Annotated in this window: 98 protein-coding genes; 74 read left to right on the plus strand and 24 right to left on the minus strand. The window is 52.9% G+C overall.

Features of this window, described 5'->3' with window-relative positions:
* Window positions 1-121 precede the first annotated feature (121 nt).
* The 32 genes from rpsL to rplQ all read left to right on the plus strand — a co-directional run bounded on the left by rpsL (window position 122) and on the right by rplQ (window position 18,457).
* Entirely contained in the window at window positions 122-496 is a 375-nt protein-coding gene (gene rpsL / locus F7R27_RS14765; protein WP_151705031.1) for a 30S ribosomal protein S12, read from the plus strand.
* A gap of 145 nt (window positions 497-641) precedes the next feature.
* Complete coding sequence (gene rpsG / locus F7R27_RS14770) at window positions 642-1,112, plus strand: 30S ribosomal protein S7 (protein ID WP_151705032.1); 471 nt, start codon at window positions 642-644, stop codon at window positions 1,110-1,112.
* An 18-nt stretch (window positions 1,113-1,130) separates the two neighbouring features.
* On the plus strand, window positions 1,131-3,224 hold the full coding sequence (gene fusA, locus F7R27_RS14775; protein WP_151705033.1) for an elongation factor G: 2,094 nt from the start codon (window positions 1,131-1,133) through the stop codon (window positions 3,222-3,224).
* Between the two features lie 34 nt (window positions 3,225-3,258).
* Window positions 3,259-4,452 (plus strand): elongation factor Tu, encoded by a 1,194-nt coding sequence (gene tuf / locus F7R27_RS14780; RefSeq protein ID WP_151705022.1) that lies wholly within the window; start codon window positions 3,259-3,261, stop codon window positions 4,450-4,452.
* 232 nt (window positions 4,453-4,684) lie between these two features.
* Window positions 4,685-4,996: a 30S ribosomal protein S10 gene (gene rpsJ / locus F7R27_RS14785; protein ID WP_036524393.1), complete on the plus strand. Its 312-nt coding sequence runs from the start codon at window positions 4,685-4,687 to the stop codon at window positions 4,994-4,996.
* Window positions 4,997-5,108: 112 nt separating this feature from the next.
* Window positions 5,109-5,747 (plus strand): 50S ribosomal protein L3, encoded by a 639-nt coding sequence (gene rplC, locus F7R27_RS14790; RefSeq protein WP_151705034.1) that lies wholly within the window; start codon window positions 5,109-5,111, stop codon window positions 5,745-5,747.
* 11 nt (window positions 5,748-5,758) lie between these two features.
* The gene (gene rplD / locus F7R27_RS14795; protein ID WP_151705035.1) at window positions 5,759-6,364 is read left to right on the plus strand and encodes a 50S ribosomal protein L4; all 606 of its coding nucleotides are present in this window, start codon (window positions 5,759-5,761) and stop codon (window positions 6,362-6,364) included.
* Complete coding sequence (rplW, locus tag F7R27_RS14800; RefSeq protein WP_151705036.1) at window positions 6,361-6,657, plus strand: 50S ribosomal protein L23; 297 nt, start codon at window positions 6,361-6,363, stop codon at window positions 6,655-6,657. Before rplD ends, rplW begins: the two co-directional genes overlap by 4 nt.
* Before the next feature lie 11 nt (window positions 6,658-6,668).
* Complete coding sequence (gene rplB / locus F7R27_RS14805) at window positions 6,669-7,496, plus strand: 50S ribosomal protein L2 (RefSeq protein WP_151705037.1); 828 nt, start codon at window positions 6,669-6,671, stop codon at window positions 7,494-7,496.
* Between the two features lie 12 nt (window positions 7,497-7,508).
* Window positions 7,509-7,787, plus strand: coding sequence for a 30S ribosomal protein S19 (gene rpsS, locus F7R27_RS14810; protein WP_151705038.1), 279 nt, complete (start codon window positions 7,509-7,511; stop codon window positions 7,785-7,787).
* Window positions 7,788-7,793: 6 nt separating this feature from the next.
* Window positions 7,794-8,129, plus strand: a complete 336-nt coding sequence (gene rplV, locus F7R27_RS14815) for a 50S ribosomal protein L22 (RefSeq protein ID WP_476739169.1) — start codon at window positions 7,794-7,796, stop codon at window positions 8,127-8,129.
* A gap of 23 nt (window positions 8,130-8,152) precedes the next feature.
* The gene (rpsC, locus tag F7R27_RS14820) at window positions 8,153-8,836 is read left to right on the plus strand and encodes a 30S ribosomal protein S3 (protein ID WP_151705040.1); all 684 of its coding nucleotides are present in this window, start codon (window positions 8,153-8,155) and stop codon (window positions 8,834-8,836) included.
* A gap of 11 nt (window positions 8,837-8,847) precedes the next feature.
* Entirely contained in the window at window positions 8,848-9,261 is a 414-nt protein-coding gene (rplP, locus tag F7R27_RS14825; protein WP_151705041.1) for a 50S ribosomal protein L16, read from the plus strand.
* Window positions 9,261-9,452, plus strand: coding sequence for a 50S ribosomal protein L29 (rpmC, locus tag F7R27_RS14830; protein WP_151705042.1), 192 nt, complete (start codon window positions 9,261-9,263; stop codon window positions 9,450-9,452). The genes rplP and rpmC overlap by 1 nt, the downstream gene beginning before the upstream one ends.
* Window positions 9,453-9,716 (plus strand): 30S ribosomal protein S17, encoded by a 264-nt coding sequence (rpsQ, locus tag F7R27_RS14835; protein ID WP_151705043.1) that lies wholly within the window; start codon window positions 9,453-9,455, stop codon window positions 9,714-9,716.
* Between the two features lie 79 nt (window positions 9,717-9,795).
* Window positions 9,796-10,164, plus strand: a complete 369-nt coding sequence (rplN, locus tag F7R27_RS14840) for a 50S ribosomal protein L14 (RefSeq protein ID WP_151705044.1) — start codon at window positions 9,796-9,798, stop codon at window positions 10,162-10,164.
* Between the two features lie 102 nt (window positions 10,165-10,266).
* Complete coding sequence (gene rplX, locus F7R27_RS14845; protein ID WP_151705045.1) at window positions 10,267-10,590, plus strand: 50S ribosomal protein L24; 324 nt, start codon at window positions 10,267-10,269, stop codon at window positions 10,588-10,590.
* A 14-nt stretch (window positions 10,591-10,604) separates the two neighbouring features.
* Complete coding sequence (rplE, locus tag F7R27_RS14850; RefSeq protein WP_151705046.1) at window positions 10,605-11,144, plus strand: 50S ribosomal protein L5; 540 nt, start codon at window positions 10,605-10,607, stop codon at window positions 11,142-11,144.
* A gap of 16 nt (window positions 11,145-11,160) precedes the next feature.
* Entirely contained in the window at window positions 11,161-11,466 is a 306-nt protein-coding gene (rpsN, locus tag F7R27_RS14855) for a 30S ribosomal protein S14 (RefSeq protein ID WP_151705047.1), read from the plus strand.
* Between the two features lie 79 nt (window positions 11,467-11,545).
* Entirely contained in the window at window positions 11,546-11,938 is a 393-nt protein-coding gene (rpsH, locus tag F7R27_RS14860; RefSeq protein WP_151705048.1) for a 30S ribosomal protein S8, read from the plus strand.
* Between the two features lie 11 nt (window positions 11,939-11,949).
* Window positions 11,950-12,483 carry a 50S ribosomal protein L6 gene (gene rplF, locus F7R27_RS14865; protein ID WP_151705049.1) on the plus strand — a complete coding sequence of 178 codons (534 nt, stop codon included), beginning with the start codon at window positions 11,950-11,952 and terminating at the stop codon, window positions 12,481-12,483.
* Window positions 12,484-12,492: 9 nt separating this feature from the next.
* Complete coding sequence (rplR, locus tag F7R27_RS14870) at window positions 12,493-12,843, plus strand: 50S ribosomal protein L18 (protein WP_151705050.1); 351 nt, start codon at window positions 12,493-12,495, stop codon at window positions 12,841-12,843.
* An 11-nt stretch (window positions 12,844-12,854) separates the two neighbouring features.
* On the plus strand, window positions 12,855-13,358 hold the full coding sequence (gene rpsE / locus F7R27_RS14875; protein WP_151705051.1) for a 30S ribosomal protein S5: 504 nt from the start codon (window positions 12,855-12,857) through the stop codon (window positions 13,356-13,358).
* 3 nt (window positions 13,359-13,361) lie between these two features.
* Window positions 13,362-13,544 (plus strand): 50S ribosomal protein L30, encoded by a 183-nt coding sequence (gene rpmD, locus F7R27_RS14880; RefSeq protein ID WP_151705052.1) that lies wholly within the window; start codon window positions 13,362-13,364, stop codon window positions 13,542-13,544.
* Window positions 13,545-13,557: 13 nt separating this feature from the next.
* Window positions 13,558-13,992, plus strand: a complete 435-nt coding sequence (rplO, locus tag F7R27_RS14885; protein ID WP_151705053.1) for a 50S ribosomal protein L15 — start codon at window positions 13,558-13,560, stop codon at window positions 13,990-13,992.
* Entirely contained in the window at window positions 13,993-15,318 is a 1,326-nt protein-coding gene (gene secY, locus F7R27_RS14890) for a preprotein translocase subunit SecY (RefSeq protein ID WP_151705054.1), read from the plus strand.
* 24 nt (window positions 15,319-15,342) lie between these two features.
* Complete coding sequence (gene rpmJ / locus F7R27_RS14895) at window positions 15,343-15,459, plus strand: 50S ribosomal protein L36 (RefSeq protein WP_007021200.1); 117 nt, start codon at window positions 15,343-15,345, stop codon at window positions 15,457-15,459.
* Between the two features lie 130 nt (window positions 15,460-15,589).
* Window positions 15,590-15,946: a 30S ribosomal protein S13 gene (gene rpsM, locus F7R27_RS14900; protein WP_151705055.1), complete on the plus strand. Its 357-nt coding sequence runs from the start codon at window positions 15,590-15,592 to the stop codon at window positions 15,944-15,946.
* Window positions 15,947-15,965: 19 nt separating this feature from the next.
* Window positions 15,966-16,355: a 30S ribosomal protein S11 gene (rpsK, locus tag F7R27_RS14905; protein ID WP_010324082.1), complete on the plus strand. Its 390-nt coding sequence runs from the start codon at window positions 15,966-15,968 to the stop codon at window positions 16,353-16,355.
* A 15-nt stretch (window positions 16,356-16,370) separates the two neighbouring features.
* Window positions 16,371-16,991, plus strand: coding sequence for a 30S ribosomal protein S4 (rpsD, locus tag F7R27_RS14910; protein ID WP_151705056.1), 621 nt, complete (start codon window positions 16,371-16,373; stop codon window positions 16,989-16,991).
* Between the two features lie 26 nt (window positions 16,992-17,017).
* On the plus strand, window positions 17,018-18,022 hold the full coding sequence (locus F7R27_RS14915) for a DNA-directed RNA polymerase subunit alpha (RefSeq protein WP_151705057.1): 1,005 nt from the start codon (window positions 17,018-17,020) through the stop codon (window positions 18,020-18,022).
* A gap of 39 nt (window positions 18,023-18,061) precedes the next feature.
* Window positions 18,062-18,457, plus strand: coding sequence for a 50S ribosomal protein L17 (gene rplQ / locus F7R27_RS14920; protein ID WP_151705058.1), 396 nt, complete (start codon window positions 18,062-18,064; stop codon window positions 18,455-18,457).
* Window positions 18,458-18,581: 124 nt separating this feature from the next.
* Here the strand turns inward: rplQ and F7R27_RS14925 are convergent, their stop codons facing one another.
* Window positions 18,582-20,915, minus strand: a complete 2,334-nt coding sequence (locus tag F7R27_RS14925; protein WP_240776387.1) for a penicillin-binding protein 1A — start codon at window positions 20,913-20,915, stop codon at window positions 18,582-18,584.
* A gap of 212 nt (window positions 20,916-21,127) precedes the next feature.
* On the opposite strand from F7R27_RS14925, the gene pilM reads away from it, so the two are divergent.
* The 12 genes from pilM (at window position 21,128) to F7R27_RS14990 (ending at window position 37,768) form a co-directional block, all read left to right on the plus strand.
* Window positions 21,128-22,183 carry a type IV pilus assembly protein PilM gene (pilM, locus tag F7R27_RS14930; protein WP_151705060.1) on the plus strand — a complete coding sequence of 352 codons (1,056 nt, stop codon included), beginning with the start codon at window positions 21,128-21,130 and terminating at the stop codon, window positions 22,181-22,183.
* Window positions 22,184-22,193: 10 nt separating this feature from the next.
* A complete protein-coding gene (locus F7R27_RS14935) occupies window positions 22,194-22,742 on the plus strand; it encodes a PilN domain-containing protein (protein ID WP_151705061.1) in 549 nt (182 codons plus the stop codon).
* Complete coding sequence (locus F7R27_RS14940) at window positions 22,742-23,344, plus strand: type IV pilus inner membrane component PilO (RefSeq protein ID WP_151705062.1); 603 nt, start codon at window positions 22,742-22,744, stop codon at window positions 23,342-23,344. The genes F7R27_RS14935 and F7R27_RS14940 overlap by 1 nt, the downstream gene beginning before the upstream one ends.
* Window positions 23,331-23,900, plus strand: coding sequence for a pilus assembly protein PilP (locus tag F7R27_RS14945; RefSeq protein WP_151705063.1), 570 nt, complete (start codon window positions 23,331-23,333; stop codon window positions 23,898-23,900). The genes F7R27_RS14940 and F7R27_RS14945 overlap by 14 nt, the downstream gene beginning before the upstream one ends.
* Window positions 23,901-23,944: 44 nt before the next feature.
* Window positions 23,945-26,233, plus strand: coding sequence for a type IV pilus secretin PilQ (locus tag F7R27_RS18825; RefSeq protein WP_240776388.1), 2,289 nt, complete (start codon window positions 23,945-23,947; stop codon window positions 26,231-26,233).
* A gap of 10 nt (window positions 26,234-26,243) precedes the next feature.
* Window positions 26,244-26,759, plus strand: a complete 516-nt coding sequence (gene aroK / locus F7R27_RS14960) for a shikimate kinase AroK (RefSeq protein WP_420846636.1) — start codon at window positions 26,244-26,246, stop codon at window positions 26,757-26,759.
* A gap of 29 nt (window positions 26,760-26,788) precedes the next feature.
* Entirely contained in the window at window positions 26,789-27,886 is a 1,098-nt protein-coding gene (gene aroB / locus F7R27_RS14965) for a 3-dehydroquinate synthase (RefSeq protein WP_151705065.1), read from the plus strand.
* Window positions 27,887-27,898: 12 nt separating this feature from the next.
* Window positions 27,899-29,650: an AAA family ATPase gene (locus F7R27_RS18735; RefSeq protein ID WP_151705066.1), complete on the plus strand. Its 1,752-nt coding sequence runs from the start codon at window positions 27,899-27,901 to the stop codon at window positions 29,648-29,650.
* Between the two features lie 220 nt (window positions 29,651-29,870).
* On the plus strand, window positions 29,871-34,325 hold the full coding sequence (gene gltB / locus F7R27_RS14975) for a glutamate synthase large subunit (protein WP_151705067.1): 4,455 nt from the start codon (window positions 29,871-29,873) through the stop codon (window positions 34,323-34,325).
* 70 nt (window positions 34,326-34,395) lie between these two features.
* On the plus strand, window positions 34,396-35,829 hold the full coding sequence (locus F7R27_RS14980; RefSeq protein WP_151705068.1) for an FAD-dependent oxidoreductase: 1,434 nt from the start codon (window positions 34,396-34,398) through the stop codon (window positions 35,827-35,829).
* 174 nt (window positions 35,830-36,003) lie between these two features.
* A complete protein-coding gene (locus F7R27_RS14985; RefSeq protein WP_151705069.1) occupies window positions 36,004-37,044 on the plus strand; it encodes a sensor histidine kinase in 1,041 nt (346 codons plus the stop codon).
* 1 nt (window position 37,045) lies between these two features.
* Window positions 37,046-37,768 (plus strand): LytR/AlgR family response regulator transcription factor, encoded by a 723-nt coding sequence (locus F7R27_RS14990; protein WP_151705070.1) that lies wholly within the window; start codon window positions 37,046-37,048, stop codon window positions 37,766-37,768.
* A 31-nt stretch (window positions 37,769-37,799) separates the two neighbouring features.
* Here the strand turns inward: F7R27_RS14990 and F7R27_RS14995 are convergent, their stop codons facing one another.
* The 6 genes from F7R27_RS14995 to F7R27_RS15020 form a co-directional block, all read right to left on the minus strand.
* Window positions 37,800-40,538: a pilus assembly protein gene (locus tag F7R27_RS14995; RefSeq protein WP_168927521.1), complete on the minus strand. Its 2,739-nt coding sequence runs from the start codon at window positions 40,536-40,538 to the stop codon at window positions 37,800-37,802.
* A gap of 687 nt (window positions 40,539-41,225) precedes the next feature.
* Complete coding sequence (locus tag F7R27_RS15000; RefSeq protein WP_151705072.1) at window positions 41,226-41,771, minus strand: PilX N-terminal domain-containing pilus assembly protein; 546 nt, start codon at window positions 41,769-41,771, stop codon at window positions 41,226-41,228.
* The gene (locus F7R27_RS15005; protein ID WP_168927522.1) at window positions 41,768-42,754 is read right to left on the minus strand and encodes a PilW family protein; all 987 of its coding nucleotides are present in this window, start codon (window positions 42,752-42,754) and stop codon (window positions 41,768-41,770) included. Before F7R27_RS15005 ends, F7R27_RS15000 begins: the two co-directional genes overlap by 4 nt.
* A gap of 2 nt (window positions 42,755-42,756) precedes the next feature.
* The gene (pilV, locus tag F7R27_RS15010) at window positions 42,757-43,320 is read right to left on the minus strand and encodes a type IV pilus modification protein PilV (protein WP_151705074.1); all 564 of its coding nucleotides are present in this window, start codon (window positions 43,318-43,320) and stop codon (window positions 42,757-42,759) included.
* On the minus strand, window positions 43,317-43,823 hold the full coding sequence (locus F7R27_RS18940) for a GspH/FimT family pseudopilin (protein WP_168927523.1): 507 nt from the start codon (window positions 43,821-43,823) through the stop codon (window positions 43,317-43,319). Before F7R27_RS18940 ends, pilV (F7R27_RS15010) begins: the two co-directional genes overlap by 4 nt.
* A gap of 19 nt (window positions 43,824-43,842) precedes the next feature.
* Complete coding sequence (locus F7R27_RS15020) at window positions 43,843-44,232, minus strand: type IV pilin protein (protein ID WP_151705076.1); 390 nt, start codon at window positions 44,230-44,232, stop codon at window positions 43,843-43,845.
* A gap of 623 nt (window positions 44,233-44,855) precedes the next feature.
* Here F7R27_RS15020 and F7R27_RS15025 point away from each other — a divergent pair.
* The 12 genes from F7R27_RS15025 (at window position 44,856) to F7R27_RS15080 (ending at window position 55,939) form a co-directional block, all read left to right on the plus strand.
* Window positions 44,856-45,344: a GspH/FimT family pseudopilin gene (locus F7R27_RS15025; protein WP_151705124.1), complete on the plus strand. Its 489-nt coding sequence runs from the start codon at window positions 44,856-44,858 to the stop codon at window positions 45,342-45,344.
* Complete coding sequence (gene pilV, locus F7R27_RS15030; RefSeq protein WP_151705077.1) at window positions 45,334-45,792, plus strand: type IV pilus modification protein PilV; 459 nt, start codon at window positions 45,334-45,336, stop codon at window positions 45,790-45,792. Before F7R27_RS15025 ends, pilV (F7R27_RS15030) begins: the two co-directional genes overlap by 11 nt.
* Complete coding sequence (locus F7R27_RS15035; RefSeq protein ID WP_151705125.1) at window positions 45,789-46,892, plus strand: PilW family protein; 1,104 nt, start codon at window positions 45,789-45,791, stop codon at window positions 46,890-46,892. Before pilV (F7R27_RS15030) ends, F7R27_RS15035 begins: the two co-directional genes overlap by 4 nt.
* Window positions 46,893-46,902: 10 nt before the next feature.
* Window positions 46,903-47,451 carry a pilus assembly PilX family protein gene (locus F7R27_RS15040; protein ID WP_151705078.1) on the plus strand — a complete coding sequence of 183 codons (549 nt, stop codon included), beginning with the start codon at window positions 46,903-46,905 and terminating at the stop codon, window positions 47,449-47,451.
* Window positions 47,452-47,484: 33 nt separating this feature from the next.
* The gene (locus F7R27_RS15045; protein ID WP_151705079.1) at window positions 47,485-51,369 is read left to right on the plus strand and encodes a pilus assembly protein; all 3,885 of its coding nucleotides are present in this window, start codon (window positions 47,485-47,487) and stop codon (window positions 51,367-51,369) included.
* Window positions 51,366-51,671, plus strand: coding sequence for a hypothetical protein (locus tag F7R27_RS15050; protein ID WP_168927525.1), 306 nt, complete (start codon window positions 51,366-51,368; stop codon window positions 51,669-51,671). Before F7R27_RS15045 ends, F7R27_RS15050 begins: the two co-directional genes overlap by 4 nt.
* A 91-nt stretch (window positions 51,672-51,762) precedes the next feature.
* Complete coding sequence (locus F7R27_RS15055) at window positions 51,763-52,206, plus strand: type IV pilin protein (RefSeq protein ID WP_151705081.1); 444 nt, start codon at window positions 51,763-51,765, stop codon at window positions 52,204-52,206.
* Between the two features lie 111 nt (window positions 52,207-52,317).
* The gene (locus tag F7R27_RS15060) at window positions 52,318-52,716 is read left to right on the plus strand and encodes a type IV pilin protein (protein WP_276612570.1); all 399 of its coding nucleotides are present in this window, start codon (window positions 52,318-52,320) and stop codon (window positions 52,714-52,716) included.
* A gap of 17 nt (window positions 52,717-52,733) precedes the next feature.
* Window positions 52,734-53,237 carry a GspH/FimT family pseudopilin gene (locus F7R27_RS15065; RefSeq protein WP_168927526.1) on the plus strand — a complete coding sequence of 168 codons (504 nt, stop codon included), beginning with the start codon at window positions 52,734-52,736 and terminating at the stop codon, window positions 53,235-53,237.
* A complete protein-coding gene (locus F7R27_RS15070; protein WP_168927527.1) occupies window positions 53,234-53,680 on the plus strand; it encodes a type IV pilus modification PilV family protein in 447 nt (148 codons plus the stop codon). Before F7R27_RS15065 ends, F7R27_RS15070 begins: the two co-directional genes overlap by 4 nt.
* A gap of 19 nt (window positions 53,681-53,699) precedes the next feature.
* On the plus strand, window positions 53,700-54,749 hold the full coding sequence (locus F7R27_RS15075; protein WP_151705083.1) for a PilW family protein: 1,050 nt from the start codon (window positions 53,700-53,702) through the stop codon (window positions 54,747-54,749).
* An 11-nt stretch (window positions 54,750-54,760) separates the two neighbouring features.
* Complete coding sequence (locus F7R27_RS15080; RefSeq protein ID WP_151705084.1) at window positions 54,761-55,939, plus strand: pilus assembly PilX family protein; 1,179 nt, start codon at window positions 54,761-54,763, stop codon at window positions 55,937-55,939.
* On the opposite strand, the gene F7R27_RS15085 is transcribed toward F7R27_RS15080, so the two are convergent.
* The 7 genes from F7R27_RS15085 to F7R27_RS15115 form a co-directional block, all read right to left on the minus strand.
* A complete protein-coding gene (locus F7R27_RS15085; RefSeq protein ID WP_151705085.1) occupies window positions 55,940-56,440 on the minus strand; it encodes a DNA-deoxyinosine glycosylase in 501 nt (166 codons plus the stop codon). It lies immediately after the preceding gene.
* 5 nt (window positions 56,441-56,445) lie between these two features.
* Window positions 56,446-56,856 (minus strand): type VII toxin-antitoxin system HepT family RNase toxin, encoded by a 411-nt coding sequence (hepT, locus tag F7R27_RS15090; protein ID WP_151705086.1) that lies wholly within the window; start codon window positions 56,854-56,856, stop codon window positions 56,446-56,448.
* Window positions 56,841-57,230, minus strand: coding sequence for a type VII toxin-antitoxin system MntA family adenylyltransferase antitoxin (gene mntA, locus F7R27_RS15095; RefSeq protein ID WP_206060528.1), 390 nt, complete (start codon window positions 57,228-57,230; stop codon window positions 56,841-56,843). The genes hepT and mntA overlap by 16 nt, the downstream gene beginning before the upstream one ends.
* 364 nt (window positions 57,231-57,594) lie before the next feature.
* On the minus strand, window positions 57,595-59,085 hold the full coding sequence (gene putP, locus F7R27_RS15100) for a sodium/proline symporter PutP (RefSeq protein ID WP_151705088.1): 1,491 nt from the start codon (window positions 59,083-59,085) through the stop codon (window positions 57,595-57,597).
* A 98-nt stretch (window positions 59,086-59,183) separates the two neighbouring features.
* On the minus strand, window positions 59,184-59,903 hold the full coding sequence (locus tag F7R27_RS15105) for a hypothetical protein (protein ID WP_151705089.1): 720 nt from the start codon (window positions 59,901-59,903) through the stop codon (window positions 59,184-59,186).
* Window positions 59,903-63,025 (minus strand): bifunctional proline dehydrogenase/L-glutamate gamma-semialdehyde dehydrogenase PutA, encoded by a 3,123-nt coding sequence (gene putA / locus F7R27_RS15110; RefSeq protein ID WP_151705090.1) that lies wholly within the window; start codon window positions 63,023-63,025, stop codon window positions 59,903-59,905. The genes F7R27_RS15105 and putA overlap by 1 nt, the downstream gene beginning before the upstream one ends.
* Window positions 63,026-63,142: 117 nt before the next feature.
* On the minus strand, window positions 63,143-63,925 hold the full coding sequence (locus F7R27_RS15115) for an AraC family transcriptional regulator (protein WP_168927528.1): 783 nt from the start codon (window positions 63,923-63,925) through the stop codon (window positions 63,143-63,145).
* Between the two features lie 212 nt (window positions 63,926-64,137).
* Here F7R27_RS15115 and hemE point away from each other — a divergent pair, with 212 nt between their 5' ends.
* Together hemE and can are read left to right on the plus strand one after the other, a co-directional pair.
* Window positions 64,138-65,211: a uroporphyrinogen decarboxylase gene (gene hemE / locus F7R27_RS15120; protein WP_151705092.1), complete on the plus strand. Its 1,074-nt coding sequence runs from the start codon at window positions 64,138-64,140 to the stop codon at window positions 65,209-65,211.
* Entirely contained in the window at window positions 65,198-65,851 is a 654-nt protein-coding gene (gene can, locus F7R27_RS15125; protein ID WP_151705093.1) for a carbonate dehydratase, read from the plus strand. Before hemE ends, can begins: the two co-directional genes overlap by 14 nt.
* 52 nt (window positions 65,852-65,903) lie before the next feature.
* Here the strand turns inward: can and F7R27_RS15130 are convergent, their stop codons facing one another.
* Window positions 65,904-67,175: an O-acetylhomoserine aminocarboxypropyltransferase/cysteine synthase family protein gene (locus F7R27_RS15130; RefSeq protein ID WP_151705094.1), complete on the minus strand. Its 1,272-nt coding sequence runs from the start codon at window positions 67,173-67,175 to the stop codon at window positions 65,904-65,906.
* 24 nt (window positions 67,176-67,199) lie between these two features.
* Window positions 67,200-68,813 carry a methyl-accepting chemotaxis protein gene (locus F7R27_RS15135; RefSeq protein ID WP_168927529.1) on the minus strand — a complete coding sequence of 538 codons (1,614 nt, stop codon included), beginning with the start codon at window positions 68,811-68,813 and terminating at the stop codon, window positions 67,200-67,202.
* Window positions 68,814-68,979: 166 nt separating this feature from the next.
* Here F7R27_RS15135 and radA point away from each other — a divergent pair, with 166 nt between their 5' ends.
* Window positions 68,980-70,362, plus strand: coding sequence for a DNA repair protein RadA (gene radA, locus F7R27_RS15140; RefSeq protein ID WP_151705096.1), 1,383 nt, complete (start codon window positions 68,980-68,982; stop codon window positions 70,360-70,362).
* 19 nt (window positions 70,363-70,381) lie between these two features.
* Here the strand turns inward: radA and F7R27_RS15145 are convergent, their stop codons facing one another.
* Window positions 70,382-70,777, minus strand: a complete 396-nt coding sequence (locus F7R27_RS15145; RefSeq protein ID WP_240776389.1) for a PilZ domain-containing protein — start codon at window positions 70,775-70,777, stop codon at window positions 70,382-70,384.
* A gap of 205 nt (window positions 70,778-70,982) precedes the next feature.
* Between F7R27_RS15145 and F7R27_RS15150 the strand changes: the two genes are divergently transcribed.
* On the plus strand, window positions 70,983-72,071 hold the full coding sequence (locus F7R27_RS15150; protein WP_151705097.1) for a GGDEF domain-containing protein: 1,089 nt from the start codon (window positions 70,983-70,985) through the stop codon (window positions 72,069-72,071).
* Here the strand turns inward: F7R27_RS15150 and ettA are convergent.
* Window positions 72,068-73,726, minus strand: a complete 1,659-nt coding sequence (gene ettA, locus F7R27_RS15155) for an energy-dependent translational throttle protein EttA (RefSeq protein ID WP_151705098.1) — start codon at window positions 73,724-73,726, stop codon at window positions 72,068-72,070. The genes F7R27_RS15150 and ettA overlap by 4 nt on opposite strands.
* Window positions 73,727-74,004: 278 nt before the next feature.
* Here ettA and glyA point away from each other — a divergent pair, with 278 nt between their 5' ends.
* From glyA to ribA, 9 genes are all read left to right on the plus strand, one after another.
* Window positions 74,005-75,261, plus strand: coding sequence for a serine hydroxymethyltransferase (gene glyA / locus F7R27_RS15160; RefSeq protein ID WP_151705099.1), 1,257 nt, complete (start codon window positions 74,005-74,007; stop codon window positions 75,259-75,261).
* Between the two features lie 90 nt (window positions 75,262-75,351).
* Entirely contained in the window at window positions 75,352-75,846 is a 495-nt protein-coding gene (nrdR, locus tag F7R27_RS15165) for a transcriptional regulator NrdR (protein ID WP_151705100.1), read from the plus strand.
* Window positions 75,846-76,997 carry a bifunctional diaminohydroxyphosphoribosylaminopyrimidine deaminase/5-amino-6-(5-phosphoribosylamino)uracil reductase RibD gene (ribD, locus tag F7R27_RS15170; RefSeq protein WP_240776390.1) on the plus strand — a complete coding sequence of 384 codons (1,152 nt, stop codon included), beginning with the start codon at window positions 75,846-75,848 and terminating at the stop codon, window positions 76,995-76,997. The genes nrdR and ribD overlap by 1 nt, the downstream gene beginning before the upstream one ends.
* 126 nt (window positions 76,998-77,123) lie before the next feature.
* Entirely contained in the window at window positions 77,124-78,248 is a 1,125-nt protein-coding gene (gene ribBA / locus F7R27_RS15175; protein WP_151705101.1) for a bifunctional 3,4-dihydroxy-2-butanone-4-phosphate synthase/GTP cyclohydrolase II, read from the plus strand.
* Between the two features lie 14 nt (window positions 78,249-78,262).
* Complete coding sequence (gene ribH / locus F7R27_RS15180; protein ID WP_151705102.1) at window positions 78,263-78,736, plus strand: 6,7-dimethyl-8-ribityllumazine synthase; 474 nt, start codon at window positions 78,263-78,265, stop codon at window positions 78,734-78,736.
* Window positions 78,737-78,738: 2 nt separating this feature from the next.
* Entirely contained in the window at window positions 78,739-79,209 is a 471-nt protein-coding gene (nusB, locus tag F7R27_RS15185; protein ID WP_151705103.1) for a transcription antitermination factor NusB, read from the plus strand.
* A gap of 8 nt (window positions 79,210-79,217) precedes the next feature.
* Window positions 79,218-80,183: a thiamine-phosphate kinase gene (gene thiL, locus F7R27_RS15190; RefSeq protein WP_151705104.1), complete on the plus strand. Its 966-nt coding sequence runs from the start codon at window positions 79,218-79,220 to the stop codon at window positions 80,181-80,183.
* The gene (locus tag F7R27_RS15195; RefSeq protein WP_151705105.1) at window positions 80,183-80,659 is read left to right on the plus strand and encodes a phosphatidylglycerophosphatase A family protein; all 477 of its coding nucleotides are present in this window, start codon (window positions 80,183-80,185) and stop codon (window positions 80,657-80,659) included. The genes thiL and F7R27_RS15195 overlap by 1 nt, the downstream gene beginning before the upstream one ends.
* Window positions 80,660-80,714: 55 nt before the next feature.
* On the plus strand, window positions 80,715-81,323 hold the full coding sequence (gene ribA / locus F7R27_RS15200; RefSeq protein WP_151705106.1) for a GTP cyclohydrolase II: 609 nt from the start codon (window positions 80,715-80,717) through the stop codon (window positions 81,321-81,323).
* A gap of 27 nt (window positions 81,324-81,350) precedes the next feature.
* Here the strand turns inward: ribA and dxs are convergent, their stop codons facing one another.
* Genes dxs through F7R27_RS15215 form a run of 3 tightly spaced genes read right to left on the minus strand, consistent with a single transcriptional unit; the run spans window position 81,351 to window position 84,286 of the window.
* Window positions 81,351-83,147, minus strand: coding sequence for a 1-deoxy-D-xylulose-5-phosphate synthase (gene dxs, locus F7R27_RS15205; RefSeq protein ID WP_151705107.1), 1,797 nt, complete (start codon window positions 83,145-83,147; stop codon window positions 81,351-81,353).
* The gene (locus F7R27_RS15210; RefSeq protein WP_240776391.1) at window positions 83,147-84,034 is read right to left on the minus strand and encodes a polyprenyl synthetase family protein; all 888 of its coding nucleotides are present in this window, start codon (window positions 84,032-84,034) and stop codon (window positions 83,147-83,149) included. Before F7R27_RS15210 ends, dxs begins: the two co-directional genes overlap by 1 nt.
* Window positions 84,035-84,037: 3 nt before the next feature.
* Window positions 84,038-84,286, minus strand: coding sequence for an exodeoxyribonuclease VII small subunit (locus F7R27_RS15215; RefSeq protein ID WP_151705108.1), 249 nt, complete (start codon window positions 84,284-84,286; stop codon window positions 84,038-84,040).
* A 170-nt stretch (window positions 84,287-84,456) separates the two neighbouring features.
* On the opposite strand from F7R27_RS15215, the gene pomA reads away from it, so the two are divergent.
* Together pomA and F7R27_RS15225 are read left to right on the plus strand one after the other, a co-directional pair.
* Window positions 84,457-85,221, plus strand: coding sequence for a flagellar motor protein PomA (gene pomA / locus F7R27_RS15220; protein ID WP_151705109.1), 765 nt, complete (start codon window positions 84,457-84,459; stop codon window positions 85,219-85,221).
* Window positions 85,222-85,226: 5 nt separating this feature from the next.
* Complete coding sequence (locus tag F7R27_RS15225; protein WP_151705110.1) at window positions 85,227-86,159, plus strand: flagellar motor protein MotB; 933 nt, start codon at window positions 85,227-85,229, stop codon at window positions 86,157-86,159.
* A gap of 81 nt (window positions 86,160-86,240) precedes the next feature.
* On the opposite strand, the gene F7R27_RS15230 is transcribed toward F7R27_RS15225, so the two are convergent.
* Window positions 86,241-86,543, minus strand: a complete 303-nt coding sequence (locus F7R27_RS15230; RefSeq protein WP_151705111.1) for a c-type cytochrome — start codon at window positions 86,541-86,543, stop codon at window positions 86,241-86,243.
* Between the two features lie 282 nt (window positions 86,544-86,825).
* On the opposite strand from F7R27_RS15230, the gene F7R27_RS15235 reads away from it, so the two are divergent.
* Both F7R27_RS15235 and F7R27_RS15240 read left to right on the plus strand, forming a co-directional pair.
* Window positions 86,826-87,581 carry an EAL domain-containing protein gene (locus tag F7R27_RS15235; RefSeq protein WP_151705112.1) on the plus strand — a complete coding sequence of 252 codons (756 nt, stop codon included), beginning with the start codon at window positions 86,826-86,828 and terminating at the stop codon, window positions 87,579-87,581.
* A 104-nt stretch (window positions 87,582-87,685) separates the two neighbouring features.
* The gene (locus F7R27_RS15240) at window positions 87,686-88,081 is read left to right on the plus strand and encodes an acyl-CoA thioesterase (RefSeq protein ID WP_151705113.1); all 396 of its coding nucleotides are present in this window, start codon (window positions 87,686-87,688) and stop codon (window positions 88,079-88,081) included.
* Window positions 88,082-88,159: 78 nt separating this feature from the next.
* Here the strand turns inward: F7R27_RS15240 and F7R27_RS15245 are convergent, their stop codons facing one another.
* Window positions 88,160-89,014, minus strand: coding sequence for a universal stress protein (locus F7R27_RS15245; protein ID WP_151705114.1), 855 nt, complete (start codon window positions 89,012-89,014; stop codon window positions 88,160-88,162).
* 106 nt (window positions 89,015-89,120) lie between these two features.
* A complete protein-coding gene (locus F7R27_RS15250) occupies window positions 89,121-90,602 on the minus strand; it encodes a SulP family inorganic anion transporter (RefSeq protein ID WP_151705115.1) in 1,482 nt (493 codons plus the stop codon).
* A gap of 513 nt (window positions 90,603-91,115) precedes the next feature.
* Between F7R27_RS15250 and F7R27_RS15255 the strand changes: the two genes are divergently transcribed.
* Window positions 91,116-91,643, plus strand: a 528-nt coding sequence (locus F7R27_RS15255) for a TRAP transporter substrate-binding protein (protein ID WP_151705116.1), incomplete at its 3' end; no start/stop codon positions are given.

Consider the following 91,643-nt stretch of genomic DNA (forward strand, 5'->3'; position numbering starts at 1 on the left):
AGACAACATTTGACGTGAGGGGCCGGAATTGTTTAAAATTCCGGCCCTCTTGTAGGCTGGGTAGAAAATTATCCGGTTTTTTATTATATGGTGCTTAATAACCAAAGGTGGAGTTTGCTGAATGGCAACAATTAACCAGTTGGTACGCAAGCCGCGCAAGCGCAAAGTACAGCCAAGTGATGTACGCGCTCTGCAGGCATGTCCACAACGTCGTGGCGTGTGTACCCGTGTTTATACTACAACACCGAAGAAGCCGAACTCGGCGCTGCGTAAAGTCTGCCGTGTGCGACTGACCAACGGCTACGAAGTTTCTTCATACATCGGTGGTGAAGGACATAACCTGCAGGAACACTCCGTGGTCCTGATTCGTGGTGGTCGTGTAAAGGATCTGCCAGGTGTGCGTTACCACACCGTCCGTGGTTCCCTGGACTGCTCAGGCGTGAATGACCGTAAACAGGCTCGTTCCAAGTACGGTACCAAGCGTCCTAAGTCCTGATTCGTTGCTCCTGAGGCGAAGTGAACCAGTTTTGCACCTACGGGTCATACTGTCCGCTGGGCCGAAGGACGATAAGAGTAAGGACAGGTGTCGTTGACATCCTGACTAACCTGAAGACCTTTTTAAAATTATTTGAGGGCTTATCATGCCTAGAAGACGCGTTGCTGCAAAGCGTGAAATACTGCCGGATCCTAAATTCGGAAATGTCACACTGGCTAAATTCATCAACCATTTGATGGTCAGTGGTAAAAAATCTGTTGCTGAGCGGATTGTGTATGGTGCAATGGACAAGATCCAGGAGCGTACCAAGCAGGATCCAGTAGATCTGTTTGACAAGGCGCTGGAAACCGTTCAGCCCGTTGTCGAGGTTAAATCTCGTCGTGTTGGTGGTGCCACTTATCAGGTGCCTGTAGAGGTTCGTCCATCTCGCCGCCTGGCTCTGGCCATGCGCTGGCTGGTAGATGCTGCGCGTAAGCGTGGTGAGAAGACCATGGCATTGCGTCTGGCTGGCGAGCTGGCTGATGCTGCCGAAGGCCGCGGCGCTGCCGTCAAGAAGCGTGAAGACGTGCACCGTATGGCGGAAGCCAACAAGGCCTTTGCTCACTATCGCTTCTAATCTTCAGGGGGTTGTGTCGTGGCTCGTAAAACGCCGCTTAACAGATACCGCAATATCGGTATCTGCGCACACGTTGATGCTGGTAAGACAACGACTACTGAACGTGTGCTTTTCTATACAGGTCTGTCTCACAAGATCGGTGAGGTGCACGATGGTGCAGCTACAACTGACTGGATGGAACAGGAGCAGGAGCGTGGTATAACTATCACCTCTGCTGCGATCACCACTTTCTGGAGTGGTATGGCCAAGCAGTTTGAAGAGCACCGTATCAATATCATCGATACCCCGGGCCACGTCGACTTCACTATCGAAGTCGAGCGTTCGCTGCGTGTTCTCGATGGCGCTGTTGTCGTGCTGTGTGCATCATCGGGCGTTCAGCCTCAGACTGAGACCGTCTGGCGTCAGGCCAATAAATATGAAGTGCCCCGCATGGTATTCGTCAACAAGATGGACCGTGCAGGCGCGGACTTCTTCCGAGTTGAGGATCAGCTGAATAAGCGTCTGAATGTTACTACCGTGCCAATCAATTTCCCGATTGGTGCCGAAGATAACTTTACAGGTGTTGTTGATCTGCTCGCGATGAAGTCCATCATCTGGAATGAAGCCGATCAGGGTATGACGTTCCAGTTGGAAGAGATTCCTGCTGAGCTTCAGGGTAAAGCCGAAGAGCTGCGTGAGCAGTTGACTGAAGCGGCGGCTGAAGCAACAGAAGAGCTGATGGATAAGTACCTGGAAACAGGTGAGCTGACACTTGAAGAGATCAAGTTCGGTCTGCGCAAGCGCACACTGAGCAACGAGATCGTTCTGATGCTGTGTGGTTCAGCATTCAAGAATAAGGGTGTACAGGCTGTTCTTGATGCTGTCATTGAATACCTGCCGTCTCCGACAGAGGTCAAGGCGATTGAAGGTACTCTGGACGACAAGGCGGAAACTCTGGCAACACGTGAGGCAGATGACTCTGCTCCATTTGCTGCGCTGGCCTTCAAAATAGCGACCGATCCGTTTGTTGGTACGTTGACATTTATCCGCGTCTACTCTGGCGTGCTCAACTCGGGTGACAGTGTTTACAACTCTGTTAAAGAGAAGAAAGAGCGCGTTGGGCGTATGGTGCAGATGCACGCCAACTCCCGTGAAGAGATCAAAGAGGTTCGTGCTGGTGACATCGCCGCCGTTATCGGTCTGAAAGATGTTTCCACTGGTGATACGCTGTGTGATCTGGATAACAAGATAGTTCTGGAGCGCATGGAATTTCCTGAGCCAGTTATCTCGGTTGCTGTTGAGCCGAAATCCAAAGCGGATCAGGAAAAAATGGGTATAGCACTGGGCAAGTTGGCTCAGGAAGATCCCTCTTTCCGTGTTCATACCGACGAAGAGAGTGGTCAGACCATCATCTCCGGCATGGGTGAGCTGCACCTGGATATCATCGTCGATCGTATGCGCCGTGAATTCAAGGTTGAAGCCAACATCGGGAAACCTCAGGTTGCCTACCGTGAGAAGATTCGCAAGCCGGTTGTAGCTAACCATAAATTTGCGCGTCAATCCGGTGGTCGTGGGCAGTATGGTCACGTCGTCGTCGAGTTCAGCCCGAGTGATGAAGAGGGTCTTGAGTTCCTGAACGAGATCGTTGGTGGTACGATTCCAAAGGAATATATCCCGGCGGTTGAGAAGGGTATTGAAGAGCAGATGAAAAACGGCGTTATTGCCGGTTATCCGCTCATCGGCCTGAAGGCGCGTCTGTATGATGGTTCCTTCCATGAGGTTGACTCCAGCGAGATGGCGTTTAAGATTGCAGCCTCTCAAGCTCTGAAAAAATACGCGATGGAAGCTAGTCCGTGTCTGCTTGAGCCAATGATGAAGGTTGAAGTGGTAACGCCTGAGGAATACATGGGTGACGTGATGGGCGACCTTAACCGTCGTCGTGGTCTTGTTCAGGGTATGGAAGATACCATTTCCGGCAAGGTCATCACAGCTCAGGTTCCGCTGGGTGAGATGTTTGGTTATGCAACCGATCTGCGATCAGCTTCGCAGGGGCGGGCGACTTACTCTATGGAGTTCGAATGCTACGCAGAGGCGCCTAACAACATCGCTGAAGCTGTAATGAAGCATAACTGATTAACTTACTAATTCTGATTAAGAGGATTTAGCCGTGGCTAAGAAAGCATTTGAACGTAACAAGCCGCACGTCAACGTAGGAACCATTGGTCACGTTGACCACGGTAAGACAACTCTGACTGCTGCGCTGACGCGCGTTTGTTCAGAAGTGTGGGGTGGCGCTGCCGTAGCATTTGACGGTATCGACAACGCACCGGAAGAGCGTGAGCGTGGTATCACCATCTCCACATCCCACGTTGAGTATGAATCAGAAGTGCGTCACTACGCGCACGTTGACTGCCCAGGCCACGCTGACTATGTGAAAAACATGATCACCGGTGCTGCGCAGATGGATGGCGCGATTCTGGTTTGTTCCGCTGCTGATGGCCCGATGCCACAGACGCGTGAGCACATCCTGCTGTCACGTCAGGTTGGTGTACCTTACATCGTTGTGTTCATGAACAAAGCGGACATGGTTGACGACGAAGAGCTGCTGGAACTGGTTGAGATGGAAGTGCGTGAGCTTCTGGATCAGTACGAGTTCCCGGGCGACGACACGCCGATCATCGTTGGTTCTGCGCTGATGGCGCTGAATGGCCAGGATGACAATGGCATGGGCACTACTGCTGTGAAGAAGCTGGTTGAGACTCTTGACCAGTACATTCCTCAGCCAGAGCGTGCAATCGACAAGCCATTCCTGATGCCGATTGAAGACGTGTTCTCAATCTCTGGTCGTGGTACGGTTGTTACCGGTCGTGTTGAGCGTGGTATCGTCAACACAGGTAACGAAGTTGAGATCGTGGGTATTCGCCCAACGACCAAGACGACTGTTACAGGTGTAGAGATGTTCCGTAAGCTGCTGGACGAAGGTCGTGCAGGTGAGAACATCGGTGCGCTGCTGCGTGGCACCAAGCGTGACGACGTTGAGCGTGGTCAGGTTCTGGCCAAGCCGGGTTCAATCACTCCGCACACCAAGTTTGAAGGCGAAGTGTACATTCTGAGCAAGGAAGAGGGTGGTCGTCACACGCCATTCTTCAAGGGCTACCGTCCACAGTTCTACTTCCGTACAACTGACGTGACAGGTGCTTGTGAGCTGCCAGAAGGCGTTGAGATGGTTATGCCAGGAGATAACGTACAGATGTCCGTTACCCTGATTGCACCGATCGCGATGGAAGAAGGTCTGCGCTTTGCGATCCGTGAAGGCGGTCGTACAGTAGGTGCTGGTGTTGTAGCGAAAATCCTCGACTGATCATCTGATTAGCCAGAGAAATTCAAAAAACCCTCTCCGGAGGGTTTTTTTATACCTCAATGGCATATCAAATGGTAGAAAGGGCAGTTTATTCTCCACATCAGGCGATCTGGTTAAAAATAAACCATTTATTCTTGACGCTGGGGCAGGGGCTGAGTAAAATTTGCGTCCCTTCTTGTAAGGGGAGGTCGGCTATTGCCGTTATGAAACTAACTGGAATTGCGTGATCAGAATGCAGAACCAAAAAATCAGAATTCGTCTGAAGGCGTTTGATCATCGCCTGATCGACTCATCCGCGCAGGAGATTGTTGAAACTGCAAAGCGGACGGGTGCGCAGGTGCATGGTCCGATCCCACTTCCTACTCGCAAAGAACGTTTCACCATCCTGGTTTCACCGCATGTCAATAAAGATGCGCGCGATCAGTATGAGATTCGTACTCACAAGCGCGTTCTGGATATCGTCGAGCCAACCGAAAAAACGGTTGATGCTTTGATGAAGCTGGATCTTGCAGCGGGTGTTGAAGTGCAGATTAGCCTGGGCTAATAGAGTACTGCGCAGAATTAATTACTTTAATGAAGCGCTATTTGTGGAATGCTCTGCAAAGGGCAGCCGTAGTGGGTGACAGCCCCGTACACAACTGGCAAGAGGTATAAATATGTCTGTAGGACTTATCGGACGTAAAGCGGGTATGACCCGTGTCTTCACAGAAGATGGCGTGTCCGTGCCAGTCACCGTCATCGAGGTTGATCCGAACCGCGTGACTTGCGTCAAAACTGTCGATACTGATGGTTATGCTGCTGTACAGGTTACCACTGGTGCTAAAAAGGCAAATCGCCTTTCCAAGGCAGCAGCTGGCAACTTTGCTAAAGCAGGCGTTGAAGCAGGACGTGGTTTGTGGGAGTTCCGCCTCACAGGTGATGAAGAAATCAACGTTGGCGATTCGCTGACAGTTGAGCGCTTCGAAGCAGGTCAGAAAATTGATGTTACCGGTCAATCCAAAGGTAAGGGCTTTCAGGGCGGTGTTAAGCGCTGGAACTTCCGTACTCAGGATGCGACTCACGGTAACTCACTGTCTCACCGTGCTCCGGGTTCCATTGGTCAGTGTCAGACTCCGGGACGTGTGTTCAAGGGTAAAAAGATGGCCGGTCATATGGGTGCAGAGCGTTGTACTGTGCAGACACTTGAAGTGGTGCGCGTAGACGCTGAACGTAACCTGCTGCTGGTAAAAGGTGCCGTTCCTGGCGCTACTGGCGGTGACGTCATCGTTAAACCTGCTGTTAAAGCACGCGGCTGAAGGGGTTTATCATGAATTTGAATCTGACAGGAGCCAACGGTTCGGTCGAAGTATCCGAGCTGATTTTTGGCAAAGAGTTTAACGAGTCTCTGGTTCACCAGGTTGTCACTGCCTATCTGGCAGGTGGCCGTCAGGGTAGCAAGGCTCAGAAGAATCGTTCTGCTGTATCTGGTGGTGGCGCCAAGCCTTTCCGTCAGAAAGGTACAGGTCGTGCCCGTGCAGGTACTATCCGTTCGCCTCTGTGGCGTTCAGGTGGTGTGACCTTCGCTGCATCACCACGTGACTATGCGCAGAAAGTGAACAAGAAGATGTACCGTGCTGCCATGCGCTGCATTCTGTCTGAATTGGTACGTCAGGATCGTTTGGTTGTTGTTGAGTCTCTCAATATGGCTGAGCCAAAAACCAAACAGTTTGTTGCACGAATGAAAGAGCTTGAGCTTTCTAATGCTCTGCTGATTACAGAAGAAGTAGAAGTGAATCTGTATCTGGCAGCGCGTAATGTCCCGCATGTTGATGTGCGTGATGTTGCGGCGATTGACCCGGTCAGTCTGGTTGGCTTTGACAAGGTTGTTGTGACAGCGTCTGCTCTTAAGAAAATTGACGAGGTGTTGGCATGAATCCGGAACGCATCTACAAAGTGTTGTTGGGGCCTCACATCTCTGAGAAAGCGACGATCGTTGCAGATGGCTCACAACAGGTTGTTTTTCGAGTAGCCAAAGATGCTACCAAGCCTGAAATCAAGAAAGCAGTTGAAGAGCTTTTCAATGTTAAAGTTGATGGCGTGAACGTGCTGACCACTAAGGGCAAGACCAAGCGCACCGTGCGTGGTCTGGGTAAACGCTCTGATGTGCGTAAGGCATATGTTCGCCTCGCTGATGGCTCAGAAATTGATTTCCTGGCTGGCGAATAAGGGGTTGAATCATGGCAATTATTAAAGCAAAGCCTACCTCTGCCGGACGTCGTCACGTCATCAAGGTGGTAGGGGCTGACCTGCATAAGGGCAGACCTTTATCCTCTCTGGTAGAGAAGAAAAGCAAGACGGGTGGACGTAACCATAATGGTCGTATCACTACTCGTCATATCGGTGGTGGTCATAAGCAGCTGTATCGCGTCATTGACTTCCGTCGGAACAAAGATGGTATCCCTGGCATCATCGAGCGCCTGGAATATGATCCAAACCGTACTGCACATATCGCACTGGTGAAGTATCTCGACGGTGAGCGTCGTTACATCATTGCACCGAAAGGTCTGCAGGCCGGCGCACAGGTTATCTCAGGTGAAAACCCGGATATTAAAGTGGGTAACACCATGCCTCTGCGTAATGTCCCGCTGGGTAGTACTATCCACTGTATCGAGCTGAAGCCGGGTAAGGGTGCGCAGATGGCGCGTTCTGCTGGTGCATCCGCTCAGTTGGTGGCGCGTGATGGCGCGTACGTAACGCTCCGTCTGCGTTCTGGTGAAGTGCGCAAGGTTCTGGCTGAATGCCGTGCTACGTTGGGCGAGGTCAGCAATGCTGAACACTCTCTGCGTCAGCTGGGTAAAGCTGGTGCAAAACGTTGGCGTGGTGTGCGCCCGACCGTTCGTGGTGTTGCGATGAACCCGGTCGATCACCCGCATGGTGGTGGTGAAGGACGTACTTCAGGTGGCCGTCATCCGGTTACTCCCTGGGGTGTTCCGACCAAAGGTCATAAAACCCGCAAGAACAAGCGTACCAATAAGCTTATTGTACGCCGTCGAAGCGCTAAGTAAGAGGATACAGCTGTGCCACGTTCACTGAAGAAAGGTCCATTTATCGACCTTCACCTGCTGAAAAAGGTAGAAGCTGCAGTCGATGCAAACGATCGTCGTCCAATTAAAACCTGGTCACGTCGTTCCACAGTCTTTCCGCACTTTGTGGGTTTGACGATTGCGGTACATAACGGCCGCCAGCATGTTCCAGTGTTTATCACTGAAGATATGGTTGGTCATAAACTGGGTGAGTTTGCTGCTACACGTACGTTCCGCGGACATGCAGCTGACAAGAAGGCCAAGAAGAAGTAAGGGAGTATGGTGATGGAAGTAGTTGCCAAGCACAAAGGTGCCCGCATCTCCCCTCAGAAGGCCCGTCTGGTTGCTGATCAGATTCGTGGAAAGTCTGTGGGTGAAGCTCTGGATATTCTGGCGTTCAGCAACAAAAAAGCTGCTGTTCTGGTCAAGAAGGTGCTGGATTCCGCTATCGCTAACGCGGAGCATAATGAAGGCGCTGATGTTGATGAGTTGCGTGTTTCCGCAATTTTCGTCGATGAAGGCATGACCATGAAACGCATCCGGCCACGAGCTAAAGGGCGCGCTGATCGCATCCTTAAGCGTTCGTCACATATCACCGTCAAGGTGGCCGATTAAGAGCTGACTGCTAGGAGATCGTTATGGGTCAGAAAGTACATCCGACCGGTATACGGCTTGGGATTGTCAAAGAACACACTTCTGTGTGGTACGCTGACAAATCCAGCTATGCCAGTAAGCTGCTGAACGATCTTCAGGTGCGCAAGTACCTGGAGCAGCGGCTGAAAAATGCGTCTGTGAGCCGAATTGATATTGAGCGTCCGGCTCAGAACGCAAAAATCACCATCCACACTGCTCGTCCCGGTATTGTTATCGGCAAGAAAGGTGAGGATGTAGAGACGCTGCGTAACGCTGTGTCTGAAATGATGGGTGTGCCTGTGCACATCAACATCGAAGAGGTTCGTAAGCCTGATCTTGACGCCAAACTGGTTGCGCAGAGTGTTGCCAATCAGCTGGAGCGTCGTGTCATGTTCCGCCGCGCAATGAAGCGTGCAGTGCAGAATGCGATGCGTCTTGGTGCCAAGGGTATCAAGATTCAGGTAGGTGGTCGTCTTGGTGGTGCTGAGATTGCCCGTACTGAGTGGTATCGTGAAGGTCGTGTACCTCTGCATACCCTGCGTGCGGACATCGATTACGCTACCTATGAAGCGCACACAACTTACGGTGTGATTGGCGTTAAAGTCTGGGTCTTCAAGGGAGAAGTTCTTGGTGGTATCGAACAGGTACGTGCCGAGAAGAATGCTCCTAAGAAGAAAGGAACTAAGTGAGGTAAACGTCAATGCTGCAACCAAAACGACTGAAATACCGCAAGGTAATGAAAGGCCGTAACCGCGGCCTGGCGCAGCGTGGCAACAAGGTCAGCTTTGGCGAGTATGCGCTGAAAGCGACTGGTCGCGGTCGTATTACAGCGCGTCAGATCGAAGCTGCACGTCGTACCATGACTCGTCATGTTAAGCGTGGTGGTAAGATCTGGATCCGTGTTTTTCCGGATAAGCCAATTACGACCAAGCCACTTGAAGTCCGTATGGGTAAGGGTAAGGGTAACGTCGAGTACTGGGTAGCGCAGATTCAGCCGGGTAAAGTCCTGTTTGAAATCAGCGGTGTCAACGAAGAACTCGTTAACGAAGCCTTTGGTCTGGCCGCCGCCAAGCTGCCTGTGACTACAACTATTGTTAAGCGGACGGTGATGTGATGAAAGCAACCGAACTGCGCGATAAGTCCGCAGAAGAGCTTCAGCAGGCGCTGCTGGGTCTTCTGAAAGACCAGTTTAATCTGCGGATGCAAAGAGCGACTGGGCAACTGGCTCAGAACCACCTGATGAGTCAGGTTCGTCGCGATATTGCACGCGTTAAAACTGTACTCAGACAGAAGGCAGGTGCATAAATGAGCGCTGAAAAACGTACCCGTACTGTGACCGGCAAGGTTATCAGTGACAAGATGGACAAAACCATCACAGTGCTGGTTGAGCGTAAAGTGAAGCATCCTATTTATGGGAAATTTGTTAAGCGTTCAACCAAGCTGCACGCTCATGACGAAAAGAATGAGTGCCATTCAGGTGACCTGGTAACGATCGCTGAAACGCGTCCGTTATCAAAAACCAAGACTTGGGCACTGATACGCATTGAAGAGCGCGCAGCGAAGGTGTAATATACTGCACCTTCGCTCCATTTGCCCTGTCAGTTCGAAAATGTAGCGCTGGCAGGTAAAACAGTATTTGGAGTAGACCATGATTCAGACTGAATCGATGCTTGATGTCGCTGACAACAGCGGTGCCAAGCGCGTGATGTGTATTAAGGTCCTGGGTGGTTCTCACCGCCGCTACGCACGTGTCGGAGACATTATTAAAGTCACCGTCAAGGAAGCGATTCCTCGTGGCAAGGTAAAGAAAGGCCAGGTTCTTAAAGCAGTCGTAGTACGTACCCGTAAAGGTGTTCGTCGTCCTGATGGTTCACTGATCCGCTTTGATACAAACTCAGCGGTTCTGTTGAACAACAACGATGCCCCTATCGGAACACGTATCTTCGGCCCAGTAACGCGTGAGCTTCGTACTGAGAAGTTCATGAAGATCATTTCCCTGGCGCCTGAAGTGCTGTAAAGACTAGGCTTTTTATTGAGCAAGTCTACGTAAAACGCCAAGCTCGAAAGGGTTTGGCGTTTTAAGCATGAGAGGGTAGCAGGAAAGGACATAGGTATAGCAATGCGTAAAATTCGTCGTAACGATGAAATAATCGTTATCGCAGGTAAAGATAAAGGCAAGCGTGGCAAAGTCATGCGCGTGCTGGCGAATGATCGCCTGATCGTATCTGGCATCAACATGATCAAGAAGCACCAGAAACCAAACCCAATGGCCGGGCGTCAGGGTGGAATCGTTGAGAAGGAAGCATCAATTGCGACTTCTAACGTGGCCATCTTTAACCCAGCTACCGGCAAGGGTGATCGTGTTGGCTTCAAACAACTCGAAGACGGCACCAAGGTACGCTTCTACAAGTCCAACGGCGAAACTGTCGTTGGTGATAAGTAAGAGAGGTTGGTGCAATGTCCAGATTGAAAGCCCTGTACGAAACAGAATTGAAACAGAAGCTCAAAGAAGAGCTGAACAGCCCGAATGTCATGGCGGTACCACGTATCACCAAGATCACCTTGAACATGGGTGTGGGCGAAGCTATTGGTGATAAGAAACAGCTTGATAACGCTGTCGTTGATCTGACTGCCATTGCTGGTCAGAAACCGGTTGTTACTAACGCGCGCAAGTCAATTGCTGGCTTTAAAGTGCGTGAAGGCTGGCCGATCGGCTGCAAGGTGACCCTGCGCGGTGAGCGTATGTGGGAATTCCTTGATCGCCTGGTCGACGTTGCTATTCCGCGTGTTCGCGATTTCCGTGGTCTGAACCCCAAGTCCTTTGATGGACGTGGCAACTACAGCATGGGTGTCAAAGAGCAGATCATCTTCCCTGAGATCGAGTACGACAAAGTCGACAAGATGCGTGGTTTGGATATCACTATCACCACCACTGCGAAAAGCAATGATGAGGGTCGCGCTTTGCTGACCGCTCTGCAGTTGCCGTTCCGTAAATAAGACTGGGATAGATAATATGGCCAAGACTTCTATGAAGAACCGCGAGCACAAGCGCACCGCTCTGGCAGATAAGTTTGCTGCCAAGCGCGCTCAGCTGAAAGCGGTTATTTTAAGCTCTGCCTCTTCTGATGAAGAGCGCTGGGAAGCACAGGTTGCGCTGCAGAAACTGCCGCGTGACTCTAGCCCTGTCCGTCAGGTGCGTCGTTGTCAGATAACTGGGCGTCCACATGCGGTTTACCGCAAGTTCGGTCTTTGCCGTAACCAGTTACGTGAAGCAGCGATGCGCGGAGACGTACCGGGTCTGAAGAAGGCAAGCTGGTAAGCTTGTCAAACGGTAAGCACGGTGGTCAGGGCAGCTTGCTGCTACCGCACCGCGCTGCACAATCGAGGAAGTATAAAGCATGAGTATGCAAGATACCCTGGCAGATATGTTCACACGTATCCGCAATGGGCATATGGCTGAGAAAAGCGTCGTTGCCATGCCATCCTCCAAGCAGAAGGTTGCGATTGCAAAACTGCTGCAGAGTGAAGGCTATATCGCTGGTTACAGCGTAGAAGAGGGCGCTAAACCCATTCTGAGTATTGAGTTGAAATACTTTGAAGGTAAGCCTGTTATTGAAGAAATCAAGCGCGTCAGCCGCCCTGGTTTGCGGATCTACAGACACGTTTCCAAGCTGCCGAAAGTCAGCGACGGTCTGGGTATTGCAATTATCTCGACCAGCAAAGGTTTGATGACTGACCGGGCTGCCCGTGAAGCGGGTATCGGTGGCGAAGTTATCTGCACGGTATTCTAAGAGGTATTCCAATGTCACGAGTTGCGAAGAAACCCGTAGTTGTACCGGCAGGCGTAGAAGTAAAGATCAGCGGACAGCAGATCACAGCTAAAGGTAAAAACGGCCAGCTAAACCTGGATGTTCATCCTTCTGTAGTTGTTGAGCAGGCTGAAGGCCAGATCACATTTGTACCACGCGATGGTGCAAAACAATCCGTAGCGCTGTCCGGTACACTGCGCTCACTGGTAAATAACATGATAGTAGGCGTGAACGAAGGGTTTACTAAAACACTTCAGTTGCAGGGTGTAGGTTACCGTGCAGCAGCCAAGGGCAAGGTATTGAACCTGACGCTTGGTTTTTCACACCCCATCGATTATGAGTTGCCCGAAGGTATTACAGCAGACACTCCCAATAACACCACTATTGTGGTGACAGGTGCTGACAAACAGCGCGTTGGACAAGTGGCTGCAGAAATTCGTGCATTCCGTCCACCAGAGCCATACAAGGGCAAAGGTGTTCGTTACGCTGATGAATATGTACGCCGTAAAGAGGCGAAGAAGAAGTAAGGCAGGGTCATGAACGTTAAAAATCAAGCTCGAATTCGTCGTGCACGTCGTACTCGCCTCAAAATGCGTGAGCTCGGTGCTGTACGTCTGTGTGTGAATCGCACACCGCGTCACATCTATGCGCAGATCATTTCTGCGGATGGTGCAAACGTTCTGGTAGCTGCTTCAACTGTCGAGAAGGATCTGCGCCAGGGTTCTACTGGTAATGTAGAGGCCGCTCGCAAAGTGGGTGCGCTGATAGCTGAGCGTGCCAAAGAGGCAGGTGTAACTAAGGTGGCTTTTGACCGCGCTGGTTATAAATACCATGGTCGAGTGCAGGCCCTGGCAGATGCGGCCCGTGAAGGCGGCCTGGAATTCTAAAGGTTTCTATTATGGCAAATCACGAACAGAAAGACGGTGAACTCCAGGAAAAACTGGTTCAGGTAAACCGTGTCGCCAAAGTTGTCAAGGGTGGTCGTATTTTCGGCTTCACTGCGCTGACAGTTGTTGGTGATGGTAATGGTCGGGTTGGCTTTGGTCGTGGAAAGGCACGTGAAGTTCCTGTTGCTATTCAAAAAGCAATGGAACAGGCGCGCCGTAACATGATCAAGGTTCAGCTGAACGGTCACACGCTGCAGTACCCGCTGAAAGCCCGTCACGGCTCAGCCAAGGTTTACATGCAGCCCGCTTCGGAAGGTACTGGTGTAATCGCCGGTGGTGCAATGCGTGCAGTATTGGAACTGGCAGGTGTCCAGAACGTACTCGCCAAGTGCTACGGCTCCACCAATCCGGTAAACGTTGTCCGCGCAACAGTCAAAGGCCTGTCTGCCATGAAGTCTCCTGACGACATTGCTGCCAAGCGTGGTAAGACTGTTGACGATATCCTGGGGAACTAAGATATGGCTAAAACAATCAAGGTAACCCTGGTACGCAGTACGATTGGCACTCTGCCGAATCATAAACTCTGTGTCAAAGGTCTTGGTCTGCGCCGCATCGGACATGTTGTCGAAGTTGAAGACACGCCAGCGGTACGCGGAATGATCAACAAAGTTCACTACATGGTTAATGTAGTCGGCGAGTAAAAGGAGTCACCCAATGCGTTTGAATACTTTGCGCCCGGGTGCCGGTTCCAAGCATGCTCCAAAGCGTGTTGGTCGTGGTATCGGCTCCGGTCTGGGTAAAACTTGTGGTCGCGGTCACAAGGGTTTGAAATCCCGCTCCGGCGGTTCAGTAAATCCGGGTTTTGAAGGCGGTCAGATGCCAATTCAGCGTCGTCTGCCAAAATTCGGTTTTACTTCGCGTGTATCGCGTTATGTTGCAGAGGTTCGTCTTGGCGAACTGAGCAGCATGGGGATCGACACAATCGATCTGGACGCACTGAAAACAGCTGATGTCATCAAACAGGAAATCAAGGTAGTACGTGTAATCCTGTCTGGTGAAATCAATAAGCCTGTTACCCTTAAAGGTCTTAAAGTGACCAAAGGCGCTCAGGCTGCAATTGAAGCTGCTGGCGGTAAAGTCGAGGCATAAATGGCTAAGCAAGGACAAATACCAGCGGGAAGACAGAGCGGACTGAGTGAACTCTGGTCACGTCTCCGTTTTGTACTCATCGCGATCATTGTTTACCGTATCGGGGCTCACATCCCGGTACCTGGTATCAATCCAGATCGCCTTGCCGCGCTGTTTGACCAGAATCAGGGAACCATCCTGAGTTTGTTCAACATGTTCTCTGGTGGTGCTCTGGAGCGTATGAGTATTCTCGCTCTGGGTGTCATGCCTTACATCTCTGCATCTATCATCATGCAGTTGATGACGGCTGTCAGCCCCCAGCTCGAGCAGTTGAAGAAAGAGGGCGAAGCTGGACGTCGCAAGATAAACCAATATACCCGTTATGGTACGGTGGTTCTGGCAACGATTCAGGCGATTGGCATGGCTGTTGGCCTTGCGAATCAGGGAGTGGCATTCGTTGCGAACGCGAACTTCTACTTCGTTGCTGTTGTCACATTTGTTTCCGGCGCAGTCTTCCTGATGTGGCTGGGTGAGCAGGTGACAGAGCGTGGTATCGGTAACGGTATCTCGATCCTGATCTTTGCTGGTATTGTGGCCGGTCTGCCAAGTGCGATTGGTCAGTCCTTTGAAGCGGCGCGCCAGGGGGATTTGAATATCCTGGCGTTGCTGTTGATTGCGGTAATGGCAATGGCCACCGTTGCCTTCGTTGTATTCATGGAGCGCGGCCAACGCCGTATCACCATAAATTACGCGAAGCGGCAGCAAGGTCGTCGTGTGTTTGCTGCTCAGTCCAGTCACCTTCCGCTGAAGGTGAATATGGCAGGTGTTATACCTCCCATTTTCGCTTCCAGTATCCTGCTGTTCCCGGCCTCTATGGGGCAGTGGTTCGGTCAGGGTGAAGGAATGGGCTGGATGCAGGATATTGCACTGGCGCTTGGTCCGGGTCAGCCGCTGCACATACTGCTGTTTGCAATAGCTATTATTTTCTTCTGCTATTTCTACACTGCGATTGTTTTCAATCCAAAAGATGTAGCAGACAACCTGAAAAAATCAGGCGCATTTATCCCAGGCATTCGTCCTGGTGAGCAATCCGCCCGTTACATCGATACAGTGTTAAGTCGTCTGACTCTGTTTGGCGCACTCTACATTACAGCGGTTTCCTTGATGCCACAGTTTCTGGTGGTGGCCTGGAATATACCCTTCTACTTCGGTGGAACATCCCTGCTGATCGTTGTTGTTGTAACGATGGATTTTATGGCGCAGGTTCAATCGCATCTGATGTCTCACCAGTATGAGTCTCTGATGAAAAAATCGAATCTTAAGGGCGGCGCAGGTCTTCTGCGTTAAACGTCCCAATAAGGTAGGTGGATCATGAAAGTACGCGCATCTGTTAAAAAGATATGCCGTAATTGCAAGATCGTACGACGCAACGGTTCCGTGCGCGTGATCTGCAAAGTGGAACCCAGGCACAAACAGCGCCAGGGTTAAACCACACATTATGCCGTGGCAGGCCGCAGGCTTGATTTATTTTTAATCAAGGTGTATTATTGCGCGCCTTCCACGAACTATGATTGATAAGTCTTCGCTAATGGGCGAAGCATAATATGGAGTAGATTGAATGGCCCGTATAGCTGGCGTCAATATTCCTGACAATAAGCATGCGGTAATTTCTCTGACTTACATTTACGGGATTGGCCGCACATCTGCAAAGCAAATCTGCGATGCGGCTGGTATAGCACCGACTGTCAAGATCGGTGATCTGTCGGAAGAGCAGCTCGATAATGTTCGTGGTGAAATTGCCAAGTTGACTGTTGAAGGCGATCTTCGTCGCGAAGTCAGCATGAACATCAAGCGTCTTATGGACCTGGGCTGTTTCCGTGGACTGCGTCATCGTCGTAACCTACCGGTTCGCGGCCAGCGCAGTAAAACAAACGCACGTACCCGTAAAGGGCCGCGTAAGCCGATCCGTAAGTAAGCGATAGGAATTCCCGAATATGGCTAAGCCAGGTAATCGCACACGTAAAAAGGTTAAAAAGCAGGTGGCTGATGGGCTCGCCCACATCCATGCTTCATTTAACAACACGATAATCACTATTACCGATCGTCAGGGAAATGCTCTTTCCTGGGCGACCTCCGGTGGCTCTGGATTCCGTGGTTCGCGTAAGAGCACGCCTTTTGCTGCGCAGGTAGCAGCTGAACGTGCTGGACAAGCAGCTCTGGAATACGGACTGAAAAACCTCGACGTGTTTGTAAAGGGCCCAGGTCCTGGTCGTGAGTCTGCTGTTCGTGCCCTGAACGGCTGTGGCTACAAAATTACAAACATTACGGACGTGACACCGATTCCACACAATGGTTGTCGTCCGCCGAAGAAACGTCGAGTTTAATCAGGAGACGGTAAAATGGCTCGTTATCTTGGACCAAAGTGCAAGCTGTCGCGTCGCGAAGGCACTGATCTCTTCCTGAAGAGTGGTGTACGCGCGCTTGATAGCAAGTGCAAAGCTGAAGTTGCACCTGGAGTGCACGGAGCACGTCGTGCTCGTCTCTCCGATTACGGATTGCAGCTTCGTGAAAAACAGAAAGTTCGTCGCATCTATGGTGTGCTCGAGCGTCAATTCCGGAGCTACTATAAGGAAGCTGCTCGCCGTAAGGGCGCTACAGGTGAAAACCTGCTGCAGCTTCTGGAAGGTCGTCTGGACAATGTTGTGTATCGCATGGGTTACGGTTCAACCCGCGCAGAAGCGCGTCAGGTTGTATCTCACCGCCAGATCACAGTAAACGGTCAGGTTGTCAATGTTCCCTCTTACCAGGTACAAGCTGGTGATGTGGTGGCAGTACGCGAAAAATCCAGAAATCAGCTGCGCATCAAACACGCGCTGACTCTGGCCGCACAGCGTGCACCTGTCGAGTGGATCGAAGTCGATGCCGCTAAAATGGAAGGTGTCTTCAAGGCCCTGCCAGAGCGTAGCGACCTGTCAGCCGACATCAACGAAAACCTGATTGTCGAGCTTTACTCGAAGTAATTCTTGAACTCTTGACTGGTGGAACTATGCAGCGTTCAGTAAACGAGTTTCTTAGTCCGCGTCATATTGACGTACAGGAGATTAGCAAAACTCGCGCTAAAGTGACTCTTGAGCCACTCGAGCGCGGATTTGGCCATACTCTGGGCAATGCGCTGCGCCGTATTTTGCTCTCTTCAATGCCTGGTTGTGCAATCACCGAAGTCGAAATCGACGGTGTTCTGCACGAATACAGCAGTATTGAAGGTGTTCAGGAGGATGTCATTGAGATCCTTCTGAATCTGAAAGGCGTAGCAGTCAATCTCTTTCACGGAGATGAAGCTGTCCTGACTCTTTCAAAATCAGAGCAAGGCGTAGTAACAGCTGCTGATATTCAGCTTACACAGGATGTTGAAATTGCCAATCCTGAGCATATAATTGCTCACCTGAATGGCAAGAACAGCCTGAACATGCGGCTTAAGGTCACTCGTGGACGCGGTTACGTACCTGCTGATTCACGTCAAAGTGATGATGACGAAACGCGTGCTATTGGCCGTCTGCAACTGGATGCCAGTTACAGCCCGGTACTGCGTGTTTCCTATCTGGTGGAAAGTGCGCGTGTTGAACAGCGTACCGATCTGGATAAGCTGATCATCGATATTGAGTCGAATGGTACAATTGATCCTGAAGAGTGTATTCGCCGTGCTGCGACAATTCTGCAGCAGCAGTTGCTTGTCTTCGTTGATCTGGAAGATGCAGGTGAGCAGTCACGTGCAGAAAAAGAAGATCCTGAGATCGATCCGGTGTTGTTACGTCCGGTAGATGATCTTGAATTGACAGTTCGCTCGGCTAACTGTCTTAAAGCAGAGCAGATCTATTATATCGGTGACCTGATTCAGCGCACTGAAGTAGAACTGCTAAAGACTCCTAACTTGGGCAAGAAGTCGCTGACCGAGATTAAGGATGTTTTGGCATCCAAAGGTCTGTCACTGGGTATGCGTCTTGAGAACTGGCCACCCGCCAGCCTCAGAAACGACGATAAAGCAGCTTCCTGAGTTGGCCTTCTTTCGCTAAAGTTGTTAAGGATTTAGAAAATGCGTCATCGTAAATCTGGTCGTCACTTAAATCGTACAAGTGCACACCGCAAGGCGATGTTCAAGAATATGTCAGTGTCTCTGTTCGAACATGAACTGATCAAGACGACTCTGCCAAAAGCTAAAGAACTTCGTCGTGTGGCTGAGCCACTGATCACACTGGCTAAAAATGACTCGGTTGCTAACCGTCGTCTGGCCTTTGCCCGTACACGCAGCGATGAAGCTGTGGCCAAGCTCTTCAATGAACTGGGTCCACGCTACGCCAATCGTCCTGGTGGTTATGTTCGCATTCTTAAATGTGGATTCCGCAAGGGTGACAACGCGCCTATGGCGTATGTTGAGTTGGTAGATCGCCCAGCTAACGCAGAAGCAGTTACTGATACGTCAGAAGATTGATCTGCAGGTGCTGATAAAAAACCCCGGACTGCCGGGGTTTTTTTTGCCTGTAATTTGTACATCTGACTGAGTGATAGCTCTGGAAATTCATGCCATGACTGAGTTACCTCAGTCATGCTCTTGATCAGTAGCCGAAGATGGACTCGATGACCGAGCCTGAGTCGCGCTGTTCAGGTGTGCTGGCAGTAGCGGCTGGGACCGTGCCTTCACGATAGTACTCCAGCATGGCGTTGCTCTGGCCGGGGTAAGCCAATTCGCCGGTAGTCGGATCTATGCGCACCTGCACTATCCCCGGTGGTGGTTCAAAACCTGCTTCAGGTGCGTCCTTCAGAGCTGTGCTTATGAAGTCTATCCAGACGGGTAGCGCGGCAGTGCTGCCAAATTCATTGCGTCCCAGTGATTCAGGCTGGTCGTACCCTATCCAGACGGTGGCTACCAGGTTGCGATTGTAGCCTGTAAACCATGCATCCCTGTTTTCATTAGTGGTACCGGTTTTGCCGGCAAGATCGCCTCTGCTTATAATCTGTGCGCGTCGACCGGTGCCCCTCCTGATAACATCCTGCAACATGTCATTCATCAGAAATGCGGTTGTTTCGCTCATGATGCGCCGATCAGCCAGCTCGCTGGCGTTTTGCAGGTCTGCAAGAATGGCGGCTTCTGAATCACAGTTTTCTCTGCAGATTGTAAAGGGACTCGCATCGAAAATGACACTGCCTTCCTGATTGCGGATTTCGGTGATGAAGTAGGGGTCAACACGGTATCCACTGTTTGCAAATGCAGCAAAACCAGCGGCCATTTGCAAGGGTGTAGTATCAGATGTTCCCAGGGCCAGTGAAAGGGCAGCGGGTGTGCGGCTGGCCTCAAACCCGAACTTGAGCAGTTCATCGCGTGTACGTTCAACGCCCAGGTCACGCAGCACCCTAATGGTCACCAGGTTGCGTGATCGATAAAGCGCCTCACGCAGTCTTATCGGTCCATCAAAGTCGCGTGTGTAGTTCTCGGGTCGCCAGTCTCCGTCAAGGCTGACATCATGGAAAACTATCGGGGAGTCATTGACAATGGTTCCGGGCGAGAAGCCCTCTTCAAGGGCTGTGGTATAGATAAAGGGCTTCAATGTAGAGCCGGGCTGTCTGTACGCCTGAACAGCCCGATTGAAATTGTTATGGGCGAAGCTGAAGCCACCCGACAGTGCCTTTATCGCACCATCATGCGGGTCAAGTGCAACTAGTGCACCCTGTACTCGCGGAATCTGTTCGAGGTGCCATGTTTGATTATCGCTGGAGGATACACGTACAACATCACCGGTCTTGAGGATGTCAGCAGCGCGAGAGGGGGTTGGCCCCATTGAGTTTACAGTGCGAAACATGCGTGCCCAGCTCATGGCGCTCCAATCCAGAGTAGCTTCGCTGCCATCACGCAATAATATGCTCGCACTCTGTTCCTGAACGTCTGTGACCAGTGCAGGTAGCAGGTGGGCATAAACAGGGACGCGGCGAAGCTCTGCCAGGCGCTCGCTGGTGGTCAGTGTGCTGATTTCGAGGGTGGATTCTGCTCCATGATAGCCATGTCGTTCATTATAATCGCGAAGACCTTGTCTCAGAGCACGGTCCGCAGCCAGTTGCATAGTGCTGTCGAGAGTGGTGATGACTGTATAGCCATCGGTATAGGCTGCTTCACCATACTGACTGAACAGTTCCTGGCGCACCATCTCCGCTACATAAGGAGCTGAGAGTTGGATCTCGCTGCTGTGGTAGCGTGCAATCTCAGGCTCACTTACAGCCGCACGATAGTTTTCCTGGTCAATATAACCCAGAGCCAGCATGCGACCGAGTATCCAGTTACGGCGCTCGGTGGAGCGCTGAGGGTTGGTAATCGGGTTTGATGCAGAAGGGGCTTTTGGAAGGCCGGCAATCATGGCCAGCTGTGCCAGACTCAGTTCGCTGATATCTTTGCCATAATAGACATTTGCTGCAGCCTGAATGCCATAGGCACGCTGGCCCAGATATATCTTATTGATGTAGAGTTCAAGAATCTCTTCTTTGGTCAGCTCCTGCTCTATGCGCAGAGCCAGTAGTATCTCGATGAATTTACGCTCGAAGGTTCTGTCACGCGTCAGGAAGAAGTTTTTCGCAACCTGCATGGTAATGGTCGATCCACCGGTCTGGATCTGACCACTCTGTACCAGTTGCAGTGCTGCACGTGACAGTCCCTTGATATCTATGCCCTGGTGTTCAAAGAAACGGCTGTCTTCAGCGGCCTGGAGAGCGTGAATAAAGTGCTGGGGTATCTGCTCATAACTGATGGGTGTCCTGCGCTGCTCGCCAAACTCAGCAATCAGCAAACCATCATCAGACAACACTCTTAATGGCGTCTGGAACTTTACCTCACGCAGCTCCTGCACATCCGGCAGGTCAGGACTAAAGTAGTACCAGGCAAAGGCAAATGCACCTCCTGCCACTAAAACTCCAGTAAATGTAAGGGCTATGACTGTTTTTAGAAGCAGGAACAATAATCGCATGCTAACCTGTATATTAGTAATCGGGTTGTATAAATGACATTATATCGGTCATAGGCCTTTACTCTCTAGTGGACAGCAGTTTTAATTAATGGAATTAAGCGTTAAAGTGCTCATAGAAAGTGGGATTACTCAACATTGGAAGGATATGTGCAGTGGTCAGCTTATTCTCAGGTAAATCCGCTGGCTGGGTAGGAATAGATATCGGTTCCTCATCGGTCAAACTTGTATCCTTGTCCAGGCATGGGCGTGATATTCAACTCGATGCCTATGCTGTTGTTCCTTTGCCCCCTACAGCTGTGGTTGATGGCAATGTCGAGGTGGTTGCTGAAGTATCGGATGCAATCGAGCGTGGCCTCAAAATCTGCGGTGGCCGTTATGCTCAGGCTGTCGTTGCAGTCCCATCCTCTTTTGTCATTACCAAAAAACTTCAATTGAGCAACCTGTTCATTGGTCTGGATCTTGAGGATCAGGTCAAGGTTGAAGCTGACCAGTTCATCCCATATCCACTTGATGAAGTGGCATTGGACTTCGAAGTGCTGGGTCCGGTTCCCACTGCGCCCGAATTAAATGACATTCTTCTGGTTGCCTGCCGTAAGGAGGGTGCCGAGTTACGTGAGGACGCAGTAAACTCCGCAGGCCTCAAGTGCGGCATCATCGATGTTGATACCTATGCAATGGAGCGAGTGTTGGCTCTCATGGGGGATGGCTCTGATGGCAAGCTGGTCGCTATTGCTGATATTGGTGCCTCAACCCTTGCCCTGAACGTGTTCAGGGGCGGCGAGATAATATACAACCGAGAGCAGGCTTTTGGGGGGAATGAGCTGACCAACCTGATCCATCAGCGAGAAGGTATGGAGCAGGATGCTGTTGAGTATGCTTTACGCGAAGGGTCTCTGGGCGAAGAGGTCTATGAAAATCTGGTGCGTCCATTCAGCAATACCGTCGTGCAGCAGTTATCACGCGCGCTGCAGTTCTTTTACTCATCCGGAATTCAGGGTGAGCTGTCCACTCTGTATCTGTGCGGTGGTGTTTCCAGCCTTGAAGAGCTTTGTCCTCAGATGGAAGAGGAACTTGAAATACCGGTGCGCCAGCTTGATCTGATGTCAGTCACGAAAGCGGGCTCTAAACTTAATGCAGAACGTCTCAGGCGCGATGCTCCAATGCTGGTCAAGGCCTGTGGCCTGGCGCTTCGCAGCTTCGATCAATAGGATGTGAGATATGGCTCGAATTAACCTGCGGCCTTGGCGCGAAGAACGAAATGTAGCGTTGCAGAAGCAGTTTATCATCAATCTCGTGATTTCTGCGTTGATCGGTGTTGTGCTGGTATTCGGGGTAACCTACTACTTCAATATGCAGATAGAGAGGCAGCAGGCTCGAAACGAATATCTGCGCGCCGAAAGCGCGAGGCTTGATCGGGAAATCCGTGAGATCCAGGAGCTGAACCGGCGCAGGGCACAACTGCTGGAACGGCTTGAGGCGATTGAACAGTTACAGGGAACCCGTCCTGTGATTGTCAGAAATTTTGATGAGCTGGTCAGAGTGATACCTGATGGGCTTTATTATAATTCAGTGGTCAGAAGTGGTCAGCGCATCACGATAGATGGTTTTTCGGAGCAAAACCGTGACGTATCAAACCTGATGCGTAACCTGGAGTCTTCCATCTGGTTCGGTGAGCCAACACTTTCCCGGGTCAGTGCCTCCGGGGCACAACGGCAGTTTAATCTCTCTGTGCCCATGCGCAGCCCGCGGGCTGAGGAGGCTGAATAATGAAGATGGATGGTCTGAAAAATGCCTTTCGTGGTTTTGACCCCAATAGCGTCGACTTCAATACGGCGGGTAACTGGCCGATAGGCATCAAGATCATTGCCTATATCATCGTGATCGCAGCAATGTGTGGTGCGGGCTATTATTTCATCATAGCGGATAAGCAGTCTGGTCTGGAGCGAGAGATCGCCAGAGAGCCAGAGCTCAGGGAGCAGGTGCGGTCAAAATCCTTTCAGGTGGCTAATCTGGTACCTCTTCGCAAGCAGATGGAAGATGTTGAAGAGCGTTTTTCCGAGCTGCTGAAGCAGTTGCCGACTGAGCGCGAAGTGCCGGGCCTGCTTGAAGAGTTGAGCGACATCGGACGTGGTGCAGGACTTCAGATAGAAGTGATTGCTCTCCAGGCAGAGCGCAAGGCAGAGTTTTATGTGGAGTTGCCGATAAATATTCAGGTTACCGGCACCTTTCACCAGATGGGTGAGTTCGTCAGTGGTGTATCGGCCATTGAAAGGATTGTGACGCTGCATGACTACTCTATCCGCTCAGGTTCCGGTAATAATTTGGCGATGACCATCAATGCGAAGACATACCGCTATGATCAGGAATAAGAGTAGCTGGCAGAACGCGGCAGGCATCCATATCAAGTGGGCTGGTCTGCTGTTGACTGTGATTATCCTGCAGGGCTGTATCTGGGTAGAGGATACCTCTGACCTGCAGCAGTTTGTGGCAGAACAGCGTGCGCGTCCTTCTGGGCAGATACCGCCTTTGCCTGAATATAAGCCCTATGAAGCCTTTGTTTATGAAGGCTCTGCTCTGCGGGATCCATTTCGGCCTCAGGTGGCTGAGGTGGTGCAGATAATGGATGCGGATACGGGGATCAGGCCGGAAGAGGATCGTATCAAGGATTACCTTGAAAACTATGGAGTCGATAACCTTGCGATGGTGGGAACAATCAGTAATCTCAACGACGAAGGCTTATGGGCTTTGGTAAGAGATACGAAAGGTGAAGTTCATCGAGTAACTGTAGGTGACTATATGGGTCTTGATCATGGACAGGTACAGTCGATAGATGAACGTGAAATCCGTCTTGTTGAGATAGTGTCAAATGGTCGTGGCGGTTGGATGAAGCGTCCGCGTAATATTGTTCTCCCCGAGCCGAAATAGGGATGCAGATCGTGAATACATCAAAAAACAATACTAGATGCGTTATGCAGCCCAGTGCGGCACTGCCGATGTGGCTCTGGATGTTGGCCCTGCTTACAACACTGCTCTCAAGTGTTGTCGCTGCGCAGGAAGTTCAGCTTAAGGACGCCAATTTTGTGGCACTGCCGGGTCAGAAAATCGAAGTGAGACTGGATTTTGATTCGCCGCCGCCGGTTCCCAACGCCTATATGATTGACAACCCACCTCGGTTGGTGATGGATTTCTTTGGTGTTACCAATGAGCTGGGGCAGCGCCAGCTGGATCTCAAAACCAACCTTGTCGACAGCCTCAATTTTGCACAAGTGGAAGGGCGCTTGCGTGTTGTGGCTAACCTGAATGTCAAGGCCGAGTATACGATGTTGGCCGAAAACAACAGTCTTTTCATGGTGTTTGAAGACAGTGGTATTGGTGCTGGTGTTTCCAGAGTTGCTGCGCCAACCCCGATTGAAGGGGCAAGAATGCCTGCAGCGGCTGATGACAGAACGCGTATTCGCGGTATCGATTTTCAGCGGGTTGAGGGCAATAGAGGCCGTGTAACGGTGACGATGAGTGATGATCGTGCTGGCCTTGATATTTTTGAAGAGGGTAATAACGTCATCATTAATCTTGTGGGTGCCAGCTTGTCAGATGCGCTGGAATCCCGCCTTGATGTCATGGACTTTGCCACGCCTGTGATGTTCATTGATGCGATGGTCAGTGGTGAAAACACCATGATTCTCGTCAAGCCTTCTGCCGAACCTTATGACTTCATGGCCTATCAAACAGGTAACCAGCTGTTTCTGGACTTCAAGCCTTTGACTTTTCAGGAGCAGGAGGAGCTGTCCAGATCTCAGTTCCCCTATTCGGGTGAACGCATCGATCTGAATTTCCAGAATGTAGAGGTCCGCACAGTATTGCAAATACTGGCTGAAGTGGCTGAAATGAACCTTGTTGTCAGTGATCAGGTGGGTGGTACGGTTACCCTAAGGCTGAAGAATGTACCCTGGGATCAGGCGCTGGATATCATACTCAAAACCAAGAATCTGGATAAGCGTGAATCCGGCAATGTCCTGATGGTAGGTACGGCTGCTGAAATCAGCGCTCGTGAACAGATGGAGCTTGAAAGTCAGCAGCAGGTTCAGCAACTGGCACCCTTGATCACTGAGTATATACAGGTGGACTTCCGGCGTGCGACAGATATGAAAACGCGGCTTGAGGATGCGCGCATGGTGTCCGAACGTGGCTTTATTCTGGCCGATGATCAGACCAACGTACTGATGATACGCGAAACAGCCAGGCAGATGGAGGAGATCCGGCGCACTCTTCGCCGCTTTGATATTGAAGTAGCACAGGTGCTGGTTGAAGCTCGTATCGTTAATGCTTCAACGGACTTTTCCAAGGCGCTGGGTATTCGCTGGGGGGCTGGGTTCATGAATGACCGCTGGCAGATCGGCGGTTCACCGAATTCACCTGGCACACCTTTTACTGCGCCTCTGACGACAACCTCTTCCAGCTTTAACCAGGGCTTTAACCAGGGTTTCAACCAGGGCTCCACTCAGGGTAGTAACCAGTCAACCAATACCGGCAGTGCTACAACGGTGACTGTGGGCGATACTGTTATTAATATTGGTTCCTCATCCGGTACAACAGGCTCCAATACTTCTTCCAGTACCGGTAGCAATACCAGTAGTGGTACATCAAGCAGTTCCACAACCCAGACGCGTGGTATTCCAAGTAATCTGATGGTGGATCTGGGTGTTACACCGCAATCCTCTATCGCAATAGGCTATCTGGCGAGCAACTTCCTGCTCTCGGCAGAGCTGACGGCGCTGGAAAGTGACGGTAAAGCTGAGATCATCTCACAGCCCAAGGTTATTACAACCAATGGCCAGACGGCGATGATCAAGGCCGGACAGCAGATTCCCTATCAGAAGATAGAAGACGGTACTGTAACGATCGAATTCAAGGATGTTGCACTGAGTCTGGAGGTGACGCCGCAGATCAATCCGGGTGATCGCCTGACTCTGGATCTTAAGGTGAATCAGGATTCTGTGGGTCAGGTGCTGCCAAACGGTGAAGTATCCATCAACACCAATGAGGTTAGAACTTCTGTCGTGGTGCGCGATGGTGATACCATAGTGCTGGGTGGCGTGTTCAGGAATGAAACTTTCAATCAGGTTTCCAAAACGCCCCTTCTTGGCGACCTTCCCGTTCTGGGCCACCTGTTCAGGCAAACAGAAAAGGCTGAAAGTAAGCGTGAACTGCTGATCTTCATCACGCCTAAAATGATTCGGGATGCCTTGGCTTCACAGTAGAGGAAACCCGTTGAACATATATTTAATCGGGCCAATGGGTGCTGGCAAAAGCACCATTGGCCGTTTGCTGGCTCAGGAACTCAAGACTGAGTTTTACGACACGGACAAGGTAATAGAAGAACGTTCGGGCGCTAATATTCCCTGGATCTTCGATGTAGAGGGTGAGCAGGGGTTCAGGGATCGCGAGACCGCTGTCATTGATGAATTGACTCAGCATGACAACATCATACTGGCAACGGGTGGTGGTGCAGTGTTGCGAGAGATCAATCGGCAGCACCTGCAAAGCCGTGGATTGGTCGTATTTCTGAGTACCTCAATCGAGCAGCAGCTGGAGCGGACATCGAAAGACCGTAATCGTCCCTTGCTGCAGACTGACAATCCGCGTGCGGTTCTCATTAAACTACTGGAAGAGCGTGAACCACTATATAAAGCATGCTCGGATTTGGTCGTCAGAACCGATCGCCGGCATCCGCGAACGGTTGCCAATGAGATCATCAAGCTGGTTAAACAACTGGCGCCCTCTTGAATACAGCAAACTCCTGGAGTGAGCCTCAGATGCAAAAGCTGACTGTTGCGCTGGCTGAGCGTAGCTATCCTATCTATATCGGCAGCGGACTGATCTCTCAGTCGCTTCTGCCCACGCATATCAAGGCCAGACAGGTGATGGTCGTGACCAACGAAACCGTTGCGCCCTTGTACCTTGAGCAATTGAAGCAGGGTCTGGTCGGTCATCAGGTGGATGTTGTGACCTTGCCGGATGGTGAGCAGTTCAAGGATCTTGAGCATCTTGATCTTATCTTCAGTGCTCTGCTGTCTCACCGGCATAACCGTACTACAACGCTGATAGCATTGGGGGGTGGTGTTGTCGGCGACATGACGGGTTTTGCTGCAGCCTGCTATCAGCGAGGGGTGGCGTTCATTCAGGTTCCGACCACACTTCTGTCTCAGGTGGACTCTTCGGTTGGTGGCAAGACCGGCGTGAATCATCCGATGGGCAAAAACATGATTGGTGCCTTTTATCAGCCCCAGGCTGTCATTGCAGACACTTCAGTGCTGAGCTCCTTGCCGGCGCGTGAGCTGTCAGCCGGTCTGGCTGAAGTGATCAAGTATGGTTTGATCTATGATGCCAGCTTTTTCGAGTGGCTGGAGCAGCATATGGTGCGCCTGCGCTCAGGTGATGAGCAGTTACTGGCCCAGGCCATTCATCGCTCCTGTGAGATAAAGGCAGAGGTGGTGGCCGAGGATGAACATGAAACAGGGATACGTGCCTGGCTGAATCTGGGTCATACCTTCGGGCACGCCATAGAAACCGAGATGGGTTATGGCAACTGGTTGCATGGCGAGGCCGTAGGGGCGGGAACCATGATGGCGGCTGACCTGTCAATGCGTTTGGGCTGGCTCAAGCAGGAGGATGTTGAGCGGGTACGGGCAATTCTGATTGCGGCAGGTCTACCGGTTTTGCCACCGGAAGAGATGTCAGCGCAGCGTTTCTGCGAACTGATGGCTGTCGATAAGAAAGTACTTGATGGACAGTTGCGCCTGGTACTGCTTAAATCGATCGGCGAAGCTACAGTTACCGACCAGTTTCCGGCCGCACTGTTGCATCAGACTCTGAGTGCAGGTAAATACCTGGGCCAGCTTTCAAACACTTGATCAGGTTGTTCTATGGCGCTGTCTCATTCACTGTATGTTGAACCACCGTCGCGCATGCAGCTTACCGATAAGCTGCGCCATATGGCTCGTTTTTCAGATTTTGTCATTTTGCTGCTCGGTGATGTCGGCAGTGGCAGAACGACCCTCCTTCAGCAGCTGCTGCCGCAGGAAGAGGATACGTCGCAGCGGATCGTTCAGGTAGCGCTCACCAAGCCTACCGATGTCACAACGCTGCTGATAGAGCTGGTATCGGCCATGGAGTTGGAGTGTTCGGCAACGGCAGATAACCGTGAACGGCTGACAGAGGTTCACAGGCAGGCCAAGGCACTGGCTGAGCTTGAGATTACGTTGCAGATCTTTGTTGATGACGCTGACCTCCTGACAGACAATGCGCTGGAGTTGCTGACCGGCTTTACCCAGATAGAGCGTGGTGCCCCGCATCTTCTGATGACCGCTCAACCCCCATTTGAGCAGAGGCTGCTTGAATTGGGTGTTACGCAGCGCCTGGATGGATACCAGCATGTACAGATTCTGCATCCGTTTGAGCCCGAAGAGGCAGAAGCGTTTGTGGCAGCCTTGCTGCCTGAGGGAGTCGATATCAAGCCACGACTGCTCAGGCAACTGATCGACAGGAGTGAAGGCAATCCCGGAAGTCTGCGAGCCGGTGTGTCTGATTTGTTGAAAAAGGGCGGGGTGGTCAAACCCGGAGTTGCATCCAGAGTAAAATCAGGGGTTGCAGCAGGGATGACATCAGCAGGCATTACATCCGGAGTTAAGGCTTTTCCGCTGCCACCAGTCCATCTGGCGGGTATTGCGCTGGTACTGGTGGCGATTACCGGAGTGGCAGTGTGGCAGTTCCTGCCTTCAGAACCTGCCGTAACCAGTGATACGCAACGTTTGTCGATCCCCCTTGAGGTGTCGTCTCTCTCTGGCCCGATTGTCACAACGCCCGAACCCGCTGTGCGTGATGATCTGGCACAACGACTGGCAGAGCAGGAGGCGAGGTTACAGGAAGATGCTGTTTCCATCGATCTGACATCAGGCGGCATACCTCTGACCGAGCTCGCTGAGCTTAATCCGATTGTCGAAGAAGAGGCAGACCAGGATAGTGATGAAGTGATAATGCCCGAGCCGGAACCCGTGGATGCAGCACCGGTTTCTGCGCCACAGGCTGCTCCTGAGTCACCCCCTGTACCTTCATCGGCAGTGGCCCAGTCAGCTGGACAGCAGGCCCCCCCTGGACGTGTAAGTCAGCCACAGGCAATATCACCTGCACCTGCACCTGCACCTGCACCTGCACCTGCACCTGCACCAGCACCAGCACCAGCACCAGCACCAGCACCAGCACCAGCACCAGCACCAGCACCAGAGCCCAGTGTAGCGGCGGCCCCCTCGCCACCACCAGCGCCACCACCTGCCCCAGCTTCTGCAGCACAGACTGCCAGCTCCTCTTCACAGCACCCACTGTTGCGTGAGAAAGAGTTGATGGGATGGCCGGATTCCGGTTATACCTTGCAGATGCTGGGTGCTCGGTCAGAGCAGAGTGTCGTGAGATTCATCGAATCTCAGCAGGAGAAGCACAGATTCTATTACTTCAGGACTATTTTCCGAGAGCAACCCTGGCATGTGATCGTATATGGTCAATACCCGACTCGTGCTGCTGCGATGTCCGCTGTATCGACTTTGCCCAGCGAATTACAGTCTTTGCAGCCTTGGGCGCGCAGTATTTCAGGTGTCAAGGCCGATATTGGCAAGAAACAATAATACCTATATATAACAAATACCTATAATAAATCTCCTGCTTATTTAATGCCTGATTCGGGTTCCAGACTGATCTGAATCAGGATCTGTGCTGTCTAAAATTTGTCCCGGAGCCGCATGAGGTGTAAAATCGATTCCCCTTTTCGCCTGTTACACACGCATTGAGGTCGTATATACGATATTAACTCATTGATGTAAAAGAACTTTTTAGTGAGATTGGCTTATGAGCAATGGTCTGTATCGCCACGGTGAGTTTAAAGACAACTGTGGCTTTGGCCTGATGGCACACATGCAGGGTCATGCCAGTCATGAACTGCTGCAGAAAGCAATTGAAGCACTGGCTTGCATGACGCACCGCGGTGGTATCGCGGCGGATGGCAAAACCGGTGATGGTTGTGGTCTGTTGATGCAGAAACCGGATGCGTTTCTGCGTGCCGTCGCCAAAGAGGAGCTGCAGGTTGAGCTGGGAGCTCACTATGCTGTAGGGATGGTGTTTCTGTCCAGGGAGCCTGGACTTGCAGACGCAGCTCGTCAGCGCCTGAACAGCGAGTTGGAAGCACAGGGGCTGGCCGTGCAAGGCTGGCGTGTGGTTCCAACCGATAACAGCTGCCTGGGGCCGATTGCCAAAGATACCTTACCTGCCATTGAGCAGGTTTTTATTGATGCGAAGAGTAAAACGGAACGTGAATTTGTAACCAGTCTGTTTGTCGCACGTCGCAAGGCCGAACAAGGCCTGGAGTCAGATCCGGACTTCTATATCTGTAGTCTCTCGGATAAAGTCATCTCCTACAAAGGATTGATGATGCCTGTGGATCTTCCCAGTTTTTACAAAGATCTGGGTGATGCAAGGTTGGAAACAGCTATCTGTACCTATCACCAACGTTTCTCAACCAATACAGCGCCGCGTTGGCCGCTGGCACAACCTTTTCGCTTTCTTGCCCACAATGGCGAGATCAATACTATCGATGGCAACCGGAACTGGGCCAGAGCGCGCAGCAATAAATTCGCCACCCCGTACCTGCCCAATGTGGAAGAACTGCAGCCTATCGTGAACACCACCGGCTCAGACTCATCCAGCATGGACAACATGCTGGAGTTTCTGCTGGTAGGGGGCATGGATATCTACCGTGCCGTGCGCATGATCGTGCCACCGGCGTGGCAGAACGTGGAGACAATGGACTCCAATCTGCGTGCCTTCTACGAATACAACTCCATGCATATGGAACCCTGGGATGGTCCGGCCGGTATGGTCATGACCGATGGCCGCTATGCGGTCTGCATGCTGGATCGTAACGGCCTGCGTCCCTCTCGCTGGGTGATGCTGAAGCAGGGCTATATCTGCACCGCGTCCGAGATCGGTGTGTTCGACTACAAACCCGAAGATATCGTGGCACAGGGTCGTGTCGGACCGGGTCAGATACTGACCATCGACACCGAAACAGGCGAAGTGCTGCATACACCGGATATCGATGCCAAGCTGAAAAGCCGTCAGCCCTATCGTAAGTGGCTGAAAGAGAACGCCATGCGTCTTGAGCAGACCATGAGCTTTGTGGAGGAATCACAGTCTTTCCGTGAGATGGCGACGGAAGAGATCAAGATCCACATGAAGATGTTCCAGGTCACCTTCGAAGAGCGAGATCAGGTGATCCGTCCTCTGGGTGAGAGTGGTATGGAAGCGGTAGGCTCCATGGGCGACGATAAGCCGATGGCAGTCTTGTCCAAGCGTATCCGCTCGCCTTACGATTACTTCCGTCAGCAGTTCGCGCAGGTTACCAACCCGCCGATCGATCCGCTGCGTGAAGCGATCGTCATGTCGCTCGAAACCTGTATCGGTGTTGAGCGCAACGTGTTTGAGGAGAGCCCTCAGCATGCACGTCGTGTGATCCTGAGCTCACCTGTTCTGTCTGCCAGCAAGTTCCGCAGACTGCGTAACAACACGGTCGGTGACTTTGACTCGATAGATCTTGATCTGCAGTACGATCCGGCTATAGGTCTGGAACAGGCGATTCGTGATCTGTGTGACAAGGCCGAGAAAGCGGTGCTGGATAACAAGGTGATTCTGATCCTGACTGATGCCTACTTGCAGCGCGGCAAATTGCCGATTCATGCAGCGATGGCAACCGGTGCCGTGCATCACCATCTGGTGGGCAAGGGGCTCAGAACCAACACCAATATTGTGGTCGAAACCGGCACAGTGCGTGATCCGCATCACTTTGCGGTACTCTTCGGTTTTGGTGCCACGGCGGTTTACCCTTATCTGGCGTATCGTGTTCTGAACGATCTGTGTCGTACCAACGAACTGACCAATGATCCACTGCGTGCGCATGAAAACTATCGCAAGGGGATCAACAAGGGCCTGATGAAGATCCTCTCCAAAATGGGGATTTCCACCATCGCGTCCTATCGCGGTGCGCAGCTGTTTGAGGCGGTCGGTCTGTCGAGTGAAATCGTCAACCTGTGCTTTACCGGTGTCGCCAGCCGTATTGAGGGTGCTCGCTTTGAGCACTTCCAGTTCGAGCAGGATCTGCTGGCGAAGGAAGCCTGGAGCGCTCGTAAGCCGATTCAGCAGGGCGGTCTGCTCAAATATGTGCATGGTGGTGAGTATCACGCCTACAACCCGGATGTGGTCACATCGATCCATCAGGCCGTTGCCACGGGAGATGCCAAGGCTTACCAGCGCTATGCCGATCTGGTGAACAAGCGCGGCGTGGCGACGATCCGTGATCTGTTTGCAATTCGCAAGGATATCAAGCCGATCCCGCTGGATCAGGTTGAGTCGGCTGAGAAGCTGTTCCCACGTTTTGATACCGCAGCCATGTCACTCGGTGCGCTGTCGCCAGAGGCGCATGAAGCGCTGGCAGTGGCGATGAACGAGCTGGGTGGTCGTTCCAACTCAGGTGAGGGTGGCGAAGATCCGGCACGGCATGGCACTATCAAGCGTTCCAAGATCAAGCAGATTGCCTCGGGGCGTTTCGGTGTTACACCGGAATACCTGATGAGTGCTGATGTGATGCAGATCAAGGTCGCGCAGGGTGCGAAGCCGGGTGAGGGTGGTCAGTTGCCGGGTGGTAAGGTAAATGAGCTGATCGCTCGTCTGCGTTACTCAGTACCAGGTGTGACCCTGATCTCGCCACCACCGCATCACGATATCTACTCGATCGAGGATCTGGCGCAGCTGATTTTTGATCTCAAGCAGATCAATCCTGAGGGGCTGGTATCGGTCAAGCTGGTATCGCGTCCGGGTGTCGGCACGATCGCCTGTGGTGTGGCCAAGGCCTATGCCGACCTGATCACCATCTCTGGCTATGACGGCGGCACGGCGGCATCCCCGCTGACCTCCATTCACTATGCCGGTTCACCCTGGGAGCTGGGACTGGCGGATGCGCATCAGGCGCTACGTGCCAACCAGTTGCGCGGTAAGATCCGCCTGCAGACTGATGGCGGTCTGAAAACCGGTCTTGATGTCGTCAAGGCTGCAATGTTGGGTGCGGAAAGCTTCGGCTTTGGTACCATGCCGATGGTCGCGCTGGGCTGTAAGTACCTGCGTATCTGCCATCTCAACAACTGTGCAACCGGTGTCGCGACGCAACGTGCTGATCTGCGTGAAGAGCATTTTCGTGGCACGGTCGAGATGGTCAAGAATTTCTTCCGCTTTATCGCAGAAGAGACTCGTGTACTGATGGCTCAACTGGGTGTTCGCACCATGGATGAACTGGTGGGTCGTACCGAACTGCTGGAGATTCTTGAAGGTGAATCAGACAAGCAGCGTTGCCTTGATCTGACGCCGATTCTGAGCAAGGCGGGCGTGCCGGATGAGTATCCGCAGACCTGTCAGCAGGAGAGAAACCAGCCATATGATCCGGGTAGCCTGAACGACAGGATGCTGGAGCTGGCCAGGGATGCGATCGAAGGCAAGAGCGGCGGTGAGTGGGAGCTCAAAATCACCAGCTGCGATCGCTCCGTCGGCGCACGCACCTCCGGGTTCATTGCCAACCATCACGGCAATCTGGGTATGAGTGATCAGCCGGTGATATTCAATTTCCGTGGTCATGCCGGGCAATCTTTCGGGGTCTGGAACGCCGGTGGTCAACACCTCTATCTGGAAGGTGATGCCAACGACTATGTCGGCAAAGGGATGTCCAGCGGCAAGATCGTGTTGCGCCCGTTCAGCGGTGTTACCTTTAAAACGCACGAAACCGCCATCATGGGCAACACCTGTCTTTATGGCGCAACCGGCGGAAAGCTGTTTGCAGCGGGTCATGCCGGTGAGCGTTTCGCGGTGCGCAACTCAGGTTGCCATGCTGTGATTGAAGGGGCAGGTGATCACTGCTGCGAATACATGACGGGCGGTATGGTGACGGTACTGGGCAAAACCGGCTACAACTTCGGTGCAGGTATGACCGGAGGCTTTGCCTATGTGCTGGATCTGGACAACAGCTTTGTGGATAAGTACAACCACGAACTGGTGGATATCCACCGTGTCGCGCCTGAGCAGATGGAGGCGTATCGCAACCACCTGCGCTCAGTCATTATCGAGTTTACCCGTGAAACAGGCAGCGCCTGGGGGCGTGAGATCCTCGACAATTTCGATGATCTGATTGGTAAGTTCTGGCTGGTCAAGCCCTATGCAACCGGGCTCAATGAACTGCTGAACAGCATTCGCAAGCGCCCGGAATAAGCATGCCAGGGTATGATTATCGGCAGCACCTGGCTCCAGAGTGGGTCAGGTCTCCTGAAGAGGTATTAAAATGGCTGAACGTCTGAGTAATGACTTCCAGTTTATGGATGTGGGCCGTAAGGGGCCCAAGAAAATCACGGCATCTGTGCGTAAAAAACAGTTCGCCGAAATCTATGAGCCTTTCCGGCCCAAAGATGCTGCCAGCCAGTCACATCGTTGCCTGGAGTGCGGTAACCCCTATTGTGAGTGGAAATGCCCGGTACACAACTTCATCCCCAATTGGCTGAAGCTGGTCACAGAAGGCAACATCATGGAAGCGGTGGAGCTGAGCCATCAGACCAACACCCTGCCAGAAGTCTGTGGCCGTGTCTGTCCGCAGGATCGTCTGTGTGAAGGGGCTTGTACCCTGAATGATGGCTTCGGTGCCGTGACCATCGGTTCGGTTGAGAAATATATCACCGACACCGCGTTTGCGATGGGCTGGCGTCCGGATATGAGCCACGTGGTCTGGACCGACAAGAAAGTCGCCGTGATTGGTGCCGGTCCTGCCGGTCTTGGCTGTGCCGATATTCTGGTGCGCAATGGCGTGCGTCCGGTAGTGTTTGATCGCTATCCCGAGATCGGTGGCCTGCTGACCTTTGGTATACCGGAGTTCAAGCTGGAAAAAGATGTCATGGTGCGTCGTCGCAAGGTGTTTGAAGGCATGGGCGTTGAGTTCCGCCTCAATACCGAAGTCGGCAAAGACATCAGCATGGAAAAACTGCTGGAGCAGTACGACGCAGTCTTCCTTGGTATGGGCACCTATACTTATATGAAAGGTGGCTTCCCCGGTGAAGATCTGGATGGCGTGTATGATGCACTGCCGTTCCTGATCTCCAACGTCAACCACTGCCTGGGCTTCGAGAAGAGCCCCGAGGAGTTCATCAACCTCAATGGCAAGCGTGTTGTCGTGCTTGGTGGTGGTGATACAGCGATGGACTGTAACCGCACATCGATTCGCCAGGGTGCCAAGTCGGTGACCTGCGTTTATCGCCGCGACGAGGCCAACATGCCGGGTTCTCGCAACGAGGTGGTCAATGCACGGGAAGAGGGCGTTAAGTTTGCCTTTAACCGTCAGCCTGTCGAAGTGGTCGGTGAGAATGGCAAGGTAGTAGGCATCAAGGTGGTTACTACCCGCATGGGTGAGCCGGATGAGAATGGCCGTCAGCGTGCAGAAGTGGTCGAAGGGTCTGAAGAGATCCTCAAGGCCGATGCCGTACTGATCGCCTTTGGCTTCCGCCCGAGCCCTGCACCCTGGTTTACCGAGTTTGGTATCGATATGCACGAAGATGGCCGTATTCATACCAGCGGTACGCCTGATCAGGTAGGAAAGTTCGCCTTCCAGACCAGCAACCCGAAAGTGTTTGCCGGTGGTGATATGGTGCGTGGTTCCGATCTGGTCGTGACCGCGATTGATGAAGGTCGTCGTGCTGCCGAAGGGATTCTGGACTATCTCGAGGTCTGAATCTGGCTCTGAGATGAAAAGCCGACATGCGTGCAGACGGGTGTCGGCTTTTTTGTTGCCTGTTTCAGGTGGGCTTGCCAGACCTATCGACTGAATCCCTGATCCAGGTCTCTGTTTCTGCTGTTGGATGAACTATTCTTAAACTTTGATCAGCCATATCTGGAGTAAGGGCAAATGCGCAGGCAGCAGGAGGTTGTGGGTCGTCCCTATCTACCGGTGTTCTGTCAGGAGAGCATGGTACTGCGGGTAATAGTACTGGCGCAGGCTGTGGCGATCTTGCTGGCGCTGGCGCCCGGTGTGGTTGAGGATCGCTGGGTGCGCCTGGGCTTTACCACCCTGTTTGTGCAGTGGGTGGCGTTACTGAGCATACTACTGTTGTGCCTGTTTCAGCGCATGATGCGCCGACTGAAGCCGAAGCTGCTGATTCCGGCTTCGCTGTTGATTCTGCTGTTGGTAACCCTGTTGGTGAGTATTCTGGCCTATCATGTGTTGGCTAACTGGGGCTGGGTGACCCGTGAAGGGCTGGGCAGTTTCGTCATCAATAACCTGGCGATTGCGCTGGTAGTCGGTGCGATGTGTATCCAGTTGTTTGTCATGCATTATGAACGCAGTGAACGCATTACCGCCCAGTCTCGTGCGGAGCTGGATGCACTGCAGGCCAAAATACGCCCCCACTTCCTGTTCAACTGTCTGAACATGATAGCCGAGCTGACGCGAGAGGACCCGGTTGGTGCCGAACGTGCTCTGCTCAACCTGTCAGGCCTGTTTCGTGCTGCACTGAATGCCGGAGAACAGTCAACACTTGAAGAGGAGCTGCAACTGTCGCGACAGTATATTGAGCTGGAACAGTGGCGACTTGGCGATAGATTGAAAATAAGTTGGGATCTGCCTGAGCAGCTGCCCGCCCTGACCTTGCCGGTACTGACGCTGCAGCCGCTGTTGGAAAACGCCGTGCATCATGGAGTGGAAGTGCTTCCCGAAGGGGGGCGCATTATCATGAAGCTGCACCGCAGTAAGGATTGGCTCACTCTGCTGATCGAAAATCCGGTTGGCCGTTCAGCTACTTCATCAGCAGGTAACGGTGTCGCGATCCGCAACATACAGCGCCGTCTGGAATTGGTGTATGGCGAGCAGGCTAAAGTCACTCACGGCCCTGTTGACGGGCTCTATCGATTGAAGATTGTATTGCCACTTTCCGAGGATAAAGGTGTATGAGATGAAAGTGCTGATAGTGGATGATGAGCCGTTGGCGCGCAGCCGCATAAGGCGCTTACTGGCGAGCCATGAGGGCTTCAATTGCGTTGGTGAGGCAGTCAATGGCATGCAGGCACTGGAGCTGGCGCAACAGCTGCAGCCGGAGTTGGTCATGCTGGATATCGAAATGCCCGGCATGAGTGGATTGGAGGTAGCGGCTACTCTGTCCCGTAGTACCCCGCCACCAGCGATTATCTTCCTCACGGCACATCCGGAGCATGCGCTGGATGCCTATCAGGTAGGGCCATCCGATTATCTGCTCAAGCCGGTCTCGGAGGATCGCCTGGCACAGGCGTTGCAAAGACTCAGTGTTCGCAATCGGGCCCAACTGGAGGCTAGCCGCGAGCAGCAGGAGTGGATCAGCTATCAGATAGGTGGCGCTTTACGCCGTGTACCCTTTTCAACCTTAATCGCCTGTCAGGCGGATGGGAAGTATGTGCGCCTGGTGTTTGATTCGGGTGAGGCATTGATTGAGAAGAGCCTCAAACAGTTGGAAGAGGAGTATGGTGAGAGTTTATTGCGTGTGCATCGTAATGCGCTGGTGAATCGCAGCCGACTGGAAAGTCTGGTGACACTGTCAGGTTGTCACATAGTGAAGATGCGAGGGACTACTCTACAATTTGATGTGAGCCGACGCCATGTGAGTGAGGTGAAGGGGGTCTTGATCTCTTCCCCTTCACCATAAACTCGTTATTTTCTACCAGCCTTGCTGGTTATCATCGGTCAGTGTCGACGTTCCAGTAGATACGTGACCGTGTCTGCTGAATAACCGGAGACAACTCAACTGGCTCCAGTCCTTCACAACCTATGCAGAAAGTTACCGGAGGCTCATCTGCACAGTTATCTCCTACACAGCCAGGGTTGGTTGGCACAACAGTACCAATAACTGGAGCAATCGGCATGCCGCCACCTGGGATTTCTACTGATCTATCACCACCACAGACATTGTTTACACCAATCATGCCAGAAGCGGTGAAGAGATTTACACGGTACGCAGTACTTATACCCAGCGGCAGGGTACACATTCCAGCAGTTGCACCACCGGGTCGGTAGGTGTTGAAGAATACTGAGCCCGCTGCAATTGCAGAGGTGGTAACAACTTGCTCACCCTGGCCAGGTAAGCTCATAAACCATCCACGCTGACTGCTTGTTGGATAAATACCCTGAGCATCACAATCAGTCGGAACTGAGTAGTTAGTGATCAGAATGCCGTCCAGGTCGATGGCAGTATTATCCGTTGGATAATCAAGGAAGACAAAGAAGCGATCGTCAATATCTTCTTCATAGGGGTAGTTTGTTTCCAGAGGACGTTCTCTGTTACCACTGCCAAATGCAAGGTACACAGTATTCTTGTATGGCAGTACTGAAGGGGCATTAAACAACTTACGTGAATCGGCAGTGTAGGCTATCTTGTGGATGCTCCAATCGGCAGGTGCCAGGGCATCTTTGGTAACCGGGTTTACAAAGTTGATACGCCAGACATTACCACTTAAATCGACAGCATAGGCAAAGTCGACCAGCCCATCGTAGTCAGTATCAACTACTTTGATATCAGCTGCCACCGCTCCGTCGGTTTCAAAGTGCCTGATCAAGTCACCCGTATATGCATCGACAATATAGATCCCGCGACCTTTTGAACTGGCATCGCAGGTTGTGATCGGCGCATCAGTATCTTCACAGTTGTCGTAACCAGCACCGAAGATCAAAATGGGTGGCGTTGGACTTCTTAATGGCTCTGGCCACTGCTCAAGTGGCTCTGTTGCTAGAGGGTAGCCGCCAACATGCGCTGGTTGAGGAAGTGACCAGGTCTGCCCCAGGCTCGTAAAGTCACTACTGGTACAGCCGCTATCATTGCTCGTGTTGGGACAACCAATACGCCATAGCAGAGACGGCGAAACAGGGTTGGACACATCAAGGGCATACACCATACGGCCTCCACGGCGCATAGTCGGGTAAATATAAGCCAGATCCACTTCGTTGTCATTGTTATAGATGACCAGTTGTCCGGTTGACCCGTCGAAAAAATAATCCTTTGGCTCTGGATTGGCTGATGGGTCCTGATTCGGAAAGGCTACGAGTGGTTCATTATCATACAAACGCTGCATCTGGCTGAAGTGTTCAGGTGCCAGCAGCGACCACCTCTCCTCTCCAGTTTGTGCGGAGATAGCGCGGAATAGCCCGTCATTAGCACCATAGAAAACAGTTGTTCCAATATTGTCACCATAGTTGATCGGTAGTGGACGAGAGTGCACCACGTCCCCATGAATGTGAATGCGTGCTGTATCACCAGAAGTATTGAAACCACGAGTGTATTGGCGAACATTGTTTCCACCAAGGCTGTCATTGAAAGTAGAGCTGAGCGGCGTCAGGCTATTACTACTGACGGTATATACGACACGATCAGCGCTTGTCGCGATTCCACGTGCTTGTTGGGCAGCACCGCCTTTTTCAACGAATGGTCCATCAGGCAGGTCAGACCATGGGGCATCTTCATCGCCAGCAGGCAATGTTGTACAGACACTTCTGGGTGGTGGGGTGACCCCCTTGTCTTGCCAGAAACCTGCAGAGTCTTCACTCCAGAAGCTTTCGGCACATTCTGAAGCGAAATTGGTGAGCGGGTTCACTGCGGGTTGTGCAGGAGTACGTGCATCCGCCAACTGAACGGTACCGCCGAATATGCCGACCTGATACTGCTTGAGATTGCCGAACCAGCGCGGGGCGGCAAACTGATCAGGTCTGAACATTCCGATAAATACCTGATTCTCATTTTGGGCGCGGTTTGTGGCGCTCAACGGCAGAGCAACAGCTGCGAAAGTAGAGTTGACTGATAGAATATCTGAAATTATGGAGTCAATTGCAGCTTGGATAGACTCCTCATTTCTTGCTGCGAAGTAACGGCCACCACCAACATTAGCGGCGCTTAGCATCAGGCCGGTATGGTCAGCATTTTGCTGCTTGTTAAACACATCAATCGTATAGGTGATTACAGGGGCACGATAGACTTGGGGAGTATTGTCTACATCAAGATAGTCGATGGGGATACCATGAACGTAGAAGAATCGTGCCCAGTCATCGAAGTTCCAGTCACGTCCTTTAGTGTTATCTGTCTGACCTGTCGGCGTCACAGTTGTGACCTCATCGGTTATCTGAACAGCCAGACGATAGTGGTTGTTCTGCGCACAGCTACTGCCATCCAGTGAGCTGGTGGAGCAGGCACAGTTGGCTTTGCCGAAGCAGAGCCCACCCGCATTATTTTCAGCTGTAGTACAGGCGCTCACACCAGGGTTGTTGGTTTGATAACAGGCGGCTGAGTAATCAACATGTGCAGGGTTATCAGGTTGAGTGACCGAGGTAACGATTGTTTCAGTGGTGGTGGTGAAAAGGGGAATGGGCAGGGGAGTGCCGCTATTTTCTGTGGCAAGCCTTGCAGCCGTACCTCCAGCTTCGTTATACAACTCTCTGAGTATCTGGCTATTGGCAGAGTCATCGCTTGATGGTCCACTGTTGTTCGGGTTGCCGATAAAAATGACATATGTCTGAGTACACATGTCCTCATCAACCAGTGGTGACTTGAATTGGCTGAAGTTAGTGACATATCCGTCTGGATCTGCCAAAGATTCAGGTGTCCCAGCTCCGGCATAGGACTGGTTTGAGCCGGTCAGATAGTTATATATATCGTACATCAGAAAGCCGTACTCTTCATTTGAGTTGCGGCGCTCTGCTGGACTGTTGATATTGTTAAAAATTGTATCCAGCCTGTTGTTGAGAGTTATCTGGCTGCTGGCAGTGAGCTCCTGAAGAGCGAAGCGTACAAAAGCACCATTCTGGTTTGCGTTACCCTGAGTTGTGAATTCGAGAAGCCCGACATTGACTTTTCCGGTTAAGCCAGCCAGTGAGTTCTTGATAGCTCTTACTTCTGACTGCCCCTGGGTAAGACCTCCCGGCCACTGTTGACTTTGTCTGGACCAGTTGGATGTGTTATCCAGTACAATCAGGATATTGGGTAATCCACCACTGGTGCCTGTGCCGCCCACAAAAATGTCAATATCTTCAGCGTATGCCAGATGAGGGATAAAAAGGGTCATCATACTGATTAGAATGAAGTTGAGTAATCTGCGTAAGGTTTTCATGACTTTCCCCTGTTATGGGCAGGCTGCCGCAACATTATTTAAAGAAACTCGGACGCCGACACCTTGGCGAACCGTCGCTTGCGCTGCAGTCAGATTGTCCACAGCTACGGCTTGTAGATCCCAGATTGAGTCAGCACATAAAGAATTGGCACCGGTTTCAATCAGGCAGCCAACGTCGTTTGGGTCCTCTATGTTGAGATCAGAGTTGGTAATGGGTGCCACAATGATGCACTGAGGAGGTTGAACCGTAACGGTAATATCATTATTGCCATCTGCATTGATGTCATAGCATTTGGTGTTGTTGGTTTCGCATGAGTTGATAAACACATTGTTCGGGTTATTGAAAAACAGAGTCGTACTTATTGCTTCTTCAAGCGCAGCATCTGCCATCATGATGGCCTGAGTTCGGTTTTCCAGATTGGCAGTGACCTGAAGGTTGCTTCTGGACATATTGAAGCTCGTGACGGCCATTAGGGTGATCAACAAGAGCATGATCAAAGCGATGGCAAGCACCGCACCCCGCTGCTTTTGGGATGATATAGGAAGAGTGGCTATCATGGTTCCTCCCGTCGTCCTGCAATATTGTTGATTCGGACAGTGGTGCTGTACAACTGGCGTTTAATATTGTCGTTAAATGTCACGGGAGTTTCTCCTCCCAGAGTGTAGGTTCTGTTGTCCAGATGTCCCGGGGATGGTTCCAGGCTGCGTACCAAAATCCATACACGTAGGGCGACCACGTCAGATAGGTCGGTAAGTGCCGGTGTGTTGGTGAAAAGATTGGGTTCACCATTGCCGTTGTTATCTATACCATATTCAAAATGAAGTGCCTCGATGCCATCAACCAGTGGGGTAACGGTGTACGTTGATCCGGCACCTAATTCAGCTCTGCTCAGGACATTGTTGCTGGTGATAAAATAAGTTCGATTCAGCAAGCGATAAATGGGAGCAGGATTTGAGCAGTCTCTTGCTAACAAGGTCATATCTGCAAGGCTGGTACCGATCTGGATTGAGCCGGGGTCATCAGTTTGGCAGGCCGAAACTTGCAGGTGGTGGGCATTTGCAAGGAAAGGATCACAGCCATCACCTGAGTCTGCAACGCAAGTGCTTGAGCGCCTTATTGTGAGGAAGTCGTTACCTGATTTGAAACCGGTCAAACATGAGGGCGCTGAAGTTGTATTGTTTTCACCGAATAAAGGCAGATTGAGCAGAATCTCTATTTCGTCGTTATCAGTTGGGCAGGTAAGATTATTGTTAGTGAAAGTTGGTGACGATGGTAATGGTGGTATGTTTGGGTCTGGATTTCCCGCTTCACCAAAAAAACCCGCATTACTGAGTTCATTAGTTAACAGCAGCATGGCATATCGGCCATTTTCTATCTGGCGGTTTGTTTTCTCCAATTCGCCACGGGTTCTACTGTTGTTGGTAAACACTTCAGTCAATGCCAACATGATGATCAGACCGGCTGTCAGCGCAATCATCACCTCAACGATGGTAAAGCCTCTCTGGGGTCTGGGGGTGTTCTGAATATCCTGAATGATCATCATCAGACTCCCAGATAAGCCAGCATCACGGTAATGGATACTGCACGGCGAAGACTATCATCAGGGCCGTACTCTCCGGCGCCACAGTCAACTGATGGCGTGACGGTTGAGCTGAGGCCTTGCCATGCAACGGTTACGCGTATTTCTACCTCAGAGGTCGCGTCCCCGCCTATGGCTTCTATGCAACCACGTGCACCAATCATGGCGCCAACATTCTCTCCACCAGTCTGAGTGGTTGATGTACCGCGCAGGTTTGCACTCCAGGAGCACAAATCGAAGCTGATCATGTCGGATGGGTCGCAGCTGTCACCAATACCACTGCCGGTACCATAGACTGTTTCACTGCTGTACTCCAGATTTCTGGCTGCGGTTGGGTTAGCTTTAATGCGACTGGCCATATCTTCAGCAAGCATAACAGCATGAGTTCGCTGATAGGCTTCAAGTTCGGCATTCAGCATGCGTGCCTGAAGGCCGGCCAAGCCGAGTAAGCCAATACCCAACACCAGCAGGGTGATAAGAACTTCCAGTAATGTAAATCCTTGGATTTTTGATGAGTAAGGAGTCATGAACAGCCTCCTTTAGTGATTGCCGCACGCCCATCCAGGCCAATTATAAGACAGCGCTTGCTATCCGATTTCAAGGAGGACTCCAGCTCAAAATTAACATCACCCGCTATGGTCAGTCTGCCGGATGGTCTGAAGTTCAATGCCGATACACTACTGTTGATGGCGACACTACTGGTCAAGCGTTCTCGATTGACAGGGTCATCGTCTGAACCGGGAGTAGCGGGATTGGGGATAAGCCAGCCATCAGCCCAGCTTTCACCTGAAGCCGGTCTCAGGGTAATAGTTTGATTGCGCTTGATTGCTTCCGATCTTGCAATCAACATGCTGGTATGAAGATCAGTCGCAGCAGCTCTGACTTGCTGTTCGGCTATCAGAGTCTGAAACCCTGGAATCGCAACCATGACTAGAATCGCAACAATGGCGATTGCAACCATGCTCTCTATCAATGTAAAGCCGTTTTGTAGAGAGTGTTTTTCTCGGGTGCTCGAGCGAATCATAGCCATTAGCAATACTCTGGGTTTATTACCATGGGTTGCCATTCCAAAGTCTTTCACCCGCTTGGTTGATACTTAGTGCCCCATCGCCTGATTGCATTGTGTTTGCTCTTGGAGTGGCCGTGATGGTAAACGCCGGGGGGGTGGTTTGGACTGTAGGGTCTGCAATTGTGTAATGGCGGTTCACATTTTCAGGAATAGGTGCATTTAGTGCTCCCAAAGTATCCGCATAGCTCCTTGAGTCTATCAGGAATTGCTGTTGGCGTTGAGCAAGGTCCATAAGGAAAGACTGCGCTTCGGCCCTGTTTCCACGAATCAGGTACTGCTGATAGGAGGGGTAAGCTATGGCAACCAGAATGCTGACAACCACAACAGCAATCATCACTTCAATCAGGGTGAAACCTTTTATCTTGTTCATAGTCCTGCTCGCTGCGATTCCATAAAGTGCCCATGATTTAAGTTAGGAAGATAGGATCCCAGACTCCCTGCTTAATTAATAACATGTCATAGCTGGCTGTGCAGAGGGAAAGGGATGAATGGTCATGTTTCATGCATAAGTGGTATGAGTGAGTATTAACCTGAGCAGTAACCAGCCTAAGAAGGTTGTGTACTTTTAGGCCTATCAGCAGAGGAGTATTCAAAGCAGTGATTTGGTTACTTCCTATGAGCTTGTTATGTTAATACTTTCTATCTGATTCGCTTGAATGAGAGTTGATCAGATTTTCATTTCTAGCGTGAGGTAGAGTCAAGGGTGCCTGTTAATGAAGTAATAATACTACCTTGTCATTCATTGTCCTTTTGGACAATATGTAAAAGATAGAAGTAGGTTATTATTTGTTCAATGTGTATTATTGAGTTGATGCTTCCAGACAATTTTTTACAGGGAAAGTATCAAGTACATGACTATCAGTTTAAATGATTGATTTAAAGAGATTCAGCCAAGGGGCCAGATAGCTCCCGATAGCTGGTGTATTGCTATATCAAGGGATCTGATATCAGGGAGCGCAGTCAGGGACGACTGATAAACTGGGTTTGACCTCAATGATTAAACATCCTCAGGCTGGCCTGACACTGGTTGAGTTGATGGTAACCGTATCGGTACTGGCCGTGCTTCTCGGTGTTGCCGCCCCGAGTTTTGTCTCGACTGTGCAGAACAGCCGTGCCACCACCTTGGCAAATGCGATTGTTTATGCCTTCAATCTTGCTCGCAGCGAAGCAGTGCGTCGAGGTGATGATATCACCGTCTGCCCCAGCCTGAATGAGGAGACTTGCTCAGGAAATGACTGGACCGTCGGCTGGATTGTGCTGGCACCTGACGGCACTGTGATCCGCAGTTGGAGCAGTCCCCAGATCGGGGCAGTGATCAGCCTGGCTCAGGCAGATGTCGTATTCAATGGGTTGGGTGGTCTGACTGGCGATGCCATCACCTTTGATGCCTACTATGAAGGGTGCAAGGGTGACAAGGCCAGAGCGGTGGATATCCGTGTGACAGGGAGAATCAGCGTGGGCAGGATTGACTGTGGAAGTTAGTAAATTATCTAAACGACAGCAGGGGGTCAGCCTGGTCGAGGTGCTGGTGGCTGTTGTCGTGCTCTCAATCGGTATGCTCGGCATGGCCGGGCTGCAGTTCAACTCCGCGAAAATGAATCAGAGCGCTTATTTTCGTACTCAGGCTACGAGTCTGGCCTATGACCTGGCTGACAGAATGCGTGTAAATCGGGTCGCTGCGCTTAATGGTGACTATGATACTCCTTTCGCCACGGCTGCCACGGGCAATAATTTGTGTGGTGCTGCACTCAACCCTTTCACATCTGCAGTAGACATTGATCAGTGGAAGCACTGCATTGAGTTGGCTTTGCCTGCCGGGCAGGGAGAGGTAGAGGGGTTGGTGGGGGATCAGTTTCGTATAACTGTTCGATGGGATGACAGCCGCGATGGCAGTGCTCCTCAGGCCTTTGCGATGGAGACAGAGATATGAGTGTCCGTCACCAGCCACGCAGCCTGAAAGCCATCAGGTATCAGTCAGGTGTTACGCTGATCGAGTTGATGATCGCAATGCTGATTGGCCTGTTCGTAATAGGGGGCATGATCAGCTTGTTCAGTACCACTCAGCAGACCTATCGACAACAGGAGGGTTTGTGGCGTGTTCAGGAGAATGGGCGCTTTGCTCTTGAACTGCTCAGCCGGGATATCCGTGAAGCTGGATACTTCGGATGTCTAGGTGGTTATACGTCTGAAGCGCCGCGCACCAATGGTGCGCTTGCCAATGGCCTGATTCGAAATACCCTGAATCCGACCCCCCCTGCAGCTCCAGCCTTTGATGTCGATTTCACGGCCAGTCTGGTGGGCTATCAGGGCGATGCTGCTACTGGTACCTGGAGTCCCTCCCTTCCGACAACCTCTCTGATCACGAGTCCTCAGGCTGGCAGTGATATTCTGGCTATTTCAAGCATTGTGAATACTGGTCTGGTAGTTACAGCACACCCCGGTACGCCCGCAAATCCGGGGTCTGCGAATATTCAGACAACCGCCGGCAATGGTATAGTGCAAGGTGATATATTGCTTGTGTCTGACTGTCAGTCGGGCTCAATCTTTCAGGTGACCAACGCCAATCCGAATACATCTGGTTCGCTTGTGCATAACACCGGAGGGGGTACTTCTCCCGGTAACTGGACGACTCATCTGGGCCGTAATTATGTAGACGCTGAAATTAGCCGCTTGCAGCGGACTGTGTACTATGTGGCTGAGGACTCTGGAGCAGATGACGAACTGACGCTCTTCCGAAACGATACGCCATTGATTGAGGGCGTCAGTCGTATGTTGCTGTTGTTTGGCGAAGACACCGACGATGATGGTGTCATTAACCGTTATGTCAGGGCCGATCAGGTGGCAGATATGGCTAATGTGCTGGCAGTCAGGATTAATCTTCTGGTTGGCAGTGCCGCTAAAGAAAATGTCGTTAGCCAGGTACAGTTTCTGCCACCCCCTTTTGGTGATGGCGTGACGACACCTGCGCCGGATCGACGTCTGTATCAGGTATTCACGACGACGGTTGCAATCCGCAACCGTCTTCCTTGAGGGTTGGCTGATGATGAAACGTAAACAGACAACTCATCTACATCGTCATCAGCAGGGTGCCGTGCTGGTTGTCGGTTTGCTGATACTGTTGTTGCTGACTTTGATCGGCACCAGTGCCATGCAGGGGACATCCATGCAGGAGCGCATGTCAGGCAATATGCGTGATCGCAATCTGGCTTTCCAGGCTGCTGAGGCTGCTCTACGTGAGGCTGAGCGAGCGGTTCGTCAGGGAACGGCATCGGCAATCCCATTGGGTAGTGAAATTGTCACCAACTCTGGTGATCCGGCATTCTGGGCAGGCATATTTACAGATACCAGTACTCATGTGGATTTTCGTGTCACAGAGTATGGTGGTGATCTTGCAGGTGTACTCAGTCAGCCAATGTATGTTGTGGAAACACTGGTTGCGCCGAATGCTCCAGCTGGCGGTGAGCCTGTGGTGGAGAATATAGAGTTCGGGCCTGTCAGCGAAACCACATCCAACATGTTCCGGGTAACGGTTTTTGCGGTAGGTGGCACCGAGGCGGCTGTCGTTATTTTGCAAACCAATCTGCTTTAATCAGCCGTTGAGCGGTCAATCAGGAGAGAGAACATGAGCATAAGGTGTTCCGGTTCGGCGCAGCTAGGCTTGACCCATAATAGTGGACTGCGCCTTTGGCAGTGGATGCTGTCGATGCTACTGCTGATAGGGCTCTTGTCAGCGACAGCCAGCCGTGTGCAGGCGTCAGAGTGTGAAATCACTATTGGTCCGACTTTCTACGGCGCCAATGTTGTGGCCAGGCAAAACCACACAATTGCTACCTTGTCAGAAATTCTGAATGTGCAGTTGGTAACAGGAACTAGTTGTAATGTAAGCCGATATGGTTTTGGGGATCCTGATCCAAATACTTTCTGGACCAGTAATCGCTGCAGAGGCACCTTTACGATAACTGGTTTAGAGGCAGATTGTGCTGTTTCTGGCAGTGGTGAAGTTTCGCAAAACCCTCTGTTTTTGACCACACCGGTTGAAGCCAACCTGATGTTCCTGCTCGATGACTCCGGTTCCATGCATTTTGAAACCATCGGAGATGAGCTGACAGATACCTTCGAGGGTACTGGTTCCTGGGTGGGCCGTATGGTGCCCTATGTGTATCCACATCATCAGACGACAGGTACACCGGCTGGGGTCTCTTTTCAGGATTGTATTTACAGCAGTGGCACTTCGACCAGTTGCGATTACTGGCGATCATCCACCTATCGTGCTGCGCGCCTCCATCTTGTGCCGCGTTTTGAGGCGGACAACCGCTGGGCAGCCTATTTTCGCTCCAGCCATGTCAATCCGGTCTATTACAATCCTGATGTGACTTATCTCCCCTGGGTGGATGCTTTTGGCTCTTCCTGGTCGAATGCTGACCCTCAGCAGGCACTGCATAATCCCTCGCTGCCTGAGAAAGGATGGCGCAACCTGACAATTGATAACACGCAACGTGCCTGCTGGGTGCGCGATAATGCGACAGAGAACTCTTCTGATGCAAACCTGTGTGATACCGCCAATCTCAGTTTCTGGCCAGCAACCTATTTTCAGTACAACAGTGGTGACCTGACAGAGGCGAGCAGTTATACCCGAGTCGAAATTCGTTCAGGCAATACCTATGCGCGCAGCGAAGATCGCTTTGATTGTGATGATCATACGGCTTGTACTTATCAGGAAGAAATACAAAATTTTGCCAACTGGTACAGCTATCACCGATCTCGCATTCTGGCTGCACGCGGCGGGATTGGCCGAGCATTTTCTCAGTTGCCGGCTAGTCTCAGAGTGGGTTTTGGTACCATCAACCAGGGCAGCAACAATGTGGATGGTCTGAGTACGTCTTCGATTATCCGTGGTGTCAGACGTTTTGCCAGCTCGGATCGTGATGAGTTCTTTGGGCTGCTTTACGATCGCGATGTCCCGATTGCTGGCACACCACTTCGTAACGCCCTGAACGATGCTGGGACTTACTTCAGCCGCAGTGACAACGATGGCCCCTGGTCAGAGTCACCAGGCCAAGGTGTGGATAGTGATCATCTCGAGTGCCGTCAGAGTTATTCAATCCTGATGACAGACGGTTACTGGAATGGTGGTGGGCCGAGCCTTGGCAACGTGGATAACACCACAGGCCCGACAATTACCGCTCCGGATGGCAGCACTTATCAATATACGGCAGCAGACCCTTATCGGGACAGCCGCAGTAATACGTTGGCCGATGTGGCAATGCATTACTGGAATCGAGATCTTCGTCCGGCAGGCACAGCGACAGGCCTTGATAACCGTGTCCCTACCAGTAACAGAAATGAAGCTTTCTGGCAGCATATGGTCACCTATGGTGTTGGTCTTGGTGTCGAGGGCAGTATTGACCCGGAAGTGGCCTGGCAGGCGGTGATAGATGGCGATCCGATCAGCTGGCCGGACCCTGCTCCCTTCTCTGCCTTTGCAGCGAAGCTGGACGATCTGTTACATGCTGGGATCAATTCGCGTGGTGGCTTCTTCTCTGCCAAGGATCCTAACGAGTTTTCCAAGCAGTTCACCCGGATTCTTGAGGATGTTGTGGCGCGTACAGAGGCCTCTTCAGTGGCGGTGGCATCAAACTCTACTCAGTTGTCCACTGGCACGCGTATTTACCAGGGCCGCTTCAATAGTGCCGACTGGAGTGGCGAGCTGCTGGCCTATGGGTTTGATCCCTATCAGACAGGTGATGCGCAGTTCTCACTCCTGTGGAATGCAGCTGATCATATTCCTGATCCTAATGACCGGAAAATCTTCACGATTAATCCTGCAACCAATGCAGGCGTTAAGTTCGAATGGAGTGATGGTATCACCGCCGATCAGGCCACACACCTTATCAGTGAAGAGTTGGTGAACTATCTGCGTGGCAGTGATGAGGATGAGATACGCAACGGAGGCTCGTTTCGTGATCGTCTCAGTCCACTCGGGGATATTATCAATTCGCCACCCGTATACGTGGGTGAGGAGCTGAATTTCGGATATGCCAACAATAATGATCTTGCAGCCAGTTACATTACCTTTTTGGAGCAGAACAAGGCTTTGGCAGAAACCAGTCGACGTGCCACCATCTATGTGGGCGCCAATGATGGCATGGTACATGCGTTTGATGCCGATACCGGTGTTGAGCATTTCGCCTTTGTGCCCAATGCCGTGATTCCGACAATGCCGGAGCTGGCTGATCAGAACTACAGCCATCGTTTCTTTGTGGATGGTGAGTTCAATGTCAGTCATATTCAGCGTGGTGGGCAGTGGCGTACGGTTCTGGTCGGTGGTCTTGGCGCGGGAGGAAACAGTATTTTCGCGCTGGATGTAACAGAGCCGGGGGCGTTTAACGATGCGAATGTACTCTGGGAGTTCACCGACCCGGATCTGGGCTATACCTTTGGTCGGCCTACAGTTGCCCGCATGCAGACCGCCAATAATGCCTGGAAATGGGTGGCGGTGTTCGGGAATGGTTATCACAGCAACGATCGTACGGCCGCGCTGTATATAGTGGATATGGACGATGGTTCGCTGATCAAGAAAATTGAAGTGGATGATGAAGGCGGAAATGGCCTTTCAGCACCTACTCTGGTTGCCAATAATGAGCGTGTTATCACTGAGGCTTACGCAGGAGACCTCAAAGGTAATTTGTGGAAGTTCGATTTCACTGGTAATGGCGTCAATCAGTGGGATGTTGCCTTCAAGCAGGGGCAGAATTCCTTGCCTCTGTTTAAGGCGTTAGGCCCAAGCCCGGATGAGAATGTGCAACCCATCACGTCACGGCCCGCTGTTGGTGGGCTTCCTGAGGGTGGGCGTATTGTTATCTTCGGCACTGGGAAGTTTTTTGAAGTGGGGGATAATGATACATCCGGCAATCCACCGCTACAGTCTATCTATGGCATTAAGGACCTGGGGCAGAGGGTTCAGGAGACAGATCGCAGTACGCTGGTTGAGCAGGAGATTATCTGGGAAGGGCCTTCACCAAACGGTGAGTATAATCTGCGTGTTGTCACAAAGAATGAAGTGCTCGATATAGACAAGGGCTGGTTCATGGATCTTGTGCATGACAATAACCGACAGGGAGAGCGGATTGTCAGTCAGCCTCTGATTCATCTCGGGCGTGTTATCTTCGCAACAATCATCCCATCACAGGATCCCTGTGACTTCGGTGGCACCAGCTGGCTTATGGAGATCGATCCTAAAACCGGAGGGCGACTGCCGGATCCGGTGTTCGATATCAATGATGATCAGCAGTTCAACGAGGATGATATGATCAGTGTGAATGGCGAACTTGTGCCGCCCAGTGGCATTCAATCGAATGTAGGTATCATCGATACACCCACCATCATTGATGATGGTGAGTTGGAATTCAAGGTTCTGTCTGGTTCCAGTGGGAATATGGAAACTGTGACGGAGCCCGGCTCAGGTGGTGGTGACCGAGACAGAATCTCATGGAGGCAGTTGCGATGAACAGGCTGGCTGGTATCGGAGTGTTGATGCTGTTGCTTTATGCAGCAGCGGCTCTCGCGGAACAGAAATTGCCATATGACAACGTGGGTCATATTGACAGTATTGACCGAGCACAGGGAGTGATTGAAATATCGGAAGACCAATTTATGCTATCTTCAGCCTTGCGTGTATATGGCAGTGAAGATGCCCTGCAGCCCTCTCAGTTGGTTGGCTTCAATGTGGCAGAAACAGTACAGAATGCTAATGGATTGATTCGAGAAATCTGGATACTGAGCAGCGATCCGACCATTAATTTAAGATAGTGGTTGCTGGTGTACTATTGGTGTTGTACTGGTGTAGTACTTATACAGCTAAATCAGTGCCGATTAAGAATAGATGAGCGAGTAACAGGAAATGTATCTAAGGCACAGAGAGGCGGGTGTTACCCTGTTGGAACTGATGATAGTGGTTGCCATCATTGGCATCATCGCAGCAGTTGCTTATCCGAGCTATCAGCAGCATGTAGTCAAATCCTGGCGTACGACTGCAACGGGGTGCCTGATGGAACTGGCGCAAGGTATGGAGCGTCATTTTACTGCCAATATGACCTATGTCGGCGCTCCGGCCGTTGCCGGTGCGTCCTGTGCGACCGAAGGAAATATGCCGCAGCGCTATACCTTCAGTACCCCTGTTACAGCAGCCTTGCCGGTTAATCCTGCAGCTGCCGCGTTTCTGATAGTGGCAACACCGGTAGGTACTCAGGGTGACTCCGATCGATTCAACTGCATGAGTCTGTCTCTGAATCAGGCTGGTGTCAGAGGGGTTTCAGGCACAGCAACGGTGAATGAGTGCTGGTAACTGGCGCACATGTAATCTGCAGTATTTGATGAAACATTGCTGTTGATCAATTTTTGAACGCTGCTATAGTGTTATCCTACTTAAAAACAGATGGATACATGAGTGTTTCAAATGCTGCAGATGATAAGTCGTTGGAATAGGTTTAGAGGCTTTACACTGATCGAACTGATGATCGTGGTTGCCATTGTTGGCATTCTGGCCGCTGTCGCGTATCCATCCTATCAGCGTTATATCGAGAACTCCCGCCTTGTGGATGCCAAGGGTGTACTGCTCGAAGCAGCCCAGTACATGGAGCGGCAGTACACTGCGAATAATCAATATCCTGCAAGCTTGCCTGCGTCTTTGCAGAGTGCTCCGAAGGATGGTGGCACTGCGTACTACACTATTACGGTTAATTTACCCGATTCGCAAAGCTTCACACTGACAGCAACACCTGCCGCCAGCACAACCTGTGGCAACCTTACTTTGACCCATACGGGCCAGAGAACTCCAGCGAATTGCTGGAATTAATCAACAAAGAGATGTTTATGCCAGCTAGACAACAGTCTGGTATTACCCTGATAGAACTGATGATGGTTCTGGTGCTCATGGCTGTTTTGATGCTGGTGGGAGTACCGGGTTTTCAGCAGGTGATTGCACAGAATCGGGCTGCTTCGACAGCTAATGATCTTCTGTATCACTTGCAACTGGCACGTAGCGAAGCGCTCAGGCATGCGCGAGTGGTAACACTGTGCCCTGTGACAGAGGCAGAGCCTGAAGAGTGCGCAGCAGTTGATGACTGGGCTGGTGGCTGGATTTTGTTTGTCGATGCCAATGGCAATGGTGATTACGATGTCGGGGATGACACGCTGCTGAGGTCCGCACCACCATTGCCTGGCCAGGTTACACTTGAAGGTCCTGTTTTCATGTCCTATCAAGCGGCTGGCAGCGGCAGTGCCGCCACTTTTGCGTTGGAGGCCGGCTCGGAGCAGCGATGGGTCTGCGTGGAACTCAGTGGGCGTGCAGCAGTTTCGCAGGAGATATGCTCATGAGAACACAGCGATACCTGCTCAAACAGCCGGATCGGCATAGAGGTTTTTCTCTGATTGAGATTCTGATCACGATTGTAGTGGTATCAGTCGGCGTACTTTCTCTGGTGTTGCTGCAGGCACGTTCAATGCAGTTTGCTCAGGCCAGCTATCAGCGATCTGTGGCGGTCATGCAGGTGAATGATCTGGTTGAGCGCCTGTGGACAGGCGTCTGTTCGTTACCGGATAGTTTTGAGGTCATTCATGCTGACTGGGTCAGCGTGCATTCGCAGAGCCTGCCTGGCTGGGATGGTGATGACACAAGTGTTGATACTGCAGCCAATCCTCCGGTTTATACCATCACAGTGCAGTGGAGTGATGAACGCGTACGTTTCGATCTGGATGACGCAACAGAAACTGCACATAGCTTTACACACATGGCACGAATTCCTGTGCTGCCCTGTTGAATGTTAAGGACTGAATCCTATGGTGGCTATGTATAGACACAAGCCTTTGATGCCGCAGAAGGGCTTCTCGCTTGTTGAGTTACTGGTCGGATTGCTGATCAGCCTTTTTCTGGTTGGTGGTCTGCTCAGTGTATTCAGTGCAAACCAGCAGTCATCGCAGGTCAAGCGTAATCTTGACAGTGCGCAGGAGGCCTTTCGGTTTGCCTCCTTTACGATCTCGCGCATTGTGCGGCTGGGTGGTGGCGATAATCCTGATGATCCAATGGTGCTGTCGGCGGCAACAGATGACGAGCTGAGCGTCAGCTTTGCCATCGCTCCCGGCGTGACTGATTGCCTGGGGTTACCCATCACGGGTACCGGCACTGCGGTCAATCGTTTTTTCCTTGATGGCGAAAATCTCCGATGTGAGAACAGCACAGGTCAGACAGCAACGCTGGTCAGTGGTGTTGCAGATATGACCATCCGCTACGGTGTTCCGGGCATCGATCAGTGGGTGGAAGATGGTGACTTCCTGCTTGCAGCCGATATGAGCAGCGATGACTGGATGAATACAACCAGTGTACGTGTAACGCTTGCAATGGTGGGCAGTGGACTGGAAAGCACCTTTGTTACTGCCGGGAGGTCTAAACTGGTCGCACAGCATGGAGGAGGCAGTGGCGGCAATGGCAGCGGCGGTGGCGGAACGGCACCCGGTGGAAATGATGGAGGCGACGGTTCGGGTGAGGGTGATGGCAGCGATAATGGCGATGACAATCCGGGAAATGGGGATGACGGTAACAATGGCGGCGGTGACGATGATCAAGGGAATGGTGATGGGCTACCGAATACTTGCCAGAGTGTCGTAACGGGTACTGTTCATCACAATGTCAATGTGATGACGATATCTGCTATTGATAATTCAGCATCAGGCATGTGCTCGATAGGGAATAAGCAACAGAGTAGCCGAAGCTTTACGTGCAGTATTTCTGCTGTAGAGGATGAGCAACTGCGTTTAACAAGAAATCATGGCTCTCCCAGCGAAACACTGGTGACAGCTGACTGTGGAAATCAGACAGTTACTAACTGGTAACAGGTGTATTCATGAGTAAAGTACTGTTTAAGGCCAGGCAAAAAGGAGCCATTCTGGTCATCAGCCTATTGCTGTTGCTTGTTGCCAGTATTGTGACTGTGACGGCAATGCGCGGCAGTAATATGCAAGAGCGCATGGTGTCCAACCAGAATAATCAGGCGATAGCTTTTCTGGCGGCTGAAACAGGTGCAAGTGAATTTTGGAACTGGCTATCAAGTGCTCCTTTGGATTGGGATAACATATCCTGGCAAAACTCCTGGCAGGATGTACAAAGCTTGCCTGTAACCTCTTCAGGTGAGCCTTTTGTAGCTGAATTCGGTTATTACTGGATAGATCCGGCAAGTGATATCAATTGGCTGAATGATCGAGTGGAGGTCATCGTCAATGGGTGGGCCAAAACAGGAGAAAATACCGCACCGCTGGCTCAGGTGAGTCTTCAGCTGGTGTTTATGAGGCCGATAGCTGGTGGTGTTGATCCATCCTTCATGGCAGGCCTTCTGGCAGGAGGTAATATTCAGGTGAATGGGAATGCCAACCTTAATGGCAGTGCCCATGCGAATGGTAATTTCAATGTAACGGGCGGGGGGAGCAGCTTGAATGACAGAGCTGGTGTAGATGATGATGGAAATCCTGTGACCATCACCTCTATGGTATCGGCTCAGGGTAGTGCATCGATGAGTGGTGCAGCGGCAGGTTCTGTTACATCCAATACGTCGGCTAGAGATATCCCTTCTGCTTCAGCATATATTAGTACAAATAGTGGGAACCCTGGCGTTATTAATAGCTGTTCCATTCCTTCGGGTGACCTTGGGGGCGCTGTTTATTACTGCAATGGTAATGCGACAACCAGTGGTAACTTTTCAAATGTAACAATTATGGCAACAGGAAATATTGTTCATAATGGCGCTGCTCAGTTAGGTGGTGATCTTGGGAGTACATTAACAGTCAGTATGATTGCCGGAGGGAACATTACAGTAAACGGTAGCAACAGCACTTATGGCGTCTTCTGGATGGATGGAAACCTGACTCAGAATGGCTCGTCAACCTTGGGCGGGTCGATCGTTGCTGGGGGGAACATTACTCGAAATGGGAGGTTTAATTACACTCAGTTCGATGACTTTGGTAACCTGGATTTACCATCAGGTGTGGCCAGTGAGCTGAGTATTTCGCGATGGGTTGAACTGAGGTAATCATCTTAACAGAGCTTTCGACCAGTTGTTCAGTTTACTATCAAAGCTCATCGCCGCATGAGCCGGGCTTGTTGATGGCAGGCGAGTATAGCTGAGATAGTCGAGCCTGAGTTCTGGCAGCGCATGCCGTCGAAAGCTCTGTTCAGCTTTCGCGCCATTGAAGAACACATGTCTGATCTGAGGGTGGCGCCTGAAAAAACTGCTAAAGTCATTGACCCTCAGAGAGCTGCTGTCGATGCTGGCATCCAGACTGCCGACCCGCACACAGGACTCCAGCACATCCCACACAGCAATGCCCTCGGCTTTCAATATCTCCACTCGCTCGTGGTAGGGTAGCTCCGGATGGGCGCCAAACAACTCCCCCATAATCGGCCAGAATGCATTGCGAGGATGCGCATAGTATTGCTGTGCTTTCAGCGAGGCGACACCGGGCATGCTGCCAAGAATCAATATCCGGGCATTCTCGGGCTCAATGGGTGGAAAGCTGTAGATCTGGGTCATATAAATCAGCGTCTGGATATTTGACGAGCAAACTGGCGGAAGTCGTCCAGACGTGTTTTGCATAATGAGTGAACGATTGCCCAGTTGATCGTCTCGTAGGCATGTACTGCCAAATTTCTGAAACCCACGGCCTTGCGGAGTCGTCCGGCCAGATCAGCATCTATCACTCCGGCATTTGACAGCATACTGAAGGCCTCACCCATGGTGGAGGGTGCGCTGGTCTCTGGGTGTGACGCAGCCCAGTGCAGGGCAAGATCAACGCTGAGCTGAACGGCGCGAGTCAGGTTGAGTGATAGAATATCCTGTGCATCGAGATCCTCCTCAAGCTCAGCAACGCTGGCAGGGCAGCGAGATTCAAGTCTTTGTACGCAGCGCCTCAGTGATTCAAGTTTCTGACTGATCAGTTGTTGATCCATGCATCTAACCTCTCTTTCAGCATGCGCTCTTGCAGAGGCACAAAATCAGCATTGGCGATAACATTTTGCAGCATCAGCTTCGCCATCTCCTCTTCGGTACCCATCACTTTAATGCCGGTCGTGACAATCTGATTCAGCAGTGGTTGACCGACTGTTTGCAGATCAATCAGATCTACCGGGCGGCCCGTGATCAGTGTGATCTCTTCAGTCATTGCCATTCGTTGTGAGACAGTCAGTGGCTGATCAAGCTTGACGGCGAAGTCAATGTCGCTGTCGAGCGTTGCTCGACTCTGTGCAACGGAGCCAAACAGAACAGCCAGACGAATATCTGGAAAGGTCGTTTGTAACGATTGAAGATCAGGAATCTTTTTCATGGTGATAAGCATATCATGTCAAGTAAAACGTAACAGATCACACTATAGCAGGCTTATCAGCGACAGGGCAGTGGATGACTTTGTCTGGATTTTACAGATGGCAGCAAAGGCCGTGGAGGGCAGGAAAAGGGTATGCATAAAATAAAAAAAAGGGGCCCTTATGCATCCTTGCGTAATGGGCCCCGTCATCGACTTCCTTGCCGACCGCCATCCCATCCCTGAGTGGACTTTTGAGGTGCTGAACTCCATCAGGCTTATCGGCGTCCTTGCCAACCTCTGACGTTATTTTCGTTGATACGAGTGGGTATGAATATAGGACTTTTTCCTAAATTCAAACAATGTTTGCATTTAGGAGGTCGAAGTATCACAGCCCTTTTAAAACTCGCTCATGCTGAGCCTTGATTTCGGCATCCGGCTCCTCAGTCATCAGTGTCACGACTACAATTGCGATAGTAGCCAGTAACATACCGGGTACGATCTCATAAAGGTCGAAGAGGCCGCCGGTCAGCGGTTTCCAGATAACCACAGTCACTGCACCGACGACAACTCCCGCCAGTGCGCCATGACGATTCATGCGCTTCCAGTAGAGGCTGAAGAGCAGGGCGGGGCCGAAGGCGGCACCGAATCCTGCCCAGGCGTAGGAAACCAGCCCCAGTACTGTGCTGTCAGGGTTAAATGCCAATGCCAGAGCAACCAGCGACAACGCTACAACAGCCAGGCGGCCGACCAGTACGATCTCCTTCTGGGTCGCTTGCTTGTTGAGGAGGTTCTTGTAGATATCTTCTGCCAGAGCGGAGGAGCTGACCAGCAACTGGGAGTCGGCGGTACTCATGATGGCTGCCAGAATCGCTGCCAGCAGAATGCCTGCAATCACCGGGTGGAACAGGGCGCTGACCAGTACCATGAAGATGGTTTCGCCATCTCCCAGCTCTCCACCGAGATGCGTGTTGACATAAACCAGACCGGACAGACCGACAAAAACAGCTCCCGCCATTGCCAGTGCACTCCAGCCAACGGCGATATTACGTGCGGTCGGAATGTCGGCATTGCTGCGACAGGCAGCAAAACGCGCCAGGATGTGTGGCTGGCCGAAGTAACCCAGACCCCAGGCAGCCAGAGAGATGATGGCAATCAGACTCAGTGCCTCACCATCGGTGCCATTGAATAGCGTCAGCAACTCCGGGTTGATCTGTTCGATCGAGGTGAACATGGCGCCCATGCCGCCATCAGCCTGAATCACGATGATCGGCACAATCAGCAGTGCAGCAGCCATCAGCAGGCCCTGTACCAGATCGGTCCAGGATACGGCCAGAAAACCACCGAACAGTGTGTAGGAGACAACACAGACAGTACCGATGATGACCGCGATGGTGTAGTCAAAACCAAAGACTGTCTCGAACAGTTTGCCACCGGCAACCAGGCCAGAGCTGGTATAAAACAGGAAGAACACCAGTACGAAGAAGGCCGAGGTGACCTGCAGCAGACGGCTGTGATCGCGGAAGCGGTTGGCCAGAAACTCCGGCAGCGTCAGTGCATCGTTGGCTTCAATACTGTAAGTGCGCAGGCGCTTGGCAACAAACTGCCAGTTGGCCCAGGTGCCGAGTAACAGACCGCCTGCAAGCCAGAGTGACTCCATCCCGGCAGCATAAGCATAACCGGGAAGGCCAAGCAGCAGCCATCCACTCATATCGGAAGCGCCGGCAGACAATGCTGCTGGCCAGGGCCCAAGAGAGCGGCCACCCAGAAAATAATCTGAAGAGCTGGCAGTACGTTTATAGGCATAGATACCTATTACCACCATCATTATCAGATACGCCAGAAAGGTAGCGTAAACGGCAAAAATGTTGTCGGACATGAAGTTCCTCATCATAAGCCCTCACGGGCTATCATGTTGTTTTTGTTGGCTTGGGATGGATGCCGCTCATCGCAGGTACGATGAGCGGCGGACAGGGCTCAGCCGTTGCCGAGCTCAAGAAGTGTGGCGTTGCCACCGACCGCAGTGGTGTTGATGGAGCGGGTTTTCTCAGTGACAAAGCGCAGCATGTGATCTGGTTGCAGCAGGTGCGTGCAACCGATGGGGTCTGTTTCCGGTATCAACTGCACCAGCAGGCCGTTGCGCTCAGCCAGTTGCCGGTTCAGTGTGATCAGTTCCTCTTCTGTACACACGGGCGCTACCAGGCTTATCTCTTCCAACTGCGACAGGCTGTAGGTGTTCAATGCCGGATGATGCTGCAGCACTGCCTGGGATATACCGGCAGCATGCAGCTGCTTGCAGATGCTCTCACACCAGTCGGTCTGGCTGGGCAGGCTGACCAGGACGCAGTTACCGCATACCAGCGCAGTGATGAGCTGACCCAGAAATGCCACCTGATGGCTTTGATCAGTGCCATGAACAACGGCAACGCCACGGCCGTTAAGGTACAGCTCATTGCATTCACCTGTAGGGCCCGGCAGTTCGTGAATCTTTTCCAGTCGTGCGGCGCGCTCCAGCAGCAGCTGCAGAAGCTTTTGTGCTTCACGTGGCAGTGTCTGTTTGCTCAGAGCGGCAGACAGGCGCTCGCTGCGTGTTTTGAAGCCGAGGCTGTTCCAGTTCTCCCAGGCAGCCAGCGCCGAGGTGAGAGCTTGTCCAGTATTAGAGTCTCCAGTAACAGAGTGTCCAGTAACAGGGTTCATCAGTTGGCCTCCTGAACAGGCATGAGTCGTGTAAAACGCTGCAGATAGTGAGGGCCACCCGCTTTGGGGCCAGTACCGGATAGTCCCTGACCACCGAAGGGCTGAACGCCGACTACAGCGCCGATCTGATTACGGTTGATATAGGCGTTACCAACCTTGGCACGAGCTTCAATGCGTGCAGCAGTGCGCTCGTTACGGCTGTGAACGCCCAGCGTCAGACCATATCCGGTGGCATTGATGGTGTCGATCAGCTTGTCCAGTTCGTTGGCCTTGTAACGTACCAGGTGGATGATCGGGCCAAACTGCTCACGCCCGAGTTGATCAATCGACTTGATCTCGAAGGCGGTCGGCGGCACGAATGTTCCGTAGCTGGCTTCTGCCGGCATGGCTGTCTGGGCAATCAGGCTGGACTGAGCTTTCATCTTCTCGATATGTTGCAGCAGTCCCTGCTGTGCGCCCTGATCGATTACCGGGCCTACGTCAGTGCTGTGCAGGCGTGGATCGCCGACTTTCAGCTCGGCCATCGCGCCCTTCAGCAGCTCAATGATGCGATCGGCAATATCGGTCTGCACACACAGAATACGCAGAGCAGAGCAGCGCTGTCCGGCAGAGGCAAAACCGGACAACACCGCATCCGTGACCACCTGCTCGGGCAGGGCGGTTGAGTCCACGATCATCGCATTCTGACCACCTGTTTCGGCGATAAGAGGCACAGGTGCGGCATCGCGACGTGACAGGGCGCGATTGATCAGGTGTGCCGTTTCCGTAGAGCCGGTGAAGGCTACACCATTGATGCGGGTGTCGGATGTCAGCGGTGCACCGACGTTGGCACCGTCACCTGGCAGCAGTTGAATAGCGCTGCCCGGAACGCCTGCCTCAAGCATCAATTCAATGGCGCGATAGGCGATCAGACTGGTCTGTTCGGCAGGTTTGGCAATAACGCTGTTACCGGCAGCCAGTGCTGCAGTCACCTGACCGAGGAAAATAGCCAGCGGGAAGTTCCAGGGGCTGATGCAGACAAAAATGCCGCGTCTGCGCCTTTCCCAGTTGCGTCCGGTACCCTGAAGATCCGGCAACATGAACGGATGGCCGCAATCCTCTTCAGCCTGATTGGCATAGAAACGGCAGAAGTCGACCGCTTCACGCACTTCATCAATGCTGTCTTGGATAGTTTTGCCCGCTTCCATATGGCACAACGCCACAAATTCAGCCAGGTGCTCTTCAAGCAGATCGCCCAGGCGACGCAGTGCATCGGCACGAGTTTTAACGGGTGTCTGCTGCCACTCAGTGTACCCCCGCGTGGCCACGTCCATCGCCTGCTCAACCAGTGCCTTGTTGGCAAAGGAAACGCTGCCGACCAGAATGCGGGTGTCGTGAGGTGCCTTCACCGGGTGTGGCTCTGCCCCAGCCACCGGCTTGCCATCAATCAGAGACTGTCCCTGCCACTGGCGGTTGAGATGCGATTTGATCTCGGCGCTGAAAGGCGTCCACTCGGATTCGATATCGATATTCGGGCTGAAGGAGTTCTTCCGTGAGTCCCCGAAAATATCGATCGGCAGAGGGATTTTTGGATTGTGCAGCGGCTGGCGCTCACGCAGTACCTGCCAGGGGTGCTGAACCAGTTCGCTGATCGGGCAGCGCGCATCCACCAGACGGTGAACAAATGAGCTGTTGGCACCGTTTTCCAGCAGGCGACGCACCAGATACGGCAGCAGATCCTTGTGGTTACCGACTGGCGCATAGATACGCACCGACACGCCGGTTTCGTCCAGCACCTTGTTGTACAGGGCATCACCCATGCCATGCAGGCGCTGGAACTCGAACTGGCGATGGGTGGCCTTGGTCATGATCGCTGAAACAGTATGGGCATTATGGCTGGCAAACTGTGGCCAGATCAGGCCGCACAGGTGTTCGCTTAGCAGAAAACGTGCGCAGGCCAGATAAGCGGTGTCGGTGGCTTCCTTGCGTGTATAAACCGGGTAGCCAGACAGTCCGCGTTGCTGGCAGAGTTTGATTTCGCTGTCCCAGTAGGCACCTTTTACCAGGCGCAGTGGAATCATGTCGCCCTGCTGTTTTGCCAGTCCGGCCAGCCATGCCAGTACCGGCAGGGCGCGCTTGGAGTAGGCCTGTACCACCAGTCCGAAGCCACCCCAGCCACGCACGGATTCGTGCTGGTAAAGCTTCTTGAACAGGCGCAGTGACAGCTCCAGCCGATCCATCTCTTCGGCGTCAATGGTGATGGCCACATCCAGAGCACGGGCACGACGTACCAGACGGATAACGGTTTCATACAGCTCGGTCAGTACGCGCTCTTCCTGCGCAAACTCATAGCGCGGGTGCAGTGCAGACAGCTTGATGGAAACGCTGGGCTTGGGGCCTTTGGCCTTCTTGTCCTGGTGGTTGCCGACAACGTCGATGGCGCGCGCGTAGTCATTGAAGTACTTGCTGGCATCAGCAGCGGTCAGTGCTGCCTCACCAAGCATATCGAAGGAGTAGGTGTAACCTTTCTGACGAAACTTGCTGCCACGATCCAGCGCTTCATTGATGCTGCGCCCCAGTACGAACTGGTGGCCCATCACTTTCATCGCCTGTTGCATAGCGTTGCGGATCACCGGCTCGCTCATGCGATTGACCAAGCGGTTGATGATGCCAGCGGGTGAGCCATCTTCACGCTCATCCATCGTGACCACTTTGCCGGTCAGCAACAGGCCCCAGGTGGAGGCATTGACCAGCAGGGATTCGGAGTTGCGCAGATGCTTTTTCCAGTCAGCGACGCTGAGTTTGTCGCGGATCAGTGCATCGGCAGTATCGGCATCGGGAATACGCATCAGTGCTTCTGCCAGGCACATCAGCAGAATGCCCTCTTTGGTATCCAGACTGTATTCGAGCAGCAGCGCATCGATCATATGGATCGCGTCGTCGTCGGCGCGCACGCGCTCGATCAGAGATGCCGCCAGCTTTTCGGTCTTTTCAATCTCACCCGAGCGCGGTTCGGCCAGCGGCATCAACTCCCTGAGCCAGATATCTTCATCAATGCTGTAGAGTGGAGAGATCGCCTGCCAGAGTGTCTCTTCGGGTTGAGAGATCCAGGCCGGATCCAGTACGTCGATCGCTTTGAACATTATCGCTATCCTCAAATGTTTCAGATCATCAGGGTTAAGTGTAGGCCTGATGATCGACAATGAGGTCACTTTAAAGACAAAAGATGCGCAGCGTCTTGCACAAAGCTATGGTGTTTTTCACTGATCCTCTGGCTGCTGCCAGTCTTTCCGATAGCGGGCAGGAGAGATATTGAAGTAGGCGGTGAAGGCGCGAGTCAGCGCACTCTGGTTGGAAAATCCGAAACGCGAAGCGATCTGTGCGAGCGATTCATGACCCTGCTTGAGTGCCTGGAGCACGCCGTCCAGACGGCGTTTAAGCACATATTGCTGCGGTGTCGTGCCTGCCTGCATACGGAAGCGTTCATAGAACTGGCTGCTGCTGAGATAGACAAGTCCGGCGAGCTCAGCCACATTGATACGACGTTCGATATTCAGGTCGATGTAGTTGTCGATCATATCCATATTGATCCCCCCCTGCCAACGTGGCAAAGGTTGGCGATCGAGCATCTCCATATGACGCTGCAACGCGCAGATCACGGTATTGCTGCAGGCGGTCTGCAGGAGTTTGTCATTCGGGTTGTAGCGCATCTCCCGACTCAGTGCGGTGATCAGTATCTGCAGATCACTGCTGCAACTGATGTACTGGGACTGGCGAAAGAGCTGTTCTATGCGGCGTTGCTGATGTTGATCGTTACTGAAGGTGGGCAGGTTGATGACGACGATATGGTTTTTGCCCATGCCCCAGAAGGCATGATCGGTAGCGCAGGGCAGCAGGCAACCCCTGCCGGTTGTCAGTGGCTGCGCATCCCCGGCGATATTGAACTCGGTATTCCCGTCCAGGCCGAAGACAAGCTGGTGATAATCGTGATCATGATGTTCGGCGTTCTCAGGTAAACTGATCACTTCTGCCTGTTTAACCATGTTGCAGATCACTATATTCGGGTTCTGTGTCATCAAGATGCTTGGAGTTGGTCCTCTCGGGGCCAACCTCTGTATACTAACACAGCAATTGATCCAGCTCACTAATGTCCCAAACAATGTGTCTCCACAATGTGCGCCCAACGCTAAGCATTCGCAGTGGCAAAAAGGTACAATAGGGCAGATTTAATTTTACCGAACAGGATCCAGTATCGATGGCTGAGTTGAAGAATGACCGTTTTTTACGCGCCCTGCTGCGTGAACCAGTTGATGTCACGCCTGTATGGATGATGCGTCAGGCCGGGCGTTATTTGCCCGAATACAAGGCAACGCGTGCCAGAGCCGGTGATTTTCTGAGTCTGTGCAAGAACCGTGAGCTGGCCTGTGAGGTGACCCTGCAGCCGCTGGAGCGCTATGATCTGGATGCCGCGATACTCTTCTCGGATATTCTGACGATTCCTGATGCGATGGGGCTGGGGCTCTATTTTGAAGAGGGCGAGGGTCCGCGTTTTCGTAAGGTGATGCGCACCGAGGCGGATGTAGCAGCGCTGCCGATCCCCGATGTCGCCAGTGATCTCGACTATGTCATGGCCGCTGTGACGGAGATCCGCTCAGCGCTGGGTGGCCGGGTACCGCTGATCGGTTTTTCCGGCAGCCCCTGGACACTTGCCACCTACATGGTGGAGGGTGGTTCAAGCAAGGACTTTCGCCATATCAAGCAGATGATGTATGCCACCCCTGAGGTGCTGCATGAGCTGCTGGATAAGCTGGCGCAGACAGTGACGGCGTATCTGAACGAACAGATCAGATCCGGTGCTCAGGCAGTGCAGATTTTTGATACCTGGGGTGGTGTGCTCAGTGGCCCTATGTACCGGGAGTTTTCGCTCAAGTATATGAGTCAGATAGTGTCAGGCCTGATACGCGAGCACGAAGGTCGCCGTGTGCCGGTGATACTGTTCACCAAGAATGGCGGTCAGTGGCTCGAAACCATGCTCGAAGCCGGTGCGGATGCCTTGGGGCTGGATTGGACGACCGACCTCGGTGATGCCCGCCGGCGGGTGGGCGGCCAGGTAGCTCTGCAGGGCAATATGGACCCGAGTGTACTGTATGCGCCACCAGCGCGTATTCGTGCCGAAGTGGCCGACCTGCTGGCGCGCTATGGCGCGGGCAATGGTCATGTTTTCAACCTCGGGCATGGTATTCACCAGTTTGTTGACCCAGAGCATGCAGGTGTATTTATCGAAGCCGTTCATGAACTCAGCGCAAAGTATCACGATGAAAAGGCTTAATACACTATTCGACAGTAACCGTGAATGGTCCGATCGCATTTCTCAGCAGGATCCTGATTTCTTCCCGACCCTGGCGTCGCAGCAGGCGCCTGAATATCTCTGGATCGGTTGTTCCGACAGCCGTGTACCAGCTAATGAGATAGTGGACCTGATGCCGGGTGAGCTGTTTGTGCATCGCAACGTGTCCAACCTGGTGATCCATACTGATATGAACTGCCTGTCTGTCCTGCAATATGCGGTACAGGTGTTGAAGGTGACACATATCATGGTAGTGGGGCATTATGGCTGTGGCGGCGTTCGGGCGGCGCTTGAAGACAGACCGCATGGATTGATTGATAACTGGCTGGGCCATATCCGGGATGTCTATGCCAAGCATCGTGACATCATTGGTGAATGGCAGGATGAGCCAAAGCAGTTCGATCTGATGTGTGAGCTGAACGTTATCGAACAGGCGGAGAATGTCTGTAACACCACGGTGTTGCGAGAAGCCTGGGCACGCGATCAGGAGGTGACGGTGCATGCCTGGATATACGGTTTGAAAGATGGCTTGCTGACCGACCTGCGCTTCTGTGCTGGTGGGTTGGATGAAGTGGAAGCAGAGTACCAGCAGGCTGTGGAGCGCGTGCGTAGCGCTGTTTAGTCTTTGCTGCAGGGCAGGGATCTGTCACAGACCTTGCCCTGCTTGTGTGTTATCAGGCCTTGCTCAGCGCCTGTTCAAGATCTGCCAGCAGGTCATCAATATGCTCGATACCGATCGACAGCCTGACCATCTCAGGTGCCACACCGGCTGATTTCAACTCTGCATCATTCAACTGGCGATGCGTCGTTTCGGCCGGAATGGATGCCAGGGATTTGCAGTCACCGATATTCACCAGGCGCAGGAAAATATTCAGCGCATCATAGAAGCGACGTGTGCCTTCGCGCCCAGCCTTGAGGCCAAAACTGAGAATGCCTGACGCCTGTCCCTGCATATACTTCTGAGCCAGGGCATGGTCTTTGTGTGAAGGAAGGCCGGCATAGTTGATCCAGTCTACTGCATCATGCTGCTCAAGGTACTCGGCGATCTTTTGTGTGTTGTTGCAGATACGCTCCATACGCAGGGGCAGGGTTTCCAGGCCCTGAATCAACAGAAAGGCATTCATCGGTGACAGCGCTGCACCCATATTGCGCAGTGGGACAACACGGGCACGACCAATGAAGGCGGCTGGCCCGAAGGCATCAGTATAAACAACGCCATGATAGGAGGGGTCCGGCTCATTCAGTAACGGGAAGCGATCCTTGTGATCGGCCCAGGGGAACTTGCCGGAGTCGACGATTACGCCGCCGATGGAGTTACCATGTCCACCGATATACTTGGTCGCGGCCGTGACGATGATGTCGGCACCCTGTTCGATGGGGCGCCACAACGCGGGGCTTGGGACGGTGTTATCCACAATCAGTGGTACACCATGACGATGGGCGATCTCGGCCAGCTTTTCGATATCGGCAATGCCGCCGGATGGGTTGCCGATTGACTCGCAATACAGCCCTTTGGTGCGGTTGTCGATCTTGCTTTCGATATCGGCAAAGTCATCCTTGTTAACGAAACGCACCTCGATGCCCTGCCGAGGCAGAGTGTGGGCGAACAGATTGTAGGTGCCACCATAGAGTTCGCTGACGGAGATGATATTGTCACCGACCTCTGCCAGCGTTTGAATCGTGTAGGTGATGGCAGCCATGCCTGAAGCGACCGCCAGACCCGCAATCCCGCCTTCGAGAGCAGCAACGCGCTGTTCCAGTACGTCGGAGGTCGGATTCATGATGCGGGTATAGATATTACCGGCAACTTTAAGATCAAACAGATCCGCACCATGCTGCGCATTATCAAAGGCGTAGGAGGTGGTCTGGTAGACGGGTACAGCGACTGCCTTGGTTGTGGGGTCAGGCGCGTAGCCGGCATGTACGGCGAGGGTTTCCAGTTTCATTGTGTGTCCTTTGTTTTTTTGTGGTCAGTTTGATGTTCGGGTCAGTGAGTTGACCGCCGCATCTATCTCATCCGCCAGAGAACTGAGTTCTCGGACAGTTTCACGAACTCGAATGGACTGTGCCAGGGTAGTACTGGTGATATCGGCCAGTTCCTGCACATTGCGATTGATATCCTCAGCGACCTGTCCCTGCTCCTCGGCACCGGTTGCGACCTGAAGTGTCATATCATTTATTGAACTCACTGACTCGATGATTTCACCGAGACTATGATGTCCCTGTTCGACGCGGCTCACGCTCTCGGTAGTCTCCTGCTTGCTGGCATGCATCGCATCGATTACCTCATTGGCTCCACGCTGTACGCTGGCGATAATCTCGGAGATCTCCTGAGTAGAGGCCTGGGTGCGCCCCGCGAGGGTGCGCACTTCATCGGCGACCACGGCAAAGCCCCGTCCATGTTCACCGGCACGGGCTGATTCGATAGCGGCATTCAGTGCCAGCAGGTTGGTCTGCTCAGCAATGGAGCCGATCACCTCTACTACGCTGCCCACTCGATCCGTTTCCTTGATCAGATTCTCAAGCTTCTCAGACAGACTGTTGACCTGTTGTTCGAGATTGCGCATCCCTTCGGCGGCCAGCGCCATCTGTTCACCACCGCTGGTGGCAGTCTGGCGAGACACTTCAGAAGCATTGGCAGCAGCCGCTGTGTTCTGAGCGATTTCACGGACTGTTGCGGCCATCTCATGCATGGCGGTGGCTACCAGTTCAGCGCGTTCGGATTGTATTCCCGCACCCTGCTGTATTTCACCGGAGGCGCTCTCAAGCTCCTGAGTGTTATGCTTTAGTCCTTCCACAACGGCCGTCATGCTGTTGACCGAGTGGAGCAGATGGCCCTGCAACTCCACGGCGGCACGTGCCAGGTCACCCAGTTCGTCTGCTCTTTCAGCATGAGGGATGCTATGGCTGAAACTGCCTTGAGCCAGTAGTTTGATCTCTTTGATCAGTTGCATCATCGGTTTGATGAAGTAGCGGCGGGCGAAAAAGGCACTGATGAAGGAGACCAGCAGCACACTGGTAACCAGCAGAATTATCGTGAGTTGAAAGCGTGCAGCCGAACTGGCTTGTATCTCGGCGGAGCCACGTTCGGCATTGGCTGCAAAGTGGGCGGCCAGATCCTGCAGGATGCTAGCAGGTTCCACCTCCATTTCCCGCACCGCATTGTCGCCGGACATGAAATCCATGCCGAAACGCTGATAGAGCTCGTAACCGGCATGGAAACCCTCCATCATGGTGGCATAGCTGTTGATGAAGCGCTCCAGATCGGCACGCTCCTGCTCCGACGTCGTGCGGGACAGAAGAGACTGAGCATCCTGCTCGATACTGGCCTGCAGATCATTGAACTGCTGCCAGTAGAGGTCGTGCAGGGTGTTGTCAAAGCCCCTGATCATCAGATAGTTCCAGGCCTGTACCTGGGTGTTGAAATCGACCGCGATAGCGGAGATGGTGCGTTCCTGCGTCAACTCGGTTTCCAGCAGGTTGTCGTACTGCTGTGTGAGGCGTTGCAGCGAGAAAAGACCGGCAATCGAGATCACCAGTATGAGAGCGAAGACGACCGTCAACGCCAGTTGAAATTTTGCCATCAGACTTTTCAGCATCCTGCGTACCCCCCGGTAGGCTGTTATAATTATTGTTTGAGTTATTTTATTGATTTTAATAGGTTGTCGCCACAAAGCAATTGCCAGGGTGACCGCCCTTTCCGTTCGACGTGCCTTGTCGATATCCGGATACTTTACCAAGGAGCTGTTGATGGCTAAAGCGAAATCCGCCTATGTCTGTAATGATTGCGGTGCTGAGTACAGCAAATGGCAGGGCCAGTGTACGGCCTGTGGTGCCTGGAATACGCTGAGTGAGGTACGCCTCGGCAGTCTCTCGGCAGCATCCGGCTCACGCGGGGCGCGTTATGAAGGCTACGCCGGAAATGCAGACCCTGCGCACAAGCGCGTGATCAGCCTGAGTGAGGTGGACCTGCAGGATACGGCTCGGATTCCCACTGGCACGGGTGAGCTGGATCGTGTGCTGGGCGGTGGATTGGTGCCCGGGTCGGCTGTACTGATCGGTGGTCATCCCGGTGCCGGTAAAAGCACGCTGTTGCTGCAGACGCTGTGTCATCTGGCGGAATCTCTGCCGGTGCTCTACGTCACTGGTGAGGAGTCCCTGCAGCAGGTGGCGATGCGTGCCGCTCGCTTGGGCCTGAAAGCCGACAATATGAAGATGTTGTCGGAAACGTCGGTCGAGACCATCTGTGATGTGGCGCAGCATTTGAAACCGAAGGTACTGGTGATCGATTCTATCCAGGTGATGCATGTGGCCGATGTGCAGTCGGCCCCTGGCTCGGTGGCTCAGGTGCGTGAAGGCGCCGCTTTTCTGACCCGCTATGCCAAGCAGACAGGTACCGTGCTGTTTCTGGTCGGGCATGTGACCAAAGATGGGTCGCTGGCTGGCCCGAAGGTGCTGGAGCATATGATCGACTGCTCTTTGCAGCTAGAGGGATCATCCGACAGCCGTTATCGCACGTTGCGCAGCCATAAGAATCGTTTTGGTGCAGTGAACGAGCTGGGGGTGTTTGCGATGCTCGAAACCGGGCTCAAAGAGGTGCGTAATCCCAGCTCCATATTTCTCAATCGTGGCTCGGAAGCCAGCTCGGGCAGCGTCGTGATGGTGCTCTGGGAGGGGACTCGTCCGCTTCTGGTAGAGTTGCAGGCGCTGGTGGATCAGTCACATCTGGCCAATCCGCGCCGTGTGGCGGTCGGACTGGATCATAATCGTCTGGCGATGCTGTTGGCGGTGTTGCACCGCCATGGCGGGTTGATGACCGGAGATCAGGATGTGTTCGTCAACGTTGTCGGTGGTGTCAAGGTGCTGGAAACCAGCGCCGATCTGGCGCTGCTGCTGGCGGTGGTGTCGAGCTTTCGTGATCAGGTGCTGCCGCATGATCTGATCGTATTCGGTGAGGTGGGGCTATCGGGCGAGATCAGGCCGGTGCAGAATGGCCAGGAGCGTATACGCGAGGCGGCCAAACACGGCTTCAAACGCGCTATCGTTCCCAAGGCCAATGTACCCAAGGAGCGGCTCGGTGATATCCAGGTGATAGGGGTTCAGAGCCTGTCGGAAGCGCTGGATCAGCTCTGAGAAGGCTGCTCGCGATCTGCTAGGGCTTCTCTTCCTGAGGGTCATCCTCCTGCGGGAACATCTGCTCAAGCTCACGTTCCAGTAGCATTTCGTCCCCCAGATTCAGCTCCACCAGACGGCGCAGATGTGAGATGCTTTCCAGATCCATCTCCTCTGCGTCGAACCCATAGTAGGGCGGTTGCAGATGGCAAAGTCTTGATGGCATGCGGATCAGGACATCATTGGCCAGGTAGATACTCAGGACAGCCGGATCATCGAGTTGAATGTCCAGCTTGGTATCTGACTTCATCAATACGCCGCGTAAAGAGATATCCACCAGTTGCATGACCAGTGCCCCGCCTTTGTAGTGTACTTCGCATTCAGCGTCAAAATGGATGCGGGTAAAACGTCGGCGGTCTGAAGGGTCTCTGATCACGGATGGTTCCTTTTCTTGTCAAAAGGCGCTTTTGCCAGAAAGTGAGTGTTTATCGATATCATTTTAGTACAGCTTGGCTTTATTGTGGAGAAGATTGAGCCTGATCATGGTGAATAGGCGTAAGATGAACTAGCCTGACGCCAAATAAACTCAGGTATTCTCTTGCAGGGCAACCTGAAGGCCTAATTCTCGAGGATGGTATCGGATGTTGTCATATATCGAACTGCTGAGCGCACGGCAGCATACGCGCTATTTCAAGGAAACGCGTGGTCACTATATCTATCGGCGCACGCGTGTCATCGCGTTGATCCTGGCTCTGTTGCAAAGTGTCTGGATTCTGGTGGATCAGATGCTGCTGCCGGTTGATGTGCAGTCACAGGTGGCCATGACACGCCTGCTCAGCAGCGTTGCGTTCATTGCGCTGGTATGCTGGACACATCGCCCCTATAGCGAGCACCTGGCTTTGCTCAGGGTTGTCATGATTATTCTGATAATGCTTCTGTTCCACTCGGTCAGCGCGGCGATTCTGATTCTGCACGGCCATGAATATACCGTGGCAGGATATCAATTCTTTCCCTACATGATCGTCACCATGCTGGCGGTGTTCCCCTTGACGCTGCTCAATGTGTTGAGTCTCACCCTGCTGGTGGCTGCGGTTGAAGTGGTCACCCAGCTGGTGCGAGGGCAATTCGGTCAGGTTCAGGCGGTGGACAGCCTCTGGTTGCTGCTGGTGCTGGCCGTGGTGGCGGGCTGGGCAGCGGTGAATCAGCTCAATATGCTGCTGGGGCTGTATCGTCAGGCGACTCGTGATGCGCTGACCAGTCTGGCCAACCGGCGTCTGGTGCTGGAGCAGCTGGATACTGAGATAGGTCGGCTGCAAGAGAGTAAAAGTAAGCTCTCGGTACTTTTGTTTGATCTCGATAAATTCAAGGGCTTCAATGATAACTATGGTCATGCCGCCGGGGATATCGTACTCAAGGAGTTTGCACGGATACTGATCAAAGTGGCACGCAAGAAAGTGGATCTTCCGGCCCGATTTGGTGGCGAGGAGTTTCTGATGCTGCTGCCGGATATGAATAGTGTGGAGGCGAGTCGGGTGGCGGAACAGATTATTGCTGCCTGTCATGCCACTCAGGTGAGAATCCCCAGTGGAGAGAAGGTTGGCTTCACCACCAGTATCGGTGTGGCACAGTGGCAGCCGGGAGAGGATCACTCACATCTGATCGGGCGCGCTGACGCGGCTCTGTATGAAGCCAAGGCCAACGGCCGCGATCGATATGAGGTGGCGGATTAGTTCATGCGGCGATACTTGATCCGCTCAGGCTGGTGATCCTTGCCGTAGCGCTTGCGATAGTCCTCGGCATACTCGGTGTAGTTGCCTTCAAAATAGGCGACTTTCGAATCGCCTTCGTAGGCGATCATATGCGTACAGACACGGTCGAGGAACCAGCGGTCATGCGAGATCACCACGGCTGAGCCCGGGAAGGACAGGATCGCCTCCTCCAGCGCACGCAGGGTTTCGATATCCAGATCGTTGGTCGGCTCATCGAGCAGCAGCACGTTGCCACCCTCTTTCAACAGCTTGGCCATATGCAGGCGGTTGCGCTCACCACCCGACAGGTCCTTGACGAACTTCTGCTGGTCCGACCCCTTGAAGTTGAAGCGGCCACAGTAAGCACGTGAAGGTGTGATATAGCTGCCAACCGTGATCATATCCTGACCGTCCGAGATCTCTTCGAACACGGTCTTGCTGCCATCCAGTTCGCGTGATTGATTGACATAGGCCAGTTTGACGGTGCTGCCGATCACGATCTCGCCGCTATCTGGCTGCTCTTCGCCGGTGATCATGCGAAACAGGGTTGATTTACCGGCACCGTTGGGGCCTATAATGCCGACGATAGCGCCCGGTGGAATGGTCAGGCTGAGGTCTTCAAACAGCAGCTTGTCGCCATAGGACTTGGTGACATTGTGCAGCTCGATTACCTTGTCACCCAGACGTGGTCCAGGTGGAATATAGATCTCCTGAGTTTCGTTGCGCTGCTGGAACTCGCGTGAGTTCATCTCTTCAAACTGTTTGATGCGCGACTTGGATTTCGCCTGGCGCCCCTTGGCACCCTGACGCACCCACTCCAGCTCCGCCTGAACCGCTTTGCGGTGGGAGGCCTCCTGCTTGGCTTCCTGCTCAAGGCGGGCATCCTTCTGCTCCAGCCAGGAGGAGTAGTTACCCTCATAAGGGATGCCGCGTCCGCGATCCAGCTCCAGAATCCAGCCGGCGGCGTTGTCGAGGAAGTAACGGTCATGGGTGATCGCCACGACAGTACCTGGGTACTCCTGCAGGAAGCGCTCGATCCAGGCGATCGACTCGGCGTCCAGGTGGTTGGTAGGCTCATCCAGCAGCAGCATGTCGGGGTTATCCAACAGCAGTCGGCACAGGGCGACACGGCGACGTTCACCACCGGACAGGTTTTTAACCGGTGCATCCCAGGGCGGCAGGCGCAGCGCATCAGCCGCACGTTCCAGTGCGTTATCCAGGTTATGGCCCCCTTTGGCCTGAAGCAGGTTCTCCAGCTCGCCCTGACGCTTGGCCAGCGCATCAAAATCGGCATCCGGGTCGGCATAGGCGGCATAGACGGCATCCAGCTCTTCCAGAGCACCTTTCACATCGGCAACGGACTCTTCGACCACTTCGCGCACGGTCTTGCTATCATCCAGTTCCGGCTCCTGTGGCAGGTAACCGACCTTGATATTCGGCATCGGGCGTGCTTCGCCGATATAGTCCTTGTCGACACCTGCCATGATACGCAGCAGCGACGACTTACCTGAGCCGTTAAGGCCAAGTACGCCGATCTTGGCGCCAGGGAAGAAGGAGAGAGAGATATCCTTGAGGATTTCACGCTTCGGCGGCACGATTTTGCCAACGCGGTTCATACTGTAAACATATTGAGCCATGGATACTGCCTGCTTGTTGGTTTGCAGAAAAATTGCAGAAATAGATTTGCAGAAAAAGTTAATCGAAAAACGTTGGCGCAATTTTACCTGTCTGGATGGATGATTGCCATTTCGACAGCGTTTTCTTAGGAAGCTGCATGAACCTTAAACAGCTTGTGCTGAGTCCTATTCAAGTGCTTTCGTGTCTGTTTTCAGTTTATAATAGCGCCCTTTTCATGGGACAGCTGCAGGCGACTGACAGAGCATCTGTGCCACATCGACCAATGTAGAGGACAGCCATGTTTAACAAAGAGATGACAATTGCGAGCTTTGATCAGGAGCTGTGGGCTGCGATGCAATCGGAAACGGCTCGTCAGGAAGAGCATATAGAGCTGATAGCATCCGAAAACTACACCAGCCCCCGCGTCATGGAAGCGCAGGGATCAGCACTGACCAACAAGTATGCAGAAGGTTATCCCGGCAAGCGTTACTATGGCGGCTGTGAGTATGTTGATGTGGTGGAAGATCTGGCGATTGAGCGCGCCAAGGAGCTGTTTGGTGCCACCTATGCCAACGTGCAGCCACATTCCGGCTCACAGGCCAATGCGGCCGTGTTCATGGCCTTGTGCAAGCCTGGCGACACTATTCTGGGTATGAGCCTTGCCCATGGTGGCCACCTGACGCATGGTGCATCTGTCTCCTTTTCCGGTCGTATCTACAATGCAGTACAGTATGGCCTGAATCCAGAAACCGGTGAGATCGACTATGCCGAAGTGGAGCGTCTGGCGCTGGAGCACAAACCGCGCATGATCATCGCTGGCTTCTCTGCCTACTCCCAGATCGTAGACTGGGCGCGTTTTCGTGAGATCGCAGACAAGGTCGGTGCTTATCTGTTTGTCGATATGGCGCATGTTGCCGGTCTGGTTGCGGCGGGTGTTTATCCATCACCACTGGCAGTGGCGGATGTTGTCACCACTACCACGCACAAAACTCTGGGCGGCCCGCGTGGCGGCCTTATTCTGTCTGCCCGTGCCGATGAAGAGCTGCAGAAGAAGCTTAACTTTGCAGTATTCCCTGAGTCTCAGGGTGGCCCGCTGATGCATATCATTGCGGCCAAGGCGGTGTGCTTCAAAGAAGCGATGGAGCCTGAGTGGAAAGCGTATCAGGCTCAGGTGGTGAAGAATGCTCAGGCGATGGTCGAAGTGTTCCTGTCACGTGGTTACAAGATCGTTTCCGGTGGCACAAAAGATCACCTGTTCCTGCTGGACCTGATCGACAAAAATGTAACCGGTAAAGATGCGGATGCTGCACTGGGTCGTGCCAACATCACTGTGAACAAGAATGCGGTACCGAACGATCCGCGCTCACCTTTTGTCACCTCAGGTCTGCGTATCGGTACGCCGGCAGTTACACGTCGTGGCTTCAAGGAAGCGGAAGTGACCAGTCTGACCGAGTGGATCTGTGATGTTCTGGATGATATCGAGAATGAGCAGACCATTGAACGGGTCAAGGGTCAGGTGCTGGAGATCTGCTCTCGCTTCCCTGTATACAGCTGATTTAGTAGTCTTTACAACCTGGTCCATCCGTGGGCTGGAACCTTTCCAGCCCACGGATGGACCTTTCGCTCTTTTTGATGAGGCAATGGCATGCACTGTCCTTTCTGTGGCGCTAACGAAACCAAGGTCGTTGACTCGAGGCTGGTAGCCGAGGGGCAGCAGATCCGGCGTCGCCGTGAATGTATCAGTTGTCACGAACGCTTCACCACCTTTGAAGCAGCTGAGCTGCTGATGCCCAAAGTGGTCAAGACCGATGGCACACGCCAGCCTTTTGATGAAGACAAGCTGCGCGCCGGCATCCAGCGGGCATTGGAAAAGCGCCCGGTCAGCGTGGAAGAGTTTGAAGCCTGTCTGACGCGTATCAAACACCGCCTGAGAGCCTCCGGTGAGCGTGAACTGCCCTCCCGCGATGTGGGCGAGGCGGTCATGCAGGAGCTGCGCAAGCTGGATCAGGTCGCTTATGTCCGTTTTGCGTCTGTCTATCGCAGTTTTCAGGATATCAATGAGTTCCGCAAGGAGATCGATCGCCTCTCTCTGAAAGAGAGTAATGGTGATATCGATAGCCGGGATCAGGCGGACGACTGATGCCTACCGCTCCTCTTTCCATGGGCGTCTCCACTGACTTCTCCGAGCAGGATCAGATCTTTATGGCACGCGCCATAGCGCTGGCCTGGCAGGGGCTGTACAGCACCGATCCGAACCCGCGTGTCGGTTGTGTGCTGGTGCGTGATGGTCAGGTTGCAGGAGAGGGTTATCATCAGCGTGCTGGTGAACCACATGCCGAAGTGTTGGCGCTGTGTGCTGCTGCAGATCAGGCGCAGGGTGCCACGGCTTATGTCACGCTCGAACCCTGCAGTCACTTCGGTAGAACACCACCCTGTGCGGATGCGCTGATCAAAGCCGGTGTCAAACGGGTTGTAGCAGCCATGGTTGACCCGAATCCCGCCGTTGCCGGTAACGGTCTTGCGCGATTACAGGCCGCTGGTGTTGACGTGGCGTGTGGATTGCTCGAAGCCCAGGCACGAGAGTTGAATCCGGGATTTATCAAGCGTATGGAAACCGGCTTGCCATTTGTGCGGATCAAGCTGGCGATGAGTCTGGATGGACGTACCGCCATGCAAAGCGGTGAGTCGCAGTGGATAACCGGTCCAGCGGCGCGCAACGATGTGCAGGCCCTGCGCGCACGCAGCTCGGCCATTCTGACCGGAATTGATTCGGTATTGCTGGATGATCCGGCGATGACAGTCAGGCGTGAAGATCTGTTTGCCGATGGCAATATTCGTCAGCCCTTGCGGGTGGTGCTGGATTCACGTCTGCGTCTGCCGTTGCACGCCCGGATCATATCTGAGCCGGGGTCTTTACTGGTTGCAACCCTGAGCCAGGATGAGGCGATGCAACAGAGGCTGACTCACTCGGGCGCAGAGATCTGGCAGTTGCCAGCGGCAGAAAACGGCGCTATCGATCTGCCGGCGTTGCTGCGCAGGCTGGTGGCTGAGCGCAGCTGTAATGAAATACTGGTTGAGTGCGGGGCAAGACTCGCTGGTGCTTTTGTTGAGGCGGGCCTGGTGGATGAGTTGGTGATCTATATGGCACCGACTCTGCTCGGCAGTGACGCGCGACCGCTGCTGGCGCTGCCCTTGACCCATATGTCACAGCAGGTACGTCTGGAGTTGATAGACCTGACACCGATGGAGCAGGATCTGCGCCTGACGTATCGCATGGCGGATAAGCACTGATAAGGGCTGAATCCGACGTATCCTGCTAAAATATATCCAATCATGCCAGCCAGAGATGATGTTGCTCTTACGGTCTGGCTGAAAAAAACGATTTTTACACCGCCCTCAGGCGGCTGGAGAGAAGCAATGGAGCTGAACAGCCCCGAAGAACTGATTGAAGACATACGCCAGGGGAAGATGGTTATCCTGATGGATGACGAGGATCGTGAAAATGAAGGCGATCTGGTCATTGCTGCCGAAAAGGTGCGCCCTGAGGATATCAATTTCATGGCGACCCATGCGCGTGGTCTGATCTGCCTGACGCTGACGCGTGAACGCTGCGAGCAGCTCAAGCTGCCACTGATGGTGCAGAGTAACGGTGCCCAGTTTTCCACCAACTTCACGCTGTCGATTGAGGCGGCCACTGGCGTGACGACTGGTATCTCAGCAGCCGACCGTGCGCATACCGTGCAGATGGCGGTGAAAGCCGATGCCAGACCTGAAGATATCGTGCAGCCTGGGCATATCTTCCCGTTGATGGCACAGCCGGGTGGAGTGTTGAGTCGTGCCGGGCATACTGAAGCAGGTTGTGATCTGGCACATCTGGCTGGCTTGACGCCTGCGTCTGTGATTGTCGAAGTGATGAATGATGATGGCAGCATGGCCAGACGTCCGGATCTGGAAAAATTTGCTGCAAAGCATGGCCTCAAGATTGGCACAATTGCGGATCTTATTCATTATCGCACAACCAACGAGCACACCATTGAGCGGGTGCGTGAAGGCGAGCTCTCGACCGAGTTTGGTCAGTTCCACTTTGTCACCTATGCCGATCGCATCCAGAACTGTACCCATCTGGCCCTTTATCAGGGTGAGATCAAGGCGGATGAACCGACCATGGCGCGTGTGCATATCCGCTCTGAAGTGTTGCGCGATGTGGTGGGTGCCAGCCCGAGTGCCAATGACGAGATCAAATGGACCATGCGCCGTGCTCTGAGACGAGTGGCGGAAGAGGGCAAGGGGGTTGTGGTGCTGCTCGACAGTGGTCGGCGTATTGATCTGGGTGATGCGATCGATCAGATACTGGATGGTCGCAAGACACCGTCCAAAGTCAATGTCAGTGCCTCCGGTGCTTATCTGACCGTCGGAACCGGCTCGCAGATACTGCGTGATCTGGGTGTCGGTAAGATGCGTCTGCTCAGTTCACCGATGAAATTCAATGCCATCTCCGGGTTTGATCTGGAGATAGACGAATATATTCCTTATCAGGATTAAGACGGAAATCGATGATGTCAGTAAAAGAGATTGCAGGCGACTTTATCAGCGCCAATGGAAAGTATGCGATAGTGGTCGGGCGCTTCAATGAGTTCGTGGTGGAGAGTCTGCTGCAGGGCGCTGTTGATACGCTGCGCCGTCATGGTGTCAGTGAAGAGAATATCCGAGTTGTGCGGGTGCCGGGTGCCTTCGAGATCCCCCTGGCTGTGCAGCGTGTAGCACAACAGAAGCAGGAAGATGCGATCATTGCCCTGGGTGCTGTGATTCGTGGCGGCACGCCGCATTTTGAGTATGTGTCCGGCGAGAGTTCCAGCGGTATTTTTCAGGTGATGATGGCGTTTGATGTGCCGGTCGCCAATGGTATCCTGACCGTGAATAATATCGAGCAGGCGATTGAGCGCTCTGGCACCAAGGCTGGTAACAAGGGGGCCGAAGCCGCCATGTCGGCACTTGAGATGGTCAGTCTGCTGCGTCAGCTAGAGGTTTGATGATGAGTGATTCCGACGCGCCACAGAAAAAAGTGAAGACCTCGCGCACCGAGCGCCGCAGAAATGCCAGAAGCTTCACGCTGCAGGCTCTTTATCAGTGGCAGGTGGAAGGCTCTCCGATCAATGAGATCGAGGCACAGTTCCGTGTCAATAATGATATGGCTGATACCGATGTTGCGTTGTTCAGCGAGCTGTTGCGTGGCATAAGCGCGCACAAAAATGATCTGGATACAGCATTTTCGCTTTATATCGACCGGGCGCTGGATGATCTGGACCCGGTGGAGCTGGGTGTGTTACGCATCGGCACCTATGAGTTGATGCATCGCATCGAGGTGCCTTATCGGGTCGCCATCAACGAAAGTGTTGAACTGGCGAAAATCTTCGGGGCAACTGACAGCCATCGTTATATCAATGGCGTGCTGGATAAGCTGGCGCAGAAAGTCAGAGCAGCTGAAGTGATGGCCAGACGCTGAGGTGATTCATGGGTGAGTTTGAGCTGATTCGTCATTTTTTTGCCACGACTGCAGCACGACAGGATGACGTTGTGCTCGGTATCGGTGATGACTGTGCGCTGCTCATGCCGCCAGAGGGTCAGCAACTGGCTGTCTCGATCGATACGCTGGTCGAGGGGATTCACTTTCCGGTCGGCATGGAGGCTGAACATATTGCGACCCGTCTGCTGGGTTCTGCCGTCAGTGATCTGGCTGCAATGGGGGCCAGGCCGGCCTGGTTCACCCTTGCGCTGACGCTGCCCAAAGCCGATCCCGTATGGCTCGAAGCCTTTGCCTGTGCGTTGGCACAGTATGCGTTTGAGCTGGATATTGTGCTGGTCGGCGGTGATACCACGCGTGGTCCGCTGGTACTGAGTGTGCAGGTGCATGGCTTTGTCGAACCAGACAAAGCACTCTTGCGAAGTGCCGCGCGCGAAGGTGATCTTATCGCGGTCTCCGGCACGCTGGGCGACAGCCACGCGGGGTTGCAGTCTATGCTGAGCAACGCCAGGGTGGATCTGGCCGTCAGCTGGTTACAGCAGCGTTTTTATCGCCCGGAACCGCGTGTGGATCTGGCGCTTGCATTGGCACCTCATCTGCATGCAGCCATCGATGTTTCAGACGGGCTCTGTGCCGATCTGCAGCATATTCTCAACTCAAGCCAGGTGGGGGCTGATATCCATCTGGAGCGTCTGCCCCTATCTGAGGCCATGTGCCACTGGTGCTCCGATGCCGAGCAGCGTATCGACTGGGCACTGGGTGGTGGGGAGGACTACGAGCTCTGTTTCACCCTCCCGCAAAGTCGCTGGGACAAGTGCCTCGAACTGGCTGCCGAAACAGGTGTTCAGATCACCTGCATTGGTGAGATCACCGACAGTAATAGCTTGCGTCTGATGAGTCAGGGGCAGGAGGTTGAACGTTCGCTGGCTGGGTACGACCATTTTAAGGAAGCCTGATGAGTAAGACACCTGCGTCGGTCTGGCGTAACCCGATTCATTTTATTGCGTTCGGCTTTGGCTCCGGCGCGTCTCCCAAAGCCCCCGGTACGGTCGGTACATTGGCGGCAATACCACTGTGGCTGTTGCTGGTGCAGTTGCCGCTGACGACCTATCTGCTGATCCTGCTGGCGGCCTTTGCCATTGGCGTCTGGATCTGTCAGCGGACGTCGGATGATATCGGTGTGCATGATCATGGCGGTATTGTCTGGGATGAGTTTGTTGGTTTCTGGATCACGATGATTGCGGTGCCGGCACACTGGCTGTGGATACTGATCGGTTTTGCATTGTTCCGCCTGTTTGATATCTGGAAACCCTGGCCGATCGGCTGGGTGGATAAGCGAGTCAAGGGTGGTATGGGGATCATGCTGGATGATGTGATTGCGGGGATCTATGCCGCTATTCTGATTCAGATTGGTCTGTTTCTCTTTGCCTGAAGTTAAGCAGAGCCTTGCAAGGTGGCTGTTTGTCTATTGTTGAGGAAAGCTTAAGGTGACCGTCAAGTTTGTTGCCGATTCTAAACTGCCGACCCCCTGGGGTGTTTTTACCATGGTCGGGTTTGAGGATACGGCAACTGGGAAAGAGCATGTGGCGCTGGTTTGTGGGGATATCACAACGCCCGGTCCGGTGCTGGCGCGGATGCATTCGGAGTGTCTGACGGGTGATGCGCTGTTCAGCCTGCGCTGTGACTGTGGTTTTCAGTTACAGGAGGCGCTGCGCCGTATCTCGGAGGAGGGGCGCGGCGTGTTGTTCTATCTGCGTCAGGAGGGACGGGGCATTGGTCTGCTGAACAAGATCAGGGCTTATGATCTGCAGGATCATGGCGCGGATACGGTTGAGGCCAATGAGCAGCTGGGATTCGCGGCTGATATGCGTGATTACAGTATCTGCCTGCCGATGATGCAGCATCTCGGAGTAACATCGGTAAAACTGATGACCAACAACCCGCGCAAGGTGGTGGCGCTGGAAAGTGCGGGTGTGAAAGTGGCCGAACGCGTCCCCCTGCAGGTTGGCAAGAACCGCCATAATGAAGGCTATCTGCAGACCAAGATGGGCAAGCTCGGCCATATGATGACCGAGGAACATTTTCGCGAGGAGTGAGGGGCTGTAATAATAGTGAGGTGCGAGCTAACTACTCAGCGCCTCACTGACACACCTGGAAATTCCCGCAATATCCAGTCCGCACTGCTGCAGTTGCTGTTCGCGGCTGGCATGCTCTATCCACTGATCCGGAATACCGAGGCAGACCAGTTCCACAGGTAATTGCTGCTGGTGTAAGTACTCGCCAACTGCAGATCCTGCGCCTCCCATGATAGCGTGATCCTCAATGCTGATCAGCGTCGAGTGGGTGCGGGTCAGTTCATCGATCAGTACCTCATCCAGAGGCTTCACGAAACGCATATCCACCAGTGTCAGATTGAACTGCTCTGCGACTGCTTCTGCGGCCGGCAGCAGGGGGCCGAAGTTCAGCAAAGCCACTTGCTCGCCCTGTCGCAGGAGTCGTGCTTTCCCGATTTCACAGGTTTCATCCAGCGCGATCTTGAGGCCTTTTCCGGGCTTGCCAGAGCCACGAGGGTAGCGAACAGCAGCTGGCCCTCGATGATGGTAGCCGGTGTTCAGCATCCGATATAGCTCATCCTCATCCGCAGGTGTCATGATCACCATCTCCGGCAGGCAGCGCATGAAGGCAATATCATAGCAGCCGGCATGGGTGGCGCCATCTTCACCGACCAGGCCGGCACGATCGATGGCCAGAAGCAGGTCGAGCTTCTGAATCGCGATATCATGAATCAACTGATCGTAGGCACGCTGCAGAAAAGTGGAGTAGATCGCCAGTACCGGCTTCATACCGGCGCAGGCAAAGCCCGCGGCCAGAGTCGCCGCATGCTGCTCGGCAATCGCAACATCAAAGTAGCGCTCGGGGAACTGGCTGGAAAAGGCGATCATATCCGAGCCTTCACACATGGCCGGGGTGATGCCAACGAGTCGCTCATCCTGAACTGCCGTGTCGCATAACCAGCGCCCGAAAATATTGCAGAACTTGCTGCGTTTGGGCGGGGGCGGCTGCTTGAGCGGTTCAGTCAGTGGTTCTATCTTGGTGATGGCATGAAAGCCGACCGGATCGGCTTCAGCCGGTGCATAGCCCTTGCCCTTGCAGGTGATCACGTGCAGGAACTGCGGACCGGGTCTGCTCAGCAGGTCACTGAGCGCTGGCAGTAGCTGATCAAAATCATGGCCATCAACCGGGCCGCTGTACTCAAAGGCCAGTGCCTCAAAGAGTGCGGCGGTGGTTTCGCCATCCAGCTTGTTCTTCAGATTGTTGGCCAGATAGGTGGCCAGGCCTCCCTCATTACGCGAGATCGACATGTCGTTGTCATTCAGGATCACCAGTAGATTGGCACCGGTATGGGCGGCATGGTTCAGGGCTTCAAATGCCATGCCTGCCGTCATCGCACCATCACCTATCACGGCGACGCTGCGATGTGGCAACTGTTGCAGGCGGTCAGCCAGCGCCATGCCGAGTGCCGCACTGATGGATGTGCTGGAGTGGCCAGTACCGAAACTGTCGAAAGGGCTCTCATCGCGTTTGGGGAAGGGGGCGAGCCCGTGCTGTTGGCGCATGGTCAGCAGCGCTTCTCGGCGTCCGGTCAGAATCTTGTGTGGATAACACTGATGGCCGACATCCCAGATCAGGTGATCCTCTGGAGTGTTGAGCAGAAAATGCAGTGCCAGAGTCAGTTCGACTACGCCAAGCCCGGCGCCAAAGTGTCCACCGGTCTGGCCGACACTGAAGAGAAGCCAGGCGCGCAGCTCTTCAGCCAGTAGGGGCAGTTGTTCGCGAGACAGTTCGCGCAGCTTCTGAGGTGCGCTGATGCTGTCCAGCAGGGGTGTTGTCGGGCGTTCGGTGGGGAGTGTGTACAACATCAGTGGTTCCGGTTGACGATATAGTCGGCAAGGTCGATCAGTGCCTGAGCCGACTCGCCATAGGGTTCAAGCAGTGTAATGGATTCAAGGTGTAATTGCTTAAGGCGTTCACGGGCACCCTCCAGTCCCAGTAATGCAGGGTAGGTAGGCTTATTCTGCAACTGATCAGAGCCCTGGGGCTTGCCGAGTGTCTGGGTATCGCTTTCAATATCCAGCAGGTCATCCTTGATCTGAAATGCCAGCCCCATCTTCTGACCGAACAGGCGCAGATGCTCCAGTCTGAGCGGGTCTGTGTTGCCGGCTGCCAGTGCTCCCAGCTCAAGTGCAGCGACAATCAATGCACCGGTTTTATGGCTGTGCATCGCCTGCAGTTGTTCCAGAGTCAAAGGCTGATCGACATGCGCCAGATCAAAGGCCTGCCCCAGCACCATGCCTCGTTCGCCACTGGCTTTGCTCAGGCAGTGCAGCATCTGCAGCTGCTGGGCTGGTTGGCAGCGGGAGTCAGGCCGACTCAGCAGTTCAAAGGCGAGTGTCAGCAGGGCGTCCCCCGCCAGAATGGCTGTGGCTTCATCAAAGGCGATATGGCAGGTGGGTTTGCCGCGGCGCAGATCGTCATTATCCATTGCCGGCAGATCGTCATGAATCAGTGAATAGCTGTGAATGCACTCAATGGCTGTTGCGGCGTGATCAGCCTGCTCCGGGGAGCCACCGCTGAATTCACAGGCCAGGTACGTAAGTGCCGGACGGATACGTTTGCCGCCGTTAAGCAGTCCGTAGCGCATCGCCAGCTGCAGTGCTGGTTCTATGCTGTCTGAGGTGGATATCAGGCTGTCCAGCTGCAGTTCTGTACGCAGGCGTATCTGTTTCAGACGATCAGCAATCTGCACGATTCATTCACCTTCAGCGTCAACGCTGGTAAAGGGGGCTGTTTTAAGCTCGCCCTGGCTTTCGACCAGCATCTGCACTTTCTGTTCAGCCTGATCCAGAATGCCCTGGCATTCACGGGTGAGCTTTACGCCCTCTTCAAATGCCTGCAGGGCAGCATCCAGTGGCAGATCTCCCTGCTCCATTTTTTCGACCAGCGCTTCAAGCTGTGCCAGTGATTGCTCAAAGTCGGCAGTTTTCTGTTTGCGCACCATGATAAGAGACCTTCTTCAGTAAGGGATGAAACGGTACCCAACTGCTGTATCAGGGTCAATCCAAAGTTTAGTCATGAAGGTGGATTCAACGGATGAAGATGTTGATAAATCTGGTATGATCCTATCCAAACGAGTGTTTACGGGCTTGGCTTGGTGTTGAGGGGACATACGTGGATATAGCAACGCTGCTCGGAATTGTGGGGTCATTGGGTATTATCGTCATGGCGATGGTACTGGGCGGTGATCTGGGGATCTTCATCAATCCGCCTTCCTTTCTGATTGTGGTGGGTGGTGCGTTGTTTGCAGTTATGGCCAAGTTTACCTTGGGGCAGTTTCTGGCCTCGGGTAAGGTCGCGGCCAAGGCGTTCATGTATAAATCAATCAGTCCCGAAATCATCATTGCCGAAACCGTAGATATGGCAGATGCTGCGCGTAAAGGTGGGTTGCTCTCTCTTGAGGATAAGGAGGTATCCAGTGCTTTCATGCAGCGCGGTATACAGCTGCTGGTGGATGGACACGATCCGGATGTGGTGCGTCAGCTCCTCAATAAAGAAGCGAAGATGACTTTTCAGCGGCATGATTTTGGTGCCAAGGTGTTTGCCCAGCTCGGTGATGTTGCACCTGCCATGGGGATGATCGGTACGCTGGTCGGTCTGGTACAGATGCTGGCCAACATGAACGATCCCAAGGCGATAGGCCCGGCGATGGCTGTTGCCCTGCTGACCACACTCTATGGTGCCATGGTTGCCAACTGTATAGCACTGCCGATTGCAGACAAGCTCAATCTGCGCCGAGATGAAGAGGCTCTGAACAACTCGCTGGTCATTGATGGTTTGCTGGCGATACAGGCGGGGCAGAACCCGAGAGTGATCGATCAGATGCTGCGCAACTATCTGCCCGAGAAAAAACGATTTGCCACTGCGGGTGAGGTGTAGCGCGGATGAGTGCTGCTGAAGAAGAGTGCGAATGTCCCCCCTGTAAGAAGTCGCCGGCCTGGCTGGCGACTTTTGCGGATCTGATGGCGCTGCTGATGTGCTTTTTTGTACTGTTGCTGGCGTTTTCCGAGATGGATGTGTTGCGCTTCAAACAGCTGGCAGGCTCCATGCGTGAAGCCTTCGGTGTTCAGGCGGATATCAAGGTTGAAGATATCCCCAAGGGTACGTCAATCATCGCGCAGGAGTTCAGCCCCGGCCGCCCGGAGCCGACACCACTCAATATTGTACGCCAGATGACCACTCAGGCAGATCTGCATACCCTGGACGTGCGCTCTCGTGTAGGAGAGGCAGAGGTACGTGATCAGCTGGAGGGCATGACTGCAGAGGCCATGCGCCAATTGGAGCAGGAGGCTCAGCAGCAGGCGGTGCAGTTTGCTCAGGCATTGGCTACGGAAATCGGAGATGGTGCGGTTGAGGTTGAGGTGGAAGGTACCAAGATCATCATTCGCGTCAAGGAGCAGGGGTCCTTTGAATCCGGCTCCGCAGAGCTGCGTTCCGACTATATTCCCGTGATTGCCAAGATACGTGATGTACTGCTGTTTGTCGGTGGCAGTGTGGCTGTCGAGGGACATACCGATAACATCCCCTATACGGGGGTACGCTTCCAATCCAACTGGGATCTATCCTCGGCGCGTGCCTTATCGGTTGCCCATGAATTGTTTGCGGATCCGCGTATGGATCAGAGCCGTTTTCTGGTGACAGGTTATGCGGATACGCGGGCTCTGGTGCCGAATAACACTGCAGCAAACCGGGCCATCAACCGGCGTGTCGAAATTGTGATTCAGAAGGGAGACGATGAAGAGCAGTTGGAGCGCATACAGGCGCAACCCCTCGATGACCTGGAAGGTTTGCTGCTGACGCCGGACGAAATTTTTTGATTAACCGTGCGCAGCACATTTTCAGATATTCAGCGCATAAAAAAGCCCGACCCTATTCAGGTCGGGCTTAGATCGAAGAGATTATTGTGACGCTTCGATCATGTATTCGACAGATGCTTTCAGCTCAGCATCAGAACAGTTCATGCAGGTGCCTTTTGGTGGCATGGCGCCAACGCCACTGATAGAGGTGGCCAGCAGTGCATCCAGACCTTTCTCGATACGAGGAGCCCAGGCATCCTTGTCACCCAGTTTGGGCGCACCGGCAACGCCAGCAACGTGGCATACTGCACAGTGGGCGTTATAGACCTCTTCACCACTACGTTCAGCGGATGCAGTCAGTGGCAGTATCAGGGCAGTTGCAGCAATCATTAACAGTTTTTTCATCGTTATTATGCCTCGGTCATACTTGGACAGGTTGATTCTTCAGCGCTGTATTGAAACAGCGGAATACCTTAAATATCACACGGGATATTTCGTTTTCGATACTAGCATGAGCCTTGGCAGGTTAACACTGCCTTAACTGCATTCCGCGCCTTATTCCCGCGCTCCTTTTCCCGTTTGAAGATCCTGTTTTATATTCATGGTCGCTGATTGAAGTACACTTGTGTGCTTTTTACGTATATCTTTAAGTGCAGATCTCATAAAGAGTGAGAGTCAGGAGGAACTATGAGTGAGATTGAGCAGTGCTCTTGCAGTAAAGCGCTGGGCTTTAAAATCAGAATGGCTTACCAGCCGATCATTGATGTCAGAAATCAGCAGATTTTTGCACAGGAAGCCTTGGTGCGTGGCGAGCAGGGCGAGTCTGCCGGTGAAGTACTGGGTAGAATATCAGACAAAAATGTTCACAGCTTTGATCAGTTGTGTCGTGTGACTGCGATCACAACGGCAGCCAGGCTTGGTCTGGATACACGGGTCAGCATCAACTTTTTGCCGAATGCTATCTACAAGCCCGAAACCTGCATTGCGCGAACGCTGGAAGCTGCCCGTAAATTTTCAGTACCCAGCCATAACATCATGTTTGAAGTGGCAGAACATGAACGAATCACCAGTCATAGTCTGCTGCTGGAGGTGTTTGAGTGCTACAAGGCGGAAGGCTTTCTGACGGCAATTGATGACTTCGGTCAGGGCTATGCCGGTCTCAACCTGCTGGCAGACTTTCAACCGGATTATATTAAGCTGGACCGGCAGTTGATCAGCTTTATTGATCAGAACCGTGCTCGTCAGGTGATTGTTAAGGGGATAGTTTCTGTTGCTGAAGAGCTGGGTATAGGTGTGATTGCAGAAGGGATTGAGCGCGAGGAAGAGCATTGCTTTCTGGTTGATCAGGGGGTCTATCTGATGCAGGGCTATCTGTATCAGCGGCCAGCGCTTGAGCAGTTGATGGGGATTGGCCAGGTACATCTGCCGGTCTGTCGCAGCTGATGAGTTCGCAACCGCGCATGTTTAGGTAAAATCCCGGAATAAGTGATTACCCTTATCAAGTTCTGCTGTTAAACTGTTGCTGAACTTTCTGCAGGGTATGACACATGTTCAGCATGACTATTACGCCAGCGTTTCTGGACACGGATGCGCTAGGCCATATCAACAATACTCGTTTGCCGGTCTGGTTCGAGCTGGCGCGCAATGATGTTTTCAGGATATTCACACCGGATCTTGATCCGAAGAAATGGCAACTTATTCTGGCCCGAATCGAGGTGGACTATACCGGCGAGCTGTTCTTTGGTGAGGATGTAGAGGTGCGTACCTCTATCAGTCGCATAGGTAACAGCTCCTTTACGGTCTATCAGGAAGCTTGGCAGAAAGGCGTTATGGGCGCGAAGGGTTCAGCAACCATGGTGCACTATGACTTCTCTACGGCAAAAACCGTTGTGCTCTCGCCTGAGCTGAGATCGGCGCTTGAAGCACATACGACGCCGGGTTGAAAACCCGGAATGCCAGGTGATGATTCAGGCAGCACGGGTTTGCACGCTGCCTGATAAGCCATTCGATGCAGTCTTGTTTCAACGCAGCAGCAGTAGCGGTACCTGTGCGCTTTTCAACAGCTTGGTAGTGGTGCTGCCGACCAGAAACTGGCGAATTCGTGAGTGGCCATAAGCGCCCATCACCAACAGATCAATACCGAGGCTTTTCACGCGCTCGTTTATCACCGGCTCCACTTCGCCAGCTGCAACCTCCTCTGTGACAGAAAAGCCTTTGGCTTCCAGTTTGACTCGGGCTTCCTTGAGCTGTTCGCGGGAGGTGTCGGTATCGGCATCAATCATCAACAGATGGCAGGGAGTATCTATCAGCAGAGGGCTGCCAGCCAACATATCGATCACTTTCTTCGCAGTCGGGCTGGCATCGTAGGCGATCATGAAGCGTTCCGGCTTCTTGAAATCACCACTGGCAACCAGAATGGGGCGATGCAGGGTGCGGATCACGCTTTCAAGATGGGTGCCGATATGATTCGGTGCACTGCTTTCATTACTGCCTTCACGCCCCATCACCAGCAGGCGCAAGTCGGATTCAAGCTCCTGTAGTGTTGTTACCAGATCATCGTGGCGCTGTAGTGTAGCGGCATCGGTTATGCCTTGATCAGATGCGCGCTTCAGGGCATCTTCCAGGGCCAGACGCCCCTGTTCTCGCATCAGTTTGGCTCGTTTCTCATCCAATGCTGTCAGCTCTTCAAGCAGCGCCTCCCGGCTACCCAGACCAATATTGCCGGATAGATTGCTGTTCACGGGCAGGTCGCCTTTTTCCAGTACATGCAGCAGCACCAGCGGTGCATCCAGTTGCTCACTGGCCCAGACGGCATAGTCCACCACGGTTTCAGCCATATGGTTGTAGCTGTCGATTGATGCGATTACGTGTTGCATGGAATCCCTCTTCTGCTGTGTCACGAGTCACCCTCTGACGTTGAAGATAGTGGCTGTCGAGCTGAGCCGCAAGTCATTAAACAGCTTCTCAGCAAGCACAAGTCGCCTAATGCCCCATGATCTTGCCGATCTCTTCCGGCTTGTCATGCACACCGAAGCGGTCAACAATCGTTGCGCTGGCCTCGTTCAGACCGATGATATCCACCTCAATCCCTTCGCGGCGGAACTTGATCACGGCTTTGTCGAGAGCTCCCACTGCAGTGATATCCCAGAAGTGAGCGCGGCTCAGGTCAATGACGATACGATCAATATCTTCCTTGAAATCAAATGAGGCCGTGAATTGATCAGCAGAGCTGAAAAATACCTGGCCGATCACTTTATAGGTACGTGTCTTGCTGGGCTGATCCAGCTCGGAGGTGATATGCAGGAACTTGCCTACCTTGTTGGCGAAGAAGAGTGATGCCAGCAGAACGCCGACAAACACGCCGTAGGCGAGGTTGTGGGTAGCCACCACGACAGCAACAGTGGCCAGCATGACGATATTGGTCGACAGCGGGTGCTTTTTCAGGTTGCGGATGGAATCCCAGCTGAAGGTTCCGATAGAGACCATTATCATCACGGCGACCAGTGCGGCCATCGGAATCATGCCGATCAGATCGCTCAGAAAGACCACCATCAGCAGCAAAAAGACGCCAGCAGTCAGGCACGATAGTCGCCCACGACCACCGGATTTGATATTTATGATCGACTGACCGATCATCGCACAACCGGCCATGCCACCCAGCAGGCCGGCACCTATATTGGCAACACCCTGACCTTTACATTCGCGGTTCTTGTCACTTTTAGTGTCGGTAAGATCATCAACAATGGTAGCAGTCATCAGTGACTCAAGCAGGCCGACAATCGCCAGTGCCATTGAGTAGGGCAGAATGATCCACAGGGTTTCAAAATTCAGAGGTACATCTGGCCAGAGGAAGATCGGCAGGGTGTCAGGCAGTTCACCCATATCACTGACGGTACGGATATCCAGACCCAGCAGCAGGGCTATGCCTGTCAGAACCAGAATGCAAACCAGTGGTGACGGGATAGTCTTGTTGATATAGGGAAAGAGATAGATGATCGCCAGCCCGCCTGCTGTCATCGCATAAACATGCCAGGTCACATTAGTCAGCTCCGGCAACTGGGCCATGAAGATCAGAATCGCAAGTGCATTGACGAAGCCTGTCACAACAGAGCGCGATACAAACCTCATCAGGCTGCCGAGCTTGAGATAACCGGCACCTATTTGCAGCAGGCCGGTCAGAAGGGTGGCAGCCAGCAGATATTCCAGACCGTGATCTCTGACCAGCGTTATCATCAGCAGCGCCATGGCGCCGGTTGCGGCGGAGATCATGCCGGGGCGCCCACCAACGATCGAGATGATCACAGCGATACAGAAGGAGGCATAGAGGCCGACCCGCGGGTCGACACCGGCGATGATCGAGAAGGCGATCGCCTCAGGGATAAGGGCCAGTGCTACAACAATGCCCGCCAGCAGATCGCCGCGTATGTTGCCGAACCAGTCTTGTCGTGTTGATGAAAAAAGCATAGATAGAGAGTCCCACAAGTTGTCAGTATGTCGGATCATGCATGCAGAAAATATCCGCGGTGCAGGATTGAGGGTAAAACAGAGTAATGACATTGTTCTGTAGCTGCGCACGGCTGAGCATCAGCCAGCAGATACATCAGATTCAGCATTCAGCAGCATCAGTTGTTCTTGTCGTTTTGTCGACATCTGACACGCCTGTACTGGCCGGTGACGGCAAGGAGAGGGGATACTAGGGCGGAGTGGTCCGCACGAGAGTTGCTTTCAGCACAATTCAGGCCACTTATATTAAAGAGGGCGCACTATACAGGTCTTTGTGCGTTTTGTGAACCTTGTGCCTATATGCGACATTTCTTGGTGCGGTGCAGTTATACTGAAAAATGAGCAGGTATCATATTAAAGAATAATGATGTAACTCTTGATATTTATTGAAATTCAAGCCATAACAACAGGGCGTAACCGTCTGCCTGCGGGCAAGAGGGTACCTATAACAATAAACGCAAAGGGAGATAATCCATGCAGCGTCGTAAGTTTCTGAAAAATGCAGCTCTGGCCGGTGCCGGTGTTGCCGCAACCACTCTGGCAGCCCCAGCCATTGCGCAACGTCGCATCACCTGGCGTATGGCCACCACCTGGCCACGCAACTTCCCCGGTCTGGGCGTTGGTGCGCAGCGTCTGGCGGATCGTATCACCGCCATGTCGGATGGCCGTCTGACCGTACAGGTTTACTCTGCAGGCGAACTGGTACCGGCACTGGGTGTGTTTGATGCCGTTATCGAAGGCTCTGCCGAGATGAGTCATGGTGCTGCCTACTACTGGCAGAACAAGAGCCGTGCCACCAACTTCTTCACCGGGGTGCCTTACGGCATGACCTCACGTGAGCTGGCGGCCTGGATTCGTTACATGGGCGGTCAGGAGATCTGGGACGAAGTCTACGATCAGTTCGGCGTTAAAGGTTTCCTGTCCGGTGATACCGGTACTCAGGCGGGTGGCTGGTTCCGTAAGGAGCTGACGGGCCTTGCCGATATCCGCGGTATCAACTTT

Source organism: Nitrincola alkalilacustris, assembly GCF_008973755.1.
GTDB lineage: Bacteria > Pseudomonadota > Gammaproteobacteria > Pseudomonadales > Balneatricaceae > Nitrincola > Nitrincola alkalilacustris.

What these genes read in the sequence shown, in the direction of transcription:
- ettA (WP_151705098.1), bottom strand. Translation starts at nt 73,726, where the DNA reads ATGGCTCAATATGTTTACAGTATGAACCGCGTTGGCAAAATCGTGCCG.
- secY (WP_151705054.1), top strand. Translation starts at nt 13,993, where the DNA reads ATGGCTAAGCAAGGACAAATACCAGCGGGAAGACAGAGCGGACTGAGT.
- F7R27_RS14915 (WP_151705057.1), top strand. Translation starts at nt 17,018, where the DNA reads ATGCAGCGTTCAGTAAACGAGTTTCTTAGTCCGCGTCATATTGACGTA.
- rplF (WP_151705049.1), top strand. Translation starts at nt 11,950, where the DNA reads ATGTCACGAGTTGCGAAGAAACCCGTAGTTGTACCGGCAGGCGTAGAA.
- ribD (WP_240776390.1), top strand. Translation starts at nt 75,846, where the DNA reads ATGCCTACCGCTCCTCTTTCCATGGGCGTCTCCACTGACTTCTCCGAG.
- rplV (WP_476739169.1), top strand. Translation starts at nt 7,794, where the DNA reads ATGGTGATGGAAGTAGTTGCCAAGCACAAAGGTGCCCGCATCTCCCCT.
- F7R27_RS14990 (WP_151705070.1), top strand. Translation starts at nt 37,046, where the DNA reads ATGAAAGTGCTGATAGTGGATGATGAGCCGTTGGCGCGCAGCCGCATA.
- F7R27_RS14980 (WP_151705068.1), top strand. Translation starts at nt 34,396, where the DNA reads ATGGCTGAACGTCTGAGTAATGACTTCCAGTTTATGGATGTGGGCCGT.
- can (WP_151705093.1), top strand. Translation starts at nt 65,198, where the DNA reads ATGAAAAGGCTTAATACACTATTCGACAGTAACCGTGAATGGTCCGAT.
- rpsG (WP_151705032.1), top strand. Translation starts at nt 642, where the DNA reads ATGCCTAGAAGACGCGTTGCTGCAAAGCGTGAAATACTGCCGGATCCT.
- F7R27_RS15005 (WP_168927522.1), bottom strand. Translation starts at nt 42,754, where the DNA reads ATGATCATTCAGGATATTCAGAACACCCCCAGACCCCAGAGAGGCTTT.
- F7R27_RS15020 (WP_151705076.1), bottom strand. Translation starts at nt 44,232, where the DNA reads ATGAACAAGATAAAAGGTTTCACCCTGATTGAAGTGATGATTGCTGTT.
- rplN (WP_151705044.1), top strand. Translation starts at nt 9,796, where the DNA reads ATGATTCAGACTGAATCGATGCTTGATGTCGCTGACAACAGCGGTGCC.
- F7R27_RS15060 (WP_276612570.1), top strand. Translation starts at nt 52,318, where the DNA reads ATGCTGCAGATGATAAGTCGTTGGAATAGGTTTAGAGGCTTTACACTG.
- rpsC (WP_151705040.1), top strand. Translation starts at nt 8,153, where the DNA reads ATGGGTCAGAAAGTACATCCGACCGGTATACGGCTTGGGATTGTCAAA.
- F7R27_RS15135 (WP_168927529.1), bottom strand. Translation starts at nt 68,813, where the DNA reads ATGGCAAAATTTCAACTGGCGTTGACGGTCGTCTTCGCTCTCATACTG.
- rplX (WP_151705045.1), top strand. Translation starts at nt 10,267, where the DNA reads ATGCGTAAAATTCGTCGTAACGATGAAATAATCGTTATCGCAGGTAAA.
- rpsN (WP_151705047.1), top strand. Translation starts at nt 11,161, where the DNA reads ATGGCCAAGACTTCTATGAAGAACCGCGAGCACAAGCGCACCGCTCTG.
- nrdR (WP_151705100.1), top strand. Translation starts at nt 75,352, where the DNA reads ATGCACTGTCCTTTCTGTGGCGCTAACGAAACCAAGGTCGTTGACTCG.
- F7R27_RS15105 (WP_151705089.1), bottom strand. Translation starts at nt 59,903, where the DNA reads ATGAACCCTGTTACTGGACACTCTGTTACTGGAGACTCTAATACTGGA.
- putA (WP_151705090.1), bottom strand. Translation starts at nt 63,025, where the DNA reads ATGTTCAAAGCGATCGACGTACTGGATCCGGCCTGGATCTCTCAACCC.
- F7R27_RS15250 (WP_151705115.1), bottom strand. Translation starts at nt 90,602, where the DNA reads ATGCTTTTTTCATCAACACGACAAGACTGGTTCGGCAACATACGCGGC.
- ribBA (WP_151705101.1), top strand. Translation starts at nt 77,124, where the DNA reads ATGGAGCTGAACAGCCCCGAAGAACTGATTGAAGACATACGCCAGGGG.
- rplO (WP_151705053.1), top strand. Translation starts at nt 13,558, where the DNA reads ATGCGTTTGAATACTTTGCGCCCGGGTGCCGGTTCCAAGCATGCTCCA.
- rplE (WP_151705046.1), top strand. Translation starts at nt 10,605, where the DNA reads ATGTCCAGATTGAAAGCCCTGTACGAAACAGAATTGAAACAGAAGCTC.
- F7R27_RS15040 (WP_151705078.1), top strand. Translation starts at nt 46,903, where the DNA reads ATGATGAAACGTAAACAGACAACTCATCTACATCGTCATCAGCAGGGT.
- rpsD (WP_151705056.1), top strand. Translation starts at nt 16,371, where the DNA reads ATGGCTCGTTATCTTGGACCAAAGTGCAAGCTGTCGCGTCGCGAAGGC.
- radA (WP_151705096.1), top strand. Translation starts at nt 68,980, where the DNA reads ATGGCTAAAGCGAAATCCGCCTATGTCTGTAATGATTGCGGTGCTGAG.
- dxs (WP_151705107.1), bottom strand. Translation starts at nt 83,147, where the DNA reads ATGTTGTACACACTCCCCACCGAACGCCCGACAACACCCCTGCTGGAC.
- F7R27_RS14985 (WP_151705069.1), top strand. Translation starts at nt 36,004, where the DNA reads ATGCGCAGGCAGCAGGAGGTTGTGGGTCGTCCCTATCTACCGGTGTTC.
- rplC (WP_151705034.1), top strand. Translation starts at nt 5,109, where the DNA reads ATGTCTGTAGGACTTATCGGACGTAAAGCGGGTATGACCCGTGTCTTC.
- rpsQ (WP_151705043.1), top strand. Translation starts at nt 9,453, where the DNA reads ATGAGCGCTGAAAAACGTACCCGTACTGTGACCGGCAAGGTTATCAGT.
- F7R27_RS15230 (WP_151705111.1), bottom strand. Translation starts at nt 86,543, where the DNA reads ATGAAAAAACTGTTAATGATTGCTGCAACTGCCCTGATACTGCCACTG.
- F7R27_RS15115 (WP_168927528.1), bottom strand. Translation starts at nt 63,925, where the DNA reads ATGGTTAAACAGGCAGAAGTGATCAGTTTACCTGAGAACGCCGAACAT.
- F7R27_RS15070 (WP_168927527.1), top strand. Translation starts at nt 53,234, where the DNA reads ATGAGAACACAGCGATACCTGCTCAAACAGCCGGATCGGCATAGAGGT.
- rplR (WP_151705050.1), top strand. Translation starts at nt 12,493, where the DNA reads ATGAACGTTAAAAATCAAGCTCGAATTCGTCGTGCACGTCGTACTCGC.
- F7R27_RS15215 (WP_151705108.1), bottom strand. Translation starts at nt 84,286, where the DNA reads ATGGTGCGCAAACAGAAAACTGCCGACTTTGAGCAATCACTGGCACAG.
- F7R27_RS15000 (WP_151705072.1), bottom strand. Translation starts at nt 41,771, where the DNA reads ATGATAGCCACTCTTCCTATATCATCCCAAAAGCAGCGGGGTGCGGTG.
- glyA (WP_151705099.1), top strand. Translation starts at nt 74,005, where the DNA reads ATGTTTAACAAAGAGATGACAATTGCGAGCTTTGATCAGGAGCTGTGG.
- putP (WP_151705088.1), bottom strand. Translation starts at nt 59,085, where the DNA reads ATGTCCGACAACATTTTTGCCGTTTACGCTACCTTTCTGGCGTATCTG.
- rpmD (WP_151705052.1), top strand. Translation starts at nt 13,362, where the DNA reads ATGGCTAAAACAATCAAGGTAACCCTGGTACGCAGTACGATTGGCACT.
- gltB (WP_151705067.1), top strand. Translation starts at nt 29,871, where the DNA reads ATGAGCAATGGTCTGTATCGCCACGGTGAGTTTAAAGACAACTGTGGC.
- hepT (WP_151705086.1), bottom strand. Translation starts at nt 56,856, where the DNA reads ATGGATCAACAACTGATCAGTCAGAAACTTGAATCACTGAGGCGCTGC.
- F7R27_RS15045 (WP_151705079.1), top strand. Translation starts at nt 47,485, where the DNA reads ATGAGCATAAGGTGTTCCGGTTCGGCGCAGCTAGGCTTGACCCATAAT.
- F7R27_RS15130 (WP_151705094.1), bottom strand. Translation starts at nt 67,175, where the DNA reads ATGAAACTGGAAACCCTCGCCGTACATGCCGGCTACGCGCCTGACCCC.
- F7R27_RS15065 (WP_168927526.1), top strand. Translation starts at nt 52,734, where the DNA reads ATGCCAGCTAGACAACAGTCTGGTATTACCCTGATAGAACTGATGATG.
- rpsJ (WP_036524393.1), top strand. Translation starts at nt 4,685, where the DNA reads ATGCAGAACCAAAAAATCAGAATTCGTCTGAAGGCGTTTGATCATCGC.
- F7R27_RS15055 (WP_151705081.1), top strand. Translation starts at nt 51,763, where the DNA reads ATGTATCTAAGGCACAGAGAGGCGGGTGTTACCCTGTTGGAACTGATG.
- rplB (WP_151705037.1), top strand. Translation starts at nt 6,669, where the DNA reads ATGGCAATTATTAAAGCAAAGCCTACCTCTGCCGGACGTCGTCACGTC.
- rpmJ (WP_007021200.1), top strand. Translation starts at nt 15,343, where the DNA reads ATGAAAGTACGCGCATCTGTTAAAAAGATATGCCGTAATTGCAAGATC.
- rplW (WP_151705036.1), top strand. Translation starts at nt 6,361, where the DNA reads ATGAATCCGGAACGCATCTACAAAGTGTTGTTGGGGCCTCACATCTCT.
- F7R27_RS18735 (WP_151705066.1), top strand. Translation starts at nt 27,899, where the DNA reads ATGGCGCTGTCTCATTCACTGTATGTTGAACCACCGTCGCGCATGCAG.
- mntA (WP_206060528.1), bottom strand. Translation starts at nt 57,230, where the DNA reads ATGAAAAAGATTCCTGATCTTCAATCGTTACAAACGACCTTTCCAGAT.
- rpsK (WP_010324082.1), top strand. Translation starts at nt 15,966, where the DNA reads ATGGCTAAGCCAGGTAATCGCACACGTAAAAAGGTTAAAAAGCAGGTG.
- F7R27_RS14945 (WP_151705063.1), top strand. Translation starts at nt 23,331, where the DNA reads ATGATCAGGAATAAGAGTAGCTGGCAGAACGCGGCAGGCATCCATATC.
- aroB (WP_151705065.1), top strand. Translation starts at nt 26,789, where the DNA reads ATGCAAAAGCTGACTGTTGCGCTGGCTGAGCGTAGCTATCCTATCTAT.
- thiL (WP_151705104.1), top strand. Translation starts at nt 79,218, where the DNA reads ATGGGTGAGTTTGAGCTGATTCGTCATTTTTTTGCCACGACTGCAGCA.
- rplP (WP_151705041.1), top strand. Translation starts at nt 8,848, where the DNA reads ATGCTGCAACCAAAACGACTGAAATACCGCAAGGTAATGAAAGGCCGT.
- rpsE (WP_151705051.1), top strand. Translation starts at nt 12,855, where the DNA reads ATGGCAAATCACGAACAGAAAGACGGTGAACTCCAGGAAAAACTGGTT.
- F7R27_RS15075 (WP_151705083.1), top strand. Translation starts at nt 53,700, where the DNA reads ATGGTGGCTATGTATAGACACAAGCCTTTGATGCCGCAGAAGGGCTTC.
- rpsM (WP_151705055.1), top strand. Translation starts at nt 15,590, where the DNA reads ATGGCCCGTATAGCTGGCGTCAATATTCCTGACAATAAGCATGCGGTA.
- rpsL (WP_151705031.1), top strand. Translation starts at nt 122, where the DNA reads ATGGCAACAATTAACCAGTTGGTACGCAAGCCGCGCAAGCGCAAAGTA.
- F7R27_RS15240 (WP_151705113.1), top strand. Translation starts at nt 87,686, where the DNA reads ATGTTCAGCATGACTATTACGCCAGCGTTTCTGGACACGGATGCGCTA.
- F7R27_RS18825 (WP_240776388.1), top strand. Translation starts at nt 23,945, where the DNA reads ATGCAGCCCAGTGCGGCACTGCCGATGTGGCTCTGGATGTTGGCCCTG.
- F7R27_RS18940 (WP_168927523.1), bottom strand. Translation starts at nt 43,823, where the DNA reads ATGGCTATGATTCGCTCGAGCACCCGAGAAAAACACTCTCTACAAAAC.
- ribH (WP_151705102.1), top strand. Translation starts at nt 78,263, where the DNA reads ATGTCAGTAAAAGAGATTGCAGGCGACTTTATCAGCGCCAATGGAAAG.
- F7R27_RS15035 (WP_151705125.1), top strand. Translation starts at nt 45,789, where the DNA reads ATGAGTGTCCGTCACCAGCCACGCAGCCTGAAAGCCATCAGGTATCAG.
- F7R27_RS15235 (WP_151705112.1), top strand. Translation starts at nt 86,826, where the DNA reads ATGAGTGAGATTGAGCAGTGCTCTTGCAGTAAAGCGCTGGGCTTTAAA.
- F7R27_RS15050 (WP_168927525.1), top strand. Translation starts at nt 51,366, where the DNA reads ATGAACAGGCTGGCTGGTATCGGAGTGTTGATGCTGTTGCTTTATGCA.
- F7R27_RS15025 (WP_151705124.1), top strand. Translation starts at nt 44,856, where the DNA reads ATGATTAAACATCCTCAGGCTGGCCTGACACTGGTTGAGTTGATGGTA.
- nusB (WP_151705103.1), top strand. Translation starts at nt 78,739, where the DNA reads ATGAGTGATTCCGACGCGCCACAGAAAAAAGTGAAGACCTCGCGCACC.
- F7R27_RS15150 (WP_151705097.1), top strand. Translation starts at nt 70,983, where the DNA reads ATGTTGTCATATATCGAACTGCTGAGCGCACGGCAGCATACGCGCTAT.
- F7R27_RS15085 (WP_151705085.1), bottom strand. Translation starts at nt 56,440, where the DNA reads ATGACCCAGATCTACAGCTTTCCACCCATTGAGCCCGAGAATGCCCGG.
- rplQ (WP_151705058.1), top strand. Translation starts at nt 18,062, where the DNA reads ATGCGTCATCGTAAATCTGGTCGTCACTTAAATCGTACAAGTGCACAC.
- rpsH (WP_151705048.1), top strand. Translation starts at nt 11,546, where the DNA reads ATGAGTATGCAAGATACCCTGGCAGATATGTTCACACGTATCCGCAAT.
- F7R27_RS15225 (WP_151705110.1), top strand. Translation starts at nt 85,227, where the DNA reads ATGAGTGCTGCTGAAGAAGAGTGCGAATGTCCCCCCTGTAAGAAGTCG.
- F7R27_RS15195 (WP_151705105.1), top strand. Translation starts at nt 80,183, where the DNA reads ATGAGTAAGACACCTGCGTCGGTCTGGCGTAACCCGATTCATTTTATT.
- F7R27_RS14935 (WP_151705061.1), top strand. Translation starts at nt 22,194, where the DNA reads ATGGCTCGAATTAACCTGCGGCCTTGGCGCGAAGAACGAAATGTAGCG.
- F7R27_RS14940 (WP_151705062.1), top strand. Translation starts at nt 22,742, where the DNA reads ATGAAGATGGATGGTCTGAAAAATGCCTTTCGTGGTTTTGACCCCAAT.
- rpmC (WP_151705042.1), top strand. Translation starts at nt 9,261, where the DNA reads ATGAAAGCAACCGAACTGCGCGATAAGTCCGCAGAAGAGCTTCAGCAG.
- rplD (WP_151705035.1), top strand. Translation starts at nt 5,759, where the DNA reads ATGAATTTGAATCTGACAGGAGCCAACGGTTCGGTCGAAGTATCCGAG.
- F7R27_RS15245 (WP_151705114.1), bottom strand. Translation starts at nt 89,014, where the DNA reads ATGCAACACGTAATCGCATCAATCGACAGCTACAACCATATGGCTGAA.
- pilV (WP_151705074.1), bottom strand. Translation starts at nt 43,320, where the DNA reads ATGACTCCTTACTCATCAAAAATCCAAGGATTTACATTACTGGAAGTT.
- F7R27_RS15080 (WP_151705084.1), top strand. Translation starts at nt 54,761, where the DNA reads ATGAGTAAAGTACTGTTTAAGGCCAGGCAAAAAGGAGCCATTCTGGTC.
- hemE (WP_151705092.1), top strand. Translation starts at nt 64,138, where the DNA reads ATGGCTGAGTTGAAGAATGACCGTTTTTTACGCGCCCTGCTGCGTGAA.